Raw genomic sequence first — 115,343 nt, forward strand, 5'->3', positions numbered from 1 at the left:
TCCTAAAATAGGAAATTATGTGATTGAAATTTTCATGTTAGGTTTGATGCATGCTTAATGTGAATAACATCGTTCCTGCTTCGCTCAGCGTCCCATATCGTCGAACTCATCAGCGACAATGAGAATCGCTTTTGAACCAATGATAAGCGTTATTTAATTCTTCGAATTTATTGGCGTCCTTCGTCTTCCACCACAGCCTCAACCTCAATCTCGACCAGAAGTTGCGGATCGATCAGCGCCTTCACCTCAACCATCGTCGCTACAGGCTGAACATCGCGGAAAAATTCGCCGTGCGCCTTCCCAATCTCCGTCCACTTCGAAATATCCGTGACGAACATGCGAGTTCGAACGACGTCGGACATCTGCGCTCCAAGCTCAAGCAGCGCTTGTTCAATCGTTTGCAAAATGTATAGTGCTTGTTCGTAGGGATTGTCAACGCCAACGACCTCTCCGTCCTTCATCGCCGTCGTCCCTGCCACTTCAATTCGATTTCCAACCCGAATGGCCCGACAATAACCGACGAGCGGTTCCCAAGGGGAGCCCGTAAATACTTTAGCTCTTTGCATCTTCTTCAATCCCCCATTTTTAATGATCATACCTGCCTATAAAAAGCCGCCAGTTTCTCCTGCAATCCTTCTGTGACTGGTAGAAGCGGCAATCGAAGCATGTTCGAGTCAATGACACCTTGCTGCTTAAGCACCCATTTCATCGCCGCCGGATTCGGCTCTTGAAACATCAGCCGGATCAGAGGAAGCAGTTCATCGAATTGCCGTTTGCCCTCATCTCGCTGACCTGCCGCAAAACTCCGGTAGAACTCAACAAACCGCCTCGTCTCTACATTAGCAGAAGCGCTCATCATCCCCTTTGCTCCTGCGGAGAGAGCTGCGAACAGCAGTGAATCTTCACCGCAAAGTACCGGCTTCGAGCCCAACCGGGTAAGCTCTGACACTAGTTGTGTATTGGGCGTACTGTCTTTCATTCCGATGACGCCATCCAGTTCAAGAATCATGCGCACAGTGTCCAGTTCCAGCGTAACGCCGGTGCGGTGCGGAACTTCATATAAAATTACCGGGACTCCGACACTGGCAACACGCTTGAAATGTTCAACAATTCCTTGCTGGCTCGGTTTATTATAGTAAGGTACTACAACAAGTACGGCATCGGCGCCTAATTTTCCTGCGGCTTCCGTTTTTTTCACCGTTGCACGCGTGTCATTCATACCTGTACCCACGATTAGCGGTGCGGTCGTGTTCGAGGCTTGCCGAGCCGCTAGAGCGGTAGCAAATAAGATGTCCAGTTCCTCCGATGTAATCGTCGGCGATTCTCCAGTAGTACCATTAATAACTAGACCGTCCACTTCGTCTTGAAACAATTGATAAGCCAGCTTGTAAAAGGAACCGGCATCCACCTCATACGCCTCATCAAAAGGTGTGATGATCGGCACATATACCCCTTGAAGGTCATTTTCTCTCAACAAATAAACCATCTCCCCTACCAGCCAAAATTTGTCCTTACTCACACTCTATCATGGAACTTATCATCACAGTTAGCTATAATAAATGATAACGGTCATCAAAAATATTGATAGTGCGAGGACACCAAATGGATCTTACGTATTTCCGAACGTTTCGGGAAGTCGCCAAGCGAAAAAGCTTTACCCGCGCAGCGGAAGAATTAGGTTATGCGCAATCCAGCGTCACGATGCAGATTCAAAAGCTGGAACGCGAATACGGCGTCCCTCTTTTCGAAAGATTTGGACGTCAGCTTCGGTTAACACATCCTGGAGAAAGCTTGTTGAAACTGGCCGTGCAAATGCTGGAGCTTTATGATCAGTCCAAAGAAATGATCGCCCATCAGGTTAGCGGCACGCTTACGATCGGTACGATAGATTCCCTCGCTGCGTACTACTTGCCGCCTTATTTACAACAGATCAGACAGCACTTTCCCAACCTCAATATCCAGCTTCTACCCGACAATGAATCCTCCTTATTAGCAAAGGTAAAAGAAGGCGATTACGACATCGGCCTATTACTCGACCGTTATCCGGCAGATTCTTTTCTTCACTGCATTCAAATCAGGGATGAGCCGCTGGTGTTCGTAGGCCCCAAAGATCACCCTCTGGTGCATGCAGCAGGCGTGCAGTTAAGTGACTTCCAGCATACGGAATTCATCGTCACGGAAGGCAGCTGCATCTATCGGAATATGTTTGAAAAATTGCTCAAAGACAACGCCGTTCCCTTTCGAATCGGTTTCGAACTTGGCAACTTGGAAACGATCAAACACTGCGTCATGACAGGACTTGGTATTGCTCTACTTCCCCGTATCGCCGTCGAAACAGAGCTGGAACTTGGCAAACTTGCAATTATTCCTTTTAGCCACCCGGCGCTGCGCTTCGATCTCCAACTCCTGCTACACCCCAAAAAGTGGATGTCACAACCGCTGCAATCATTCATCGCTATGCTGACAAACAGCGAAATCAGACAATAAAAAAGAAGCTCGCCTTTTCGAAAAGGTGGAGCTTCTTTTTCTCATTCGTTATATGCGGATGTCAAGATTTTTCCCTAAATGCGGTGCTGCCGATAACGCTGCCGCGTTCACTTGCTGCTGGGATTTGGTAAAATCCTGCATCAACGTGCTGGCCGCTGCTTCTTGCATGTCGCTCGCCTTGCTAAACAGCTGCAGTCCGACTGCTTGCTGCAAAGCATCGCCGCTGTTTATCGCGGATAATGCAGCATTTACATTCACGAGCACTCCTCCTCTCACCGTTCGGTAGCTGGCAAGCGTACGGCCGTAGCCGATTAGCCCCTGTAGCTTTGCGTCTGTCGCTTTCGCGTCATTTGCCTTTTCGCAGATGCTAGGCAGTACCTAAGCACTCTTTTAGTATAGGGATGACAGCCTATTTCGTCAATATTTGACACAGGCTATAGATCCATTTAACGCTGCTTACGCACCGAATTCAGATGGATTCGCTCTCCAAGAATGGAGGAGATCGAGATCCTCTTCCTTGATCTTGCCTTTTTCCAGAGCAACTTCAAGCAACTTGGAGTAGTTGGATAGCGTATGGAGCGGCATGTCCGCCGCTTCAAAAGCTTGTGTAGCCTTGTCAAGCTGATAGGAGAAAATCGCAAGTACGCCCAGAGCGACTGCCCCCGCTTCCTTCACGGCCAATGCCGCTTTCAAAGAAGATCCGCCAGTAGAGATCAGGTCTTCGATGACGATAACCTTTTGACCTGGCTTGACCGTCCCTTCGATCAGGTTCTCTTTGCCGTGACCTTTGGCTTTATCGCGAATGTAGATCATGGGTAGGCCTAGCTTCTGTGCAACCCAGGCTGCATGTGGAATCCCGGCTGTCGCTGTGCCAGCGACAACTTCCGCTTCCGGGAACTTTTCTTTGATTAAAGCAGCAAAGCCGTCGGCAATAGCCTCACGAATCGCCGGGTGCGACATCGTCAGTCGATTATCGCAGTAAATCGGCGATTTCAGACCGGATGTCCAAGTGAACGGTTGGTGCGGGCGTAGCGATACCGCCTCGATTTCTAGTAAAGATGCTGCGATGTGCTGTGCGATCGTTTCAAGCTGGCTCATGATTAATGACACCGTTCCTTCCTTGTTTTCAGCCTCTGGTTTACGTTGCGCCCATGAAATCAAGCGCTAAATTTACTCACACTCAAATCCTGAGTGCGAGATTAAACTGCAGGTTTCAGAAACGGACAAATTAGCGGCAGTTTTTTCCTGTAAAAGCGCATAAAAAGAGGGAAGGCCCCATTTAGAAGGAGAAATTCCTTCTAAATGGTATTTGGAAGCCTTCACCCGTGAAGTTTTATAAAATCGAATCGATGATCGATTCGATCGCCGCTCTCGGATCGGCTGCCCCAGTAATCGGGCGGCCGATCACGACGTAGTCCGTGCCCTGCGCGAACGCCTCAGCCGGCGTCATGACGCGCGACTGATCGCCCGCGTCGGCGCCCGCAGGGCGAATGCCCGGCGTAACGGTGACGAACGCGCCACCGCACGCCGCCTTGATCTGCGTCACCTCAAGCGGTGACGCGACAACCCCGTTGAGCCCCGCGGCATGCGCGAGCTGGGCGTAACGAATGACGGCCTGCTCGACCGATCCGGTCAGGCCGATCTCGTCGTTCAGCACCTGCTGGCTGGTGCTGGTAAGCTGCGTGACGCCGATGACGATCGGGCGTCTTGCTCCAGGGGCGAGCGCCTTGTCGACGCCCTCCATGGCCGATTCCATCATCTGCTTGCCTCCGGCAGCATGGACGTTGAACAAATCAACCCCAAGGCGAGTCACGCTCTCTGAGCCGCCTCGCACTGTGTTGGGGATGTCATGCATCTTGACATCCAGGAACACCTTGTAGCCGCGGTCCTTAAGGCTGGCTACAAAACCCGGACCTGCAGCATAAAACAGCTGCATGCCCACTTTCATATAGCAGGGAATGCCTTCGAGCTGCTTTAGCAGCTCTTCAGCTCCCCCTGCGTTCGCGTAATCCAGGGCGACCATAATGCGCCCTGCCACGTCCGTACGTGTTAGTGTACTCACGTTCGTCACCATCCCTTACGCGTAAACCGGCATCGCGCGGGAGGAGAAGTTGATCGATTCGAGCATGTTCACGAGCGCTCTCACCGTATCCAGCGATGTCATACAAACCACGCCGTTCTCAACCGCTTCACGGCGAATACGGAAGCCGTCGCGCTCAGGCGTTTTGCCCTTCGTCAGCGTGTTCACAACGAATTGCGCTTCGCCGCCGCGAATGAGATCCAGAATGTTCGGCGAACCTTCGCTCAGCTTATGCACCGTCGTTACAGGCAGGCCAGCTTCTTCGAGCGCCGTTGCCGTACCGCCGGTTGCGATAATTTTATAACCGAGACGATAGAAACCTTTCATAATCTCAATCGCTTCGTCCTTATCTTTGTCCGCAACCGTCACAACGACGGATCCGGCTGCAGGGATTTTCATACCCGCTCCGATTAAACCCTTGTACAGCGCTTTGGCAAAGTTTGTATCTCGGCCCATCACCTCGCCGGTCGACTTCATCTCAGGTCCGAGTGTCGTATCTACTCGGCGGAGCTTCGCAAAGGAGAACACAGGCACTTTAACCGATACATACTTATCTTCCGGCCACAGACCGCTTTGGTAGCCCATATCAGCCAGCTTTTGACCCATAATAACGCGGGTTGCTACATTCGCCATCGGGATGTTGGTTACTTTACTTAAGAACGGTACCGTTCTGGAAGAACGCGGGTTAACCTCAATGACATACACTTGATCGTTGTGGATAACGAACTGGATGTTGACCAGACCCACGACTTTCAGCTCTAGACCGATTTTTGTCGTAATGTCGATAATTTGTTGCTTGATCTCGTCGGAGATCGTTTGCGGCGGATAAACGGCGATCGAGTCACCGGAGTGAACCCCTGCGCGTTCCACGTGCTCCATGATGCCTGGGATGAGAACCGTTTCTTTATCGCAAATCGCGTCGACTTCAACCTCTTTACCAAGCATGTAGCGGTCGATAAGTACCGGATGCTCAGGGTTGATTTTCACCGCATATTCCATGTAGCTCAACAATTCTTCATCCGAGTAGACGATTTCCATCGCGCGGCCGCCAAGGACATAAGATGGACGAACGAGCACCGGATAGCCGAACTGTGCAGCCGTTCCTACCGCTTGGTCAACAGATGTTACTGTGCCGCCCGGCGGTTGAGCAATGCTCAGCTTGCGAAGCAGCGCTTCGAATTTCTTACGGTCTTCAGCAGTATCGATACTTTCGAGATCAGAACCAAGAATGCGCACGCCGGCTTTCGAAAGCGGAGCCGCCAGATTTATCGCCGTTTGACCGCCGAATTGTACGATAACGCCGATCGGTTTCTCGCGCTCGATGACGTTCATCACGTCTTCGAAGAACAATGGCTCGAAGTACAATCTGTCGGAAGTATTAAAGTCCGTCGAAACCGTCTCCGGGTTGTTATTGATAATAACCGCTTCGTAACCCGCAGCTTGGATCGCCCATACCGCGTGAACCGTGGAGTAGTCGAACTCGATCCCTTGACCGATACGGATCGGACCGGAGCCCAAAACGACGACTTTTTCTTTGTTAGTTTCCGTTACTTCGTCTTCTTGCTCATAGGTAGAGTAGTAGTATGGCGTCGATGCTTCAAACTCCGCTGCGCATGTATCTACCATTTTGTATACGGGCTTGATATTTTGCTGCAGGCGCAGATTGCGAATATCTGCTTCTTTCGTGTAAGTCGAACTTCCAGCCAATGCACGAATCTCAGCGATCGCGCGATCGGTGAAGCCTTTGCGTTTTGTTTCGAACAGCAGCTCCGGCGTTAAGTCGCTTGCCGCGATTTCTTTTTCGAATTTAATCAAGCCGTCAAGCTTGTTCAGGAACCACCAGTCGATCTTCGTGAGGCTTTGCAGCTGCTCCACGGTGTAGCCTCTACGATAAGCTTCTGCCAGTAAGAACAGTCGTTCATCGTCCGGTTTTTGCAAACGGAATTCGAGTGTTTCTTGATCAAGCAGATCCGTTTCTTTCAGGAAAAGACGGTGTACGCCGATTTCCAGAGAGCGAATCGCTTTGTGGATCGACTCTTCGAACGTACGGCCGATCGCCATCACTTCGCCGGTCGCTTTCATTTGCGTACCGAGCTTACGGTTGGCAGCCGTAAATTTATCGAACGGCCAGCGCGGAATTTTGGATACGATGTAGTCCAGCGTCGGCTCGAAGCAAGCGTAGGTTTGTCCCGTTACCGGGTTCACGAGTTCGTCAAGCGTGTAGCCAATCGCGATTTTCGCAGCCATTTTCGCAATCGGATAGCCCGTTGCTTTGGACGCGAGCGCCGAAGAGCGGCTGACGCGCGGATTCACTTCGATGACATAGTATTGGAAACTGTGCGGATCCAGCGCGAACTGTACGTTACAGCCGCCCTCGATGTTCAGCGCACGGATAATTTTCAGCGATGCGGAACGCAGCATTTGATACTCGCGGTCAGACAACGTTTGGCTCGGCGCCACTACGATACTGTCACCCGTGTGCACACCTACGGGATCGAAGTTTTCCATGTTACATACGACGATACAGTTGTCGTTCGCGTCGCGCATAACCTCGTACTCGACTTCTTTCATACCTGCGATGCTGCGCTCAACCAGACATTGTCCGATAGGGCTGTAGCGAATACCGGAAGCGACGATATCCGTCAGCTCTTCCATTGTGTTACAGATACCGCCGCCTGTTCCACCCAGGGTGTATGCAGGACGCACGATGATCGGGAAACCGATTTCCATAGCGAATTCCACAGCTTGCGCAACCGTAGTTACGATAACGCTATCCGGTACAGGCTGCTCTAATTCTCTCATCAAGTCGCGGAACAAGTCGCGGTCTTCCGCTTTTTCAATCGCCGTTAACTGCGTACCGAGCAGTTTGACGTTTTCGCTCTCCAGCACGCCGGCGCGCGCCAGCTCTACAGCCATGTTCAGACCGGTTTGACCGCCGAGTGTTGGCAATAAGCCGTCTGGACGCTCTTGGCGGATGATTTGCGTAACGAAGTCGAGCGTAATCGGCTCGATATATACTTTGTCGGCCATGTTCGTGTCGGTCATGATCGTAGCCGGGTTGCTGTTGATCAAAATGACTTCCATGCCTTCTTCTTTCAGCGCTTGGCAAGCTTGCGTTCCTGCATAGTCAAACTCCGCCGCTTGACCGATAACGATCGGGCCGGAGCCAATCACGAGAATCTTTTTGAGTGTATTATTTTTTGGCATACTGCAGTTCCTCCTTCACAGATGTCGACGCCGTCGTTGCTTTCCACTGAGCAAGCATTTGTGCTTGGCGCGGCTGCTGCGGGTTGTCTTGCTTAAACTTATTAATCATCGCGATAAAATCATCGAATAGGTAGCTGGAGTCAAAAGGACCCGGTGCCGCTTCCGGATGGTATTGAACCGAAAATGCAGGGTATTTCTTATGCTTCAAGCCTTCGATGGTGCGGTCGTTATTGTTAATGTGCGTTACTTCCAAGTCGGTTCCGGCAATGGAATCGTCCTTCACCGTGTAGCCATGGTTTTGCGATGTAATGTAGCAGCGACCGGAGATCAAATCTTTCACCGGATGGTTGCCGCCGCGGTGACCGAATTTCAATTTATCCGTATCCGCTCCGCAAGCGAGCGCGAACAGTTGGTGCCCAAGACAAATACCGAAGATCGGGAATTCGCCGAGCAGTTCTTGGATCATTTTCACAGCGTGAGGCACGTCTTTTGGATCCCCAGGGCCGTTGGACAACAAGATGCCGTCCGGAGCCAGTCTGCGGATTTGTTCGGCAGTTGCATCTTGAGGCACAACAACGACGTCGCAGTCACGTTTGCTGAGGTCGCGGATAATCCCGCTTTTCGCTCCGAAGTCAACAAGCACGACACGCTCTTTGTGTCCCGGTGCACCAAAAACGCTCTTTGTCGATACGCGAGCAACTTGATCTGTCATCAGCTTGGAGCTACCAAGCATTTCAGTCAATTCTGCGATCGATTTATTCGAAGTCGTAAGCAGGCCCTTCATAACGCCATGGTGGCGAATTTTACGAGTCAACATGCGGGTGTCGATGCCGCTGATACCGATGATGCCGTATTCTTTAAGCAGGCTGCCGAGCGTGTACTGCGCTCTCCAGTTGCTTGGGATTTCTTCATGCTCCCGAACCACAAATCCGTGAATGAAAGGGCGTACGGACTCGAAGTCGTCGCGAATCACCCCGTAGTTCCCGATCAGCGGGTATGTCATCGTTACGATTTGTCCGCAATAAGAAGGGTCGGAAAGCACCTCCTGATAACCTGTAATCCCTGTATTGAATACAACCTCGCCGACGGAGTCACCCTCACTACCGAACGATTTTCCTGTAAAAAGAGTGCCGTCTTCCAGCAACAATCTTGCCTGCATGTTCTTTCAACTCCTTCGCTATTGTCAAACGGTTCGTACTTGAACCGAGATGTCATGCACCTGTCATGCATAAAAAAAGATCTTTCTGTATAAATATACACGAATTTTCATTCGCCGTATAGAGGTTATAGCTTGTTAGGACCAAACGATTTTACCTGATGCGATTGTCACGACTGGCCAGCCTTGCAGCTTCCATCCGATAAACGGTGTATTTTTACTGCGGGATACGATTTCTTCTTTTAATACTTCATGCTCATTATCCAAGTCGACGATGGTGATGTCTGCTGCACTGCCTACATTCAATGTTCCGTATGGAAGTCCGAATACGTCAGCAGGTTTGGCTGTCATTCGATCGATCAGGAAGCCCAGCGTCCACTTTCCGGTAAGTACGAATTTTGTATACAGCAGCGGGAATGCCGTCTCAAAACCGAGAATGCCGAATGGCGCGAGCTGCATGCCCCGTTCTTTTTCTTCCTCGCTGTGCGGTGCATGGTCCGTAACGATAATGTCGATCGTGCCGTCCTCCAAGCCTTCGATCACAGCCTGTACATCGCGCGGCGAGCGCAGCGGCGGGTTCATTTTCCAGTTGGCGTCCAGCCCTGGAATATCCTCGTCCGAGAGCACGAGGTGATGCGGACATACCTCAGCGGTTACTTTGATGCCGAACTGCTTCGCATGCCGGATCAAACGGACCGATTGCTCGGTGCTTACGTGGCACACGTGGTAGTGAACACCGGTCGCTTCCGCCAGCAGCACGTCACGGCCTACATGAATCGCCTCAGATTCGTTCGGGATTCCCTTGAGTCCGTGTTTCTTCGCGAACTCGCCTTCGCTCACCGGCGCGCCTTCAACGAGCGTGTTATCCTCGCAGTGCGCGATGATTGGCATACCGAGCGAAGCGGCTAATGCCATCGCATCTTTCATCATTTGCGCGCTTTGCACGCCGACGCCGTCATCGGTGTAACCGATTACGCCCGCTTCCTTCAGCGCGGTGAAATCCGTCAACTCGCGGCCCAGCTCGTTTTTCGTGATGCAGCCGTACGGAATCACGCGAACGACGCCTTCAGTCTCGGCCTTATCTTTTATGTAGTTGACCGTATCCACCGTATCAATGACCGGTCTTGTATTCGGCATACAAGCGATTGTGGTGAAGCCGCCTCTTGCCGCCGATCGTGTACCAGTCGCTATATTTTCTTTATGTTCAAATCCCGGCTCGCGAAGGTGAACGTGCATATCGATGAAACCCGGTGCAACCAGTTTGCCGGCTGCGTCGATCACTTCGTGCCCATCCGTGTTCGGCGCTGTGCCTTCCCCAGCTTCCACTACTTGCGCGATTTTATCGTTTTCTATAAAAATGTGCTTTTTCGTTTGTACATTGTTTGCATCTACCGTTAATCCGTTCAATATCCAAATACCCATGGTTAATTGTGCCTCCCTATATTCGCTTGGGGAATTATTATGATAAAGCTCTCTCGATGACCGCCATGCGGATCGGTACACCATGAGCGATTTGCGTAAAGATTTTTGATTTCTCGTGTTCAACCAGTTCATCGTCCAGCTCGACGTTGCGATTGACCGGAGCCGGGTGCATGATGATTGCGTGCGGTGCCATACGGCTTGCGCGTTCTACCGTTAACCCGTATTGTTCGCGGTATTCCTCAGCTGAGCGGATAATCCCTTTGTCATGACGTTCAAGCTGTACACGCAGCATCATGACTACGTCGGCCTTGAGCGCATCTTCGAAAGAGACATAAGGGGCGAATGCGGCTAGCTCAGGAGCTTGCATGTTATCAGGTGCGCAGAACTGCACTTTCGCTCCCAGCGCGTGCAATCCCCATAGATTCGAGCGTGCTACGCGGCTGTGTAAGATGTCGCCAATGATGGAGACCGACAGCCCTTTGATTTCGCCGAACTGCTTGCGCATCGTATAGAAGTCGAGCAGCGCTTGGGTCGGATGTTCGTTGTTGCCATCTCCCGCGTTGATAAGCGGAACTTTGATTTTCTCAGCCAACTCGGCAAGCACGCCCACCGGCTTCAGCCGGATAACTCCTGCATCGATGCCCATCGATTCCAATGTTCGCACCGTATCGTAGATGGACTCACCTTTTTGCACGCTGGACTCGGCAGCGGAGAAATTGAGTACATCGGCGCCCAGCCGCTTTTGCGCCAGTTCAAAAGAGAATCGGGTTCTTGTACTATTTTCAAAGAAAAGGTTGGAAACGAATTTGCCTTGCAGCTGGTTTGTCACCTTCACAGGATATTGTTCCCAAAATGCGGCACGATCCAGGATACTTGTGATTTCCCCCGCGCTAAGTCCTTTCAATCCCAGAAAATGTTTGGTTGTTTGTACGCCCACCATGCTCACTCCTGTTTCCCCCTCTGTTGAAGTATGATCACTTGGTCTTTGTCGTCAATCTCGGTTAGCAGCACTTCAATGTTTTCGCTCTTGGAGGTAGGTACGTTCTTGCCTACATAGTCGGGGCGAATCGGCAGTTCGCGATGCCCCCTGTCAACCAGCACAGCCAATTGAATCATTTGCGGTCTGCCCAAATCAATCAAAGCGTCCATTGCTGCTCTAACGGTGCGTCCTGTATAGAGCACATCGTCGAAAAGGATGACTTTCCTGTCTTGGATTTGCAGTTTCCCGCCTTCCTGCACGTTTTCTACCGATTTCACCTTGACCCGGTCGTCACGATAAGAAGTGATGTCGATTTCCCCTACCGGTACCGGCACGCCTTCGATTTCAAGAATCCGCTCTGCCACGCGAGTGGCCAAGTAGATCCCCCGTGTGCGAATTCCGATCAAGGTGCAGTTCTCTACTCCTTTATTCTTTTCCAGGATCTCATGGGCAATCCGCGTCAGTGCTCTGCGAATGCCCATTTCATCCATAATGCTGTGTTCCGCTGTTTCGGTCATCATTATCACTCCTAAGCGTTTTGCTTTAGCAAAACTTGCATCGTAAGCATGAGCCACTACGTGAAACCAAAAAACTCCTTGCCATGTTTTGGCAAGGAGTTGAACGTGCGTAAAGACACAAAGCGGGTCATCAGGATGCGCACATCCTCATGCTTGTTCATACACCGAACACGCGATTCGGTCTATTCCCGTCTTTTTCATCGACTACCTTGCCAGCCTCTCTGGACTGTTTTTAAAGGTACATATTCAATTAAAAGGATTATCCCATTTTCGACACGATAAGTCAATATGTTATTCACTCAACCTTTGACTTTCTGCTCTGATCATCAAACAAGCACAATTGCTTATAATCACCTATACGGGAAAGAATATCAAGCAATTGGATACGCATTTCCACAGACAGGGGTTCCATCATTTTCTCCGTAACTTGTTTGGAGACTTCGCCCGCTTTTTGCAAAATTGCCGGAGCCTTCTCTGTCAATTGCAAAAGCGTCGCGCGTCGATCCGTCGGATCCGGGAGGCGAACGATAAGATCTTCTTTCTCGAGGGCATCTACAAACTGAGTAACAGTGATCGCTCTAATGCCCATTTTTGCAGCCAAGTCATTCATTCGTATGGGACCGAATTCTGACACGGCACCTAGCATACGCAGTCTTGGTCCACTCAAATAAGAAGGTACGCCAAGCTCTGATGAGCCCTCTTCAAATCCTTGGCGAATATAATGTGCGGTCCGGATGATGGCATGAACAACTTCACCGGCAGTAGGAGCTTTTTCCCCGGGAGGGATTTGCGGATCCATCTATAAGTTCCCCCTTGACGTTTGAAAAGTGATTAAGTAAACTGGAAGAAGTAAACTAAGGTTACTTACTATAAGTTTGCTTCATAATCATATTACCCTAATTTTCATTATTATGCAAAGCATCATTTTTGTAAGATTTCAAACCACAATGAGGAGGAAATCATGTTAAAACTGTTCCGGTTTTTAAAACCGTACCGTTCGAGCGTCATTGCAGTCGTTGTCTTTATGCTATTGCAATCTCTTGCTCAACTGTACCTGCCTACCCTGCTTGCTGACATTGTCGATTTCGGTGTTGTAAATGGAGACGTACCTTACATCATCAAATACGGAGCCTACATGCTCTGTGTTGCATTAGGCGCAACGGTTTGTGTTGCGATTGCCAGCTACTTGCTCGCCCGATCTGCAACAGGATTCGGCCGAGATTTGCGCAGAGCCGTCTTTACTCACGTAGAAAGTTTTTCTTTAGGCGAATTTGATAAACTCGGCACTTCTTCGCTCATTACGAGAACAACGAACGACATCGCGCAAGTTCAACAGGTCGTCGTGATGATGCGCATGTTTATCGGGGCGCCGACCATGCTTGTCGGAGGGGTTATTATGGCGATCTATAAAGACGCCCATCTCGCGCTCGTTTTGATCGCGATCATCCCTATTCTAGCTATCGCCATCTTTGCCATTATGCGCAAAGGCATTCCCCTTTTTAAAGCGCTGCAAGTAAAAATCGACCAAATCAACCTGGTCCTCCGAGAAAATTTGATCGGGATCCGAGTCATTCGAGCTTTTAACCGCTCTGAACATGAAAAGCGCAAATTCGAAAAAGCGAGCCTAGATTATACGCAAACCGCAATTAAGGTCAATCTCCTTATGTCTACCATGATGCCTCTAATGATGCTGGTGTTTAATCTCGGTGTCGTCGTGATTCTCTGGTACGGGGGTATCCGTATCGATAACAACCAAATGCAAATCGGCGATCTGATGGCTTTTATTCAGTATGCCATGCAGATCATGTTCTCGATGTTTTTGATGACGATGATCTTCGTCATGATTCCTCGGGCCTCCGCTTCAGCTGTACGCATTAATGAAGTGATGAATACCGAAACGAACATTCGTAACCCAGAGAATGCCAAACCGTTACGAAACGGTCAGGGCGCCGTAGAATTTGAACACGTCTCCTTCAGTTACCCGGGTGCCGAGCAGCCTGCTATTCGGGATATTTCTTTCCGTGCAGAGCCGGGCGAAGTGACCGCGATCATCGGCGGAACCGGTTCAGGCAAAACAACGCTGCTTAATCTCCTGCTCCGCTTCTATGATGTAGAAAACGGACGCATCGAGGTTGGCGGTGAATCGCTACAGTCACTGGACCTGGACGGTTTGCGGGAAAAGATCGGCTATGTTCCGCAAAAAGCCGTGCTTTTCTCAGGCACCGTTGCAGACAATATCCGCTACGGTCGTGAAGAAGCCACCGATGCCGAGATTCAGCATGCGGCGAGAATCGCTCAGGCTGCCGATTTCATCTCAGAGATGAAGGATGGCTTTCAATCCGTAATTGCCCAGGGGGGCACAAATTTATCAGGCGGTCAAAAGCAGCGGCTCTCCATTGCCCGCGCGCTTGCCCGCAAACCGAATATCTATGTGTTCGACGACAGCTTCTCTGCGCTCGATTTCAAAACGGATGCCAAGCTGCGGGCCGCTCTCAAAGCTGAAACCAAGGATGCGACGACGATAATCGTCGCGCAGCGCGTTAGTACGATCATGGACGCAGATCGAATCCTTGTCCTGGAAGACGGACGTATGGCCGGCACTGGGACTCACGCAGAACTGATGAAAACTTGCAAAGTCTATCAAGAAATCGTCGCTTCCCAGCTATCAGAGGAGGAAATCGCATGAGTGAGAAACCAAGAGATGGACGGCCCGCCACTGGCATGAACCCTGCTCATTTTGGCCGCGGTGGCATGGGTGCCATGGGGATGCCCGTCCAAAAGGCTAAAAACTTTAAAGCCACTTTAAAACGTCTATTTCGTTTCATGCTGCCCTTTCGAATCTCATTAACCTTAGTCTTTGTAACGGCGATTCTGAGCACCGTGTTCAGCATCGTGGCACCAAAGCTCATGGGTAACGCCACAACGAAACTGTTTGAAGGATCTATCGCAAAGTTTAAAGGCGTTGCCGGCGCCAAAATCGATTTTGACGCGATTTTCCAAATCGTGATCATCCTGGCTGCGCTCTACATTCTTAGCTCTATTTTGACCTATATTCAGCAATGGATTATGGTCGGCGTTACGCAAAAGATCGTATATAACCTGCGTGAGCAGATCAGTGAAAAACTAACGCGCGTCCCGCTTTCATTCTTCGATTCGCGAAGCCACGGCGACACGATGAGCCGGGCAACGAACGACGTGGACACAATCAGCTCGACGATGCAGCAAAGTTTAACCCAGCTCATTACATCACTCGTTACTTTACTCGGCATCATTATTATGATGCTGACAATAAGCCCGCTGCTAACGCTGGCAACCATTATTACATTGCCGCTCAGCATTTTAGGGACCAAAATGATTGCGTCCCGCTCGCAAAAATATTTTAAAGGACAACAACAAACGCTTGGCGCTCTTAATGGCCATGTTGAAGAAATGTATACGGGGCATACCATCGTCAAAGCATTCGGTCACGAAAGAAAGTCAGTTGAACGTTTTAATGAGATCAACGAAAAGCTGTACCATTCCGGCTGGAAGGCGCAATTTATTTCCGGATTGATATTCCCGTTGATGACGTTTATCAGCAATATCGGGTATGTGCTGGTCAGCGTCATCGGCGGCATCATGGTAACGGGCGGCTCCATTAAAATCGGAGATGTTCAAGCTTTCATTCAATATTCCGGCCAGTTCGGAATGCCGATTACTCAGGTAGCGAACATCGCCAATGTCATCCAATCAACGATCGCCGCAGCTGAACGGATTTTCGAGTTGCTGGATGAACCGGAAGAAGTTCAAGATATCGCGGATTCAAAGCCAATCGGGCAAGTTAGGGGTAATGTCAAATTTGAGCATGTAGCCTTCTCCTATAAAGAAGATGCTCTTCTGATCCAAGATATGAACATTGACGTTCAGCCTGGACAGACGGTAGCAATTGTCGGACCTACCGGCGCGGGCAAAACGACCATCGTGAATCTTCTCATGCGGTTCTATGAGCTCAAAGGCGGTAGCATTATCATTGATGGTGTAGATTCACGGCAAATGACACGCAGCGATCTTCGCGCGGTGTTCGGTATGGTGCTTCAAGATACCTGGCTCTTCAACGGTACAATTCGCGATAATATCGCGTATGGGCGCGAAGGCGCAACCGAAACCGAAATCATCCGAGCCGCGAAGGCTGCTTATGCGGATCACTTCATCCGCACCCTGCCCGACGGATACGATACCATCCTCAATGAGGAGGCCTCGAACCTGTCTCACGGTCAAAAGCAGCTTTTAACCATCGCTCGTGCGGTGTTGGCCGATCCTGCCATTCTGATCCTTGATGAAGCGACAAGCAGCGTTGATACGAGAACCGAAGTATCGATCCAGCGAGCTATGAGCAATCTGATGAAAGGGCGCACCAGTTTCGTTATCGCGCACCGCCTTTCCACGATTCGCGATGCAGATCTGATTCTCGTGATGAATCATGGAGCTGTTATTGAGCAAGGTACGCACGAACAACTTCTGGAGAAGAACGGTTTCTACGCAGATCTTTATAATAGTCAATTCGTGCAAGCATCCATAGCGCAAGATGTAAGTTAATTGGAAATGTGGGGCGGTTCAACTCAAATCGGAGTTGGGCTGCTCTTTTTTTCATCCGATAGTCCACAGCAATTTACATCCGAAGACCGAAGAGCAGCTGCGTTCCGCCATGTAGAATAAATGTCATGAAATCATTTACTTAAAGGAGTGATGAACCAAAATGACACAACCGCAAGGCAAACTGGGCTATATTATTGCAGGACTACTGCTCTCCATTCTCGTGTCTTCCATGGACAACACGATAGTTGCTACTGCTATGGGAACGATTGTCGCAAAGCTGGGAGGCTTCGACAAGTTTATTTGGGTAACCTCATCTTACATGGTAGCTGAAATGGCCGGCATGCCGATTTTCGGCAAACTGTCCGATATGTACGGCAGGAAACGGTTTTTCATTTTCGGCATGGTCGTCTTCCTGCTCGGTTCGATCTTGTGCGGCACTGCGCAGAGCATCGTGCAGTTGAGCATTTATCGTGCGATTCAAGGGATAGGCGGAGGCGCCTTGATTCCCATCGCTTTCACTATTATCTTCGATACGATCCCTGCGGAAAATCGCGGCAAAATGACGGGGCTGTTCGGAGCGACATTCGGATTGTCCAGTATTTTCGGACCCTTGCTAGGTTCCTATATTACGGATTACATCGAATGGCGATGGATATTCTACATTAATCTCCCGATCGGTATCCTTTCGCTCATCTTCATTGCCATTCATTACAAAGAATCGCCTGTCCATGCTAAGCAGAAAATCGACTGGGTCGGCGCAATTACGCTGGTCGGGGCTGTTGTCTGCCTCATGTTCGGATTGGAGCTCGGCGGCAATAAATATGCCTGGGACTCCGCGCCCATACTCAGCTTATTTGGCGGCTTCCTTGCTTTACTGATTATTTTTCTTTGGACAGAGACAAGAGCTGAAGAACCCATCATTTCCTTCTCCATGTTCCGTGAGCGGCTTTTTGGCGGCAGTACGTTGATAGGTTTATGTTATGGGATTGCATTTATCGTTTCGACGGTGTATATCCCGATCTATGTGCAGGGTGTAATCGGGGGAAGCGCGACAAATTCGGGCCTTATTTTACTTCCCATGATGCTCGGCGTCGTGGTATCCAGCCAGGTTGGCGCTATACTTTCTTCGAAAATCGGCTATCGCAATGTCATGCTTATCTTTGGCCTCATTTTCCTGACCGGCATCGTATTGCTTGGCACATTGACGACCACGACCCCTCGATGGCTGGTTACCATCTATATGGTGCTTGCAGGTCTCGGCACCGGCGCCTCGTTCTCTGTGCTCAGCATGGCGGCCATTCACAATCTCAGCCCTATGCAAAGAGGCTCCGCTAACTCGACGATCTCATTCGTCAGGGAGCTTGGCATGACGATCGGCATCACCGTGTACGGCATGATCCAGCGCAACAATTTTACCCACAAAATGGCGGATACCCTCGGAGGAACCGATCAACTCCCCGCCGGAGGATCCAATGACCCTCGAGCGTTGCTTGCTCCGGATACCAGAGCCCAGATTCCAACGCCAGTCTTGGATAAAATCACTGCAATTCTCTCCAGTTCAATCACTCACGCCTTTACTTGGGCGCTTGTACCTACCGGACTTCTGCTCGTTTTCATCTTCATGTTAACCAATGATAAGCTTGGAGAAGCTAAGGGAAATACGAAACAACAGGCCGCAGAATCGTACAGCTAGGCACGTTATGCAGGGACTGACTAATGAGTTTTGTTGACTCGTTAGCGGTCCCTTTTTACCGGAAGTAATCTCCCTTTCTCAGCCATTTCGACAAAAAAAGTCAACTTCTCGGTGAAACCGATTGGCTGAAACGCCGCCTTTCTGATAATATAGGAGAGTCAATCTAAATTTTAAGGAGATGGAACCATGAGTGAAATGAATACCCTAGAAATTATTCAGTTTATCAAAGAGAGCAAAAAAAAGACTCCTGTTAAAGTATATGTAAAAGGAAACCTCGAGGCGATCGACTTCGGCGAAGGCAGCCAATCCTTCATTTCCGGCGGAAGCGGCGTTGTATTCGGCGAATGGAGCGTTATTCAGCCTATTCTGGAAGCTAACAAAGCGCTTGTTCAAGATTTCGTCGTTGAAGCAGATCGTCGTAACTCTGCAATCCCGATGCTGGACCTGAAGCCAATCAATGCCCGCATTGAGCCAGGCGCGGTTATTCGCGACAAAGTACATATCGGAGACAACGCCGTCATTATGATGGGCGCTCTCATTAACATCGGCGCATCGGTCGGCGACGGCACGATGATCGACATGAACGCAGTTCTTGGCGGCCGCGCACAAGTAGGCAAAATGTGCCACATCGGCGCAGGCGCTGTCGTTGCCGGCGTTATCGAGCCCCCTTCCGCACAACCTTGTGTGATTGAAGATGATGTACTCGTCGGCGCTAATGCTGTTATTTTGGAAGGCGTTCGTATCGGAAAAGGATCCGTTGTCGCTGCCGGTGCCATCGTTACTCAGGATGTCGAAGAATATACAGTCGTAGCCGGAGCACCTGCTCGGGTCATTAAAAAAGTGGACGATAAAACGAAGTCCAAAACCGAAATTTTACAAGATCTTCGCACCCTGTAAGGTGTTTGGGAGGGATTCCATATGGCTAGCCCTTTCATAGAGCTGCGCCGTCAGCTTCACCAAATACCTGAGCCCGGCTTTCTGGAATTCAAGACGCAGCAGCTGCTCTTGGACACACTGGCCCGGCTGCCGCAAGACAGAATGACGATCCGCACTTGGCGGACAGGCATTCTGGTGTATATTGCGGGTACGAACCCGACGAAGCGTTACGGCTATCGCGCGGATATGGACGGGCTGCCCATTACGGAAGAGACGACGCTTCCGTTCCCTTCCCAGCATCCGGGCTTTATGCACGCTTGCGGCCATGATCTGCATATGTCGATTGGCATGGGGGTTGTCACCCACTTTGCCAATAAGCCGATGAAAGATGATCTGGTCGTACTCTTTCAACCGGCTGAAGAAGGCCCTGGAGGCGCACTGCCCATGCTAGCCGCTGAAGAGCTGCAAGATTGGAAGCCCGATCAGATCATGGCGCTGCACATTGCTCCGGAGTATCCGGTTGGCACAATTGCCACAAGGCCAGGTATTTTGTTTGCAAATACATCAGAGCTTTTCATCGATCTTCTCGGCAAAGGCGGTCATGCCGCTTACCCGCACCAAGCGAACGATATGATCGTAGCGGGCTCACAAATGGTCGGACAATTGCACACGATCGTGTCCCGCAACGTGAATCCGCTGGATTCGGCCGTCATTACGATCGGTAAAATGGAAGCAGGAACGAAGCAGAACATCATCGCTGAAAAAGCGCGCTTGGAAGGTACGATCCGTACCCTTTCCGCCGATTCCATGGCTAATATTAAGAAACGCATTGAAGCCGTTGCTTCCGGAATCGAAAGCTCCTTCGGTTGCAAAGTCTCCATCGACTATGGTTCGAACTATCGCCAGGTTTATAATGATCCTGCATTAACCGAGGACTTCATGGACTGGCTCCGCACCAATGATCACATTCAGCTCGTTGAATGCACGGAAGCAATGACCGGCGAAGATTTCGGCTACTTCTTGGAGCAAATCCCAGGCTTTATGTTCTGGCTGGGCGTTGATACGCCGCATGGACTGCACAATGCCAAGCTCGAGCCGGATGAGCGTGCGATTGACGTCGCTATTGAGACGATCACCGCTTATCTGCGTTATCAGTCCAGTTTATAGAAAACAATAAAACCTCCGAATCTTTGTGAATTCGGAGGTTTTTTTGATAAAAGTTCCAGGAACTTCGTGCAGATCAAGAAAGTTTACTAATAAATCGCTCAACACGATCCAGAGATTGCTCAAGCACTTCCTGCGAATATGCGTAAGAAATACGGATATAGCCTTCCCCATATGAGGTGAAGGCATCGCCAGGAACTACAGCGACGTGCTCCTCTTGCAGCAGCCTCATCGCAAACTCCTGCGATTTTAGGCCAAATCGGGCGATTGAGGGGAACAAATAAAACGCTCCGTTTGGCTTCTCCAGCTCGAAGCCCATGGTCAGCAATCGATCATAAACATAATCTCTGCGAGTTTCATAGCTTTTCCGCATAGGCAGTGCATCGTCCACCCCGTTCGTCAATGCTTCCACTGCGGCATATTGACTTACAGAACTGGCACAAGTCACGTTATATTGGTGAACTTTCACCATATGCTCCGTCAAGTAGGCGGGTGCAAACGTAAAGCCAATACGCCAACCGGTCATCGCGTGCGATTTGGACAAGCCATTAATCACGATTGTTTTCTCTCGCAGCTTGCCGATGGTCCCGATGGATCGATGGTTCTCTCCATAAACGAGCTCGCTATAGATTTCATCGGATAAAACAAACACGTCCCGATCTTCCAACAAGCGAGCCAGATCGGACAGTTCTTGTTCCGTTAACACTTGTCCTGTCGGATTGGAAGGGTAGCATAGAATGACGCAACGAGTGTTAGCCGTTAAATATGGTTCTAACAAATCCGCCGTTAATTTCAACCCGTTCGTTCTCGTATCGACATAAACCGGCACTCCGCCTGCTAGCCGGATCAAGGGCTCGTAGCCAGGATAGATCGGCGCTGGAATAATCACTTCAGCTCCTGGTGTCAGAATCGTACGCAGCGTAATATCCACAGCTTCACTTGCGCCAACCGTTACAATAATTTCATCCGCTGCGCGGTATTGCTGACCGTATTTATTACGAACGAAGCCTGATGCTGCTTCACGAAGCTCAAGCAAGCCGGGATTTGGTGTATAGACCGTTTTATTTTGTTCCAAAGCCCGTTGTCCCGCTTCGATAATATGCCGCGGCGTTGGAAAATCGGGCTGGCCTATCGTTAATGTCAATGCACCCGGTATGGTGCTTACAAGGTTGGATATTTTGCGTATGCCTGAGATCTGGATCTCTTTCACTTGTGGATTAATAAGATGTTCCATCCGATTCACTCCCCCATGGATGAATGCTACGATGTCCTTAAAATATGGAGGAGATGCTCCATATCCGCAGGAAGCGGCGCTTCAAACTGCAGCGTTTCCCCCGTTCTCGGATGAACGAAGCCGAGAGCCGCAGCATGCAGGGCTTGCCCGCTTGTTTCCATCGTGATGCCTTTGCTTCTACCGTACATCGGATCCCCGACAAGCGGATGACCAATGAATTTCATATGGACTCTGATTTGATGGGTCCGACCGGTTTCGAGCTTCAACTCCACCAATGTGCAATCGGCGAAACGCTCCAACACAACAAAATGAGTTACTGCGTGTTTGCTATTGCGATCGGTTACCGTATACATCTTGCGGTCCTGCGTATCTCTGCCGATTGGCGCATCAATCGTCCCATGCTCATGCTGGATCGTACCATGAACGATGGCTACATATTTGCGGTGTACGGTATGTGCTTTTAGCTGATCGGCCAAACTCGCATGTGCCTTATCGTTCTTCGCTGCCATAATCAAGCCGGAAGTGTCTTTATCGATTCGATGCACAATACCGGGACGAAGCTCGCCGTTAATACCGGATAAATCTTTACAATGATACATCAGCGCATTCACCAATGTACCTGAATTATGGCCTGGGGCCGGATGTACGACAAGTCCTCTGGGTTTATTGACGACGATTACATCCGAATCTTCAAACACAACGTTCAAGGGAATGTCCTCCGCTTTAAGTTCCACTCCCGTTGGTTCCGGAATGTTCAAAGCGATTACATCATTTTCCGAGAGTTTGTAATTCGGCTTAATAGCTTTTCCGTTAACCTTCACATGACCGTCTTTCACCCATTGCTGCACTTGTGTTCGGGATACATCTTCCTCTAAGGCTTCTGTAATAAATTTATCGATACGCTCACTTGCATACTGCCGTTCAACCGTCCATTCCACAGCTTCACTGAGCGCTGATTCAGGAGAGGTCTGGTTTGTGTTCATGTGTTGCTCCTTTTTTCTCTTTTCTCCAAACGAGCAGCGATTCTAAGAAAATCAGGATAACCCCAATTACAATGGCCGAATCAGCTACATTGAAAATCGGATAAATGTAATAAATCGCTTTGCCGAACAAGGTGAAATCGAACGTAAATTGCAAGAAGTCAACGACTTCCCCGAACAGCGCCCGATCCAAAAAGTTGCCTAGCGCACCGCCTAAAAGCAAACTAAGCGCGAATGACAGCAATACTTTGCCTTCACGGATGGTGCGACGTATGTACCAAAGGATACCGATTACAACGACCAGTGTGATGATAATGAAAAACCATCTTTGATTTTGTAAAATGCCGAAGGCCGCGCCGCGGTTGCGATGCGAGGTGATAACGAAAAACTCACCGAGTATGGAACGTTCTTCACCGATGGGAATACGTTTCACAATCATCCATTTGGTGGCTTGATCAAGCAAGAATACAATTAACGCATACAAGTAATACTTCACGTTATTTCCTCCTAAAAGTTTTCCGAAAAAAACGATCTTCATCAGCACTAACTAGTCCCTTATATTCAAGGAATTACCTCACTAAAAAAAGCTTCCGCTCGGCACTATAACGGTATGGAACATTCCGCAAGAAGGGAGCTGTGCCGATGATGACCCATTTGACCGAGCAGCAACTAAGAGAATTAAATCTGCAGCTATTGGAGGAAAAGCTTGATCTTGAACGTCATTTTGATTCAAATGACAATTTTGGCTTGTCCCGTTCATTTATAGACAGCACCGGCGAGCTTTCGATGTATGACAACCATCCCGGCGACATTGCTTCAGAAATCTATGAGCGAGAAAAAGATATTTCTTTAAATGAGCATGCTGAATTTCATCTTCGTCAAGTGAATGAAGCGTTGGCTCATATGGACCGAGGCGATTACGGCGTTTGCGTATTTTGCAAAAGCCCCATACCTTTTGAGCGACTGCAAGCCATACCAACCACACTCTACTGTCTTGAGCATGTGCCTGATCCGGAAGAGTCCGAACGCCGTCCAGTTGAAGAGCGAGTACTCTATCCGCCGTTTGGTCGAACAAGCTTTGACGAGCGCAATGACGAAACCGAATTCGACGGTGAAGATGCATGGCAAATCGTCGAAAGCTGGGGAACTTCCAATAGTCCCGCGTTTGCGGAAGACCCGAACGTCGGAGACTATAATGAAATGTACATTGAAGCCGACGAGCATGAAGGCTTCGTTGAATCATTTGAAAGCTTCGTCGCAACCGACATGTATGGCGATCACGTGACAATCGTTCGAAGCAAGGCATACCGCGATTACTTGCACAATGGCGAAGGCGATCCCTTGCTCGAGCCTGAAGACTCTTACGATCGCGATTAAATTTACAACAGGACAAACGAGCTTCGCTCATTTGACGAAAGCTCGTTTGTACCCGTTGGACTACTCTTGATAATGAGCCGTTACGACATCATTGCATCGGACGCAAAGCGTTGGATGCTCTTTACTGTGCCCAACCTCTGGCGTCACTATCCAGCAGCGCTCGCACTTCTCGCCTTCAGCCACAGCAATTACAATCGCTGTATCCTTCGACTGATAAGCGCCTTCCGGCACTGCCGTGCCCGGCTCATGCACCTCAACTGCCGATACAATGAACAATTGATCCAATTGTTCGAATTGGTTCAACAAGCCGTAGACACGCTCATTCGGATAAAGGTGAACAGCAGCTCCAAGAGAGTTTCCGATCACTTTCTCTTTCCTTGCTTCTTCCAGCGCCTTCAGCACTTCATCTCTAACATCCAAGAAACTGTCCCACTTCTTTTCCAGTTCCTCATTGTAAAGATTCGTCTGCTCTTCAGGCAATTCTGCAATCTGCACACTGTTCTGTTCTACTCCCGGAATGTACTTCCATACTTCATCAGCGGTAAAAGCCAGAATCGGAGAAATCAATTTCGTGATCGCCGTGAGCGCCTCGTACAATACCGTTTGTGAGGCTTTGCGCGCTGCATCATTCGGAGCGCCCGCGTATAGACGATCCTTGATAACATCCAGATAGAAAGAGCTCATTTCTACAGCGCAGAAATGGTGGATCATTTGATAAACTACATGGAACTCATAATTTTCATAGGCTTTCACGACTTTTTCAATCATCCGATTCAGACGGATCAATGCATAACGGTCTAGCTCTGATAAGCTTTCCGGAGCAACGCGATCTGTGGCCGGATCAAAATGGCTCAAGTTACCGAGCAGGAAACGCAGCGTGTTACGAATTTTGCGATATACTTCGGTTGTTTGATTCAAAATGTTATCCGAAATCCGGTGATCCGATTGATAATCGACAGAAGATACCCATAAACGGAGGATATCGGCGCCAAGCTTGCCGGCCACTTGCGTCGGGTCAATCGTGTTGCCGATCGATTTGGACATTTTACGTCCTTCCCCGTCAAGCGTAAAGCCATGACTAAGAATGCCTTTATAAGGTGATTGGCCTCTTACAGCGACACCGGTAATCAAGGAAGAATTAAACCATCCGCGGTATTGGTCGGAACCTTCCAAATACAGATCAGCCGGCCATTGCAGTTCCGGACGTGCTTCAAGAACCGCTGCATGACTTGAACCGGAATCGAACCAGACGTCCATGATATCCGTTTCTTTGCGGAAATCGCCATGACCACACTTTGCGCACGATGTTCCGTGAGGCAGCAATTCCTTTTCATCCTTGATAAACCAAGCATTCGATCCTTCTTTGGCAAACAATTGCGCCACATGTTCGATTGTTTGCTCGTTCACCAGCGGTTCATTACAACTGCGGCAGTAGAAGATCGGAATCGGAACGCCCCAAGCGCGTTGTCTCGAAATACACCAGTCGCCACGCTCGGCGATCATGTTGTGCAAGCGAACTTCGCCCCATGTCGGCGTCCAATTCACTTTTTTGATTTCTTCAAGCATCTCGTTTCTAAATTTATCGATGGAAGCAAACCACTGTTCCGTCGCCCGATAAATAACAGGCTTTTTCGTACGCCAATCATGGGCATATTGATGCTGGATTTCCCCTGCTTTAAGCAGCAGTCCGACTTCCTGCAGCTTCTCAATGACGAGTTTGCCGCCTTTTTCATAGAACAGACCTTCGAATCCTGGCGCTTCTGCCGTAAAATGACCTTGATCATCAACCGGACAAAGCACGCCGATATTGTAGCGCTGACCAATCGCGAAGTCGTCCTCTCCATGGCCCGGAGCCGTGTGTACGCAGCCCGTACCCGCTTCCAGCGTGACATGCTCGCCAACCATGACCAGTGATTCCCGATCGTAGAAAGGATGCTGACAAGTCGCGTATTCCAGCTCACTGCCCTTCACTGTGGACAATACATTGTAATCCGTCCAGCCAATTTCTTTGGCAGCAGCTTCTACCAAGCCTTGTGCCAGCACATATTTTTTACCGTCAGCTTGTACAACCGCATAATCGAATTCTGGGTGCAAAGAAATCCCTAAGTTCGCCGGTAAAGTCCAAGGTGTGGTTGTCCAGATCACAATAGCAGCATCCTGCGGCAGTTTGCCTTTGCCGTCTTTTACAGGGAAAGCCACATAGATGGAGGATGATGTCTTTTCTCTATATTCGATTTCCGCTTCGGCAAGCGCACTTTCGGAAGACGGAGACCAATAAACTGGCTTCAAGCCCTTGTAGATATAGCCTTTATGCACCATCTGACCGAAAACGCGGATTTGCTGCGCTTCATACTCAGCTTGCAGGGTAATGTACGGGTTCTTCCAGTCGCCGCGAATACCTAGTCGTTTAAATTGGCTCTTCTGTTTCTCCACCCATTGAAGCGCATATTCTTCGCAATATTTGCGGAACTCGTGGACGGACATTTTTTTGCGGTCCACTTTACCGCCATTGGTGATGGCCTGCTCAATCGGCAAGCCGTGTGTGTCCCAGCCCGGAACATAAGGCGCATCATAACCTTGAAGGGTTTTGAAGCGAACGATGATGTCTTTCAATACCTTGTTCAGAGCATGTCCGATATGAATATCGCCATTCGCGTACGGAGGCCCGTCATGCAAAATGAATTTTTCGCGGCCTTTACGGCTCTCTTGTACTTTAGCGTAGATATCCTCCGCTTCCCAGCGTTCTTGAATTTTCGGTTCCGCTTGCGGCAAATTACCTCTCATTGGGAACTCGGTTTGCAATAAATTCAATGTTTTTCCATAATCCATGTTCAACCACTCCATTCCTGCCATTCAACTAAATTAATAAAATAAGAGCTAAAAAAGTTCGCTTTCAGAACCGAGAAGGTTGGACGATATCTGGAGAAGGAGGAACGGAGCGTAGTGATTTGCTACGTGAGTACCGGACTTCCCAGATTCGTTCAAGATTCGATGTCGAGTAACCTTCTAGAAATGCTTCGTTATCAAAGTGGACTTTTTTAACAACCTATAATACAAAAAAACCTCTCATCCCAAAAGGGACGAGAAGCTCATCTCGCGGTACCACCCTCGTTAAAAAGCTGATGAAGCAAGCCATGAGGCGTGCATCCATAAAACTCTCTCACTCGTCCATGGATAACGGCATGACCCGATTCTCTCTACTCATTTCAAGAGACGCTCCTGGGGGATATTCGGCACGCTGCAGAGATTAGGCTCACACCAAAACCCTAATTCGCTGTCACTGCGGTAACGTCCTACTCGTTCCAATCATCGCTTTGCATTCAATACATTTAACAGGAGTATAACGAATTCATTAGGCATAGTCAATAAGATCAATCCCCCAATAAAATTCGCCATGACCACTTAGAGACTCACTTACTCTGCTTGATGATCCATCTGCATGCTTTGCCAGCCTTCGTTATTCAAGAGCTCCAGCTGAGCTTCCAGCAAAGTCCGAAACCGCGTGCGGTAAATGGAGGCTTGCTTCTTCAGCTCCTCGATCTCGAGAGCAACCTTACGGGAACGAGCCAGCGATTCGTTAATGATACGGTCTGCGTTCTTCTCTGCCTCTTTCAGGATGAGCTGCGCCTCTTTCTTGGCGTTGTTTTTCACCTCATCCGCAGCCTCTTGAGCAACGATAATCGTCTTGCTGAGCGTCTCCTCGATATTCGAAAAATGATCCAATCGTTCTTGCAAGGTTACTGTTTGATTATGCAGATCTTTATTCTCTCGAATCAGCGCCTCGTAATCTTTGATCACCTGGTCCAAAAATTCATTGACTTGATCCTCGTCATAACCGCGGAAAGAGCGGGAAAATTCCTTGTTATGTATGTCAAGCGGTGTTAATGGCATTCGTGCCCCTCCTTAGAGTTTTCGTAGATAACTTGCTTCGCAAGCAATCCGGTACATGATCAGTTCGACAGAAACCAATAAATTCCTGCATCGTTCGCGGATAAATTATCCGCTGTCACGCATATTTGCCGATCTTCACACGAATCCGCCCTTTTTTGGTAACACCTTCCACCTCAAGCACCTTAAAACGTCCGAATCCTTGCAATGACACCATATCCCCTTCTTTGAGCGGTTTGCTCGGATCCTCTTCCAACTTCCAATTGACGCGGCAGCGCCCAGCTTGGATCGGAATTAGCACCTTGGCCCTGCTTAGTCTGAAAACATCGCTGACAATGCCATCCATTCGCAGCGAAGCCACGGATAAGTTAAGTTCTTCCAGCTGCACCTTGGCCAGCTCAAGCTTATCCAAAGGCAACAGCTCCGTTTGTACGTGCACCCGGTGTACCTGCGACAAATTCAAGTGCAAGTAATCGGCTGCATCTTTGGCTACGAGACAGTGACAGCCACCCTCTATAACATGAATATCGCCAACCTTGTCTCGCTTCATGCCGAGTCCAAGAATGGCGCCCATGTAATCTCCATGTTCTAAGGTCAAAAATTTCCCGTCTCCAGACGATACGGACAATACGGCGATGCCCATGTCTTCATCGTCTAATGCGCGGTAATCCGGTGCGATTATCGCTCTTTTGCGTTCGGCGGCCGGATAGCCACCATCCATGCGGCAATGCACATCCGGATGGCGGTTCACTAACGTGTTCAAGATAAAGGCTTGTCTTGGATCCAAAAAGTCCGTCCGCTTCACGGCATGCTGCTCAGCGGCTCGCTCCACCCATTCCAAAGCCTTATCGACAAAATGATGTTCATCCGGATGAAAATGACCATAAATTTCTTTTTGCAAGGTTAGAACACTCCAACGATAAAATCAAGTACGGCCACAATTCCCATCACCACAAAGCGCAATGCGATGAGAGCTACGATTGGCGAAAAATCAATAAACCCTACACTCGGAATAATTTTTCGGAATGGACGTAAATAAGGCTCAACTAATTTCCCAAGAAGATCCCCGATAAAGCTTTCTCGCGCGTTAGGAAACCAGGAGAGAATCAAATATCCAATAATCATAAAATAATAAATTTCCATCAAAATGCCTAGATAATAGTGAACGTAGTCCACGTATGCATTCACCTCTATGTCAGGATATGCGTCTATTCCTCACCCATCATTTCAGAGATATGACCGTGAATATCAACAGAATCCGGAGTGCAGAGGAAGATATTCGGTCCGAGCTTGGATATAGACCCATTTAAAGCATATACCGTTCCGCTTAAGAAATCCACTATGCGGACGGCTTGATCCCCGCGTACCCGCTGCAGATTCACCACGACCGCTCTTCGAGATCGAAGATGATCGGCGATATCTTGAGTTTCTTCATAGGTGCGGGGTTCGCTCAGCACAACACGGGCATTTTTCTGCGAATGAATGCTGACGACGTTGGCTTTATTTTTACTACGCATTTCATACGGATTGGTTTCAGGTTCTTCGGTTGCTTCTACAATTCGTTCCCGTTCCACAATCTCTTCTTCTTCTTGAAGGCCAAGAAAATTCATAAATTTGTTCATAACACCCACTGCTATTCCCTCCTTGTCTTATCGAGTATTCAAAGTTCTTTACCTACTAAAATGGTTCCTAATCTCACCCAGGTAGCCCCTTCTTCTATGGCCACTTCAAAATCGCCCGACATCCCCATCGAAAGTCCGGTGATCTTATAAGAGAAGATTTTCTGATTGTTCAAGCGGTCGCGAAGCTCTCTTAGGCCTCTGAAAACTGGTCTCGTCGCTTCGGCTTCCATTTCATAAGGAGCCATAGTCATCAAACCGGCGATATGTATGTTTTTCATTTGGCTTATTTCCTTGGCAAAGTCAAGAAGATTTTCCGGAGCCATTCCGTATTTGGACTCTTCACCTGAAACGTTGACTTGCAGCAAACAATTTACTTGGATTCCTAGAGCTGCAGCTTGCTTGTCCAATTCTTTGGCGAGCGATATGCGGTCCAGCGAATGGATATAGGCGAACTTGCCTATAACATCTTTTACTTTATTCGTCTGCAGATGTCCGATGAAATGCCAGGTTCCACGCTCGTGCAGGGCCTCCCATTTGGGCTTCACATCCTGCCAACGGTTCTCACCGATATGTTGGAGTCCTTCGTCCAATACAGTTTTCGTTGTCTCCAGCGAAACATATTTCGTAACAGCGATCACTTTAACTTCATCTTCGCGACGTCCGGACCGCTGACACGCAGCTTCGATTCGTGCATGAACATCTTGTATGCGTTCACGTAAACTCAATTTGTAAGACACCTCAATTCAACACGTGGCCTGAACAGGACTTCTTATTTAAGCCCGATCCAAGCAACCATTCTCCCTGTAACTCCGCCTTCTTTTCGATGTGAAAAAAACGTATCAGTGCTACAGCTCGTACATAACTGAGTTACTTCGATATGTGACGACAAAATTCCTGCTTGTTCAATCAAAATTCGGTTTAATTCTTGTAAATTCAGCATATACTTCCCGTTCTCTTTGCTTTGAATGATTGGGTAAGCTTGATCCGGAGAACTTCCAATGTCTGAGAGCGCCTCATATACCCGCGAAGCAACCATGTCATCCACCTCGTAACAGCAAACGCCAATGGATGGCCCAATGGCAGCACGAATATGTTCAGGCCGGCTACCAAAAGTATGTGTCATTAAGGATATTGTAGCCATGGAAATTTTTAGTACCGTTCCTTTCCAGCCGGCATGCGCAAGTCCAACAGCACGATTGACAGGGTCATAAAAATAGAGAGGTACGCAATCCGCAAACTGGGCGCAAAGGACAATGCCTTTCTCATTGGTGATAAATCCATCTTTGGCTTGGATCGCGCCTTCCCGCGTCAAACGGCCCATGCCCTTCTCTTGATTACTTACAACAATGACTTCTTTGCCATGCACTTGCTCCGCATACGTAAAAGATTCGAAAGGCAGGCCAATAGCCTTAGCTAATAACAATCGATTCTCAACCACATGCTCAGGTACATCGTTCACATGAAGTCCGCAATTCATAGACGTATACGGCGACTCACTAACCCCTCCATGTCGCGAGGTAAAGCCGGCCGTTAACTCCGGGTACTGCTTCATCCAGCTATCTATCGTAAAAAGGACTGGCTGATCATCCTTTTTTTGTTCCACGAATGGTTCCACTATGGTCTCTCCCTTTATCATCGATCTCCCCTATTACTTTATCATAAAATGGAAAGACACACGATAGACGCTCGGCCACGCCGCCATAGCAGCTGCCTTTATCACGTGTGTCTTGTATCAATTTCGAAATTGCCGGTTGTACTCATACACCTGCTCATTTTCCTCGGTTTGACGGTAAGGTCTTGCATCTTCGAGTTTCACGAGCACGACATCTGCGCCGATTTTCACAATATGTTTCCATGGAATAATGACATCCGTTCCGGAGCCAAACAATCCGAAAAATCGGCTTTGGTTCGGCACGACAATCGATTCAATACGGCCTTGACGCAAATCAAGCTCTAAATCGCTGATTTGACCTAACTTTTTGCCATCCACAATATTAATAACATCCTTTGTCTGGAAATCGGATATTTTCATGAGGCTGTTCACCACGAATCTTCAAAGGATTTTGCCTTGCTTTGTACTAGTATATGTAGGAGGTGGGCAAAATGTCCTGCAAACCAAAAAAAGACCTTCACGGCTCGTCTACAGCCGATCCAGTCTTTATGTTAACAGCTTTATGTTTTCACATGTTTCTGCATCTGGGAGATGGCCGACTTCTCCAGCCTCGATACCTGCGCTTGGGAAATGCCAATCTCGTCGGCGACTTCCATCTGCGTCTTGCCTTCGAAGAATCGCATGGACAGAATCATCTTCTCCCTTGCATTCAGCTTCCGCATCGCTTCCCGCAGCGCAATGCCTTCGATCCAGGACATGTCCTTGTTGCGCTCATCACTGATCTGATCCATGACATAGATCGGATCCCCGCCATCATGATAAATCGGCTCGAATAATGACACGGGATCTTGAATCGCATCCAGTGCAAACACGACATCCTCTTTGGGGACATTCAGCGCTTCCGATATTTCATAAATGGTCGGTTCGCGCGAATTTTGGTTCGTTAAGCTATCTCTAACCTGTAACGCTTTGTAAGCAATATCCCTTAAGGAACGAGATACCCGGATCGGGTTATTATCGCGCAAGTAACGGCGAATCTCACCGATGATCATCGGGACTGCATAAGTGGAAAATTTGACATTTTGGCTCAAATCAAAGTTATCAATGGCTTTCATTAAGCCAATGCAACCGACCTGGAAGAGATCGTCCACATATTCTCCCCGGTTATTGAACCGCTGAATCACGCTGAGAACCAGCCTAAGGTTCCCGTTCACTAATTTCTCTCTTGCAGCTCGCTCCTGTTTTGTCTGCAGCTCGGCGAATAACTCGCGCATTTCAGCATTGGTCAGAACAGGCAGTTTGGCGGTATCAACACCACATATCTCGACTTTATTTCGGGTCACCGTGATTACCTCCCAAGGAGAAACATTAATGTTAATTATCCCCCTGAGCGATTGATTTATTCGTGCCCAAACCTCCTTGCCCCGACTTGACAAAAGGGTTTGAACTTGCTCCCTCCCGTGACTGCTGAACAAATTCGACATCGGCTCCAGAAAAAAAATTTTTACATGGAAAAAGAGAGGTTACCCTCTCTTCTTAGACCATTTTATTAAACTCCTTACGGAGCCGTTTAATAATGCGCTTTTCCAGCCTGGATATGTAGGACTGCGAAATACCAAGCAAATCCGCAACATCCTTCTGCGTCTTCTCTTCACCGTCCTGCAAACCAAAACGCAATTCCATAATAATGCGTTCCCGCTCCGTTAGCTTGTCGAGCGCTTTATGCAGCAGTTTCCGGTCCACCTGCTCCTCGATATTGCGGTAGATCGTATCGTTCTCCGTCCCAAGAACGTCGGATAGTAGGAGTTCGTTGCCATCCCAGTCGATGTTAAGCGGCTCGTCGAAGGAGACTTCGGTACGAATTTTGCTGTTACGGCGCAAATACATGAGAATTTCATTTTCTATGCAGCGTGAAGCGTAGGTAGCGAGTTTAATTTTCTTCTCGGGATCAAAGGTGTTGACGGCTTTAATCAATCCGATCGCGCCAATGGAGACCAAGTCCTCTATATTGATGCCTGTATTCTCGAATTTTCTAGCTATATAGACAACCAATCGCAGATTGCGTTCGATTAGCATAGCACGAATCGCCGCATCTCCGGACGGTAGTTTTTCCAATAAGTATTCTTCTTCTTCTCTTGTTAATGGCGGCGGGAGCGCTTCGCTACCACCTATGTAATAGATTTCTTCGCCTTTGAGCCCTAAGAACATTAAGATGCGATAATAAGTAAGCTGCAACAGCAATTTCCACTTCAAGAGCATGTTAATTTCCTCCTAAGAGTTTTCCGGCAGGAAAACTTTCTTCGTAAGCATAAGCTGAGCTTTTCGTTAGACCCCCCATGCCGCATTAGCCGGCAGCCACCAAAGTGGGGTGGATAATCGCTTGATACGAACCGTCGCTGCAAAGCTTGCCTCCATCAAGACCAATAAGCACCTTTGAAACTTCGATTTGCTTGTTATTATGGGTTATCACCACCTTATCCGGTTTGATGGCGAGCATGAACTGCGTATTGCGATTAACTCCCCGGTAAGGCACAAGGCGCAAACGATCCTGCCAAACAAATTCTTCAGTACCTAATCCGCTTATGATCTGATCCACATCCGCAGAGCGGATTCTTTGCAGCCATTCCCCAGGAAGAATGTCACTCCATTGAGAAACTTCCATGACCATAACGGGCGTTCTCGTCAGAGGATCATAAAGCTGATTCCCAGTATCAATAAGACCGCTGCAGGTGGCAGTGAAATCGTCAACATGAATTGTCACTTCGGCCAAGAAGGTCGTTAACTCTTCACGCTGTTTGGTACTCAAAAATACGGTTCGAAACCACCAGATAAGCGGCAAAAGCAACAGAAGAACAAAAATGATACCCACTTGCAATTGGAACACGGGTGCTCCGGATTGCGTGAAGACAATACCTTTCATGACATCAGAAGAAGACGCCCAAACATAATGAATGCCGAACATCCCCCCGGCGACAGCAAAGTTAACCAGAAGAAACGCTCCCAGGTTTCGCAAAAAATTTTGTAAGCTGCCGAAGCCAAAAGCTGTCATAATCATTCCAATACAAAATATACATTTCACAGAAAATGTAAATAAAAAAGAAGGAACTGGTAAAAACATCATGACTACATAAGAAGCGCCTAGAAATGCCGAGACCGCAATTCTCCACCATTTGAACGATAATTTTCGCGTTTTCGCAGTCACGATGAGCATAACCGCATCCATCAGGAAGTTTAACAGGAAAATGAGATCTGCATAAACGACCACAAGTTCCTCACCTCCCAAAACCGACGCTACTAATAATTCACCAAATGTGAAAAGATCCATCGACGGTTCTAAACCAGTATAAAATAATCATATTTCAAAGTCTGTCTAAACTTGCTAGTTATTTGCAACTTTTTTTGTCAGTTGTTGCGGCCCTTCAAAAAGTAGAGAAGCCTGATAGAACAGCAAAAAACCGAAGTCTCTACATGTGTAGGGCTTCGGTCTCTTTACAAACAATGTGTATTTATTTGTCGTTATTCCGGCCGCGGTTGCGCAGGAACGTCGGAATATCCAATTGGTCATTCGATGGTTGGCTTCCAAAAGGTCGCAAGTTGTTCAAACGATTGTCAGAAACTGTTTCTTGTTGGCTTGACACTGGGCGTTTCGCCGGCTGTTGCGCTGGCGCCGCTTTATGTTCAAAACCGGTTGCAATAACGGTTACTAAGATTTCATCTTTGAGTTTGTCATCAATGACCGCACCAAAAATCATATTAACATCAAGATCGGATGCTGAAGCAACGATATCCGCAGCTTCATTGACTTCGTACAAACTCAAATTCATACCGCCTGTAATGTTCATTAACACACCGCGAGCTCCATCAATGGAGTTTTCCAAGAGCGGGCTCGAGATTGCTTTCTTAGCTGCTTCCGCAGCGCGATTCTCGCCTGTCGCTACACCGATTCCCATAAGCGCGGAGCCGCGTTCGGTCATAATCGTTTTGACATCGGCAAAGTCCAGGTTGATCAAACCAGGCGTTGCGATCAAGTCCGAAATCCCTTGTACGCCTTGACGCAGTACGTTATCCGCTTCGCGGAATGCTTCCAGCATCGGTGTTTTCTTGTCGACGATTTCTAAGAGACGATCATTGGGAATAATGATCAACGTATCCACTTTTTCTTTCAGAGCTGCAATGCCTTGCTCGGCTTGCAAGGAACGCTTACGTCCCTCAAACGTGAACGGGCGGGTAACGACACCAACCGTCAGGGCACCGACTTCCTTGGCGATTTCCGCAATTACCGGAGCTGCACCAGTTCCTGTGCCGCCTCCCATACCTGCCGTAACGAACACCATATCAGCACCGCGTAGCGTGTTAAGAATAAGCTCTCTTGACTCCTCCGCCGCTTTCTTCCCTACTTCAGGATTAGCGCCGGCGCCAAGACCACGAGTCAGCTTGTCCCCAATTTGCAGCTTGTGCTCCGATTTAGCAAGGTGCAGTGCTTGAGCATCGGTATTCACCGTAATAAACTCAACGCCTTTTACACCGTTTTCAATCATACGGTTCACCGCATTACTACCGCCGCCACCAACACCGATGACTTTTATTTGAGCCAATTGGTCCATATCCAGATCAAATTCAAACATGCGAGCCATATCCCCCTAACTGTACATTCACTTGCGACTTGTTACACAATTTTACTCATAAACCTACCAGATGCATTTGGTTTATATGAACTCACTAAAGAAATTTTTCATTCGTTCCATAAAACCGGGTTTACTGCTTTCGGAGGATTTCTTACTTGTCGTTTTCACTTCTTTTTTCTTCGTATTAAAGCCTGAGTTGCGATTTTTCATGTACTTGGATACGAATTGAATAATGCCAACACCGCTAGTGTAGGAAGGATCCCGCACGCCGATAAAATCAGGAACGGCTATGCGAACAGATGTTGCAAGTTCTGCTTGTGCAACCGGAAGCATACCCGGCATACAAACGGTCCCCCCAGTGAGCACGTAACCACCGGTCAAATCGCCATAGCCCAAACGATGTACTTCCGCACGAATCAACTGGAAGATTTCTTGAACGCGAGGTTCGATAATATTCGCGAGGTCAACCTGCGAGAATTCCTTTTCTACGTTGCTGCCGATTCTTGTCACTTTAAACACTTGATCCGGAGCTGAATCATCAATGGACGCGCAGCCGTATTTCAGCTTAATCTTTTCAGCAATTTCCAGCTGCGTCCGCAATCCAATCGCGATATCATTGCTAATAAATTCCCCACCGATGGGTATCGTTGAGGTTGCCACCAAATTGCCTTGTTCGAAAACGGCAATTGTCGTCGCCCCAGCCCCTACATCAACCAGTACGGTGCCAATGGCCTTCTCGTCCTTGGATAATGCGAGCTGTCCGGATGCTAAGGACATTAGTATGAGGCCTGCTACCTTCAGTTCGGATTTTTCCACAACGCGAATTAAATTATGTATGCCTGTCTTGGCCCCTGTAATGATGGTCGCTTCCACTTCCAAGCGAACTCCAATCATGCCGCGAGGATCATTAATGCCTTCTTGTCCATCAACTAAATATTGCTTGGGTACGACTCCAATGATTTCACGCTCGGGTGGTAATGCGATAACTCTGGCTGCCTGAATGACCCGATCAATATCCTCTTCACCAATTTCTCTGTCTTCATTGGAAACGGCAACAACGCCATGACTGGATTGAAGCGCGATATGATTGCCGGTAATCCCAACGTAAACCTCGGAAATTTGTACGCCAACCATTCGTTCGGCATGATCCACCGCACTACGAATCGAATTCACAGTTTGATCGATGTCGACAATGGCGCCTTTGCGAATACCCTCTGACTCGGCAGATCCCACACCTATTATATTAATGGTTCCGCCCACGACTTCCCCAATAATAGCACGAACCTTGGATGTACCGATGTCCAAACTAACAATGATGTCATTGTTGCTCAAGCCCCTGGCACCTCCTGTAACTTGGTAAAAAAGTGAGTTGATCACAGATTCTTCTGTACTTATTCAACACAACTGCCATATTCCCTCTTTTTTCTACATTTTTTTTACAACCTAGTAATATTCATATTATAGATGTTCAAAATAGCAATTAAAATCAGCCACTCAACTAGCAATTAATTCCAATAGAGTAACTATTTTAATATACGCATATTTAACCATAAAACTAATTTTAACATTATTTTAAGCACTTGAGTAGCCCATCCCGCGTTTTTTTGTCAAGAAGGACGCACTGTTTCCTTAGGTGTTATTTTGGGGGTTGATTTAGGTGTCTGCTTGACACCAGACTTGCCATTGTCCTTGCTGGGACTGGGTGTTGGACTTGGACTGCCGGCCGTCTTCTGATTAGTTAGACTGTTTGCATCGCTTTTTTGTTCATCGTTTGGATCAAAAGGGACATGATTATCTACTTCCAGCATATTGATAATCCCATTGGTAATATGTTCTTCTTGCAAGCTCGCCACATAGGCAGGCAAGTTATCAATTTTTTCAGCTAAATACGTGATCGTTGTATAAACTTCGAATTGTGACCTTGTGTAGAGTTTGATTTTGTCCGGATAGGAATCCGAAGGATCCGGCTTAATCTCTGACACGTCTGCCAAGCTGCTAGACGGAATTTCCCCTAACACTTTACACAATGCCGCTTTATTCGGGTCACTATCGGACCAACCGGTTAGGATCGGCATATCCAGGGGGAAACTGCCTGTTGACAGCTTGACAACCGCTCCATCGGCAAGAACAGCCTCTTTCGTACCATCTGCACCCATCTGAAAAGCAACTTTCGGATATTCTTGAACGGCAATATGAATGATGCCCGGAAAATGTTTCGTTACTTTCGCTGACTTGACAATGGGTAAAGTCATGACACGTTTTTCAACGCTTTGTGAACTCACCGCAAAGAAACGATCGCCAGCCGCAATTTGCGCAGCTTGTCCGATTGCATCTGATGCGATCAGTTGGTTGCCTTCAATTTGGATGGCGCTGATTCGACTAAGCGAGGACTGGAAAAAGAGAATGACCAGCACCGTGATAAAAAAAATAAATAAAAAGCCTAACAGCTTTCGATTGGTACGCGCACGCGGCTTAGGATTGGGCAGGGCGGGAACTTTGCGGTCTTCAGACAAGATGGGCACCACCTAAGAATTATTCGGGAGAAAATTGACACCAACATATACACGTGCGAAAACCGTGCATCCCTTCCTGTAAGCAGGAAGGGATCCGCGGAAGTCAAAAGTACGATTTACTCGCTTGGAACAGGCATTTGGCGATGCACAGAGGCTCCCAATCTGGAAAGCATAACTTCGATTCTATCATAGCCTCTATCAATATGATGAATTTGCTCAACGATCGTCGTGCCATGCGCAGCCAAACCGGCAATCACGAGTGCGGCACCGGCACGCAAATCAGTCGCCTCTACGGTTGCACCGTACAATCTGGGAACGCCTCGAATAAAGGCTGAACTCATATCGACACGGATGTCTGCGCCCATACGAGACAGTTCATCTACGTGCTTGAATCTACCTTCAAATATCGTTTCTTTCATCACACTAAGTCCGTCCGCTAGAGAAAGCAGAACCATGACCTGTGACTGAAGATCCGTTGGAAACGCCGGATGCGGCGAGGTGACGATGCGTTCGACGGCTTTCGGCCTTGCCGGACAGCTCACCTGTATTATATCACCGCTCGTTGCGATTTGAACACCCGCACGCTTGAGGACGTGAATCACCGAAGTAAGATGGGCGGGATTCACGTTTTCCAGCGTGATATTGCCTCTTGTTGCGGCTGCAGCGACGAGGAAGGTTCCGGCAACGATGCGGTCCGGTATAATGCGATACGTACAAGGAGACAGCGTTTTGACTCCACGAATCGTGATCGTATCCGTGCCTGCCCCGATGATATCGGCGCCCATCGCATTCAGGAAATGTTGCAGATCCTGAATCTCAGGCTCACGGGCTGCGTTGTAAATCGTCGTAATGCCTTCTGCTTTTACAGCAGCCATCATAATATTTTCCGTGGCTCCAACGCTCGGAAAGTCGAGAACGATCTCGCATCCTTGAAGCTTTTCGGCGGTACATACAATTTTGTTGGCGGATTCTTCGATTTGGGCTCCTAGTGCCTGTAGTCCTTTTAGATGCAGATCAATTTTACGTTCGCCAATGGCGCAGCCGCCTGGTTGGTACACGGTAACACTGCCGAATTTGGCAAGTAGCGGTCCCATAAGAAAGATGGAGGAACGCATTTGCCCCATCAATTCTTCAGGGATATGAGAGGAATGAGCTGTGGATGTTGTGACGGATACGCTGTCCCCCTGCTGCTCTGCCCGGCATCCAAGCGCGCGGAGTATCCGCAGCATCGTATCGATATCGAGCAGATTAGGAACATTGTGCAAGGTGTGTGTGCCGCTAGCCAAGATGCAGCCTGCTAAGATTGGTAATGCGGCGTTTTTCGCGCCGTGTATCTGGATGGCTCCCGAGAGAGGTCTTCCACCTTCGATAACGAGCTTCTCCAAAATTCCACCTCCGATTTACCTCTCACCCATCACCAAAACCTCAGGCACAAGTGCAACCCCGTACTGATCCAGCACGATTTGCTGCACCTCTTGGATTAGAGTGAGAACGTCCACGGCTGTAGCATTCCCGGTATTAACAATGAAATTGGCGTGCAGCGGTGAGATTTCCGCTCCGCCGACACGTTTGCCTTTCAGGCCGGCTTCTTCAATAAGTTTCGCCGCAAATCCCCCGGGGGGATTCCGAAATACACTGCCGGCGCAAGCTAGCTGACCGGGCTGTGTGCGTCGTCGCCTGTCGCGGTATGCCGCCATGGCTCCAGCGATCTCTTTGCGATCTCCGATCTGCAGTTCAAAGACAGCTTCTGTTACGATGCCGGGCAGCGTATGCAGGATCGAGTGCCGATAGGCATACTGTAATTCCTCCGCCTGCATGGTGACCAATTCCCCTGTGTCCAGGATAACTTCAGCCTGCTTGAGTATGCGTGACACATCAGACCCGTGAGCCCCTGCATTCATGTAGACGGCGCCCCCCACAGAACCGGGAATTCCAGAAGCAAACTCGAGTCCGGTTAATCCTTCTTTGGCTGCCAAAACGGACAATTTAATGAACGAATAGGAACCGCCTGCATACACGGTAGTGCCTTCGAACCGAAGCGTTTCTAAGGCATTACCCAGCTTCATGACGACGCCCCTTATTCCTTTATCGCTCACGAGCAGATTCGATCCCCGGCCGATAATCGTCCACGGTACGCCGCGTTCATGTAAGATTCGAATTGCGGCCACAACCTGCTCTTTAGTGTGCGGAATGACCAGCACATCGGCTGGACCGCCGATTTTCCAAGTCGTATATGGAGCCAGTCGTTCATTCGTTCGAATTTCGCCGATATTTGCTGCCTGTAAGTCGGATATCAATTGCTGCATGGGAAAACCTCCTTCACAGAACTTCGGGTGAAATGCGCGAGCGTAAAACCGTATTGGCTGCTCTGTCATTCCATCTATACGAGCCGTTCCGAAATCGGCCGCTTTCCGGTATTTGGCAACGTATAGAGCCTTAGGTGTCTGTCACGGTTATAGTGTAGTTTATGTAAAATCGGAAAGAGTGTGACAATTGCCCATCCGCTTTCGCGAAATCGGGTCTTATAAGCTATGCGTTTCAATTAATTTGACGATCGATTCCGCAGCATTGGTATCACTTCGGGATGCCATGGCCGCTTTGTATGTCTCTCGATTCTCATACAGAGCTTCAACGTGCTGAGCGAGAGCTTCCGCAGTCAGCTCTTCCTCAGGAAGTACGTCGGCATAGCCGGCTTTTTGGAACGATTTTGCATTTAAAATCTGGTCTCCTCTGCTCGCTTGCAGCGATAAAGGAATGAGCAGCATCGGCTTTTCCAAAACGAGAAATTCATAAATGGAAGTGGCCCCCGCCCGGGAAATGACCAGGTCTGACATCGCCAACATATCCGGCAGTTCATCGGCTATGTATTCGAATTGCCTGTAGCCTCTTCGTCCGGAGAACTCTTGCGATATATTGCCTTTTCCGCAAATATGTACGATTTGAAATCGGTCAAGCAATCGATCCAGATTGTCCCGCACTGCTTGATTGATCGCTTGGGATCCAAGACTTCCGCCCATGATCAATATCACAGGCTTTTGCGAGTGAAAATCGCAGAGTTGATATCCCCTTGAAGCCTTCCCGTTCATAATCCCCTCGCGAAGCGGCAATCCGGTTAGAACCGCTTTTTGTCCCTGCACATGTTGTATCGATTCGGGAAAAGTTACACAAACTTTGGTCGCAAAAGGAATGGAGATTTTATTGGCAAGCCCCGGCGTTATATCCGATTCATGAATAATAACCGGAATCTTATTCATCCGGCCGCCGAGAACGACCGGGACGGAAACGAACCCGCCTTTCGAAAATACGATGGCGGGCTTCAAACGACGCAGCAATCTATACGATTCATAAACGCCTTTGATAACTTTGAAAGGATCTTTGAAATTTTTAATGTCGAAATATCTGCGCAACTTCCCCGAGGAAATTGGATAAAAAGGAACGCCCTCGCGTTCGATAATGTCTTTCTCGATACCGTCGGCCGAACCGATATAGTGGATATCCCAGCCTAGCTGACGAAGTTTGCTCATCAGCGCAATATTAGGCGTAACGTGCCCGGCGGATCCGCCACCGGTAAACACGATTGTTTTCATGCTCTGTCACCTCGAATAACGGGATATATTGAGCAGGATGCCGATCGACGTGAGCATAAGCGTCAATGACGATCCTCCTGCACTTATGAGTGGCAAGGTAATGCCCGTAACCGGAAACATCCCGATAACAACGCCAATGTTAATGATGACCTGCACAGCAATCATCCCGATAATGCCGACCGCGATGAGGCTTGCAAATGTATCTGGAGCAGTAATAGCCGCACGCATGCCTCTCCACACCAGAATGGTGAATAACAGAAGCACAAGCGTACCGCCAATGAACCCAAGTTCTTCAGCAATAATAGAGAAAATAAAATCCGTTTGCGGCTCAGGCAAGTAGCTGTATTTTTGACGGCTCATGCCTAGTCCAAGTCCGACCAAGCCTCCGGGTCCGATGGCATAAAGCGATTGAATCGACTGATAACCTGCTCCAAGCGGGTCCTGCCATGGGTCTAAAAAGGCGGTAATCCGCTGCAAGCGGTAAGGGGCGGCAATAACAAGCCCTACAAAACCCGCAACCCCTATCATACCTAGATAAGAGAGATGTAGCAATCTCGCGCCGGATGTGTAAATGATTAGCAGTGAAGCGCCTACGAGAACAACGCCCGTTCCAAGGTCCGGCTGCATCATAATAAGTCCGAAGGCCAAGCCCATAATGCCAAGCGGAGGCAGAAGCCCTTTAGTAAATAGCGTAATTTTCGCCTGCTGCTCGGACAACATTTTGGAAAGAAAAAGAATCATGCCGATTTTCATAAATTCAGAGGGCTGAATTCCAAAAGCGCCGATGCCAAGCCAGCTTCTCGCACCGCCACGAACGACCCCAATGCCTGGGATCAAGACGATAAGGAGCATGCCGAAACAGACGAAAAGCGCGATCCGCGCATACTTTTTCCATACCAGATAATCCACATTCATGGTAAAAAACATAGCGATAACGCCTAAAACCGCAAAAAGCAGCTGGCGTTTCAAGTAATACAACGAATCGCCGAAATCGTGAAAAGCAAGAACCGCACTGGCACTATACACCATAATGACGCCGATTGTCAAAAGCAACAGAGTAGGAATAATAATCCAAATGTCCGGAGCGGACCGCGCTTTACCCATAACATGACACCTCTTAGCCAAGTGTTGTGGGCTTATCCGCAAATGTGGATAGGCCCTACTTAGAGTGTATGCACGGACTCTTTGAACATGCGTCCTCTGTCTTCATAGGAAGGAAACATATCCCAACTCGCGCAAGCCGGCGAGAGGAGCACAATATCGCCGGGATCGCTCATGCGGTATGCAAGTTCCACCGCTTGAGATACCGCGTCCGCTGCATCCTTAGCAGTATCGACGGTTTCAACAAGGCTAATCCCTGCCAACTCGGCAATGCGGTTGATTTTTTCTTTCGTTTGTCCCAAGGTGACTACGCCTTTGATCCGCTCGCGGAAAATAGGCAGCAGTTCCATATAGTCAGAACCGCGATCCAGACCTCCGGCAATGAGTACAATATTTTGCTCGAACGCTTCAATGGACTTTATTGATGCTGCCGGATTCGTCGCCTTGGAATTGTTATAGAAACTGATCCCGTTTAGCTTTCTGACGAATTCCAGACGGTGCTCCACGCCTTGGAAGCTTCTAAGGACGTCAGCGATCGTTTGCAGCTTTACGCCTGCTGTAATGGCCGCCGCCGATGCTGCTAATGCATTTTCGATATTAAAGCTGCCTGGTATGCCCATTTCTTGCGCCGGAAGAATGGCATGAATACCGCCTTGCCCATCCGCATAAACGAGCGTATTTGTCGATCTGTCCAAGTAAACGCCGTGCGGCAACACCTCATTCATGGAAAAAGGCAATACTTTGGCGCGCAAACTCGGGATGACCGACCGGCATACCGCATCATCCCAATTCAAGATAGCAATGTCATCTTCCGTCTGATTCGCGAATAACTTGACCTTGGAAGCAATATAATCATCCATCGTGCCATGATAGTCAAGATGGGTTTCATAAAGATTCAGCAAGCACGCGATCCGTGGTCGAAACGCGGTCGTTCCTTTCAATTGGAAACTGCTCAGCTCAACGACCATCCAGTTTTCTTCCGTCACTTCAGGAGCGGCTTCAGTTAACGCCCGGCCAATATTTCCGGCTACAACCGGCTTCAGCCCTGCTGCATTCAACATAAGACCGATCAGCGTTGTCGTTGTCGTTTTACCGTTTGAACCGGTTATGCCAATAATCGGCGCCTCGCAAAATTGATAGGCAACCTCGACCTCAGTCACGACTTCGATGCCTAACTCCTCGGCTTTACGAATCGGTTCCACCTTGTATGGGATCCCCGGATTTTTCACGACGAGCGCTACACCTTCATGCACGATGGATTCCGGATGATAGCCGCATACAACAGAAATACCCAGAGCCTCCAGTTCGTCGGCTTCAGGGCATATGTTTCGTTCTTTTTTGTCATTGACCGTGACAACGGCCCCATTTTGATGAAAAAGCTTAGCCGCAGCGACTCCGCTGCGAGCCAAGCCCAAGATCACCACTTCAAGTCCACGATATTCACGCGGATGCTTCATTCTCTACAACACCTCATTCATGTATAATCCGAGCACGGCAAGTACGAGACCTGCAGCCCAGAACGTGATGACGACGCGCCATTCCGACCAGCCGACCAATTCAAAGTGGTGGTGAATCGGACTCATTTTGAACACGCGTTTACCTCTTGTCTTAAACGATACGACCTGGATCACCACCGAAAGGATCTCCACCAAAAACACACCGCCAACTATGGCCAGCAACAGTTCAGCTTTGGTCAAAATAGCTACGGCGACGAGTCCCCCTCCGATTCCAAGCGAGCCCGTGTCACCCATAAACACTTTGGCCGGGTGGGCATTAAAAACGAGAAAGCCAAGTACGGCTCCCACCATTGCCGCTGAAAAAATCGCCGCTTCCGGCTGCGTATTGTTCATCGCGATCACGGTGTACGCGCCAAAAGCAATCGCGCTCGTTCCGGCCAGCAGTCCATCCAAACCATCCGTGAAATTGACCGCATTCGATGCGCCCAGCATCAAAATCGCCATCAGCGGAAAATACAGCCAGCCCGGATTAAAATGGAATTCGACAAATGGAATGTATAAGTCCGTACTATGCCCTTCTTTAATGAGAAGGTAGCACACAATCGCTGAAATCAGAAGTTGCCCGAACAGCTTTTGTTTTGCGGTAAGTCCTAATGAACGTTTGAAGATGATTTTAATATAGTCATCCAGAAAACCTACGAGTCCGTAGCCCAGAGAAGCAATCAGCAGGATCAACAGATCGGTTGTTTTATCGGCAAAACGAAGTGTCGCCAGCGCCAACGCGAGCAAAATGATCGTTCCGCCCATTGTCGGCGTCCCCTGCTTCTTCAAATGTCCTTGCGGACCGTCGGTACGAATTTGCTGGCCGAATTTCATCCGCCGCAAAATCGGGATAAAGAGCGGTCCCATAATGAGGGCAAGTACAAAAGCCACGCCCATCGTTAATAATACTGCGTTTTCCACTGTGGTTCCTCCTGCTCGTTTTCCGGGTAGAAAACGATTTGCTATTCATAGTGTGAGTTGATGAGCTAAACAAGAAAGGCAATGCCTTGCTCACTCCGCGAGCAAGGCGTGCACGACATGCTCAAGCCGCATGCCGCGCGAGCCCTTCACGAGCACGAGATCATCGCCTCGTGCCAGATCAGCGAGCTCTGCGGTGAGCTCCTCCTTGTCGTAGTAGGCGCGAACTTGCGCCTGCGGGAACGACTTCGCCGCTTCCTCCGCGATGAGACGGCCGAGGCGGCCGAACGTGAAGACGTAGTCTACACGTTCAGGAGAGAGCATCGCGCCAATCTCGCGATGGAACTGCTCTTCTTGTAGCCCAAGCTCCAGCATGTCGCCGAGCACGACGAACTTCCGACCGAAGCCGCTCAGCTGCTCGGTTAGCGCTATGGCAGCCCGCATCGAAGCCGGGCTGGCGTTATACGCATCGTTCAGCACAGTCAGCCCGGAGGCTGCCGTCAGCTTCTCGATGCGCATGCTCGTCATTTGCAGCGTGCGCAGCCCCGCTGCAATATTTTGCGGCGATACGCCGAAGGCTTCGCCGATGGCAATGGCCGCAAGCGCGTTGATCACATTATGCGTGCCGAGCAAAGGAATATACAATTCCGGGTAACCCCGGGAATTGATGGTGAAGTAAGCCCCTTCCGCATCCATACGGATCGCTGTCGGGTGTATATCATTGATCGTGCCGTTGCCGAAGCGGATGCGGCTCAATTCAGCCGGCAGCCTTCGTTCCGAGAGCGCCTGCTCGATCAGAGGCTCGTCGCCGTTATAGACGAACAGCCCGCCGCTCGGCATGCCGCTCAGAATCTCCGCCTTGGCGCGAGCGATCTCTTCGCGCGATCCCAGCTGGAGCATATGCGCTTCGCCGATCATCGTGATGATCGCCGCTTCCGGCTCCGCGAGCTCGGATAAGAGCTCAATTTCGCCGCGTCCGCTCATCCCCATTTCGACGACTGCGTATTGTGTCGTCTCTTCGAGTTGCAGCAGAGTCAGGGGTAATCCGATATGATTGTTCAGGTTTCCCTTTGTTTTATGAACATGATACGTGCTGCCAAGAACAGCAGCAACCAGATCCTTCGTCGTTGTTTTGCCGTTGCTGCCGGTGATGCCGACGATCCGCACAGGCAGCTGCTTACGGTATGATCTGGCCAACTGCTGCAGCGCGACGAGTGTGTCCTTCACACGGATAATCGGCATGCCTTCCGGCGGGTTCGGACGATCGTCCTGCCATAGAGCAGCAGCTGCGCCTTTGCTGTAAGCTTCTGCGGCATAGGCATGGCCGTCGAAGTGTTCACCGATTAACGGCACGAATAAGCTCCCAGGCTGTATCGTCCGCGTATCGGTAGATACTCCCGTTATTTGCAGGTCAGCCGCTGCTGCCGATGTTGCCACCAGATCAGCCCCATCACCCAGCATGGCAGTCATTTGTTTAAGCGTTCGACTAATCATCGATTTCTTCCCCTTATCGCAGTCTTAGCCACCAAACGATCATCAAAATCATGCTTGACCCCCATGATATCCTGATACGTTTCGTGGCCTTTTCCCGCTATCAATACTACATCGCCCGGGCCTGCCTCTTCAATAGCCTTTTGAATCGCTTGCTTCCGATCGACGATAAGTCGGAACTTCTCGCTGGGAAATCCGGCCTCCTCTATGCCTGGAACGATGTCTTGCAAAATGGCATCAGGCTGCTCGGTACGCGGATTGTCGGAAGTCACGTATAAATAATCGCTATATTTCGCGGTTACTTTTCCCATGAGAGGGCGCTTCTTCCGGTCCCTGTCGCCCCCGCAGCCAAAGACCGTGTAAATTTTGCCTTCAGCAAAATCACGAATCGTGGATAATGCGTTTTCCAGACCATCAGGCGTATGGGCATAATCAACCAAGACCAGGAAGTCCTGACCCTCGTTAACAACCTCCATACGCCCATCAACGACCGCTACACTTTCTAGACTATTCCGAATCTGCTCCAGTGCAACGCCTTCGGCTAAAGTTGAGGCAATTGCCCCAAGCGTGTTATACACATTGAATTTACCGACCAATTTCATGCGAAACTGAGCTTCACCTGCAAAGGAAACGAGGCGAAACTCCGTACCTTGAGCCGTAATTCGAATATCCTTAGCCCTGACATCACACTCGTTGTCAATTCCATAGGTAATGACCTGAGCTGCGGTCAATTTTTCAAAAGCTTCAGAAGCAGGATCGTCTGCGTTCAAAATGGCATACTGACGCTTCTGAGGGTCTCCAGAGAAGCCATTGCCCAGTCTGGAAAACAGCAAACCCTTTGCCGACTGATAAGCATCCATCGTCTTATGATAATCCAGATGATCCTGGGACAAATTCGTAAATATGCCCGACCGGAAATGAATCCCCTTCACTCGGCCCAGCTCCAACGCATGACTGGACACTTCCATAACGCAGTAATCGGTTCCCGCTTCCTTCATTTGATTAAAGCTTCGCTGCAAATCAAGCGCTTCTTGCGTTGTTCGCTCCATATCCGTATACGTATCGCCGATTTTCATTTGAATCGTGCCCATTAATCCGGTGGTAAAACCTTGATCGCGCAAAATTTTCTCAATTAAATAAGTGGAAGTTGTTTTGCCATTCGTCCCTGTAATGCCGATAATTTTCATTTTTTCACTTGGATATCCGTAGAAATGCGCGGATAGTACCGCCATCGCATATCGTGCATCTTTCACAACAAGCTGCGGTACCGGCAAATCCAGCACACGTTCGACGACAAGGGCAGAAGCCCCCGATTCAACCGCTCTAGGGGCAAAATCGTGGCCGTCTACGGCCAGCCCGGGGATACACAAGAAAAGATCCCCTTGCTTTACTCTTCTGGAATCGGCCTCAATTCCTGTTATCTCCGTATCCGACTCACCCTGTATATGTGTAATGAGCAGAGCAGAAGCAAGCTCTTTCAGTTTCATGGGCAACCCTACCCTCTCCTTAAACTTGATCATATCTATTATGGACAATTTTATGCATACGGAAAAGTAAAACATGTCTTATCCGCAAATCTTTTTTCACATTTTTATTGAGGAGGCTCGCTGTTGGACAAAAAGATCCGGATCGTTGAGCCCTGGTCGACTCTCGTCCCTGCTTTTGGCGCCTGGCTGATGACATATTTGCCATTTCCGGATTTCGCCAATCTAAAATTCATATTCAGATCTTCTAATATATCATCTACCGAAGCTCCAACCAAGTTCGGCACTTCGACAACCGGCGTCTCCCCGTAACGGTAATCTTTATCCAGCTGCTGCTTATTCGGCTCTACTTTCATATAGCGCAGTGCGTCAGCCATAATATTCTTCACGAGCGGGGCTGCGATCAAACCTCCGAACTGGATGCCTTGCGGATCATCCACTGCTGCGTAAACGACAACCTTCGGATTGTCGGCAGGAGCAAACCCGATGAAGGAGACAATGTGCTCATCCGGCGAGTACCGACCGTTAATCACTTTCTGCGCAGTTCCCGTCTTGCCCCCGACGCGGTAACCGTCGATGAACGCATTGCGTCCCGTCCCTTTGGCTACGACGCTTTCCAGTGCTTCTCTAACCTGTTTGGATGTATTTTCGGAAATCACGTTGCGTACAAGTTCCGGTTCAACGACATCGACAATTTCACCGGACTCAGGGTTCATAAACGACTTCGCCACGTGAGGCTTAAAAAGCTTTCCGCCATTAATGGCCGCTGAAACAGCGGTAATTTGCTGAATCGGCGTGACGGATACGCCTTGCCCGAATGCTGTTGTCGCCAGCTCAACCGGCCCGACTTGCGAAGGCTTGAACATAATTCCGTTCTCTTCTCCGCCCAAGTCGATGCCCGTTTTCTTCCCAAAACCGAATTTTGTAATATAATCAAACAGCTTTTCCTTGCCAAGCCGTTGTCCCATGACCACGAAGCCGGGGTTGCAGGAATTTTCTACGACTTGCTGCATCGTCTCGCTGCCGTGTCCGCCCCGTTTCCAGCAGCGGAGTCTGGCGCCGCCAACTTCAATAAATCCTGGGTCAAAAAATTGTTCGTTCTTTAAATCTACCTTTTTCTCCTCTAATGCAGATGCCAATGTAATGATTTTGAACGTAGAACCCGGTTCATACGTTTTCCATATCGGCAAATTGCGGTTATACGTTTCCGCTGAATAGTTATTATAATTTCCAGGCTCATAAGTAGGCCTGCTGCCCATCGCCAATATTTCCCCGTTATTAGGGTCCATCATGATCGCCAGCACGTTTTGAGCCTGGGTCTGGACCATCGTCTGATCCAGTTCCCTTTCTAGCACGGACTGCAAATGACTGTCGATCGTAAGCTGCAAATTCAGCCCATCTTTCGGCTGCACATATTCGTCAGTTGTGCCTTTCAGCTGTCTCCCCGCCGCATCGGCCATGTAGGAAATGCTGCCCGGCACGCCGTTCAGGTACTTGTTATATTTGGCTTCCACGCCAGTCAAGCCTTCGTTATATGCATTCGTAAAACCGAGAACATGTGCAGCAAGCGTACCAAATGGGTAGAAGCGCTTATTATCCTCCGCCACGACAATGCCAGGAAGCTTTAAATTACGAATTTCCTGCGCCTTTTCTACCGTAATTTTGCGACCAGTCGGTTTGATATAGTTAATTCTGGATTTTCTAGTCATTTGTTTGAAAATCTCATCTTCATTTCCTTGCAGCACCTCAGCCAGCTTGGCCGCCGTCGCACGCGCATCCTGAAGCTGGACAGGAATAGCCATCACGGAAGGCGTGCTGACGTTATAAGTGAGCGCTACGCCATTTCGATCCTGAATCTCGCCTCGTTTAGGCGCAAAAGGTATATCCCGGCGCCAGCTATCTTCCGCTTTATCAGCCAAATCCTGACCTATCCACAATTGAACATAAGCAAGACGCAGGATGAGCGCAGTAAAGATGATAGTTCCAATAATAAGCGCAGTAAATAATCTGCGACGAACGGTAACGTTGGATGCACGCATGAACGTTCGCTCCCCCTTCCCAACCAGTCAAGATCTTTCATATCATGACTATTCGGGACAACCAGGGGTTAGAACAAGCTCTCCCCCTAAGGGGTCTTTTTGGCGGCTGTGCGCCCAGTACCATCTTTGGCGTTTGGTGTTGGCGACGAAGATGGAGATGGAGTCGGCGAGGATGCCGGCGTTGCCGCAGCCTTCTCGCTCAGCGGCTGCAGCTGTAAAGTAACGGTTCGACTCTCGCCATCACCCGCAACGCTTTGATCCGCAACATACCCTTCACCGGATGCCTGACAGTTTACTTTGAAAAAAGAACAAGCTTCCATGGCGTCTCGCAGCGACCTGCCCGTTAAATTCGGCAACGGCATTTCATCGACGGACTGTAACGCTACATAAGTTCGTTGCGTCGCCAAGATTTCAGTACCCGCTTTCGGAAACTGATCCACTACCTTGGATCCTTTTCCAAACACTTCCAGATTCAAGCCACTTTCCTTTGCTGTTTCCTTGGCAACGTCAGCCGTATTATCGGCAAAATTAGGCATGGTGAGCTTGCTTGGCTCCGTTGCAGCCACTTTCGGCTGCTTGCTTGAAGAAACCCCCATGTATTGCAAGGACTCGGTGACAATATCTTTGAATGCCGGGGCCAACACTTGACCACCCAGGTGATAGTTGCCGCCAAGATCAGGCTGATCTGCAATCAACGTTACTAAGATTCGCGGATTCTCAACAGGCGCATAGCCGATAAACGAGATCACCCATGTATCAGTTGAGTACGTTTTCTCACCAGGAAGAACGAGGTTGGCTGTTCCTGTTTTCCCCGCGACACGATATCCGTCAATATAAGCCAGCTTACCTGTACCGATTTCCTGATCGGATACGACTTGCTCCAAATAGCCGCTTACTTGATTGGCTGTTTGTTCACTTACCACTTGCCGCACCGTTTGCGGAGCGAATGTTTGAATCGTCTGGCCTGTTTTCGGGTCGACGATATCTTTGACAATATGCGGCCACATCAATTTACCACCGTTGGCCATCGCGGCATAGGCAGCCGTCTGCTGAATAGCCGTAACAACGACCTTTCCTTGCCCGTATGTAGCTGTCGCATATTCCGGATCATATTTGGGCTCGATCAGACCCGAAACTTCACCAGGCATATCGATATTCGTCTTCTGATCGAAGCCGAACTGCTTCATGTAGTAATCCAATTTTGACATGCCAAGCTTTTCATACCCTAACTTGACAAAAGCTACGTTACTGGATCGTTTGAGACCTTCCAGAAAAGAAATTTTGCCCCAGCCCACTCGATTATGGTCATGAAGCTCTCTATCTTTCACTTTAATCATACCGGATTGATAAAACTCATTCGGATTAAATAATCCTTCCTGGACCGCGCCCGCCAAGGTGACGATTTTGAATGTCGAGCCGGGTTCGTAGCGCGAAGCGATCGCGTTATTTTTAAAATTGTTCTGATCTTTGATCATCCAGTATTTATTCGGGTTAAAAGTGGGAACGTTCGCCATGCCCAGAATTTCCATCGTCTGCGGATCGACAGCAATCGCGGTCAAACTTTTGGGATGCCACTTTTCGTTCACTTTCGCCAATGCGCTTTCGATATAGAACTGAATATTCTTATCGATGGTGAGCCTCACATTTTTCCCATCCTCAGCAGGCTTGAAGTTGATTTTGGAGTCAGGAAGCTCGACGCCCTTGCCATCCGTCTCGTAATTCATCTTACCTGGAACGCCTTTCAGCACATCGTCGAGTTTGAGCTCCATGCCTAGCGACGGGACGCCCTCTTTGTTCGTGTAACCCAATATATGGGAAGCAAGTGTTTCACCCGGATAATATCGCCTTTTCTCTTCCACGATGTTGACACCTATGTCAACTTTATCTTTGACCTTAACTTTCGTACGCTCGGTTTTGATGAATTCGTTGACGGCGTCCGCTTTATCCTTCTCTATCTTCCAGCCTTCATTTCTTATATCCGTATATTGTGCAAAGTCCGAATCGTCCGCTTTCCTTTTTGTTGCACGATCACGAATTTTGTTAACTAATGCCGGCTTCGACTCATCCGAATCTTTCAAAATATCCGCCAAACCTTGAGCAATATCCTCTGAAAGATGATAGTCACGGTAGCCATCTATGATTTTGGGATTTAACGTTACCGTATATGAAGTAGCATCAACAGCCATTACTTTATCGTTTCTATCGAGAATCGTGCCGCGGACAGGCGCAATTACCTTATCGGTTTCCCAAACCTTCTCTGCTTTGTTTAGCAACCAAGAGGCTTCTACTACTTGAATCCAATAGACTTTAGAAATGAGAACAATAAAAAGAAGGGTAAATACCCCTCCGATTAACAACGAACGAACTTTAATTTTTTTTGTCATCATCGAACACCTGCCTGTTTATGGATTATAGGCTACTTTAGTGTTCTTGTCGACATTAGCAGCCGTTTTCCCTTTATTTGGAGGCGTTTGGCTCACTTGCTTCTCATCCTGCGGCTTCAATCCGAGACGCTTGGCTTCCTGACCCAGTCGTTCCGGACTTTGCAATTTCTCCACTTCTTGCTTGAGAGCGCTATTCTCCGCTTGAATAACACGGATTTTGTTTTGTATATCCAGAATCTCTTTGTTCATCTGGTAGATCGCCGCATATCGCCAAATAATGACGCCTGCAACAATAACGCAGAGTACTACAGTGAACAAATAAAGCATTTTTTCTTGAACCGGTAATGATTTATTTCGATAGACAACTTTCGTTGTTTCCTTGATCTTCACTTTAGGTAATTGTTTATGAGTCTGCTTCTGGTCGAGAGCCAAACTTCCTTGGATATAAGCGGGCATTATTCATTCCTCCTTAGAGTTTTCTGTAAGGAAAACGTTCTTCGCTTGCGTTCGCTTAGAGCTACTTCTGCATCCGTCAGTGTTCAGAGCTTTTCTGCAATTCGCAGCTTAGCCGACCTTGCCCTTTGATTAACTTCCAGTTCATGCTCACTTGGGATAATCGGCTTACGAGTGACTAATTTCAGCGTCCCTTCGCGTTTACATACACATATCGGAAAATCGGACGGACATGTACACTTTTCGACGTTGTTCACCATAATTTGCTTGCAAATGCGATCTTCCAGCGAGTGGAACGTGATGACTGCCACCCTTCCCTCCGGAGCCAGGCAGCGGATCGACTGTTCCAGTGCCTCCTCGAAAGCGCCCAACTCGTCATTCACTGCGATTCGTAAAGCCTGGAAACTGCGCTTCGCCGGATGTCCGCCAGTTCTTCTTGCAGCTGCCGGAATGCCTTCTTTAATAAGCTCGACAAGCTCACCAGTCGTTTCGATCGTCTTTTTGCTTCTCGCTTCAGCAATGACTGCTGCAATGCGACGCGAGAACTTTTCTTCGCCATATTCATACAAAATTCGCGCGATTCGGTCAGGCGGCCACTCATTGACGATCGTTTTGGCGGTTAATTCCGTCGTACGATCCATCCTCATGTCGAGCTCTGCGTCATGATTATAGCTGAATCCGCGGTCCGCTTCATCCAGCTGCGGAGAAGATACGCCTAGGTCGAACAAAATACCGTCGACCTGCGGCTTGCCACCTCGAAGCGCTCTTGGCTCATTGCGCAGTACATGTTCCAAATCGCGAAAATTGCTTTTAATAATTTTCACACGATCCAGGTAGGGCGCAAGCACCGTTTGCGCATTCGCCAGTGCCACATCATCCTGATCCAGCGCGATAAGCAGTCCCTCCGGTCCAAGCTTGGAAGCAATCAGCGAGCTATGACCCGCCCCTCCCATGGTGCAATCGACGTAAACGCCATTGGGTTTTATATGTAAACCTTCAACAGATTCTTCCTTCAGTACTGTCACATGATGAAACACTTTGTGTCCTCCTAAATAAGGTGAGACTTTGATCTCCGATCAAAGATCCCTATAACTCCCTACAAAGTGGCATGTTGCTTTAAAGCTTAATCACATTACTTTGCGGGGGCCCCTAAATATGTTGCTACAGATCAAAATTAAAGTCAACGAGCTTTTCTGCGATTTCATTAAACGATTGTTCTGATTCATTGGAATAGCTTTCCCATATTTGTTTGCTCCAAATCTCAACACGGTTGGAAACGCCGATGACAACACAATCTTTTTCAAGCTTGGCATGATCAACCAGATTTCCCGGAATGTTCGCTCTTCCTTGCTTATCGAGATCGCATTCCGTTGCGCCTGAGAAAAAAAACCGGGTGAAAGCACGTGCATCAGACTTCATCAGCGGCAGCGCTTTGAGCTTCTGCTCAAGTATCGTCCATTCCGATCTCGGATAAACGAATAAGCATTGATCCAAACCGCGAGTGATCACAAACGAGTCGCCAAGGGCTTCACGAAATTTGGCCGGAATAATCATTCGGCCCTTTTCGTCAATGCTATGCTGGTATTCCCCCATGAACATAGCATGGCGCCCCCCTTCCCTCCACTTTGTACCACTTTCCACCACTTTTTAATGATTATTCGCCAAAAATGCAGCAAATCCTGCTACGGAAGCAGGATTTGCTAAAATTTATTTTCAATTATAGGTTTATTGTCCGTCTTTTGGCCCTTGATTCGCATCTTCATTAGAAAGCGAAGAAGCATTTTGCGCTTTTAGCTGACTTCTCATCTCTACGAGCTGCTTGTTTCTTTTCCGTCTAAACACCCAGATCGGCACGCCGATGATCGCGGCAATGACGAGGACCGGAAGCGCTGCAGCCAAGAATACAAGGATCCACTGCAGCACGGTCGCAAGCACATTTAAGCTGGAATTCCAAGCTCTTTGGATGCGATCCTGCAGCGTAAGCTTATTCGGATCGGATAAAAGCGGCTTGTTGCCTGTTTGCTGATACATTCTCAGTTCGATGGTCGAATAGGATACGTTCTGATCCAAATACCTCATGCGGCCTTTTATTTGCTCAATTTCACCCTGCACCTTAGACAATTCATTTGAAAAAGCGAGCAAATCGTCTGTTTTCGATGCTTTTTCCATAAAGCTCAGCAAACGTGTCTCCACCATTTGCTTGGCCTTCAACCGGGACTCCAGGTCCACATATTCCTCGGTTACATCCTGTCCTTGGACGTTTCGCTGTAAGGAAGGGCTTATTTTCTCTAACCCATCGAGCAAAGAGACAAAGCCGCCTGATGCTACTTTGATCGTATAGGTGCCGCCTCTTTCACCGGTGTTTGCATTCTCGGAAAATTGCAAAATATAAGCTCCGCTCATCGTTATCAGATCACGAAGCTGCGTCTGGGCTTTGTTGTAGTCTTCGACCGGCATCACCATGTTTGCCCGGTAAATCAGCTTGCGGTTAAACCCGGCAGCGTCATCGCTTCCAATTGGAGGGATTACCGTACCAAGTACCGTCTTCCCGGATGCCGGGGCCGCCGCTGCCGGTTGATTAGCAGATCCTTCAGTTGGGGCTGCACCGATAACACTTTTTTGATCAGCGGCGGCCGATTTTTCAGTTTGCATGCTACCGCTTGGCTGACTCCCCATTTTAGCTTCGCCGGCTGTTGAGGCCAGAGAGTCTGATTTGGATGCGCTGCACCCTACAAGTGCCCATGTAAGCACTAAACCAAGGGCTAGCATGAGGGAAATTGAACGCAATCTGAATCTACTTCTCTTACTCCCAATGCTTTTGTCATAAAGCCTTTGTTGACCCCACTGTGTGTCCGCCTCATCAGATCGGTGAACCTGCATTTCAATCTTGAAATCCTTTTTTTGTACCCCCAGCATATTGCCCAGCTCCTCGCTACCAAATATAGGTTACACACCCTATTAACGGATGCAGTGCAAAGAAGGTTGCACCTATGCGTGAGCTATTGAGGGTATTAGCAAAAGCTCCGCCAACTTTGCTGCCGGAGCTATATTCCTATTGGAATTCTGCTGTACATTTTCCAATAGAAACTCGCAACAAAAAAAGGCTTGGAAGGAACCGCATCGTTCCTTCAAGCCTTTTCTCATTGTTTTAATGCTCAGCCCAGCTGTCCAAATAAGATTTCTGCTCTTCCGTCAAAGCATCGATACTAGTGCCAAGCGACTCCAGTTTGAATCTGGCCACTCTTTCATCCAACTCGTAAGGCACATTTACAACCTTGTTGCCGATGTTTTTGTACTGTTCGTTGACAAATTTCAGAGACATCGCTTGCAGGGCAAACGTCATATCCATAATCTCAGCCGGATGACCGTCTCCCGCAGCAAGGTTCACAAGTCTGCCTTCAGCCAAAATGAAGAATTTGCGACCATCGGCCAATTGGTATTCCTCAATATTGCGGCGCACCGTCCGTTTGGATACCGACATGGCTTCAAGTTCAGGCTTATTCACTTCAACGTCAAAGTGACCCGCATTGGAAAGAATAGCGCCGTCTTTCATCACTTTATAATGCTCACCGCGGATCACATCACGGTTACCCGTTACTGTTACGAAGAAATCACCCAACTTTGCAGCTTCTATCATTGGCATAACTGCAAAACCATCCATGTATGCTTCCACAGCTTTAATCGCATCAATTTCCGTTACAATGACATTTGCCCCTAAACCTTTGGCCCGCATCGCAACCCCTTTACCGCACCAGCCATAACCGACTACAACAACAGTTTTGCCTGCTACGACTAGGTTCGTCGTACGATTAATTCCATCCCAAACAGATTGGCCCGTACCATAACGGTTATCGAATAAGTATTTACAGAATGCGTCGTTCACGGCTACCATCGGGAATTGCAGCTGATCATCTTTTTCCATGGCCTTCAAACGCAAAATCCCGGTAGTCGTCTCTTCAGCCCCGCCTCTTACGTTTACAAGCAGATCCTTACGCTCGGAATGTAAAATCGTGACCAAATCGCCGCCATCATCAATAATCAAATCAGGCTTGGATTCAAGCGACTTAATTAAAAGCTCCTTGTACTCCTGAGGACTTGGATTGTATTTGGCAAATACCGTGATTCCATCCTCCACAAGTGCCGCGCAAACATCGTCTTGTGTGGAGAGCGGGTTACTCCCGGTTATGGTAACTTCCGCGCCGCCGGCTTTAACAACTTTAGCCAGATATGCGGTTTTTGCTTCCAAATGCAATGAAATCGTGACTTTCAACCCTTTAAAAGGCTGTTCTTTCTCAAATTGCTCGCGAATGCGGTTTAATACCGGCATGTGCGACTGAACCCAATCAATTTTCAAATGGCCATCCGGAGCCAAGCTCATATCGGTCACAATACTTTTATCCACTGTATTCAATTACAAATCCCTCCTATAAATAATAAATCCGATGCATACCATCAACTGGAATTGGCATTTCGATCAACGAAGATAGCCAACCATTCCCATAACGGTTGATATAAGCACACCCATTATACACTCTTTCTTGTGGCTTAGCCAATGGCATGATCGTATGTCGAATACGTTCGAGCTGGCGTAATGCAGAATCAAACTGAGTCCGATAAGCATCGGAGGCTTTATTCTCAAGAAACTCAATCTGTTCAACGATTTTCGCAAAATTCGTTTCCCCGAGCTTTTTCACACCGGGATTTATGGCCGCAAGCGACTCAACAAGAGGGGCGTAGCTGGCGCGGAACTCATCTTTTACAGCGTCGAAGCGTTCTGAAAGCTTTAAAGTATCTTGTGCATCCAGCCATTCTTGCTTCTTCTGATCAAATCGTTCAAGCACATCCTCCAGGGTCAGTCCATATTTGTTCATGTGCTTATGTACGGTTCCCTCGATCAATGTAAACTCCAAGCGCGGTGCGATAATAGGCATTTTCATCCCCAAATGCTCAAAGGCGACTTTCGTTTGCGCCCAGTAGGCAATCTCACCGGGACCTAATACCGCGGCCAGTACAGGGAACAAAAACTCTTGCATCAAAGGCCGAGTCATCACGTTATTGCTCAGTTGTTCCGGCGAGGTTAAAGCCAGGTCTCGAAGCTTCTCGCGCGTATACGTAAAGTCTTTCTTTTTATCAGTAAATAAATCGCCTTCCCGGTGCAGCAGCAGCCGCTGCCCTCCTGCAAATATGAACAGATTTGCACTATCCTCTGCAACATCAGCCTGTGCCTTGTAACCTGCAGCTTCGACATCATCGCGTCCTCGAACGAATGCGGCGTTTAGAAGCTCGTTTTCCGCTACAAGCCGCTCAAACATGGAGGCCTCCAATTGCCGGAGTTCCGGATCGTCGGAGTCGATCAATACAAGACCATACTCACCAAACAAAGCAGCCATCCATCTGGCGAATGCATCCGATAATGTGCTTGCTCCTTCTGCTGTTTGCCGGAGCTTGGCAAGGAGAGAAGCTTTAAATTCCGTATCCATCAGCGATTGATCCAGAGCTTCCATCGCTTCTTTCCAAGCCTCTGGACTTAGCGGAAGCTTGCTGATCGAGGTACGCTGCCCTGTTGGGTGGTCAACTTTTATCTTTTCAACCTGCTGTGCTCCCGATAAAGCATAAATGTGGTTTACTTCATCATAATCATGATCTTCGCCGGCTATCCAGAAAACGGGTATGACCGGCCGCTGCAATTTCTCGCTCCATTGACGCGCTAGTTGTATAATGGTGATCGCCTTGTACAGAACTAGCAATGGACCCCCAAAGAGACCTGCCTGCTGTCCCCCAACAATCGTCAAAGCTTTTTCGTCATGCAGGGACGAAATATTCGCCAATGCTTCCGGAGAGTTGCTAATTCTCTGATTATATCCGGTTAAAACTTGAACTAAACGAGTACGATCTGCCCGTGGCGCTTTGGTTTCATTTGTTAACCAAATTGCACGATCCTCCCAATCATCCGAGTTCCGATAATGATATGGGAACAAATTCTTGACCAAGTCTTTCTCCATGATGTAATCTTCGGCAAGAATCTGACTTTTCTTCCAGTGAAATGTTTCCATTTGCATAAATGGCGATGTCTCCTCTTTATCCCAAATAAAAGACGTTCTTCTTTCTGATTGTACACGTATGACCGACAATCGTCAAAACTGTATTTTTTTCAATTACATTTGTTGATCTGAACACGACGAAAAGCCGCCCCTCTCGGGACGGCTCTGCAATCATTAGTACAAGTGGCAAGCTACGAAGTGACCTGGCTCTACTTCTTTCGTTGCCGGCATCGAAGCTGCGCATTCCGGCATTGCCTTCGGGCAACGCGTACGGAACGGGCATCCGCTTGGCGGATTCAATGGGCTCGGTACATCGCCCTGGAGAATGATGCGCTCACGCGTACGTTCCACTTCCGGATCCGGAATCGGAATCGCGGAAAGCAATGATTGCGTATACGGATGCATCGGTTTTGCATAGAGATCGTCGGACGTAGTTACCTCTACAAGGTTACCTAAATACATAACACCGATACGATCAGAAATATGCTTCACCATCGCGAGGTCATGCGCAATGAACAAGTAAGTCAAACCGCGTTCTTTTTGCAGACGTTTGAACAAGTTCACGACTTGCGCCTGTACGGACACGTCCAGCGCGGAAATCGGCTCGTCCGCAATGATGAATTGCGGTTCGATCGCAAGGGCGCGGGCAATCCCGATACGCTGACGTTGACCGCCTGAGAACTCATGCGGGAAACGGTTCGCGTGCTCGTCGTTCAAGCCGACTGCGCGAAGCAATTCCATAACTTTCTCTTTACGCTGCGCGCCTTTGTATAGACCATGAATGTCAATACCTTCGGCAATGATGTTTCCAACGGTCATACGCGGGTTTAACGATGCGTAAGGGTCTTGGAACACCATTTGCATATTACGGTTAAATTCCTTCAACTTCTTGCCTTTCAATTGGTGAACATCCTCACCATTAAAAAGCACTTCGCCTTCTGTTGCATCGTACAGCTTAATAATCGTTCTTCCTGCCGTCGATTTACCACAGCCGGATTCGCCTACGAGACCAAACGTCTCGCCGCGGTTGATTTCTATGGAGAAGTTGTCAACGGCCTTCAACACTCTGCCGCCGCCAAGATTAAAGTGTTTCTTCATATTGCGAATTTGCAAAATAGGTTGTTTAGACATGTTGATTACCCCCCACTCCTACAGGACGTTCAACTTTTGGAGCATCCGGATGCAAAAGCCAGCAAGCCGCACTGTGCGTTTCGGACAGCTTCGTATGCTCAGGATCCTCTTCCAAGCAATGATTCATTGCATATGGACATCTCGCTGCGAATGCACAACCTTTAGGAGGCGCAAACAGATCCGGCGGTGTGCCTGGAATCGGAATCAATTCTTCGTCACCGTTCGTATCAAGACGCGGAACCGAGCGCAGCAATCCCCATGTATAAGGATGATCCGGTTTGTAGAAAATTTCATCTACAGTTCCTTGTTCAACTATTTTTCCAGCGTACATGACGACTACGCGCTGTGCCATATCAGCAACAACACCCAGGTCATGCGTAATCAAAATAATGGATGATTCCGTTTTCTCCGAAATGGTTTTCATCAAATCAATGATTTGCGCTTGAATCGTCACGTCGAGAGCTGTTGTCGGCTCATCCGCGATAAGAAGCTTCGGTGAACAAGCAAGTGCGATTGCAATCATAACACGCTGACGCATACCACCGGAAAGTTCATGCGGATACTGATGAATACGTCCCTCAGGACTATTGATACCAACAAGCTTCAGAATCTCAATCGCACGTTCAGTTGCCTCTTTTTTGCTCAACCCTTCATGCTTGATCAGACCTTCGGTGATTTGTTCGCCGATTTTCATCGTTGGATTCAGCGATGTCATCGGATCTTGGAAAATCATACCCATCTCAGAGCCGCGAATTTTCTCCATTTGCTTATTCGACAATTTCGTAATATCCGTTTTGCCGTCAAATAAGATAGAACCGCTTTTTATATAGCTAGGCGGAGTAGGAATTAAGCGCATGAGCGTCTGCGCGGTAACGGATTTCCCGCAGCCGGATTCTCCTACAATCGCCAATACTTCACCTTTTTTCAAAGAAAAATTTACGCCGCGTACGGCTTGAACTTCTCCCGCATACGTACGGAAAGAAACTTTCAAATCTTTAACTTCCAGCAAATTGTTGTTGGTGCTCATCATTATTCACCCCTTCTTACTTGCGCATTTTTGGATCAAGCGCATCGCGAAGCCCATCGCCCAACAAGTTAAAGCTTAATAGAATTAAGCTGAAAATAATAGTAGGGAAAATAAGGCGATGCGGATACAAACGAATATAGTTCGCGCCGTCAGACAGCAAGTTACCAAGCGATGCAAGCGGCGGTTTAATTCCAAGACCGATGAAGCTTAGGAAGGCTTCAGTAAAGATCGCGGTTGGTACAACAAATGTGATTTGTACGATAATGATACCAAGAGCATTAGGAATCAAACTGCGCAAAATAATTCTCATGGCAGAGGATCCAAGCGTACGGGAAGCCAGTACGAATTCCTGCTCTTTCAAAGTCAACATTTGTCCGCGGACCAAACGCGCCATTGGAACCCAACCCGTTAAGCTGTAAGCCAGAATAATGGTTGGAATACCAGGGCCGATAACCATGATGAGAAGAATGGCAATCAACAGATAAGGAATGGAGTAAATAATCTCAATTGCACGCTGCATAACCTCATCGACTTTACCGCCGTAGTAAGCTGAAATGCCACCGTAAATAACGCCGATGATCAAATCAATAATTGCGGCAACAATCCCGATAAACAGCGATATACGAGTCCCCCACCAAACGCGAGTCCATAAGTCACGGCCGAAATCATCGGTACCGAACCAATGCTCACCGGATGGGGATTGGTTTTTAATTTTCAAGTTTTGCGTCTGATAATCATAGCTAGAGATGAAAGGTACAACAATTGCCAATACCAACAAAACAACCAGTATAATTAAGCCAGCCATAGCCAGTCTATTTTTCTTAAGTCGTCTCCATGCGTCCTGCCAATAATTGAGCGAAGGTCTTACAATTCTTTCGCTGGTTAAAGATGCGCTTGAAACGGGAGCAAACTTATTGTTGTTCTCAGTTGATTGCGAATTAGTTTGCATCATTTATTTCCCGCCTTTCCCAAGACGAATTCTAGGATCGATAAAACCATACAGTACGTCCGTTATGAAGATTACTAGAATAAGAATACTTGAATAGAAAATTGTTAATCCAGAGATCATGGTAAAATCATTGGAATAAACCGAAGATACAAAGTGCTTACCCAAACCTGGAACAGAGAAGATTTGTTCAACAACGAGTGTACCCGTGATTACGTTTACAAATATTGGTCCGATAATCGTAATAACCGGTAATATTGCATTACGGATCGTATGTTTTACGACAACCGTGAAATTGCTAAGACCTTTTGCTTTCGCCGTCTTGATATAATCCTGATTCAATACGTCAAGCATCGATGTTCGCATTAAGCGGGCCAAAATCGCTATAGTACCAAAAGAGAGCGCTATTGCAGGCAATACTCGATATTGAGTACCTGTCAATAAAGTTCCTTTCCATAAACCTGCAGGAAGAATGCCCCATTTAACGCCAATGTAGTATGACAACAAAGGTCCAAGAACAAAGGAAGGAATAGAAACCCCAACAACTGCAATGAACATGGCTGTATAGTCACCAGCTTTATTATGTTTCAACGCTGCTATAATTCCTAATGTTAAACCCACGATAATAGCAATGACGATAGCGATCAAACCAAGTTCAAGAGATGAAGGAAATGCTTGTTTAATAATATCAGTTACTTTGTGAGCAGGGAATTGAAAGGAAGCTCCTAGATCGCCATGGATGATATTGTTCATGAATGTCAGGTATTGCTCCCATAATGGCTTATCTAATCCGTATTGCTTCAACAACATTGCTTTCGTTTCTTTCGGAATCCGTTCAGAGCCTTCTCCCAGCGGATCTCCAGGTAAGTTTTTCATCAACACGAATGTAAATGTTGCGATGAGCCATAACGTAATAAGCGCATATAAGAGACGGCGAAGAATGAACTTAACCATAGTGCTCCTCCTTATATTAGTATAATAGCCAAGAAATTTAGAAGAGGCCGCTCCCACGAGGTGCGAACGGCCTCTTCTCATGAAGTGTGTTGTATTCGACTTCGTTATTACTTAACGGAAGCCCATTTCAGTTCCCACTCAGGACCGAAGGAAGGAAGAATCAATCCATCGATATTAGGCTTTTTCACGTAAGCGCGAGTACGGAAGTAAAGTGGAGCAACGCCTTGATCATCCATCAGGATTTTCTCAGCTTCTACCATTGCTTTAGCACGTTTGGACGCGTCAACCTCTGTTTGTGCTTGTTTAATCAAAGCGTCGTATTGAGGATTGCTGTAGTCGCCTTCATCAAACTCTCCGCCAGTGATCCACATATCAAGGAATGTCATTGGATCGTTGTAGTCAGCACCCCAAAGTGAAAGAGCGATGTCGAAATCATGCTTGGAAGAAAGCTCGATACGCAGAGCATGCGGAACCGGGTTCGCTTCAGCTTCGTATCCAAGGTTTTGCTTCCATTGAGCAAGAATGAACTCAAGGGATTTTTTCGCAGTTTCCGTATCGTCTGCGTTGATTTTCATTTTTGGAAGAGCAGTTAATCCAGCTTCTTTCAAACCTTCATCAAGCAATTGTTTTGCTTTAGCCGCGTCGAATTTCGGTTGTGTTTCGCCTGCAGATTTACGGAAATCGCCACCCGCACCATCAGCAGTACCGTCAGGTACAAGACCAGTAGAAGCAACGGAACCATTAGCAAGTACAGTATCTACATATGCTTGGCGATCGATCGCCATTCCAAGCGCTTGACGAATTTTTTTGTTAGCAAGAGCCGGTTGTTTTTTCGTTTGGTACATGAGGTAAGAGTTTGTTAACTCTCTTTTCGGTAAATTATCCGGTTTTCCTGCATATAACTTCAATTGGTCGCCTTTAATTTCAGTCAAGTCAGCAGCGTCTGTCTCATAAAGGTTCAAACCGGTGTTTGTATCTTTTACGATATTGATTGTCGCTTTAGTCAACTTAACGTTGGCTGCATCCCAGTACTTATCGTTTTTAACAAGTTCAAGCGATTGTTGGTGTTCCCATTTGGAAAGGATAAATGGACCTGCACCGATCACTTTGTCGGCATCCGCGCCGTTCTTGTCGCCATTCTTCGTAGTGATGTCTTCTCTTTGCGGGAAGAACGCAAGGAATCCAAGCAACTGAGTGAAGAATGCAATTGGTTTTTCTAATTTAATTTCAAGTTGCTTATCGCTAATCGCTTTAACGCCAAGAGCGTCTTGTGCTTTTTTAACTTCATCAGGAGTTTTAGCTTTAGTTACTGCCTCACCACCTTTGAGCCATGCTACCATGAAGCTATATTGAGCTTTCGTAGCAGGATCAAGTGTACGTTTGAAGGAATATACGAAATCTTGAGCTTTCACCGGTTGACCGTCGGACCAAGTTGCGTTGTCACGAATGTCGATTGTGTAAGTCAGACCGTCTGCTGAAATTTTCGGGAAATCTTTTGCAAGTGCAGGAGTAGCTTTACCATCTTTGTCAGTACGGTACAAACCTTCACTTACAGCATTAAGAATTGTGGAAACAGCGTTTGCTGTCGATTTCGATACATCCAATACTGGTGGTTCTGCAGTGAAGTTGATTTTAAGTTCTTGCGGTTTGTTAGAAGCCGCTGGTGCAGCTGTACCTTTAGTATCCCCAGTTGGTGATGTAGCCGGTGTTTCCCCGCTTTTCGCGCAACCAATTGCAACACTTCCCATAAGTGTAAGTGCTACCGCTGTTGAAACCCACTTTGTCGCTTTCATAAAACTCCTCCTTTAAAATTATGTATGTCTAATTTATGGTCAGGTGTTATTTAGTAGTTTTATTGACATAAACTTAACACCGAAAACCCAAAGGCAAAACATAAAACCGTTTTGATGTTACATTATCTAACAAATTTCTCTGGTAAAAAAAATTACTAGTGTATACGCAAGGAATTATAACATATTGCAAAATAATGTCCAGCCTTTATTTACCTTTGTTAAATTAAATATGAACAAAAGAAAAGGCTCTCACGGTTTTTAATTATACAACCAACGGTCAATAAAATCTATATGATTTTCTTTGTTATTTTCTACAATTCTAAAAAAAATATTACAAAGGAACTACTTTTTTCGAAAAATGTAAGCACTTTCTTGAATGGTTATGTCGAAAAAATAAAGTTTTTTCCGATATTCAACAGGAAGAGAACGATGTATAACGCAGAAAGTCCTAAGAAACTTAACCTCCATACGACACGGCTTACTTTTAACAATTCGGTCTTCCCTTTCAAGTGGGTTTGATATCCGCCAATCATTCCAAATGCAATGAGCAGAACCAGCATAATCAGCCAGAAACCAAACTTGGACTGAAATAATTGATTCCACATCAAAGAAACCGAGCCGATCAAAAATACAGTAGTGATATCCATCGTCAGTCTTGTCGTTATTTTCTTGTCTCTCATGAAAAAGAACACCAAAAACCATAGCACTATAAAAGTAATAAAAGGAGCAACTGCAAAAATAGCATAAACGGTTGAAAAGAAGTTCGCCACGACGCTCATAAACAAATCACCTACTTATTCAAGGGCTTTCACGAAACGATAGACGGTTTGGTTCACAGCAAGCTCCAGGTTCAATTCTTTGGCGATACGCAACAAGCTGCCATTCATGCTGTCAATTTCCGTGCCCTTGGCTTGCATAAGATCCTGCAGCATCGAGGAATGATTCTGAGCGGTCGCTTTACAAACATGAAGCAGCGTCTCCCACAAATCATCAGGTAAAACGATGCCTCTGCCAGCGGCGACGAGCATCGCCTCTTCGTAAAGCTCACGCATGAGCGTAAGAGCCCAAGGAGACTCCAACAATTCTCCGTTTCTCATGCGCAAAATTGCGGTAAGCGGATTGATCACTGCATTCATGATCAACTTACTCCAAATCCGTACTTTCATCTCATTCGACAAAGCCGCTTCAAATCCTGCCTTCTTTAGTAAATCCCGCAAGAAAATTTGCGAAGAATGGGATGGTCCGCCTGTTTGAACTGCAGAACCTAAATAAGTCATACCATGGCCGGTGTGAGTGACTGCGACCGAGCCTTCTTTTCTTGCAGCCTCTGTTGTTACAGCAAGAAGAAGCCTGTTTGAACCCACAGTGTTCATCAGTTTTTCTTCATGCCCTATACCATTCTGGAAACAGACTACGATGGTACTATCTGACATATAGTTTTTCAAATGTGTGATGAATGTATCATGAATCGCAGTTTGTTTGACCATAACAAAAAGAAAATCCGGATATATTTCGTCCATACAAACCTCATCGAAGCTTAGGAGCTGCATGCCTCTCCCTTCCGGATTCGTTAGATTTATTTTGATGCCGTCCAGTTTAATGCCTTGCTCTCGAAGCTCCTGAGCTTGCTCTCTTGATTTTGTTACAATTGTGAGATGATCACATACCGGAAAAAGTTTGGCTGCAAATAACAAGCCTAATGAGCCTGCACCTACTATCATTATGCGCATTTATATAAGTTCCTCTCTTCACGACCGACGGTTCTTTTTGCTGGAACTTTATTATACCATTATGCCAATCTAAAGGATAAAGCTTATTCCGATAACGAAAAAGAAAGCTCCGGCTTGAAGGTCCCCCTTTGCCGAAGCTTTCTTTACTATTTGTGAAATTGTTAGTCTACTCTTTCTAAATTTCCGTTAGCATCCATCTTGAAGCGCGGCTTGCCTTCTTCTTCCTCTTCAACAAGGAAAGCTAATTTTCTGGCACGATCCATGATCTGGATTAGTGCTTTATAATCATCATTAACTACGCGATAGTCCGTTTCCACTTCATTAACTTGCTTGTTCAGCTTATCATTCTCTCGGCCAAGCCTATCTAGTTCGTCTTCCTTGTCCTGCAATTCTTTCTCCAAGTTTTTGATATGCCTGTTCATATCTTGATACGTATTTCTCCATTGGCGAAGAAAACGAATCACGGCATCAATCGAAAGCGTTTCCTCTGTAAAAGACTCCGTTTTGCTCGAGCTCAGTTCTGAAGGTTCGATCATGGCGATGGAAGAGCTGGAAATGCTCACCGCCGCATGTTTTTTGAGCTGCGTTCGCTTTTGTCGCTGAGCTTTTGCTATTTGAATGGCGGCTTCATACTTCTTTCTGACAAAACTATTCCAACGGAAACCGCATGCGGCCGCTGTACGGCCAATTCGTTCGCCCACTTCTTCAAATGCGGATAATTGTGTGCTGCCTTCTCTTATGTGACGCAGCGTCACCTCCGCCAAAATCAAATCGTCTTCATCGCTCCAAGCATCTTGTCTAATTGCCGACATAAGGTCAATCCTCCTATGCATCTAATAAAGAGAATCAATTCGTAGGGAGTTGGGGTAAATTGATTCGTGCCATTATTACTATTTCTATGCCCATACTAGAGTTCATAGAATCTATTTGATACTAAATGGTATTGCCATTTTTTTTGACACTCATACATGGAGTCCCGATAAAATGGAATACTACGCTTATACGATGAAATGTTTTTAATTTCGTCACCTTTTGACGGTTTACACTGTTCTGATCAAAAGGTATAATGTGATGTAGTAAAAGTGCAACGTGGTATGAGAGGGGGATGTAACGAGAATGGATCGCATGTTTCGGGTTCTAGGTTTTTGGACACTTGTAATCGCATTGATGAGCTTAGCTGGAGATATGATTCCAATGTCCCTGATTTTCTTTTTCCAAACAGCCGTATTCGTCATTCTGGGCTATATGCGCTTGTCAGAACGTACTTACATATTGTTGTTCTGGGGATATATGATTATTTCCTTCGGCGGTTTTACGTATTGGTCATTTTTCAAAATGTCCGTATAAACCAGTCTCAATGAACAACAAACAACAAAAAGGTGATCCGACTGTTCAGCAGTCGGGTCACCTTTTTTTCTTTGCGATGAGCACTTTAAACAGTTCACTCATTTGATCGCTCAGCAGCAGCTGACGAATGGCTCGGTTTCTTTTCGAAACATCACTGAAAGGATTGGGATCAAAGTGGTCTTGAAGCTTTAGTAAAATCCCTTGTTCCACCAGGAATTCTCTTTGTGTTTGAAGCGTGCAGGAAGTGAAGCCGCCCCGCTCTGCAGCATCGATACAAGACGTGAAATTCACATGTGATGTAATGTCCTGCTCACCTTGTGCGATTAGGAGATTATCGTGAGCCTGATGCTTGCGATAACACATCAACGTTCCTCGATGACGATGTGCAGCGTAGAGTTCTTTTTCGCAATCACCATAATCAATAATGATACAGCATCCGCTTTTCACCTGCTTGGCAACCGCATCTATCCAGGTTTCCGCGGCTAGATTCACTTCTGCGATTTGGCCCTCTGTCCATTGAACTTTTAGACGATCGATAAAGTCTAATAAAGGCTCATCTTTTAGCGGAAGCCAATGTTCCTCAAAACGTTCTTCCTTCTCGTTCCATGAGATAAATGACTCTTGAAATTTGAGGTCCAGATATCGAATCCTGTGCACGGGAAATGCATCCAGCAACTCATTCGCCAGAACATAGACATTATCGTGGGTCCCGCTTGCATACCATTCACTGTCATTCATAAATTGAATTCGTTCCGTATGCGCCACGAGCGTTTGACGCTGTAATTCGCGATGAAAGCCGCTCGATTCTATGATCGTATATGACAAGCGAGAATAAAGAGCTGGGGCTGCTTGTTTGATTTCATCCAGAATGTGAAGGGCTAAACGGCCATTACCTCCTCCCCATTCAACCAGATGAATAGTTTCTCGCGAAGGTACTGCAAGATCAACTTGCCGGCAAATAAAAGCCGCCACCATCTCGCCCATAACGGATCCGATCGAGGAGCTGGTATAAAAATCCCCGCCTTTGCCAATTTTCAAATTCGTATTCCGGTAGTAGCCTCCAGGCTCGCTATATAAACATATATCCATATAATCGCGAAACGATATGAATCGCGTCTCGCTTTGGCGAATAGCCTTCTTCAAGGCATTTACGACATCGGGATGTCCTAGCTGTGCAAACAAAATCGCTTCCCCCATTTCTTTACTTGAAGACAAACGAATCGGAAACCTTTATAATGAAGTAGGATTACGGAAGGAGAGACATAAAAGCATGTCCAACAAATGGTTCACCTTAACGGTTGTAGGTGCGATCAGCATCACATCGTTAACAGCATGTACAGACAACACGAAGGTCAAAGAAGCTGCCCTGCAAGCGCTTGACAAGCAAAAAGAAATGAAATCTTATACGTTCGAAGGCAGTACAACTTTAGGCATCAGCGACGCTTTAATGAAGTCAACAAACCCTTTAACGAATGGGTTGCTGTCATTGGTCCGTGAAAGCACGATCGATTGGAAAGGGATCAGCAACATCGACCCGCTCCAATTCCAGACAGATTTGAAAATAACCCCAAAAGGTTCGACTTCACCCTTTGAAATTCCAGTTCTCATTAAAGATAGCAAAATGTATTTTAATATGCCAGCTTTAAATAAAACGCCTGACGAGTACTACGCAATCGATCTTCAGCAAATGAGCCAAAACAGCAAATCGCCGTTGACGCTAGACAGCTTGAAAAACACGTCGCAATTGACGACTTCAATGGCAGGATTGATTTTTAGCGGCACGGATGCTAGATGGTATAAACAAGAGAAAGATCCCGTTAAACTCAAAGATGGATCAACCGCCACTTCGATCAATTTGGAAGTGACGAACAAAAATGAAAAAGAAATTAACACGATCCTTCAAACCAAAATGCCTGAACTCATCAATATACTTCAAACGAATGGACTCGTTACCGCTGACAAAGCCGAACAGATGAAGAAGGCTCAAGCGAATGTGGTCCAAATCCATGCTCCGAGTAAACTGAGCCTCGCGATAGATACTCAAGGCTTTATCCGCGACGAATCCATGGATTTAAACTTCTCTGCAGCAGCGGCGGATGGCAAATCGGCCGATAATCACATCACATTGCACCAAACTTACGATGCGATTAATGCAGCAACCGCATTAACGAAAGAAGTTCCCAAGAACGTAAAAAATTTCGATGACATTCTTAAACTCATTGCACCTGCAAAAAAATAGATTCAGTCTTTTCATACTTACCTCTTCCCCGGGGTAAGTATTTTTTTGTGCTTCATTTAATAGAAATATGATAATCTGTTCACAGGGGGAGCGTTCGTTAGATGAAATATAAAATTGCAGCCATACTGATGTCGGCTTTATTGATTCATTCCAGCTTATTTCCAGTCTATACAGCCCTTGCTGAAGAACACGCGAATTCACCCGATGAAACGAAGCAACTCGTGCAAAAAGGGCTTACCATTTATGAAATTGATAAAGAAGTTGCCCGTTTAAATGAACAGGATGCCAAAATCGTCGTTCAAATCAAACAAAATGAACGCGATGTCGACAAACAAAACAAGGAAGTTGAGAATACAAGAAAGCATGCCGGCAAAGTGCTGCGCGCTTATTACACCGGAGATCGGGATTCCATCTGGATGCTGATGTTCTCTATCAGCTCATTTGCCGATGCGTTAAAAATGTTCGAATATTTACAAATGATTGTTAACAATGACCATAGGGCATTAGCCAGCTTTACCGAGTCGTTCAAAAAACTGAAAGCATTGCGCGGTGAACTAGAGACTTCGCGAGGCGAGCTGCAGAAGACGAAGGATAATTATTTATTACAGCGAGAACGCCTCGTAAAACTTCAGGAAGAGTTGGATAAACAATTAGCAGTTAGCGTACAAGCGGCAGCCATCCAAGAGCAAATCAAAAGCTTAAACAATCAATGGAAAGACCAAGGCATTCCGCTGTTCCGCGAATATTTAAACAATCTATCCTCGGCATTCAAAGAACTGCCGCAATATGTCACTGATGGAAGCAATAAATATCTGGACTTATCCAATATCAAAAATCCGGTTATTACGATTACTGACACTGATTTTAATACATACCTTCATACGAAAAACGAACTTCTGCAAAATTTGAATTTTGAATTTACAGAAGATAAGATTATTGCCAAGGGAAAAAAAGGTGATGTTAGTATTGTGCTACAAGGATCGTTTGTTTTGAAGGAAAACCCTGATATGAATGAAGTCCGATTTATCGTGAATCAACTCGAATTTAATGGGTTTCAGCTTCCGGATACGACGATTGAAGACTTCATGAAAGAATTTAAATTAGGTTTCGTTCCGAGGAAAATGGTCAACTATTTGGATGTTGTTGGCGTCGAGATGAAAAAAGGCACAGCGATAGTGAAGCTTAAACTCACACTTTAGCAACGCTTAAGTACGATATTTCAACCAAAAGCGAGGAAAACGTATATGATACCAAAGATTGGACTATTGATGGATTTGCCCGATAACAAAATTCCCGGCTTTTATGCACAAATCGTAAAGGCTTTGGCTGGAAAAGTTCAGTTATTCGACAGAGACAAAGAGATGCTGATCGTCAGCGATGAGCTGCAGCAGAAAGCTGTCCTTGAAATCATGGACCACTACAAAATAGAATCGGAGATCATGCCGCTTCGCCTACTACCGGATGATGCGGAATTAACCGACTTATTTAGCGATTACGGCTTCATCAGCCGTTCAGACAACCCTTATCTCTACGAAAAGCTAATCTGCTCATTTCGCTTCACATCGACAAGTGACCGCGCTGAAATGCAACAAGCGCTTTTGCAGATGGAAGAGCATATTATAGCCAGGTACAACGAACAAGGACGCGAGGCATATGTCACTGACCGTCAATTGGAAGAGCTTATGCACGGCATTGCGAGAGCGTACAAATGCCAGATTGAAGTTATCGTTTAAGCAGCCCAAATTTGGAAAGCCCCCATCCCAACAATAATAGGGATGAGGGCTTTCTTCTTTAAAGCAGATCGGCAGCTAGCTGTGCCAAATGGGATCGTTCTCCGCGTTCAAGTGTAATATGACCGCTTATGCCTTCCTGTTTGAAACGTTCCACCACATAGGTGAGGCCGTTGCTGGACGCATCGAGATACGGATGGTCGATTTGTTCCGGGTCACCTAACAGCACGATTTTACTGCCTTCCCCTACGCGAGAGACGATTGTCTTCACCTCATGCTTGGAGAGATTCTGAGCCTCATCGATAATGATGAATTGGCCTGGAATCGAGCGTCCGCGAATGTAAGTCAGGGCTTCAACTTGAATGCTGCCGAGTCCGGCAAGCACTTTATCGATGTCACCCGGTTTTTTCGTATCGAATAAAAACTCCAAATTATCATAGATCGGCTGCATCCAAGGCCGCAGCTTTTCGTCTTTTTCCCCAGGGAGATACCCGATATCTTTGCCCATCGGAACGACCGGCCGTGCGATAAGCAGCTTCTTATACTTCCGTTCATCTTCAATTTTCATGAGCCCTGCCGCCAGCGTTAACAACGTTTTCCCTGTTCCCGCCTTCCCTGTCAAGGTGACGAGCGGAACCTCGTCATTGAGCAGAAGCTCAAGCGCCATGCGCTGCTGAGCGTTGCGGGCCGCGATGCCCCAAATTGGTTCATTGCTCATAAACAACGGTTCGAGCTTTTTGCCTTCGGCATTCACTTTCAGAAGTGCCGATTTGGAAGTGCCTAGCTCATCCCGCAATATAACGAACTCATGCGGGTGAAGCATATAGCCTAAATTAAGCGAATTCACGCTCAAGTAACGATAAGAATAAAATTCATCGATAATGGAAGGGTGTACATGCAATGTTAAATATCCTGTATACATGTCGGTTTGGGCAACGATCCGATCCGTTAAATAATCTTGAGCCGTTAATCCTAACACATCCGCTTTAATCCGTACCAATGTATCTTTGCTGACAATAACGACAGGTCTTGGGAGGTCATTCGCTTGTTCTTCCAAATGATAATTCAGCGCTACAGCAAGAATCCGATTATCATTGGTAAGTTCGGCAAAGGTTTCTTGCAGCTTGGCAAAGCTGCGATGATTTAACTCCACTTTAATGCTGCCGCCTTGTTCAAGTGTAATGCCATCAGACAAAGTTCCCTTTGCCCGAAGCCCGTCAAGCAGTCTAGATACATGTCTCGCATTTCGGCCAATCTCGTCGGCATTTCGTTTTTTCGAATCGATTTCCTCCAACACCACGGCGGGTATAACCACTTCATTATCTTCGAAAGCGAATAATGCATTAGGGTCCTGAAGCAGCACATTGGTATCTAACACGTAAATTTTTTTCATTGTGTGTCCCCTCCCGGATTTGGCGTTAGATCTAGATTCATACATACAACCTAGCTGTATAGGACAAACTAAACGCGAGATTCAAGGAAAAGAAAGGATCGATTCTAGTGAGACTAATCTGCCTGATGTTGCTGGTGCTATCCCTTGCTGCCGGCTGTAGTCAAGCGCCTAAAAATGGTGCTGCCCCCCCTCAAGATCCAACTAACAATCAGATTAAAGTTCAACAAATCGCGCCGCAAAAGTTAGAAATCAAAGATTCCAAAGCGGTTGCAGATCGATTGGAGCAGCTGGCCACCAGCATTCCTGAGGTCGAAAGCGCGCATTGCGTTGTCTTCGGTAATACCGCTGTCGTCGGCATCAATATTAAAAAGGAATTAGACCGGGCCAAAGTCGGCACTGTGAAGTATTCGGTTGCAGAGGCACTGAAAAAAGATCCCTACGGTGTCAATGCCGTCGTTACAGCTGATATGGACTTAGATCAACGCTTGCGCAACATTCGTGATAATGTAAGAGCTGGAAGACCAATAACCGGATTTGCCGAGCAAATGGCGGATATCGTAGGACGCATCATGCCACAGCTGCCGCGGGATATTCGTAATCCACCGGTAAATCAAAGGCCCACCGATGCGAATCAAGCCCCAAATCCAAACTTATAAATCGCTGAATACAACAAAAAGCCTGACTGCATACGCAGGTCAAGGCTTTTTTCATCACACCAAACACTTGTCCGTCCAATTTCTCAGTGGCACGGATAGCATAGTTTTTTTCATATTCAGGCTCGGTCACAATACGGGCACCATAAAACATAACGTCTTGAACGGAGCGAATGTCAACGTCGACATACGCCGGCTTAAACGGAACCCCTTTTAAAGAATCCTTCTGAAGATTGGACACGATCCGGGATCGCGCATCAACAGCAAAACGCAGAGTGGCCAGGTCTTTGGCATAAATCCAAGAAATCGCATGCACATTTGGGGCGCCAGTTTCAACATCTAAAGTGCTCAGAAGTAAAAACTTTTCACGCTGAAGGACTGAGTACAACTGCTCCGGTAAAGCTGTGATGAGTTCAGCCATGTCGTTTGCGCCTCCTACAAGGTGGTGAGAAACGATTCTTACGCTTTCAGTATAGCATAGCCGGTGGCGAGCCTACCACCATTATGTATCTATTTTTCGTTCCATTCCAACACTCCTTTAACACCCAGATATACCCTATTGTACGTCGGATAGAAAAAGTTATGTCGCGAAACGAAAAGTGTTATTGGTTATTATATTTTGGATTGGAGTTGATATCCTCCAGCAGCTTCTCGGCTGATTCACGATCAAACTGCTGTTTCTTGCTTATCCCTTCTTGCTCATATGCAATGAAAATAGCAGGAGAATCCCCTTGATCCATAATATGAAAGTTGCTTACTAAATGATCCTCTTCAAGGATTACAGCAAAAAAATCACGGGTTTCACGGGCAGCTTCATCATCAGGCCTCGCTTCCGCCACGATGTGCATTTGAAGCCAGTTAAACAATGCATCCTGAAGCTTCACGTCAGACCCCATCCTCTCTCAACAAAATAACGTCCCAGCCGCTTTTCAGCCATGCCATCCATTGCTGTTTCCACAACTGCTGTTTGTCAAATGGAGCCTCCAAGTAAGCAAGGTCCATGGTTGAAACCATCTGCAGGACTTCAGGCACATTTAAAAGACGATCCAGAAAAGCTTCGGCGCAATGTGACAAATAATATGGATTTCCATCGAATACAACATCGTCAGCCTCAGACAAATCCAATTCGATAAATTCAGAACCGCATAGCTCTTCGTCATCACTTAAAAGAAGGTTCGATTTAAACATAGGAAGTAATCTCGGATGCAGCATATGTGCTGTATCACGAAAGTGATCAAGAACTTCCAGCGGATCGCAACAAATCCGATCAGCCCCAAACCGTAATGGCTCCCTGTTTACAATTGGAGTTAACCAATATCTGGTCATCGATGCCTCCTGGCGAATCTTTATTGAGACGGCTTATTCCCGCTTCTTTTTTCTACAAAATAGCGTACGCGAACGAGCAGCATGAGAAATACGGCAACTGCCAAGCTAAGAACAATCGGCAAACCCGCCACTTGGAAAACGAGCAGCATGGCCGATCCGAGCGCCAGCAGCACATAAATGATAAGCGCCTTCAAAACAGGCAGTTTGCGGGTGCGGAACACTTTGTTATATACATAGGTCATGAAAATAAAAATTAATACATATGTCGTGTAAATATGGTTACCAAACCATTCGGTTAACATAGATTCACCTCAATCCAAGTCGAAAAATTAATAAAATAAGCATAGGCAAATACAGGGAAAGGGAAACGAGGCATAGCGCCCACATTTCCCTTTTCTGCTATACAAATGCTGATTAAACGCCGGCTTCGGACATTTTACGATGTTTCTCAGCGCGCTCGCGTTCGCTTTTGTTCAAAATCTTTTTGCGCAAACGAACGGATTTCGGTGTAATTTCACAATACTCGTCGTCGTTCAAATATTCAAGCGCCTGCTCCAAAGAATACAGGCGAGGAGTTTTCATCTTCACAGTCTCTTCTTTGTTCGCAGAACGAATATTGTTCACTGCTTTTTCTTTACAAATGTTAACGATGATGTCATTATCGCGCGTGTGCTCGCCTACGATCATGCCCTCGTACACTTCCGTTTGAGGATGTACAAACAAAATACCGCGGTCTTCAACGGAGAGGATACCGTAAAGGGTCGATACGCCCGTCTCACTGGATACAAGCACGCCTTCATGACGTCCGCCGACGCCTGCGCCTTGGTAAGGACCGTAGCTGTCGAAAGCATGGTTCATAATGCCGTAACCGCGAGTCAACGTCAAGAAGTTCGTACGGTAACCGATCAATCCGCGGGCAGGAATCAAGAATTCCAAACGAACATTGCCGCTGCCGTTGTTGATCATATTGACCATCTCAGCTTTACGTGATCCCAAGCTTTCCATGACGGAACCCATGCTGTCTTCCGGTACGTCAATAATCAGACGCTCGATCGGCTCCATCTTTTGGCCATCAATCACACGGATGATAACTTCCGGTTTGGATACTTGCATTTCGAAGCCTTCGCGGCGCATATTCTCGATCAGGATACCGAGGTGAAGCTCACCACGACCGGAAACGATGAATGCATCAGGACTGTCAGTGTCTTCTACGCGCAAGCTCACATCTGTTTCCAGCTCTTTATATAGACGCTCACGAAGTTTACGGGATGTCACCCATTTGCCTTCGCGTCCGGCAAACGGACTATTGTTCACGAGGAACGTCATTTGCAGCGTCGGCTCATCGATTTTTAGAACCGGCAGCGCCTCAGGGTGAGCAGGATCTGCTACCGTTTCGCCGATATTGATATCTTTAATACCGGAGATGGCAATGATATCGCCAGCCGCAGCTTCTTCAATTTCAATACGTTTCAAGCCGGTGAAACCGAACAATTTCTCGATTCTCGCTTGTTTTGTAGCCCCTTCGCGTGTCATCACAGCTACGGTTTGACCGGCGCGAATTTTACCGCGGTTGACACGGCCTACACCGATACGGCCCAGGTATTCGTTGTAATCCATCAAAGTAACGAGGAATTGAAGCGGCTTTTCAACATCCTCAGTTGGTGCTGGAATATGGTTTACGATTGTTTCATAGATCGCATGCATGTTCTCATCTTGCTTTTCAGGATCCAAGCTTGATGTTCCTTGAAGCGCAGATGCGTATACAACGTGGAAATCAAGCTGCTCGTCAGTCGCGCCAAGTTCGATGAACAAGTCCAGAACTTCGTCTACTACTTCAGCAGGACGTGCGTTAGGACGGTCAATCTTGTTAACGACAACGACCGGAGACAGGTTTTGCTCCAGCGCTTTACGAAGTACGAACTTCGTTTGCGGCATTGTACCTTCGAAAGCGTCGACAACGAGCAGAACGCCGTCAACCATTTTCATAATCCGTTCAACCTCGCCGCCAAAGTCGGCATGCCCTGGTGTATCTACAATATTAATCAAGTAATCTTTATAGGAAATAGCTGTATTTTTGGCCAAAATGGTAATTCCGCGTTCTCTTTCGAGATCGTTGGAGTCCATCGCTCTCTCTTGGATCGCTTCGTTCTCCCGGAACGTACCGGATTGTTGTAGCAGCTTATCTACGAGCGTTGTTTTCCCGTGGTCAACGTGCGCGATGATCGCGATATTGCGAATCTTGTCTCTTGCGTGCATGAATGTCAAACCCTCTCTACCCTATAATTTTCGTCTCTGTTCATAAAAGAAGCGTCGGACAAAAGCGCCGACGCTTGACATTTATACTTATTATACGCATATTCTCGACATTATGCAAGGTAAATCCCCTCGAACACAAAACATTTACAAGACAGACAAGCAGCTCACCACGATCTTGGCCGGCGGAAAATCAAGACAACGCCAGCTAAAACAAGCAATAACGCGATCACATAAATGCCAAGCTTGAACAAAAGAGTCATTCCAAAAAATACCGCAGCAATAATGCCCAAAACCATTGCGCCAATCAAAACGCCACGATCGCTGTTGTGATCAAATAGATGAAGCTCATATAAACCGACAGCCACTCCCAAAATAAACCCCGGCCATAAATAGCTCATTGAACTCCAGCCAAAGATGTTGCAATAGAAAAACATCAACGCGTACGTAGTTAGTATGCCTCCCGGTACAAGCACACCTGCAGGCAGCGTGCGATTAAAGAAAAGGAAATGGAACAGAAGTCCCGGAATCAGCAAAACGAGCGGCCAAAAGAAAGAAGCGATAAAATGAAAAACACCCAGCTTGCCCAGCAGTAAAACCACGGCCACGGCGATTAACAGAATCCCAATGGAGTAGCTATTTCTAGCCAAACGAATCCCTCCCAATTCATTGTCGACGGGGTATCCGGTTCGACACCCTTCTACAAATAGTGTATCGCACCTTGGATAAAATTGCTAGGCGATGCGTACGCTTATTTGCGCCGATATGTGAAAGCGAGAACCACAGCCCGCCTAGTGACGCGAATTGCATGTAAGCTCACCTTTTTCTGTACAGGTTGTTCGTTTACGAACTGCGTTCGAATTCCAAAGCCGGGGCATACTAGCGTATGTCTTCAAGGCATTGTTGCCATCCATTTACATGCCAACCGGGGAGGTATCATGAAACAACCAACTGCCGCAAAGCAGCGGAAGCCGCTTTGGACAAAAGCTTTCTTTCTTACTTCGCTATCCAACTTATTGTTGTTCTTTAGCTTTCAAATGCTGATCCCGACGATTCCAACCCATATCTCGCAACTAGGTGGAAACGAGGTTCAAGTTGGACTTGTCATGGGATTGTTTACGATCTCATCACTGTTAACTCGGCCATTTGCTGGTAAAGCATTGGATCTGCTTGGCCGTAAGCATGTACTGCTTGTCGGGCTGTCTATCTGTGCTTTAACGATAGCCGGGTATTCGTATATGGCCGTTATCACCCTCATCCTTGCTGCACGTTTCGTTCATGGGATCGGTTGGGGGATGTCTACAACATCGTTAGGTACGGTAATTGCTGACATCATACCCGCGGAACGGCGTGGGGAAGGTATGGGTTATTACGGCTTATCGAATACGTTTGCTTTGGCACTCGCCCCATTAACCGGTTTATGGCTAATGAACCGCTATGGCTTTCCGCGCGTACTTCAACTATCTACAGTTTTAGCGCTTCTATCGTTATTGAGTTCATTGTTTATCTCCCATCCGAAGACCCTGTCGTTCGTAAAGTCGGCTCAACGGCCAAAGCTGATAGATCGGTTTTTGGAAAGATCCGCTTTGCTGCCATCCGTCTTACTGCTATGCACAGCCGTTTGTTACGGAGGCATCGTCACGTTTATCACACTGTTTGGCCGTGAAGCCGGCATTTCGAATGTCGGTTGGTTTTTTCTGTGCAATGCATCCATGGTACTTATCGTACGCCCTGTTACTGGCTTGCTATTTGATCGCAAAGGACCGGAATGGGTACTTTTGCCCGGCGCTTTTTTTACAATTGCGGGATTGCTGTTATTATCCTATGCACATTCTGAGCTTAGTTTGGCTGTGGCTGCTTTATGCTATGGCGTAGGCTTCGGCTCGTTGCAACCCGCACTGCAAGCATGGACTATTTCCCGGTCCGCCCCCAATCGCAAGGGAGCCGCGAGTGGAACCTTTTTCTCCGCCAATGATCTGGGAATCGGTATGGGCGCTATGGTTTTGGGTGCTTTCGCTAATTATTTCGGAAGCTACGCGGTCATGTATCGGTTCTCAGTGGTGCTTATGGTCGTATTCTTGCTTATTTACGTATGGTGTCTCTGGCAGACCAAGCGAGATGTGCGCTTGATCGGCAGGGCTTCGAACTAGCGGAATGAAAGAAATGATTCCATTCCAAGCCGATCTGACAGCCATGGCAATATTCCGCTGCGCCGAAGCTCCCCGAAAACAAAATCTTCCACCAGCCAGCATGCACCATGTCATGAAATTTTTTGGAACAAAACAGAAAAACCGCCAAGCTGATGATTCATCAACTTGACGGTTCCCATCTGATCTATTGATTTCGAGTCTTTAATCTAAAGGTGCGCGCCCACTTTACGGTAAATCCGATAGCAATAACGAGTACGGTTGTGGCGATTGGAATCCAAACATGAAGGAACTCGTGCTCGATGAGGAACCAGTCGATCATTTTTTCATCCTTGACGAACATTTCCCCCGCTGTATAACCTAATATGCCCGACCCGATATAAACAAGAATCGGAAATTTATGAAGCAGGTTCATAACTAAGGTGCTCCCCCAGATAATGATGGGGATGCTGAGTCCAATACCGAGAATGATGACCGTATTGTTTCCGTTCCCTTTGGCGGCGATCGCCAGAACATTGTCCAAACTCATGACGAAGTCGGCAACAATAATGGTCCAGATCGCCTTACCAAGCGAGGTTGCTTCTTTGATATTCGTATGACTATCGTCGTCGGTCAGCAATTTAATCGCAATCCAAAACAATAGCACAGAACCTGCAGCTTGGATAAATGGAATATCCAACAAACTCACGGCAATCAAGGTAAGAACCAAACGCAGCGCGATCGCGCCGAATGCCCCCCACCAAATCGCCTTTTTACGCTCTGCAATCGGCAAGTTTTTACTTGCAAGCGCAATAACAACAGCATTATCACCGCTTAATACGATATTGATTAACATAATTTGCAAAAACAAAATGAGCGCGTCTAACATCCTTCATACCTCCAACAAACATACTTGTTTTTTCCGTTTGTTCCACCTGGCATTAGAACAAATGCTGTTCAGCCGCTTCCTTCTTTTCGCTATAAACAATCTGTATGGTTTCCGTTTGCCTTACGGCTTGTTCGATTAGCTCAGGCAGAAAGTCCATGCTATGTTCTAACTTTTCCACCACACGCAGGTTGGGATTTGTGCTGGGCGATGGCGGCAGAAAAAGTGAGCAGCAGTCCTCATAAGGTAATATGGAAATGGGGAACGTACCGATTTTTTCTGCAATTCGAATGATTTCTTGCTTGTCCATCATAATCAATGGCTGCAAGATCGGCAAGGATGCGACGCGGCCAATGACATTCAAACTGGATAATGTCTGACTGGCCACCTGGCCCAAGCTTTCACCGGTAACAAGCGCATCCAGTCCTTCACGCTCTGCTACTTTCTCCGCAATGCGGTACATGGCCCTACGTATCAGGGTGACCAGTAAATTATCTTGGTAAACTCGGTGAATTGAAGTTTGTACGTCGGTAAAGGGCACCAAGTGCAGCTTTATGGAATGCGTATAACCTGAGAGCTGCCGTGCCAGCTCAATCACTTTTTCCTTAGCCCGCTCACTGGTATAGGGGTAGCTGTGAAAATGAATCGCCTCAAGCTCGAGTCCTTTACGCATGGCGAGCCAGCCGGCAACAGGGCTATCGATGCCTCCTGAGAGCATGAGAAGCGCCCTTCCATTCGTACCTAACGGGAAGCCACCTGCCCCCTCAACGACTTCAACATACAGCAGCGCTCTTTCCTCACGCAATTCAACTCTTAATTCAACCTCAGGCTGATGAACATCCACCTGCAGGCCCGGGATCGCTTGAAGCACATACCCTCCTACCAATACATTCATTCGTTGCGAGTCATAAGGAAACGATTTGTTCACTCTTCGAACACTCACTTTAAATGTAGCCGGTTGCTTAGGCAAGGACTGCATCATCCGAAGTGCAAGATCCCGTATAGCATCCAATTCAAGAGGAGCATGATAGGCAGGACTCAAAGACGCCAGTCCAAAAACTTTAAGAAGAGCTGCTGACGCCTCCTCATACGGAGCTCCCCCTAGCTCCACATATACGCGTCCATACTCCGGAATATACCTCAAATCGGGGAAGTCCGCTAATACATTGCGAATTTGCAGCATGACACTTTTCTCAAAACGCCTGCGGTTTCTTCCTTTCAGCGTTAATTCTCCTAAACGTAAAATCATGCAATCCGGTTTCAACTTCGCTTCCCCCTTCTGGCTGATGATGATATAAGCATCGGGGCAAGCTCTTTCACAACTTGCCGTAGTGCTGAAATAAATTGATCCGCATCCACTCCTGTGTGCACATCAGAAAAGCTCACGCGCAGCCCGCTTATCGCCTGCTCGCGACGACAGCCCATCGCCAGCATGACTTGGCTGGGATCCGCTTCCCCAGATGCACATGCAGATTTGGTAGATATATAAATCTCTTTCTGCTCTAAAGCATGGACAACCACTTCGGCTTTCATACCGGGGAAGGCAAAATGCACGATATGCGGAGCAGCTTCCTCTTCCAGCAGCGAGCCCGTAAGCGTTAGCCCCCCAATATCTGCAATCCCTTCGACGATGCGTCGTCTAACTTGGTACATCCGTACCAACTTCGCTTCTAATCCTTCCATCGAGAGCCTTAACGCTTTCGCCATCCCCACAAGAAGGGGAACATTCTCGGTTCCGGACCGAATGCCGTATTCCTGACCTCCGCCGGCAAGTTGCGGCTGCAGCAGAATCCCATCCCTGCGATATAAGAAACCTACGCCCTTTGGTCCCCGAAACTTATGCGCCGACGCACTGAACAGATCAATACGCCACTCTTTCGGGCGAAAAGGCAGCTTGGCTATCGCTTGAACCGCATCGACATGGAAAACTATTTTGGGATAATTAGCCAGCATCTTGCCGATTTCTTGAATTGGCTGAATGCTGCCTACTTCATTATTGACATACATGACACTGATCAGAATTGTTTCATCGTCTAACGATTCCCGAAGCGCTTCCAGGCTAACAATCCCCCTGTTATCAACGGGTAAATAAGTAACACGGAACCCCTCTTGTTCAAGTTGCCGGAATACTTCCAGAACAGAAGGATGCTCAATTGCCGTTGTGATCAGATGTTTGCCGCGATTCCTGTACTTATAGGCTGCACCTTTGATGGCAAGATTATTGCTTTCTGTGCCGCATGAAGTGAATATGATTTCACTTGCCATTACGCCGAATGCTCCTGCCAGCACTCCTTTGGAACTTTGCAGCAGCTTCTCGGCTTGCAAGCCGAGTCTATGTATCGAGGACGGATTGCCGTAGTGCAGCTTCATGACCTCGGCTATGACGTCAATCACTTCTTCATATGGCGGAGTTGTCGCCGCGTTATCGAAATAAAGCATTTGTTATAAGTCTCCTCTATCTTGCGCACATCTAGCAATATATGTCTTTCATCATTAAAGCCTAAATTCAAGACGAACTCAAGCTTCTTTCCAAAAAAATAAAAAGCCGATCCCGTGATATGAACGGAAATCAGCCATTAATTCTATAGTGAGTAGCTCATCTTATAACCGAGCACTTTATTCACATAAGCCTGGGTCTCATTGGGCAGTAAATGGAGTTTATTCGCTAAATCTTGATCGTTTCGTATACCTAGGCGATCAACGCGATTGGGTCCCGCATTGTATGCGGCCAGTGCAACCCCCTCGTTGCCATTGTATTTCTTGAGTAAATTGCTAAGAAAATGCGTACCCGCATTTACATTTTGCTCGGGGTCATAGGGGTTCGTCACGCCAAATCCGCTGCCGGTTCCATCCATAAGCTGCATTAAGCCTTTGGCGCCAGCCGAGGACACCGCATGATGGTTAAAATCCGACTCTTGCTGAATGACCGCTTTCACAAGCGATGCATCCACCCCGTAACGTTTGCTGGCCGTTTCAATAAGATCATCGAATTGCGAGGAAGAAGCTGCCTTGCTCGTCGATTGCAGTGGGGTGTATGATCTATTCAATGCCGTTAATGAACTTGGAATTTTCCCGGTTGTTTGGCCCATCATGGAGGACAACAGATCTTGTTTGTCATTGCTGCCGCCTGACGATGCTTGTCCCATAATGGTCTCCAACAGTGCGCCAAAATCACCTGAATCATCAGCACCTGTTGTTGACGTATCGCCAGACAATAAGCTCATCTTATTCATTAGCTGAAGCTGCAGCAATTCTTTCATGACTCTAGGATCAATGCTGTTCATTTGGGTCCTCGTTTCTGTCTAAGTAGTCGTTGTTTCCATTGTACACGTTTTGAGCCCTGGCGACTATCCCTAATTTAAATAAAAAGGAGCAGCCTACCGGCAATATCATTAAGTTAAGGCGCAGGGCTAAAATCAAAAAAAGAGCAGGTTATCGAAGAGANATCACCTTTACGGTGATCTTTTTCTTTAAGCGGGTGATGGGAATACTCCAAATTCTCATTAACATGCTTCCTACGGAAGCAACTAGCGGTAAATTTGGACGCGCGTCCTACTCTGGTTTTTTCTACGATGCCTTCACGGACGGTCGAACCCTCCGTGGGTTCTCTTCCCTTCCCGCCATAACAAAAAAGATCACCTTTACGGTGATCTTTTTCTTTAAGCGGGTGATGGGAATCGAACCCACGCTACCAGCTTGGAAGGCTGGAGTTCTACCATTGAACTACACCCGCGCGTTATCGGGACGACACGATTTGAACATGCGACCCCCTGCTCCCAAAGCAGGTGCTCTACCAAGCTGAGCTACGTCCCGATGTTATTTTGCTTTTCTAAAAATGGCGTGCCCAGAGAGATTCGAACTCCCGACCTTTTGATTCGTAGTCAAACGCTCTATCCGGCTGAGCTATGGGCACACACCTGATGTTGAAGCCGTTAGAGAGCTTCATAAAAATAATGGAGCGGAAGACGGGATTCGAACCCGCGACCCTCGCCTTGGCAAGGCGATGCTCTACCCCTGAGCCACTTCCGCATGTATCCTACATCTTGTCTCTCCGTTGATGTTTCTCAGAGGCGACAATGAATAATATATCAGGATATGAGCATAAATGCAAATGTTTTTTTCTGCTAATTTTTTATTTGATAAAAACACCGCCAAATGGCAATATCTCCCGAGCAATTCGCCGCAATAAACTATCGCTTTTCATATGCTCATCGAGGTGACGATCAGGCTTGCATGGCTGAAGGAGCACCCTCCCGACTCCCATCATTTCCCACTGGTAATTCATGTGCTGGCTTGCCAGCGTATTGCCGTACACCGATAAACGCAAGCTAGTGTTGCGGGGATAAGCTACGAGACAACTGGCATCGACGAATATCGGCTGCTTGGGATCTAGATCAACCTGGTAGATGGGCCCTGCCGTTAGAAGTCCCAGTTTCCCCGGCCCCTGAAATTGCATTTTCACTAAATCTTTCGTAATAAGCGTATTTTTGACACTCTGTATGTGAGAGGTAAACGTGACACCTTCCGAATAAAACAGAACATGGCGAAACTCGTAAAGCAAATCGTCCTGAGCCTCTACAGGCACAACAACCATACTATACCCTTCCGGAATTCCAAGCATAAAACGTGCCGGTCCATAAATACGCGCTTGCAAAAGACGTTTTTTCCGGTACATACTTGGCAGCCTCATCAAAGAATCCTCGCGCTGCTCTGACCTCCCTTGAAAAGCGACAATCTGGTTCGGATGCAGCACATAAGCTGATTCTTCAGGACCTACCACGAAAGTAGCCAATCGCCCGTGCAAATCTGCATGTTCGAAAAATACGTCCATCCTGCATCCCTCCAGCGCCTATTCATTGTGTATGGTGTTTCTTCCTTCGCCAAACGATTAATCGAAGCACACGCCCAAATATAAAATAAAAGATAAGTAATCCCGCCGCGGTCGCCACGGTATACGTGATTTTTCGATTGCGGGCTTCTTTGTCCAATGCCAACTGCTCCATCGTCTTCAATCGCTCTTGTAAAAGCTCATTTTCTTTTTGGAGCGCCTGATTTTGATCGATCAGTCGATTCTCCGTCTCTTGCGAGCGGGCTACCGCTTCAGAAAGCTTGTCCTTTTGCTCTTCCAGTTGCTGCTTCGTCGACTCATAATCTTTCTGTATCTGTTCTACATTATCAGGAAGTTGATAGATCTCTTTAACCCGATCCAGCCAGTTTGCATGAACGGGGGCAGCGGGCGCTGTAAGGCCCAGTGATACAATGACTGTTAAAACGATTGGTCCGATCCACAAGCCTTTACGGGCACCCATCTTCATCCCTCCGCGGTTATACGACATGTTCTTTTATTTTATCGCAAAAACCGCTCTACAGCCACTACAGCTACTCTACAGGGTATCGCAAAATTGTTTTCATCTTTGCCGGTTCCACCTTCCTAGGGTCGGATAAATAGATTTCATGGTGCTTTCCAACTTGACTTAAGCCATGCTCTTCCATATAAGATTGAATTCGCTGAACGGTTTCCGGCTCCGTGGAGTATGGACCTACATGCAGCATTTGCACGCACTTTCCTTCGGAAATCTTTTCATATGTGATCTTTTGCAGTTCGTCGAGTTCTTTTTTCTTGGATCCTGCAATTTGACGTGCAGCTTCCACGATTTCAACGTTAACGTATTCAGGCAATCTAATCATCAATTTCCAGTTCCATAGCTCTCTTGCAACCTCCATGGCATCCTGCTCTCCATCTACCCACCAGAGCCCCTCCAGCTTCGCTACGGTAAAGTCTTGACTATTTTTCTTACAGATCCCTTTGACACTGTACGCGAGCGTGTAGAGCGCTTCTGTGGCGTATGCAAAAGCGGATCCATTCGGGCAATATCATTAAGTTAAGGCGCAGGGCTAAAATCAAAAAAAGAGCAGGTTATCGAAGAGATAGCCCGCTCTTTTTTTTGCATGAAAAAGAACTTGACAAGCAGTTGGAAATATGTGGCGAAGCCCCTTGAAAAACGAGGAGGTTACGCCAATGAATGAGTACGCGAATTCGCTAAAAGAAACGCTGACATCCCTCATACGAGAAATGTCAGCGCTACCCGCACCTTATGTCAAAAACCCTGAAAAAGATTTTACCCGAAAGAAAAAGCTGCCCTTTGAAACGGTTATGCAACTTCTGATCTCAATGGGCGGTAACAGCATCTATAAGGAACTCTTGGAATCGCAGGGCTATGACGTAAACACCGCAACCACTTCTGCTTTTGTTCAGCAGAGGCATAAAATCCTGCCATCTGCTGTAGAATTCTTGTTCCACAAATTTACGCAGTCGTATACGGATATCAAGGACTACCGAGGGTATCGATTACTTGCCATTGACGGTTCGGATTTGCATATCGCAACTGACCCTGAGGACGCAGACACCTATTTTCAAAGTCAACCGAACACGAAAGGCTATAACCTTCTGCATTTAAATGTAACCTACGACTTGTGCAACAGACTTTATGTTGATGCCATTGTTCAGCCACGAAGGTTGTCTAACGAAGGAAGGGCACTAGCAGATATGGTTGATGGTTCTCCCATTAAAGACAAAACCATTGTTATTGCCGATAGAGGTTATGAAAGTTATAACAATTTCGCGCATATTGAGCGCAAAGGATGGAACTATGTCATACGGGTAAAGGATTTGGATTCCAGTGGTATTCTTTCGGGCTTGCGTTTGCCCTCTAGCGGAGAGTTTGATAGGGACGTTCATCTCACACTCACAAAAAAACAAACCAAAGAGGTCAAGGCTCGTCCCGAAATGTACAAGTTCGTCCCTGCCACATCTACATTTGATTTTTTGGATTTGCATGAGAACATGTTTTACCCGATTTCCTTTCGGGTTGTTCGCTTTCTCTTGCCTAGTGGCGCTTATGAAACCGTCATTACGGATCTTTCTGCCGCTGATTTCTCACCAGAGGAACTTAAGTCCATTTATAACATGCGATGGGGCATTGAAACCTCTTTCAGAGCATTAAAATACACCGTCGGTCTTACGAATTTTCACGCAAAGAGACAAGAGTCCATCATCCAAGAGATTTTCGCAAGAATGATTATGTACAATTTCGCTGAAATGATGACCTCGCACGTCGTCATTTCCCAAATGGATAAACAGCACCACTACCAAGTCAACTTCACGGTTGCCGTTTACGTTTGTAGACATTTCCTGCGCTCACGCGGCGATGGACCTCTGCCCGATGTTGAAGCACTGATTCGAAAAAACATTTTGCCGATTCGACCCATTCGCCCAGGGCAGCAGAATACGCGCAAAATCCGCTCGAAATCATCTGTTAGCTTCGTCTACAGAGTAGCATAATTCATTTCACATGACCATTTTTTTAGCGGATATTCCATCCGTTTGTTTACTGTGCGCTTTTTTCCATATTTACATAAAAAAACAAACGGCATAGGGGCTTTTTCCCATGCCGTTTCGGATCCGTCTTTATTCCGTGTTTTGTCTTTGAACTTAACTTAATGATATTGTCCATTCGGGTCCCCTTTTCCGACAATCGTGACATACGAAATAGGATCAAATTCGACAAGTTGTGGATGCGTGGGGGCCGTGTAATAAGATTTGTGCAGCTTAGCTAAATCAATTTTACTCATGAATCCACCTCCATATTTGGTTTAATTTTATAAAAGGAATACTGACAACTGTGCGTCAGTGAATACAAAAAAAGCTTATCTTCTCACATTTTGTGAGTTCAGATAAGCTCTTATTTTCAAATATTTATTAATGAATTATTCCGCTGCTGGAGGCGTAAACGTACGTTGTGCGAACTCAGTATCCAACATAAAGAATGCGTTGCTATCCTGGTCGATACGCTTAAGCTTGTTAATAATGCTGTCGAACATCGCTTCTTCCTCTACCTGCTCATCAATAAACCATTTCAAAAAATGCATCGTTGCATGCTCTCTGTCATTTAACGCCAAATCCGAAAGATGGTAAATACGTCGCGTTACTTCCTGCTCATGCTTGAAAGCATGCTCAAAGGCATCCAGGATAGATCTGTATTGATTCACAGGCGTGTCCATCCCTGCAAAAGATACTTTTTTCCCGCGGTCATTAATAAACTTAAAAATTTTCATCGCATGAAAACGTTCTTCTTCCGCTTGAACAATAAAAAAATTCGAAAAACCATCCAAGCTTTCTGCTGCACAATAACCGGCAATAGCCATATAGACGTGCGCGGAGTAAAATTCATAGTTCATCTGCTCATTCAGAGCTTCAGTCAGTGTATCGTTCAACATCTGTGCACACACCTTTCAGTTCGGTTATCTTGGTCGCATTCCTTATACATACAAGATTACCAGAACTGCCCCAAGAAATACAAACGGTAAAAGCAACTTCAGCAGATCCACATTCATATCATCACGCTATCTGCTCGCGATTCGGCAATAATTTGCTTCAGTTGCGCATATAAGATATCAGGAGAAGCTGCACATAAAAGTTCTTTTTTGCCTATCATGGCAATGCATTCTTTTTTGCAATGTTTGCAGTTGCCCAAACAATCTTTTTTCTTTTGCTTAATATCCGGGTATTCCTCTTTCAAGGATTTATATATTTGTTTCGACCCAAATTTTTCATTTCTACAGCAATATTTAATCGTTTTCATTGATCCACTCTCCGCACCCAGGCTGATGCTGCTACCCTGATATTAATGATAATAATTATCAATGTCAATGAAAAAAAGTGAATGCTTGTCTTCGACCTAGAAAAAGCAAAAAAGCTCTCTTTCATCCTATTAGAAGGATAAAAGAAAGCTTTCTATGATGCGGTCAAGAGGACTCGAACCTCCACGGGGGGTTAGCCCACACGGACCTGAACCGTGCGCGTCTGCCAATTCCGCCATGACCGCAAACTACAAAGTGAGCCATGTAGGACTCGAACCTACGACACCCTGATTAAAAGTCAGGTGCTCTACCAANAGCCTACCGGCGCTCCTTTTCAACTTATGAGATGTTTTGCTCCAGCATCTCGTTGTGTTCCATATTTTTTCGGACGGTCACCCTTGAGATCCTCAGATGATCGGTTTCCTCCACAATAAACATCAACTCGTCGTTATACATGACTTGCTGATTTTTGCTTGGCGGAATCTCGATTTGCGAGTAAATCCAGCCGCCGATCGTATCGTAATCATCGGATTCGATATCGACGCCGAAGTAATCATTCACTTCGTCGATTAGCAGCAGCCCGTCAATGGAAAAGGTGTTATCATCTTTCATCTCAATCGTCGGGCGCTCTTCATCAAACTCGTCTTGAATCTCCCCGACGATTTCTTCCATAATATCTTCAAGCGTGACAAGACCTGAAGTACCGCCGTATTCGTCAATCAGAAGCGCCATTTGGCTTTTCCGTTTCTGCATCATTTTCAGCAAATCACTAATATGAATAGAGTCCGGGACCGTTGTAATCGGTCGAATAATTTTTTTAATTCCTTTAAGATTAGCATCCGGTTTTAACAGGTCTTTGATATGGACGAAGCCAATAATATTGTCTTTGTCCGGATCGCATACCGGGTAACGCGTTCGCATTTCTTTGATAGCGATCGCAAGGTTTTCGGAGAAAGAGAGTCCGGCATATATACATTCCATTTCAGTTCTTGGAATCATAATTTCCTTGGCTGTTGTCTCTGCGAAATCAAATATATTATCAACAAGCGTGAGCTCTGTGTTATCGATAAGTCCATTTTTATGGCTTTCTTTCATCAGCACTCGAATTTCTTCTTCCGTATGAGCGGATTCATGCTCGGTCGTCGGTTCAATGCCGGCACGACGCAGCATCCAATTGGAAATTCCATTCAAGCACCAGATAAAAGGGTACATGACTTTGTGAAATACAATCATGGGACCTGAAGAGATAAGCGTAATCTGCTCCGCTTTCCGAATCGCATATGTCTTGGGAAACTGTTCGCCAAGTGTAATATGGAGCGTCGTCATGAGTGAGAAAGCAATCAGGAACGTAATGGTATGAAATACCGAATCCGGCATGTTCAACGGTGCAAAGAGCGGTTCCAATATTTTGGCAAAGGTCGGTTCCCCAACATAACCAAGTCCTAGAGAAGTAAGCGTAATACCGAGCTGACAAGCTGATAAATAGGCATCCAAATTGTTCATAATGCCCTTTGCGAATTTAGCGTTGCGATTGCCTTCTTCGGCGAGAGAGTCGATGCGGCTGCCTCTGACTTTCACCATCGCGAATTCGGCTGCGACAAAAAATCCGTTTAATAAAACCAAGCCAAGCATTAATAAAAAACTGATCAACGTTTCCGGTAAAGGATCCTCCAATACCTTACCTATCCCCTCGAAATGCAATAATCGCATCGGGAGAGTAGGTACACCTCCCTTAAAAGTCAATTTAAATAGTAAATATCACTTTTCATTATATAATAATACTTTAAGCAATCAAAGGTGCGTTTATGACTCCTGACGCCAAAAAGTACGAGCAAACGGGAGCATTGTGGGTAAAATGGGGCAACAACGGTGGCTTACCCGTGAATAATCCCTCTTTGACCCGAATAACCCGATTTTTCCTAAAAAAAAGAAAACAAGCCGATTTCTCGGCTTGCACGAATTCACATTCGATTAAGCATAATACGGAACTAACAAGAAATAAGCCGCGACAGCGATTAACCCAAGCGCGATGGACCAAGAGCCCAAAGCTTTGTTACCAAGAAAGAAAGCAATCACGCCTAGGATGACCCCTGAGATGCCCAATAAAACAGGCCAGACAAAAAGGGAGGCCAACGCAACGAACAGGGCTATGTAGCCGACTGCTTTATTGCGCGTTACCATATCTACCAATTCATCGATCTCTTCATCGCTTACTTCTTCTGTTTGCGAAACACGTTTTTTTGCTTTAGCAAGCCGGTATGAATCAGCGAAAGTGACTTTCCTCGGGGGAACAGCAATTTCCGCCGCATACTCTTCTTTGGTATTCATACCGCTTTCGAGCCGGAGTTGTTCTTGTTGGAAACGTTTCTTCTTGGCTTTGCCCGATGAGACGTTGTCTTTTTTCATGATGCCTCCATGTTGCTCGAAGCTATTTACTTTTTTTCAGTTCAAATGTGTGACAGCAAGTGCTGGCTGCCTTCTTCGCAGCGTCTTGGTGCTGCGTATCAAACGATTCACCGGCAAATTCCTCATTGTAATTCGCATTCGCATGCTGATCAACTTCGATCATAATTGTACCTGCGTTGCAGTTGTTGCCTTGCGCCCAGTATTCGCAATTGGCGACTGCACATTTCACATCCGGCATAATGATCACCCCTTTAACAATTTGCCCGCTCCCGGGGTGACCTATTCTTATTTGAGTTTGTTAGATAGCACCAAGAACATCGCTTGCGACCATAAGAGAGGCAGTGCAGGTTCGCCCCATTTGGAAAGCCATTCGTTATAAACGGAAGGATTTCTAAGGTTGTCCGCAACCTGTTCAGGAAGCCTGCCGAGGGAGTCCGCTTTGCTAAGGATCCATTCCAAGCAGCGCAATGCCTCTTTTCGATCGCCTGTTTCCGCCTTAAACCACCCATACCACGCGGTCAAAATCAGCCATTCCCCGCCGCCATAATAGCTATCCGCCGGATAACGCTGAATTCCACCGTGCTTCAAATCGCGTTCAATAGCTTGTACGGTACGCTGCATAATCGGGTCTGTCGGTTCTAGCACCGCAAAAGGAACGGCAAGCCAAAGCAAGCTTGTATCCACGTCAGGCAAGACCGGTTGCCAAACTTCATTTATGCATTGAATCGATTTTACGAGGCGGCCATCCTTGACTGCGTGGTCCAATATAAATTGTTTGATTTGTCCGGCTCTCTCGATTAACGGTTTGCGCTGCTCCAATTCACCTAAAGCCTTAAGTCCACCATACACGCAAGCCAAGGTAGCTGGGTGAACATAATCAGGAAACTCTTCCCAGCAATCGAAATTCGGGTAATGCCAGAAAGTCATCAAATAATCTACTGTAATTTCGATACTTTCCCTTAGCTCTTGTAGAAGAGAGTATTTCTTAGTTGTTCGCACATGCTCTGTTAATCCCCACAGCCAAGTCCCGTAACCATCCAATTGAAAATGTCCCCACTCCGAATTATCCGCTCTGCCGTCCAAATGATACCTGGTTCCCAGAAACTCTCCGCGGTCGATCCATTCCTTTCGTTCATGCTTGCCGATAAGCTTATCTACAGTATTTCTCTTGTCGCAGAGCACACGATTCACCCAGTGATAGAACTGCTCTGCACTATCCGATTCTCCGGCCTGATCCATGGCGTAGGCAATAAATGTTCCATCCCGCAGCCAACTGTATGTATAGTGGGTAAATAGTGGAGATGCTGCATAGCCTCCTCGAGGATGCTGATTCAATTTGATGATGGTAATGCTGTCAGCAGCTAATTGTTTACGATCCATAAACATGCCTCCTAAAAGAAAAGAGATGCAACTGATGTCGCATCCCTTACTTGTCATTTTGTCATGAATGAGTAACGATTATACCTTTTCGCCTTGCATACGACGCTGAGTAATGTAGTCCGTTTCATAGTAGGCCAAATCTTCACGAAGCTCCTCGAACACTTTGGAAAGCTCGATCGTCAGATCGCGCACTTCGCGTGAAGGCTTTTTGCGGAAACGGATCGCATCCTGCCCTGTATAGGCATAGCGGCCATCTTCGGAATAACATTCATTTTTAGGATAAAAAAATGTATTGACGCATGTATGATACACTTCATACAAAGCTTTTTCTGAAAAATCAACATTAAATGTCGGACGTCGCAAGCAAACCCCTAATTTTTCATAAGCGACTTCACAAAATACAAGCAAGTGGCGTGTATCTTGCAAATAGCCTCTGTAAAACTCATCCATTGCCGGGTCATTCTCAACATTTAATTGAGATAGCGAATGTTGATTCAGAAACAGCTCCATTTTGGCAGTTGTTTCTTTTAGTTTGGTACGAGTAGAATCACAAATATTTTTGACATTAAAAACAGCCATGCATGAAGACCTCCTCTAATTGCGCTATTCCTATCCTACCATAAAATAACCTGAAAAGGTATAAGCAAAACTCCAGTCCTGATGCATAAAACTATCCTCTGCACCTAACCCTACTAGGAGAGCGTCGGTTTATAATCCAAACAAAGAGTTTTGAACGGATAATACGCGAGGAGGCGTGTTTCATGTGGCGTTATGTATGTTCTTTCTTTGTTGTTCTGGGCTTAGGAATTTTCTTGCTTGCGGATAGACCGAAATACAACAACCCACCTGGTCCCGAAGTCAACAGTGTCAAGTATGAGACCGCCGGTAAACAAGTGCTTCTTCAACAAGATGTGAAGATTACCGATGATCTGTGCAGAAGTCAATGTTCACTTGATTTTATGAAAATGATTGGACGAATCGAGGCCGGCGAGCCTGTGGATCAAGTATTAAAAGCCATGAAATCGGGGCATGAGAAAATGGACGTCTTAATTTGGTCCAAAAAACAGCAGTCCCTGGAGCAAGGCATTCAATCAGGTCAAATGCAAACCCCTTATAAGGACCAAGCTACTGCATACATGAAGGAAGCGAAAGCGGCAGCAGAAGCAGGCAAGCATTATCAATCACCCCAATTCGGTCAAGGCCAGCATGTATATTTCGTGCTTGGAGTTCCTTCAGAGAAAGCAGAGGGTTCGCTAGTCGGTGTGATTCATCAAGATATTCTTCATCAAGTAGCCGAACATCAGCGCAAAAATCTGCGCCTTGAACCGTATCCGAATGAAAATCGATGGAAAGTCGAATCTGTTGATACGGACACGCTAAAGGATAAAGCCGTAAATCACCCCGAAGATAATCAGGGAACGAGCCATTACCACCAAAATGAAATTGTGGTTCGCTTTAATCACGATCCTACGAATACGGAGTTAACGCAAATTAAAAATGAGATCAAGGCCAATTCCGTACAAAAATTAGGCTATACGTATGTATTCCGAACGGATGGGATGGAAGCGAAGCAGTTAATGGCCTATTTCAAAAAATGGGATGTTTCATATGTAGAGCCTCATTTTTTATATTTAACGAATAGTTATTACGATGACACTACAAACGATAGTAGTTGGGCGGATTATTTTAGCAGAACCCAGGATAAAAACACGACAGAATCTACGCCAATCAGTCAAAATTTCACGCCAAATGATAATTTGTACGGCAAATATCAATGGAATTTACCTTTAATCGAAACCGTACAAGGCTGGCAAGTGAATCGTGGAGCTAGTGACGTGGTCGTTGGCGTTGTCGATACGGGAGTCGATTTAGCGCATCCTGATCTTCAGGGACAGCTGCTGCCCGGCTATAATGTGATTAGCGGCGACGACAAGCCGCAGGATGATGTTGGACACGGCACGCACGTTGCAGGGGTAATCTCTGCACTAGTCAATAACAATCTGGGTGTAGCAGGAATGACCTGGTACAACAAAGTTCTGCCTGTCAAAGTATTGGATCAAACGGGAGCCGGCAGCACCTACTCTGTTGCGCAAGGCATCATCTGGGCAACGGATCACGGAGCCAAGGTCATTAACCTCAGCCTTGGTAATTACGCGGATTCCAGCTTCCTCCATGATGCAATTAAATATGCTTATAATAAAGACGTCGCAATCATCGCCGCCAGCGGCAATGATAATACGGAAAGACCAGGTTACCCTGCCGCTTATCCGGAAGTATTTGCTGTAGCCGCTACGGATTCGGAAAATAAAAAAGCGCCTTTTTCCAATTATGGCGACTACATCGCTGTTGCTGCACCAGGTGTTAGTATTGCAAGCACGTATCCGAACAATCAATATGCAGCCTTATCAGGTACATCCATGGCTAGTCCCCATGTGACCGCCTTGGCCGCCTTGATTCGTTCAACGAATCCCGCGCTTAAGAACACCGAAGTATACGATATAATGAGACAATCGGCTCAAGATTTAGGTGATCCAGGCCGGGACAAGTACTTTGGCTTCGGACTGATTGATGTGGTTAAAGCGGTACAGAAAGCGCAGCAAACCAAAGCTTCCAGCACCGCTCAACCTTAAAATATCAAGCATCATATTCAACGAAAATGCGTTCAAGACTACCCCTATGGGTCAGCCTTGAACGCATTTTTTTTCAAATCAAATTAAATACCCGCAAGGCGCGAAGCCATGCGGGTAACCGACAGTATGGAAAGTTTGCCGTAAGCCGGGTTCTGTACTTCCAGTGGTCATAACGGGCGTCTGCTCCCCTGCCACCATTGAAGCGACAATCATCTATCTAGGCCATACATTGCTGCACAGCTCAAGCGACCAACCCGAACGCGTCTCGGGCAAAGACTGCCGCTTCGAGAGCGGCTAGCGTTCCTCTAGGTCTTGCTCCAAGTGGGGTTTACCAGGATCTATGTCACCATAGAACCTCGTGGTCTCTTACACCACGGTTCCACCCTTGCCTGTGCGTGCATGAAGCACGCCATCGGCGGTCCATTTCTGTGGCACTATCCTTCAACTCGCGTTGACTGGACGTTATCCAGCACCCTGCCCTATGGAGCCCGGACTTTCCTCTCGCGTGTCACCACGCCAGCGATTGTCTGTCAAACTTTCCGATGCATTTGCTAGTATACAAGGAATGTGCGCGAAATACAACTACTGATCGCTTCCTCCATTTCCAGCGGTCCTTCGAATTCATACAGGAGGCTCTAGTTGTCTCGCCCTAAAGAAACTGAAAAGGCTCGGTATTGACTTCAGACGCGACAACTTGCGTGTCCGTCTTCGCTAGCTGCGCGGCGAGATATTCGGCCACGCCGCGCTTCATAATCTTTTCGACGTTGTGCCCGACGTCGATCAAAGCAATTCCCGCCGCAAGCGCATCATGCGCGGTGTGGTAGTCGATGTCGCCAGTGACCAGCACATCGGCGCCGGCAAACATGGCGTGCCGCATATAGCGGCCGCCAGAGCCGCCCAGCACGGCCACCTTGCGGATGGGCCGTGCCAGATCGCCGACGACGCGCACCACCGGCACGTCGAAGACCTGCTTCGCGAGCTCGGTCAGCTCGCGGAGCGTCATGGCCGCGGGCAGCTTGCCCGCGCGGCCGAGGCCGAACACTCTACCCTTGAGGTCCATCGGGTAGAGGTCATAGGCCACCTCCTCGTAGGGGTGGGCCTTCAGCATCGCCTGAACCGCCTTGCGCTGCGCGCTGGCGGTTACGATCGTCTCCACGCGTACTTCCTGTACGCGTTCGAGCTTGCCTGCTTCCCCGATATACGGGTGCGTCCCTTCCTGCGGCTGGAACGTGCCCGTGCCGGGGATGTTGAAGCTGCAGTGGCTGTATTGCCCGATCCACCCCGCTCCCGCGGCGAATAGGGCGTCCAGCACCTGTTGGTGATGCGTCTCAGGGACGAACACTACCAACTTCTGCAGCTTTTCCGTATGCACGTCTTCAAGATGGGTCAGGTCGGTTAAACCAAGGGACTGCGCCATCATGTCGTTAATGCCGCCTTCCGCGACATCCAGATTGGTGTGCGCGATATAAACGGCGATATCGTGCTTGATCAGTTTTTCATAAAGGCGGCCAGCAGGCGTATCTGTCTGCAGATGCGCAAGCGGGCGAAAAATAATCGCATGATGCGCGATAATGAGGTTCGCACCGACACGAATCGCTTCTTCAACGACTTCGTCGGTCACATCCAGCGCCACAAGGACCTTTTGGATTTCCTTTTGCAAAGATCCGAGCTGCAAACCAATCTTATCGTCAGGCATTGCGTAATGTTTCGGTGCGAGCTGTTCAAACAGCTGAATTACCGTCTGTCCTTTTGCAAACATGCAAGCACCTCCTTGATTTCACGAATTTCATTCGTTATTTGCTCCGCTTTGGCTTTAGAAGCCTCTGCTGTTGAACGTGACAACTGCGTCTCGATCATCGAAAGCTTCTCCAGCTCGCTCTCCCATTTGCGGAACCAAACGTCCGGAGCTTCCTTCATCAAAAAGGGGCCCATAAGCAAAAGACGTTCTTTATCAATGGTCTTCTCTCCTGGCAATCGCAGATCTTGATATAAGGCTTCAAGTATTACCTTATTTTTTGCAGGAGCAGCCGTCAATATTTCATAAATTTTGCCATCTTCTTCCAAAATCGTCTCAGATTCAAGGAGCCAACTTTGTTCATCCAACCAACGGCGAACTTGATCTTCGCCGACATTCGGCTGCAAAATCAATTTCCTGACGCCTTTTAGTTTATCTTTGCCCGCTTCCAAAATGCTGGCCATCAAGCTTCCGCCCATACCGGCAATCGTAATGACGTCGACTTCACCCGGTTCAATAACAGCAAGTCCATCGCCTGACCGGACACTAATTTTGGCGGACAATCCGCTCTCCAAAACCTGCCTTGTCGCAGCTTCAAAAGGCCCGGGATTCACTTCACCGGCGACAGCAAAAGTTATGATGCCGCTCTGTGCTAAATAAGTCGGGAGCAAAGCGTGATCTGAGCCAATATCCGCAATTCGAGTGCCCTTTGGCACCCGGTCTGCTATCATTTGAAGTCTTTTCGATAATTTCACCATGTTACATTACCCACTCTACCCAATTTTTGCGTAACAAAAATAATGCGATTCCTGCCGATACCAGCTTGCCTGTAAACGATAATTGAACGATTTTCGCACTCATGTCTACATCAACAAGAAACGTAAGTGCTTCAGGAGCAAACCAAACAAGTCCGCCAACCAATAATAGCACACCTGCTGTCTGCTTATTGGTATGATGCACAAGCCATGCGATCCATATAAGTAATATACTAACGGGAATCCAGCTAATTTCAAGCGAGAACCATCCGGGATTGTCCAATTTCCGTATTAAAAACCAGCCATACGTGCCTAAAAGCCCGATCCAGCCGCAAAATTGAAAAATTCCCATTCGAGCTCCAAGACCGTTAATGAGCCAGATCACGCTACAAAAAGCCACGTATCCCACATATGCATAAGATGAACTCACATCATGCAGGTGTAATAAATAAAGTCCGATAAATAGCAGGACAATGGATGCCAAGCCGCAAAGCAAGTAGCTTATGGCGGGTGATTTGCTGTATTGGCGATACCCCAATCCATAACAAATAACGACAAAAAGAGTGGAAATTCCAATTTGCATTGGCATTCCAAAAGAGTTAAAATTAAGAGCAGATAAGGCTACAGCGGCAATGACCGCCAGGGCGACCATCCATATTTTCCAATTACTGTTCGTCACAGAGGATGCGGAAATACCCATAATTGATTTTGGTTTTTCCATTCCTTCGTCTAAATATAAATTCATCAAAAAATCACAATAATGCTCGGGCAGCAACCTGCTTCTTCGCCAATGCTCGATTTCTCTGACAATTATTTTTCTTTTTTCGGCATCCATTAATTCGCTCACCTTCCTAGATTTTATATCGGTGAATGAAGCTGAACGTTTTAGTATGAATTAGAGAACTGGCACAAAAAAAGCCCCGCCGCACGGGCAGGGCCTTCTCACAGTTATTCCAAGAAATCCTTTAATCGCTTGCTTCGACTCGGGTGTCTTAGTTTGCGGAGCGCTTTTGCCTCAATTTGACGAATCCGTTCACGCGTAACGCCAAACACTTTTCCTACTTCTTCAAGCGTTCTTGTGCGCCCGTCATCCAATCCAAAACGTAAGCGAAGCACATTCTCTTCCCGCTCCGTCAATGTATCCAGAACGTCTTCCAGTTGTTCTTTCAAAAGTTCGTAAGCCGCGGCATCTGCTGGTGCTAACGCTTCCTGATCCTCGATAAAATCTCCTAAGTGAGAATCATCCTCTTCACCGATCGGCGTTTCCAGAGATACAGGCTCTTGCGCGATTTTCATAATCTCACGTACTTTATCCGTGCTGAGATCCATCTCTTTGGCAATTTCCTCTGGCGTTGGTTCGCGCCCCAATTCTTGCAGCAATTGACGGGAAACCCGTATCAATTTGTTAATGGTTTCGACCATATGTACCGGAATACGAATGGTTCTCGCTTGGTCTGCAATGGCGCGAGTGATTGCCTGCCGGATCCACCAGGTTGCATACGTACTGAACTTGTAACCTTTGGTGTGATCGAACTTTTCTACAGCTTTAATAAGCCCCATGTTGCCTTCTTGAATTAAATCAAGGAACAGCATGCCACGACCGACATAGCGCTTCGCGATGCTGACTACGAGTCTGAGGTTAGCCTCTGCCAAGCGTCTTTTTGCCTCTTCATCGCCGTTCTCAATCCGTTTGGCCAAATCGACTTCATCTTCCGCGGAAAGAAGCGGCACACGACCAATTTCCTTCAAATACATCCGAACAGGATCATTGATTTTAATGCCCGGCGGCAAAGCCAAATCATCGTCGAAATTGAATTCATCGTGTTCTTGCTCGTCAGGATTCATTGACATCTCATCATCCGATTCATTTCCTACATCGATGCCATGCTCCGAGAGCTGTTCGAAAAATTCATCGATTTGTTCCGGATCCTGATCGAAGGGAGCCAATTTCTCCATAATATCCTTGTAAGTCAGTGAGGACCGCTTTTTCCCCTGCTCGATAAGCTGGTCTTTCACCTGGTCCAGGGTTAATTCTGTCTCTAGTTCTGTACGCTGATCATTCGCCATAGTACGGACTCCCTCCTCCCTACACATAAGTAATCTCAAGTTGACTATAATTGCTTACGTAGGGCCATAATCTCAATTGCTAATTGAACTGCTTTCTTCGTATCGCCCGCTCTATCTGCAATCATACTTTGTTCGGTCATGCGGGCAATCTCTTGTGAAATCGAATATTTCTTGATTTCGCTAATGTAATCATCGATGATTCGATTACTGCTAACATGACCAGCCCCAATATCTGCAATAGAACTGGCTAAGCTCTCCAACTTTCCATCTTGAAGCATTAACATATATCGGCTTACGTCGGGCTCCATATTGTCTTCAAAAAAAGAATATAGATAAGCAGCTAATACTGCATGAGCTTCGAAATTAAATTGATCTCCTAATTGCTGTTCAACATACTTGCATACTTCACGGTCTTGCATCATGGCAGCAAGCAACAACCGCTCGGATTTTTGGTATTTGTCCAGAATCGGATCTTTGGTACGTCCCGCTGGTCTCCCATTATTCATAACATTATTCCACAGAAATGGTTTATTATCCCCATCTGTTCGGTTTTTTTCCGATTGCAGCAAGATTTCATGAAGATCCAGCTTCATCGCCTCATAAGACGAATCCGGAAATTCAGAAGCGAGCTGCTTCAAATAATGTTCACGTTCCATTGGTGAAGGAAGATCAGCAATCATTTTCACTGCGGCTTGCAGATAACGAAGTCGGTCACCGTCCTCGTGCAGCTTAAAATTTTTACGGATGTATAAAAGCTTATATTTCATCGACGGTACGGAAGGTTCAATGATCTCCCGTACAAATCGGTCAAAACCATAAGTACTCACATATTCATCAGGATCTTTACCATCCGGCAGCATCGCAACGGTTACCTGGCAGCCAGCTTCTTCAAGAATCGGTATGCTTTTGAAAGCAGCGGATTGTCCAGCGTTGTCCCCGTCATAACATACGACGATTTTGTCCGCGTTGCGGTTTAACAATGCCGCATGTTCTTTCGTCAAAGCCGTACCCATAGTGGCAACACCATTACTAATGCCAGCCTCCCATGCTTTAATCACATCCACATAACCTTCAAAAAGAACAGCTTGCTGAAGCTTACGCATATGGGGTCTGGCTTGATGCATGTTATACACGGTCCGGCTTTTATTAAAAAGCATGGACTCCGGACTGTTTAAGTATTTGGGCTGCGCATCGCCCATCGATCTTCCGCCGAAAGCGATCGTCTTACCGGTGGGGTCACATATAGGGAATATGATGCGTTCCCGGAATTTGTCGACATAGCCGCTACCCTCGTGTCTGGCTGAAATGAGGCCGCCTTTCTCCATCAGCGGTAACGAGAATCCCCTTTTTTCCAGCTGTTGAACAAGCGTATCCCACATAGCCGGCGCATAACCGATTTGAAACGTATCGATCAGCTTATCCGAAATTCCCCGCGATACCAAGTAACCCTTGGCCACTTTCCCTTGCTCGGTATTACCTAGAATATAATGATATAATTTTGCAGCAAAATCATAAGCTTTCAGCAAATTGGCTTTTTCCAGCTGCTGTTCGCTTTGCTCCTCTGTTGCTTCTTCCCAAGTAATTGGCATATCGCCTTCTTCGGCTAACTTGGTTACAGCTTCAGAGAAACTTAGTCCTTCGATTTCCATTAAAAAACGAATGACATTGCCGCCTGCTCCACAACCAAAGCAGCGATAAATCTGCTTCTCTGGTGTAACGGTAAAAGATGGGCTTTTCTCAGAATGAAAAGGACATAGCCCCTTCATATAATGGCCTTGCTTACTTAAATGGACATGCCTGCCAATGACATCGACAATATCATGGCGCTTGAGGACAGCCTCGATGACCTCTTCAGGTATGCGTCCGTACCTCATGTTCGTTCCACCTACAATTCAAGTCAGTGTTTCCGACTCATTACTATTCGCTACTCATTTTCGATTTCCTGCAACTGTTGCAAAAGTTTTGTCAAACCTTGTAGAAAATATTGCCGATCCGCTTCGGTAAAGGGTTTCGGACCCTTCCCGTACTTGCCGCTTCGGCGCATTTTGGCTGAAGTATGCCTCCGGTCCAAAAGAAAATCAATCGAACTGTCCGTATACTGCTGACCGCGATTGGTCAAACAAATCGACCCTTTGGCTAATCCCAAAGCGGCAAGTCCGAAGTCCTGCGTCACCAGTATATCCCCTTTGTTAATATGATTGGCGATATACAAATCGACAGATTGATCGGAACGATCGACCTGTACAACCTTGACGTCGGAACTTTCTTTCATTCGGTGGTCGAATGATGCAACCAGGATAACCTGAACACCGAAGCGTTTGCCCGCTTGCTCGATTTCCGCTTTAACGGGACAAGCATCGGCATCAACGATAATATTTCTCGCGCGCATCCACCATAGCCCCCGATGCTCTGTCGAAATCTCACCGTAATATTATATACGATGGACTTACAAAAAATCCTGCTTACACGAATATAAAACCTTACTGGATGTGTTCGATATGATCCATGATCAGGCTGGCCGTTTCTTCCACGGCTCGATTGGAAACATCAAAAATGACGCAGCCGATTTTACTCATAATTTTGTCGGCAAAAGCCAGTTCTATTTTAATACGTTCCACATTGGCATAGGTTGCATTTTCTGCAAGTCCGAGCGTGCGCAGCCGTTCCTGCCGAATGACATTCAATTTATCCGGGTCAATACGGAGGCCGATAATTTTTTCTTTTGGCACCGAATAAATGGCCGACGGCGGCTGCATTTCGGGCACTAGCGGCACATTGGCTACTTTAATTCGCTTATGCGCCAAATACATCGATAACGGGGTTTTGGAAGTGCGCGAAACGCCGAGCAAGATGATGTCCGCTTTTTGGATTCCGCTGAAGTCCCGACCGTCATCATACTTAACGGCGAATTCCACGGCCTCGACTTTTTTGAAATAATCCTCGTCCAGCGGATGAATCATGCCAGGCTGTCTGCGAGGCTCCTGCTGCAAGGCTTGCCCTAACGAAGACACAATCGGGCCAAGCAAGTCGATGTGAGGAATTCCGTATTCCTTTGACTTTTGAATCAAATGTTCCCGCAATTCAGGAATGACCAAGGTAAAAACGATAATCCCACCCTGTATGCGGGTTGTATTCATCACTTTATCAATGCCTTCACGATCATGAATAAACGGAGCTCGCACAATTTCAACATGTGCAGGATAAAATTGCATTGCGGCAGCACGCACAACGGATTCCCCTGTTTCCCCTACCGAATCGGAGACAACATATACGCGAGTTGGCGTTTGATGGTCCATCATATCCCTGCTCTCCTCTCCATAGGGGGCGTCCCATTAGTCATTAGTATGTATGCCTTCCAAGAACAGAACGAAAGCACAAAAAAACTCACCAATATGCGTGCAGCATAATGGCGAGACGTTTTCAACAAATCATATCAAAGCCCAATCCACATGTCAAATAAGTAGAATGAAATCAAATATTATACTTTTCCATTTGCTCAATAAAACCTCTTGCTTTCCACTGAACACCTATATGAAAGTCCATATATGCACGCAGGCATTGCTTCAGTTGCGCTTTGGTTTCTTCTTTGACTTGAATGACGCCAAGCCTCCGAATATCCATTCTCGGGAAGAGCTTGAGCAGTTTCAAAGTCCCATCGCCGATAGGAATCCCCACAGGGTCCTTATGCCGGCAGCGCGTACATAGAACGCCTCCCAATGCGGGGCTAAAGGCTGTTATCGGAGACTCCGCACCGCAGGAAACGCAAGCGTCCGTTACGGGCAAATACCCGGCCAGATCAAACATTTTCATCTCGTACAGATGCACGACGATTTGCATATCCTTGCCTTCCTCAATCGCTGCGAGCCCTGCCTTGACCTGTTCGAACAAATAGGAGCTGCCTTCCTCATCGCCTAGCATTTTATCCGTCATTTCGACCAAATACGAAGCGTAAGCGGACATGTATAAATCCTCACGCAAAGCGTGGTGTGCCTCTATAATTTCAGCACTGTTCAGCGTACCCATTTGCCCGCTTTGTTTAAAAAACACAAAATCGCCGTACGTAAAAAGCTGCGTTACGGCGGCGTGCCTGCTCTTCACTTTTTTGGCCCCCCGAGCCATGACGCTCACTTTGCCAAGCTCGGGCGTAAACAGACTGATAATTTTGTTGCCCTCTCCGTAGTCCATACTACGAAGCACGATTCCTTGTACGCTGCGCAGCAATTGACGTCCCCCATAAACGCCGCTAAGAACTAATGAAAGGCATCCAGTCCTTCCAGCGGCTCTTCGTTACTTTGATCCTCCTCCTGTATATCCGTCTCCATGCCAGGCTGGACAGAAGCTTGTTTATACAGCAGATAGGCATCTACATCACCGGTCATTGAAAAATACTTCCACGAAAAGTCTTTCATGTGCAGCATCCTCCCCATCGAACGTGATATGCATAGGATGGTTCGGTGAAGGCATATCTATGCCTTGCAATAACTGGTACGCATTAAAAAATATAATGCGATTACTCGTGTCTGAAACCGAGATCTCGGAGTACTCGCTCTTGATTGCGCCAATCTTTCTTCACTTTTACCCAAAGTTCCAAAAACGTTTTTGAGCCCAACAGCGCTTCAATATCTTTGCGGGCTTGCTTGCCGATTTCTTTCAGTAAGCTGCCTTGCTTGCCGATGATAATTCCTTTTTGCGAATCGCGTTCGACAAAAATAACGGCCGAGATGCGGACAAGCCCGTTTTCCTCCACCCGCATATCCTCAATTTGAACGGCAATTGAGTGCGGAATTTCCTCACGCGTTAGGTGAAGTATTTTCTCACGGACAAGCTCAGCGCATACGAATTGCTCCGGATGGTCCGTAATTTGATCAGCAGGGTAGTACTGCGGTCCTTCCGGCAAGTAACGAACGATTTGCTCGAGCAGTGTCGTTACATTGTTGCCTTGAAGTGCGGAAATCGGCACAATTTCAGCAAAATTGTACAGATCCTTATAACTTACGATGATAGGCAGCAGCTCTTCCGGCTGAACACGGTCGATTTTGTTGAGGACCAGGATAACCGGTGTTTCTACATGCTTAAGCTGTTCAATAATATAGCGATCTCCGCCGCCCAGACCTTCTGCCACATCGACTAAGAAGAGAATCGCATCGACCTCACCAAGCGTACTGTGTGCGACCTTGCTCATATAGTCGCCAAGTTTGGATGTTGGTTTATGTATGCCGGGTGTATCCAAGAAAACGATCTGACCGTTGTCCGATGTGTAAACGCCATGAATCTTGTTCCGTGTTGTCTGCGGCTTGTCAGACATAATCGCGATCTTTTGGCCGATGATCTGGTTCATCAACGTGGATTTCCCCACATTCGGACGTCCGATGATCGCGACAAAGCCTGATTTAAACTCCTTATTCGTCACTACTTTTCCTCCACCCCATGCAAATCTTTCGTTGTGAATGCGCCAGGCAATAAATCAGCAACCGTCGTTTCAACGAAGTCGCCTTTAAGATTTCCTAAATAAACGGGCATATCCGGTCTGCACAACTCTATCAGCACTTGCCGGCAAACGCCGCATGGCGATATTGGCCCTTCGGTGTCGCCCATGACGGCAATCGCTTGGAACGAACCCGCTTGATTTCCATCCGCAATAGCGCGGAATAACGCCGTTCTCTCGGCGCAATTCGTTGGTCCATAGGCGGCATTTTCCACGTTACAGCCATGGTGCACATGACCGTCGGCTCCGAGCAGAGCGGCCCCAACCTGAAATTTTGAATAAGGAACATATGCTTTTTTCATCGCTTCTTTAGCGTGCTGAATAAGTTCTTTTGGATCCATAAACATCATCCCTTCTTTTTATAAACTTCCTCTAGAGTAGGTGCAGGCATGCGAATGCTAGTATGGTGACTGTAGTCCCAATCAGCGCTCCCAGGATGAGCGCCGGAAACGGTCTGGCTTTTTTATCATACAAGACCATAAAAACAAGTGCCGATAACGTAAAGGCTAGTAAGGCAACGATTGTCAAATTAACGAATATTGTGATAACCGTTGACACTGCAAAGGCAATCGCAGATAGAAGACTAGGACGAACCAGCTTTCCTTTGTCTGCGAAACGGGTTTCAATCACAATAACGGTAAAGATGACGAGTGCGATCAATACCCAAATCGTCCCCGCGGAAACAGGTGCATCCTGAAGTTTGGCTTGCCGGAACAAGCGGTCGATAGGCTCAAAGAATATGATCATTCCTACAATGACGGCAAAACCCGCGGACACCAATACGGACGCCGCGGCGACGTCCTTCGCAATTTTGGCAAGCGGATGGCGGTCGGGCATCGCCAGATCGACTGCTTTTTCCACTGCGGTATTGATAAGCTCCGTAACAATCATCAAGGTAACGGCCAGCAAAATAAACAGAATATCCGTTTTCGGCAGTTGAAAGAACAAGGCAGCTAGTAAAACGAGAAATGCAACGCAGAAATGAAATTTCATGTTGCGCTGCGTATCAAGAGCATACTTGATCCCTTCGTAAGCGTACCGGAAGCTTCTGCGCCATTTACGGAAGCCGCTTTGCATTAGCGGGTGAGACCTGCCTTTTGTAAAATCTCCTCTTGCTTGGCAAACATCGCTTTCTCTTCTTCTTCACTCTGATGGTCATAGCCGATCAAGTGCAGGAAACCGTGCACGAATAAAAATCCGAGCTCTCGCTCGACCGAATGTCCATACTCTTCGGCCTGCGCGATAGCGCGCGGCACAGAAATGATAATATCGCCAAGCGGTTCGATAAACGACTCCGATTCCGTCTCGTCGCCATCGCCATCGCCATCTTCGGCGTCTTCATAAATAATCTCGATTTCGTCTACGCCGAATTCGCTCATCGCAAACGAAAGCACATCCGTAGGTCTGTCAATACCGCGGTATTGTTTGTTAAGTTCATGAATCGCTTCATCGTCGACGAAGGTAAGCGCGATCTCGCCAGCTACGATGTCTTCCTGCTCACCGGCAAGGCGCAGCAGTTCCTCGAGCTTGCCGGCGAACTCAGGCGTAATGTCCATCACATCTTGCTCGCTGCTCCATTCCAGCGTTAAATCCATACTTGCCATTGCAGCCGCCTCCTGAAATTAACCCCACAAAGTGAAGAAATGCTTCGAAGCTTAGTCCTATTACTTTGCAGGGACCCCAAAATATATAACACAATCAACATTACCATATTTCCGTTAAGTGCCTGTCTTTTTGGAAGCCAATTCGCTTGGATATTCAATCCTCGCATGGAAAATGCCTAGCAGCGTTTCATTTAATGTTTTTGCGATAGTGTCCAGCTCTTTCAACGTGAGGTCGCATTCATTGAACTGTCCGTCGTCCAGGCGGGATTTAATGATTTTGTGAACCATCGAGTCGATCTGCTCCAGTGTCGGATTACGAAGTGAACGAACGGCAGCTTCTACACTGTCTGCAATGCCGACGATAGCTGCTTCCTTGGATTGCGCTTTCGGACCCGGATAGCGGAAATCCTCTTCGCGAATCTCTTTGTCCGCGCCTTCCTCCTCCGCCTGTTTCACCGCTTTATGATAAAAAAAGTGCAGTAAAGTCGTACCATGATGCTGTTCGGCAATGTCCCGAATCGGCTTCGGCATTTTGTAATCCTTCAGCATTTCAACGCCATCGCGAGGATGGGCGACGATGATCGATTTACTCAAATTCGGATCAATGCGATCATGGGGGTTCTCGATGTTCGTTTGATTTTCAATGAAATAGCTCGGTCGCTTCGTCTTCCCGATATCGTGGTAATACGAGCCGACCCGGCACAGCAGTCCGTCCGCCCCGATGGACTCGGCCGCAGCTTCGGATAAGTTGCCAACCATCACGCTATGATGGTAAGTGCCCGGTGTCTCCGTAAGCAGCTTACGCAGCAGCGGATGATTCGGGTTTGACAGCTCTACGAGTTTAAGCGGCGACAAAATGCCGAAAGCGACTTCAAAGAAGGGCAGCAGCCCGATGACGAATATGACCGTGAGCAGTCCGCCTGCAGCCGCGAAAGAGAGCGACATGATCGCCTCTTTTTGGCTGAAATGATCCTCTAAAAGCATCATTGACGTTATCGTCAACATGGAAAAGAACGAGATCATCAGGCCCGCTTTCAATATGGTCGCACGTTGGCTTGCACGTTGAATGGTAAATATAGCACTGAAACCGATAACCAGACTTACTAGACCATATCGAAAATCAAAGAGCAGAACATGTTCCGTATTGAAAATAATACTGGCCATTAAAGCAAATAAGACCGATGAGATGAAAGCCATTTGGGCATCCAGCAAAATGGTTATGAGAATACTGCCGAGCGCCATCGGTGCCAGATAGCCGATATACGGGTAATCCAGGTTCTGGCCCAGTGAAATGATCTTCATACCCGCTACGTTAATCAGAAAAATAAGAATGAGCATCACTAACTGCGAATTATTGTACGTAATCGGCAGGGTGCTTTGTCTTACGAACATGTAAACAACAAAAGACAATAAAGCTGCTAATATCGAAAGTCCCAGCTGCGGCAAATGGTTCGCTTTATCTTTGAGCAACTCAAGTTTATCCAGCCTAGCGTAAATTTCCTCGGTGATCACATCGCCGACATTGACAAGAACGTCATTTTTGTTGATGTAAACAGGCTTCACGCTTTCCCGGGCTTGTCCTTTCGCATCATCGGTCCCTTTTTGATCGAAAAACTTATTCGGTGTAATAACCGCACGAACAATCTCCGTCACTAATTCCCTTGAGGTATTTTTCGTCAAATTAGAAGTGTTTACCAGTTCAGCCACTTTCGCGCGTGCCGTCTGTGCATCCAGAATTTGATCGTTCATCAATTTGGATACGATATCTTTCGTGACCGGCAGCATGGCGGATAAATCATCTTTCGTTAAACGCGGAAGTTTGAAATAGACTTCCTCTGGGATCTGATACTGTTGTTCAGCCAGCCCCTGTTGAATTTGTTCCAGCAACGAATCATTATACTGTCCGCTGCTGCGCAGCGATTTTACCGACTGATTTTCTAACTCGCTAATGAGCTGGGGAATAACTCGCCGATAAATGCTGACTTTGTCGTCGAACTTGACTTCATCATCTGCATTAATTTGTAATAATTTATCATAAATAGCGTCAATTAAGGCATCGTTTTTAAGATTAACTACCCGGTAGACAGGTTGGACGCGTTTAGCCGCATCCTCTTTAGCTTGCTCGGTGGCGACAGCGTTCTCGATTTGTCTTGGTGCATAGATTGTTTTCTCGCTGGTAGCGCCTAGCTGAATATCATAGACTTGCGGGACGAGCTTAGCATAAAGCGACATATAAAAGATGAGCGCCAGCAGGAGAAACAACAGCAAACGAACCCAAACGCTGTATTTCCATCCGATCAGCCGGTAATGAAATTTGCCTTTGAACTGAACTTCATTCTTCATCACGGAAGGTCATTCCTCTCTACATATCAACCGAGCTTGTTCACTTATCCTTTTCTTCGTTATAGGCCACAATGATCTTCTGTACAAGCGAATGACGGACAACATCTTGCTCATCAAAATAAATAAAACCGATTTCCTCGATATTGCGCAGAATCCGATTTGCTTCAACAAGACCTGACGATTTGCCGCGAGGCAGATCAATCTGTGTCACGTCTCCGGTAATGACCATTTTGGAACCGAATCCAAGACGCGTCAAAAACATTTTCATTTGCTCTGGCGTCGTATTTTGCGCTTCATCCAGAATAATGAAAGAGTCATCCAGCGTTCGGCCGCGCATGTAAGCCAGAGGGGCAATCTCTATTAGCCCGCGCTCCAGCGACTTCGCCACCTGCTCGGGACCTAATACGTCATTAAGAGCATCATACAATGGTCGCAAATAAGGGTCAACTTTTTCCTGTAGATCGCCGGGCAGGAATCCGAGACTTTCACCTGCTTCGACAGCCGGACGTGTCAAAACGATCCGTTTGACAGCTCCTTCTTTGAGTTTCGTAACCGCCAGAACGACAGCCAGATAGGTTTTACCTGTACCCGCAGGTCCAATTCCGAAGACAATGTCTTTCTTCTTGATCGTCGACACATATTGCCGCTGGCCGATCGTTTTGACACGAATCGGTTTCCCCCGATGTGTCGTTGTAATCTCGCCTTTGAACAAGTCCAGCAGTTGATCCGCTTTCATTTGCTTGGCAAGTTCCAAAGCATACTGCACATCGCGCTCGGTCAACGTGTAGTTATTACGGATGAGCTGCAGCAAAACTTCAAAAAGCTGCTGAAGTGAGTTCACTTCGCCAGCAGCTCCCTGTATCGTTATTTCTTCTTCGCGAGTAAAAATTTGCGCTTCAATTTCGCGTTCGATCAAATGCAGGAATTTATCCTGCGGCCCGAACAAGGCTAGTCCTTCAGCCGGATTTTTCAAAGTCAATTTCACGGATTGTGCGTTTTCTACCAACAGGCCTCATTCTCCTCGTGTCACAATTGGTTGCTCTACTGCGATATTTTCTTCCACTTCAAAATGCACTTCCATATAAACTTTACCATTCTCTGTTTTTTCATGCAAAATTTTTTCACCGGCGATCCGCGAATCCGTTCCAGCAGAAGCGAGCAAATCAGCTCTTGCTTGCTCTAATCCGGTCTTTTTGGCTATTGCCGCATCAACCGGCTCCTCGATATAATTAACTTCCATGATTTTCTCGTGAAGCCATCCTACCGGCAGCGTAAAAGAGTGCCATTGCAACGATTTCCGTTCTGGAATCGTTTCAAATTGCGCAAAGTTTTGTTTGCCGTAACCGCTGATTTTCAGCGCCCTCGTCCCGAAAACCAGGTAATTGCGACTGAACGTTTCACCGGTATACACTTTATAGCTTTTCGTTAAGGGTACTTCAATTTTGGAAGTATACCAAACAATGCCTTTTACGCTGCCATTCGCTACGACAACCTGATTGTTCGTTTCATCGCCGATCACACCGGAAATAAGCACGTCCCCTTTGCGGACATAGGTATTCGGCTTCACCATCGGTCTGCCTTTTAACGATTGAATTTCTGTCACAAGCGCGTTCTTTGAAGCAACCAGATGCCTAGGATTCATCAATGGTCCTTTATCCGGAATCGTCGCTTCTACGACCTTAATCGTAATATGCGTTCCGCGAATTTCGACACCAACCCAAGAGGCATTCGGCAGCATTCCCTGAATTTCGCGAGAAAGTTCTTCGCTCTTTTTTAGTCTAAACTTCCATTGAAACGTATGTATGCCTTGTTTAGAGGCTGCTTGCAAAATCTCTTCTTTTGTAATGCGGTCGTTTCCTTCCACACTAACCTGCCATACAAGGGATGTCAGCACATACAAGGCTAAGATGAAAGTTGCTAAGCCGCCAAGAAACAATTTGCGTCTGCCTAGTTTGTCCATAAAAAACGGAAGCCCATGCCGGGTCAGAACATGCATCCGACAGCCTGTCCGCTTCAATAGCGGTCGCAGCCTGAAGAAGTCTTTGATCAGTATGCATAGCTCCAGCTTATTCTCTTCCTTCGGCGTGATATCCCATATGGAGAAGCCGCCCTCCATCATGGGATTAATAATGCCTTGAACGCCCTTTCCTCTCAGCTGTATGCGCACATACCCTCGCAGACGGGCAATGAATATCGATTGCTTCATGATACAGCCTCCTGTTCACTTACTGACACATTACATCTATGGAATGTACTTCACATCATCAATTAAGCCCTCGATAAATACTTCCTCCGATAAAATTGCCCGAATGACCAGCTGCTTCCCGTACACCTCAAGCTTTCCCTTCGTTAATTCGAGCTTCAAAATCTCACTTGAAAAATGAAGCACGCCCCGGTGATTCTCCACATAAAGCTGTACGTTGCCGATCATCGTGATGCGCGGCAAGTCCTGTACCACGTCCTGGGGGAGATCGAGGATTTTGGCCGTGAACTGGTTCCATTTGCGGGTCAAGCGACGCATAGCTGGGCAATACCCCCTCTAACTAGATGATCATGGCGGCAGGAGCGCGCATAGACTTTTTACCAAATTATGCGGTATGACCGTGATTTATGTGAAAAACATATCTTTGGACCTCAACGCAAAAACACCCCGTCTGGCCTATCCAGAGGGGTGTTAGCAAGGTCTTATATTTTATTTCCGATAAGGCTTCTTTGACCTTGGTGGGCCAAGAATTTCAGCCCATACGATGCCTTGCAGAAGCTGCTGCCCGGTTGGTTGAATGGTTAGCATCTCAGTACTTTGACTAGCTTGATCGATTGCCTTTGCCGAGTCGGATGACAACGCAGGAGAACTGAAAGGCGATTCTTTACGCGCAAGCGACTGAATATCGGATACGGTAGCTTCAGACTTCGTGTAATCGCGCTGCGGGCGTTTAGGCTGCACGGTATTAGCCGCATTGCCTTGTGAGCTTCGAGGCGCAACGAGAGGCTTAGAAGGGCCGCCAGGACTGCCTCCAAATGAAGGCATACCTTGAACGGTCCTCCTTTTGTTGCGTTCATTCGAAGAGGCGTCCGTCCACTTTCTTCTGATTTGATAAAAGAAGGTCAGCACGATGATAACCAGGTACCAATGTTTGAACACAAATGCGATAAGTTGTTCCATGCGACACTTCCTTCCTGCTATTCTTTCTCGTTCTTGCCGTCATTCATTTTACCGAGAGAAGAACGCATTTGTGTATCCGCATCAATATTTTTCAGATTCATATAATCCATCACTCCCAATTGGCCGCTTCGCAGCGCTTCTGCCATCGCAAGCGGCACCTGCGACTCGGATTCGACAACTTTCGCGCGCATTTCGACTACGCGGGCTTTCATCTCTTGCTCAGCCGCAACGGCCATCGCGCGCCGTTCCTCGGCCTTGGCCTGGGCAATGCGTTTGTCAGCCTCCGCTTGTTCCGTTTGCAAATGAGCGCCAATGTTTTTGCCTACATCAACATCAGCAATATCAATAGAGAGGATTTCAAAAGCGGTTCCTGCATCGAGCCCCTTGCCAAGCACAGTTCGGGAAATCATATCCGGGTTCTCCAAGACGTCCTTGTGGGAATCGCTGGAACCGACAGTCGTTACAATCCCTTCGCCTACACGGGCAATAATCGTTTCTTCTCCTGCGCCCCCGACCAGCCGATCGATATTCGCTCGCACCGTCACCCTGGCAATAACTTTCACTTCAATACCGTTTTTGGCAACCGCCGATACGGTAGGTGTTTCAATAACACGGGGATTTACACTCATTTGCACAGCCAGCAGAACGTCACGACCTGCAAGGTCGATCGCCGCCGCTCGTTCAAACTCCAAATGGATGTTCGCGCGATGAGCCGCAATCAACGCATTGACGACGCGGTCCACATTACCGCCTGCCAGAAAATGGCTCTCCAACTGATTGATGCTTAAATCGATACCGGCTTTTGTCGCCTTAATCAATGGATTGACAATCCGGCTTGGAATGACGCGGCGCAAACGCATGGCAATAAGTGTGATGATACTGATCCTCACGCCGGAAGCGAGCGCTGAAATCCACAGCATCACAGGTACTACGCTCAGCAGCACCGCTAAAGCGATAATGATGATAGCTGCAAGCAGCAGCAAATACAAACTTGGTTCTAAATTCATTGAATTTCCTCCTTGGTATTCACTTTGGTGTTTTCCCGAACGACGACGCGCGTTCCTTCAACCTGTACAACGATAACCGCTTTGCCGTTCGGGATAAAGCTTCCGTCCGTCACCACATCAATACGTTCTCCGCCTATGAGAGCCGTTCCTGCGGGGCGCAGAGGCGTTATAGCTTCACCAGTCCTTCCGACAAGAAAGCCGCGATCAGGCGTTGACGTGAAGCCTTTAGCCGTCGTTAGCTGCTCCTTCAAGATAAAGCGATTCCAAACACCGCGATGCTTGAAATACTTGATGGCGAAGGCTACTGCAATAATGGCGATCAATAGCGCTACACCCAGCATGACAGCAGCTTCTTTAGGATCTGATGCGGCCATGAGAACGCCGCCAAAGAGGCAAATGGCCCCCAAGACGCTTAAGATGCCAAAACTCGGAATAACAAGCTCCAATATTAATAACACGATACCGATACCGAATATGGCCAAATCGCCGAAACCCGCAAATCCAGCTAAATAAAAACCAAGAAAATAAAGGGCGAATCCGGCAATCCCCGCTGCCGCCAACAAGCCGCTGCTGAAGAAAAGCAGTTCCAGCGCAATTCCTACAATCCCGACAATCAATAGTACCGTCGCTGTAACCGGGTGGGTCAGAAAAGCAGACAAATGTTCCGCAAGCATATCCTCACTCCTTTCCTCATCTTTCCTTCAATCATGTATCATTAATATGTACGTTGCACAACACAAACTGTTTCGTTAAATCATAAAACAAAAGACCGGAAGGAATGGATCCCCCCGGTCTTGCCGTACATATTTGTTTTAACCTAATTGTTGTTGGACCAACTGATTAATAAGTTTACCATCAGCGCGTCCTTTTACCTGTGGCATTAATGCAGTCATCACTTTGCCCATATCCGCTTTGGAAGAAGCACCAACTTGCTGGATGGTCTGCTGTACAATGGCTTTCACTTCTTCCTCAGAAAGCTGTTGCGGCATGTACTCAGCTAGAATTACAAGTTCTGCCCTCAGGTTGTCGGCCAGATCGTCTCTGCCGGCTTTTTCAAATTCTTGGAGGGAATCCTTACGCTGTTTGATCTCACGAGTAAGAACGTCAAGCACTTCATTGTCGTCTAAGGTTCTCTTTAGATCTATCTCCGAATTCTTGATAGTAGAACGAACCATACGGATTACAGAGAGTTTGAACTTGTCCTGACTCTTCATCGCTTGCTTCATATCTTCGTTCAATCGTTCGCTTAAGCTCATGTTGCCTCCTAGAACTTTCTCTTACGAGCAGCCTCTGACTTCTTCTTACGCTTAACGCTAGGCTTCTCATAATGTTTGCGTTTTTTAACCTCTGCTAGAACGCCATCCTTAGCGATGGAACGCTTAAAGCGACGAAGTGCAGCATCTATAGTTTCGTTCTTGCGAACTCGAGTTTCTGACACCAGTTTTCCCTCCCTCCGAACAGACCGTCCAAGACAAAGCGGTTCATCAAATCTCATTATATGTGATAGCAATTAGGGTGTCAATGCGAAACCTTACCTAGGCAAAGATCACCTTAATTGGCGACTCCTAACGGAGCTAATTTTGCCCCTG

114 protein-coding genes, 5 tRNA genes, 1 other RNA gene, 1 riboswitch and 1 other annotated feature (1 of these 122 running past the window's edge) are annotated in these 115,343 nt (G+C 47.2%); of the genes, 16 read left to right on the forward strand and 104 right to left on the reverse strand.

Going from position 1 to position 115,343, the window contains the following annotated elements; all coding sequences use genetic code 11:
* Positions 1-167: 167 nt before the first annotated feature.
* Both ACFQZT_RS01250 and dapA read right to left on the reverse strand, forming a co-directional pair.
* Positions 168-566, reverse strand: a complete 399-nt coding sequence (locus ACFQZT_RS01250; RefSeq protein ID WP_379295769.1) for a RidA family protein — start codon at positions 564-566, stop codon at positions 168-170.
* A gap of 26 nt (positions 567-592) precedes the next feature.
* Complete coding sequence (gene dapA, locus ACFQZT_RS01255) at positions 593-1,486, reverse strand: 4-hydroxy-tetrahydrodipicolinate synthase (protein WP_379295771.1); 894 nt, start codon at positions 1,484-1,486, stop codon at positions 593-595.
* A 116-nt stretch (positions 1,487-1,602) separates the two neighbouring features.
* On the opposite strand from dapA, the gene ACFQZT_RS01260 reads away from it, so the two are divergent.
* Positions 1,603-2,487: a LysR family transcriptional regulator gene (locus ACFQZT_RS01260; protein ID WP_379295773.1), complete on the forward strand. Its 885-nt coding sequence runs from the start codon at positions 1,603-1,605 to the stop codon at positions 2,485-2,487.
* A gap of 48 nt (positions 2,488-2,535) precedes the next feature.
* Here ACFQZT_RS01260 and ACFQZT_RS01265 read toward each other — a convergent pair whose 3' ends face one another.
* The 9 genes from ACFQZT_RS01265 to ACFQZT_RS01305 all read right to left on the reverse strand — a co-directional run bounded on the left by ACFQZT_RS01265 (position 2,536) and on the right by ACFQZT_RS01305 (position 12,648).
* Positions 2,536-2,745, reverse strand: a complete 210-nt coding sequence (locus ACFQZT_RS01265; RefSeq protein WP_379295775.1) for a putative motility protein — start codon at positions 2,743-2,745, stop codon at positions 2,536-2,538.
* A 20-nt stretch (positions 2,746-2,765) separates the two neighbouring features.
* A riboswitch (cyclic di-GMP riboswitch) is annotated at positions 2,766-2,852 on the reverse strand.
* 91 nt (positions 2,853-2,943) lie between these two features.
* The gene (gene pyrE / locus ACFQZT_RS01270) at positions 2,944-3,585 is read right to left on the reverse strand and encodes an orotate phosphoribosyltransferase (RefSeq protein WP_379295777.1); all 642 of its coding nucleotides are present in this window, start codon (positions 3,583-3,585) and stop codon (positions 2,944-2,946) included.
* Between the two features lie 235 nt (positions 3,586-3,820).
* Positions 3,821-4,510 (reverse strand): orotidine-5'-phosphate decarboxylase, encoded by a 690-nt coding sequence (gene pyrF, locus ACFQZT_RS01275; RefSeq protein ID WP_379295779.1) that lies wholly within the window; start codon positions 4,508-4,510, stop codon positions 3,821-3,823.
* Between the two features lie 54 nt (positions 4,511-4,564).
* Complete coding sequence (carB, locus tag ACFQZT_RS01280; RefSeq protein WP_379295781.1) at positions 4,565-7,774, reverse strand: carbamoyl-phosphate synthase large subunit; 3,210 nt, start codon at positions 7,772-7,774, stop codon at positions 4,565-4,567.
* The gene (gene carA, locus ACFQZT_RS01285; RefSeq protein WP_379295784.1) at positions 7,761-8,933 is read right to left on the reverse strand and encodes a glutamine-hydrolyzing carbamoyl-phosphate synthase small subunit; all 1,173 of its coding nucleotides are present in this window, start codon (positions 8,931-8,933) and stop codon (positions 7,761-7,763) included. Before carA ends, carB begins: the two co-directional genes overlap by 14 nt.
* Positions 8,934-9,068: 135 nt before the next feature.
* Positions 9,069-10,352, reverse strand: coding sequence for a dihydroorotase (locus tag ACFQZT_RS01290; RefSeq protein ID WP_379295786.1), 1,284 nt, complete (start codon positions 10,350-10,352; stop codon positions 9,069-9,071).
* A gap of 37 nt (positions 10,353-10,389) precedes the next feature.
* The gene (locus tag ACFQZT_RS01295; protein WP_379297880.1) at positions 10,390-11,292 is read right to left on the reverse strand and encodes an aspartate carbamoyltransferase catalytic subunit; all 903 of its coding nucleotides are present in this window, start codon (positions 11,290-11,292) and stop codon (positions 10,390-10,392) included.
* A gap of 2 nt (positions 11,293-11,294) precedes the next feature.
* Positions 11,295-11,852: a bifunctional pyr operon transcriptional regulator/uracil phosphoribosyltransferase PyrR gene (gene pyrR, locus ACFQZT_RS01300; protein WP_379295788.1), complete on the reverse strand. Its 558-nt coding sequence runs from the start codon at positions 11,850-11,852 to the stop codon at positions 11,295-11,297.
* Positions 11,853-12,144: 292 nt separating this feature from the next.
* Positions 12,145-12,648 carry a MarR family winged helix-turn-helix transcriptional regulator gene (locus tag ACFQZT_RS01305; protein ID WP_379295790.1) on the reverse strand — a complete coding sequence of 168 codons (504 nt, stop codon included), beginning with the start codon at positions 12,646-12,648 and terminating at the stop codon, positions 12,145-12,147.
* 162 nt (positions 12,649-12,810) lie between these two features.
* On the opposite strand from ACFQZT_RS01305, the gene ACFQZT_RS01310 reads away from it, so the two are divergent.
* The 5 genes from ACFQZT_RS01310 (at position 12,811) to ACFQZT_RS01330 (ending at position 20,160) form a co-directional block, all read left to right on the forward strand.
* Positions 12,811-14,535 (forward strand): ABC transporter ATP-binding protein, encoded by a 1,725-nt coding sequence (locus tag ACFQZT_RS01310; protein ID WP_379295792.1) that lies wholly within the window; start codon positions 12,811-12,813, stop codon positions 14,533-14,535.
* Entirely contained in the window at positions 14,532-16,424 is a 1,893-nt protein-coding gene (locus ACFQZT_RS01315) for an ABC transporter ATP-binding protein (protein ID WP_379295794.1), read from the forward strand. Before ACFQZT_RS01310 ends, ACFQZT_RS01315 begins: the two co-directional genes overlap by 4 nt.
* A gap of 160 nt (positions 16,425-16,584) precedes the next feature.
* The gene (locus ACFQZT_RS01320; RefSeq protein WP_379295796.1) at positions 16,585-18,117 is read left to right on the forward strand and encodes an MDR family MFS transporter; all 1,533 of its coding nucleotides are present in this window, start codon (positions 16,585-16,587) and stop codon (positions 18,115-18,117) included.
* 186 nt (positions 18,118-18,303) lie between these two features.
* Positions 18,304-19,014 carry a 2,3,4,5-tetrahydropyridine-2,6-dicarboxylate N-acetyltransferase gene (dapD, locus tag ACFQZT_RS01325; RefSeq protein WP_379295798.1) on the forward strand — a complete coding sequence of 237 codons (711 nt, stop codon included), beginning with the start codon at positions 18,304-18,306 and terminating at the stop codon, positions 19,012-19,014.
* Positions 19,015-19,035: 21 nt separating this feature from the next.
* On the forward strand, positions 19,036-20,160 hold the full coding sequence (locus tag ACFQZT_RS01330) for an N-acetyldiaminopimelate deacetylase (RefSeq protein WP_379295800.1): 1,125 nt from the start codon (positions 19,036-19,038) through the stop codon (positions 20,158-20,160).
* Positions 20,161-20,233: 73 nt separating this feature from the next.
* Here ACFQZT_RS01330 and ACFQZT_RS01335 read toward each other — a convergent pair whose 3' ends face one another.
* The 3 genes from ACFQZT_RS01335 to lspA are packed head-to-tail and all read right to left on the reverse strand — an operon-like array spanning position 20,234 to position 22,867.
* Positions 20,234-21,391 (reverse strand): aminotransferase A, encoded by a 1,158-nt coding sequence (locus ACFQZT_RS01335; RefSeq protein ID WP_379295802.1) that lies wholly within the window; start codon positions 21,389-21,391, stop codon positions 20,234-20,236.
* 26 nt (positions 21,392-21,417) lie between these two features.
* Positions 21,418-22,374, reverse strand: coding sequence for an RluA family pseudouridine synthase (locus tag ACFQZT_RS01340; protein ID WP_379295804.1), 957 nt, complete (start codon positions 22,372-22,374; stop codon positions 21,418-21,420).
* Entirely contained in the window at positions 22,349-22,867 is a 519-nt protein-coding gene (lspA, locus tag ACFQZT_RS01345) for a signal peptidase II (RefSeq protein WP_379295806.1), read from the reverse strand. Before lspA ends, ACFQZT_RS01340 begins: the two co-directional genes overlap by 26 nt.
* Before the next feature lie 149 nt (positions 22,868-23,016).
* Between lspA and ACFQZT_RS01350 the strand changes: the two genes are divergently transcribed.
* Positions 23,017-23,748 carry a TraR/DksA C4-type zinc finger protein gene (locus tag ACFQZT_RS01350; RefSeq protein WP_379297882.1) on the forward strand — a complete coding sequence of 244 codons (732 nt, stop codon included), beginning with the start codon at positions 23,017-23,019 and terminating at the stop codon, positions 23,746-23,748.
* 60 nt (positions 23,749-23,808) lie between these two features.
* On the opposite strand, the gene ileS is transcribed toward ACFQZT_RS01350, so the two are convergent.
* The 38 genes from ileS to ACFQZT_RS01540 form a co-directional block, all read right to left on the reverse strand.
* Positions 23,809-26,577 carry an isoleucine--tRNA ligase gene (gene ileS / locus ACFQZT_RS01355; RefSeq protein ID WP_379295808.1) on the reverse strand — a complete coding sequence of 923 codons (2,769 nt, stop codon included), beginning with the start codon at positions 26,575-26,577 and terminating at the stop codon, positions 23,809-23,811.
* Between the two features lie 244 nt (positions 26,578-26,821).
* Positions 26,822-27,067 (reverse strand) — a binding site (T-box leader).
* Positions 27,068-27,162: 95 nt separating this feature from the next.
* Positions 27,163-27,639 (reverse strand): DivIVA domain-containing protein, encoded by a 477-nt coding sequence (locus tag ACFQZT_RS01360; RefSeq protein ID WP_379295810.1) that lies wholly within the window; start codon positions 27,637-27,639, stop codon positions 27,163-27,165.
* 115 nt (positions 27,640-27,754) lie between these two features.
* Complete coding sequence (locus ACFQZT_RS01365; protein ID WP_379295812.1) at positions 27,755-28,537, reverse strand: YlmH family RNA-binding protein; 783 nt, start codon at positions 28,535-28,537, stop codon at positions 27,755-27,757.
* A 2-nt stretch (positions 28,538-28,539) separates the two neighbouring features.
* Complete coding sequence (locus tag ACFQZT_RS01370; RefSeq protein WP_379297884.1) at positions 28,540-28,779, reverse strand: YggT family protein; 240 nt, start codon at positions 28,777-28,779, stop codon at positions 28,540-28,542.
* Positions 28,780-28,844: 65 nt separating this feature from the next.
* Positions 28,845-29,267 carry a cell division protein SepF gene (locus tag ACFQZT_RS01375; RefSeq protein WP_379295814.1) on the reverse strand — a complete coding sequence of 141 codons (423 nt, stop codon included), beginning with the start codon at positions 29,265-29,267 and terminating at the stop codon, positions 28,845-28,847.
* Between the two features lie 29 nt (positions 29,268-29,296).
* A complete protein-coding gene (locus tag ACFQZT_RS01380) occupies positions 29,297-29,983 on the reverse strand; it encodes a YggS family pyridoxal phosphate-dependent enzyme (protein WP_379295816.1) in 687 nt (228 codons plus the stop codon).
* Between the two features lie 44 nt (positions 29,984-30,027).
* The gene (gene pgeF / locus ACFQZT_RS01385) at positions 30,028-30,873 is read right to left on the reverse strand and encodes a peptidoglycan editing factor PgeF (RefSeq protein WP_379295818.1); all 846 of its coding nucleotides are present in this window, start codon (positions 30,871-30,873) and stop codon (positions 30,028-30,030) included.
* 117 nt (positions 30,874-30,990) lie between these two features.
* Positions 30,991-31,290 carry a YlmC/YmxH family sporulation protein gene (locus ACFQZT_RS01390; RefSeq protein WP_188172968.1) on the reverse strand — a complete coding sequence of 100 codons (300 nt, stop codon included), beginning with the start codon at positions 31,288-31,290 and terminating at the stop codon, positions 30,991-30,993.
* A gap of 140 nt (positions 31,291-31,430) precedes the next feature.
* Positions 31,431-32,213, reverse strand: coding sequence for an RNA polymerase sporulation sigma factor SigG (gene sigG / locus ACFQZT_RS01395; protein WP_134756195.1), 783 nt, complete (start codon positions 32,211-32,213; stop codon positions 31,431-31,433).
* A gap of 193 nt (positions 32,214-32,406) precedes the next feature.
* The gene (sigE, locus tag ACFQZT_RS01400; RefSeq protein WP_188172967.1) at positions 32,407-33,129 is read right to left on the reverse strand and encodes an RNA polymerase sporulation sigma factor SigE; all 723 of its coding nucleotides are present in this window, start codon (positions 33,127-33,129) and stop codon (positions 32,407-32,409) included.
* An 85-nt stretch (positions 33,130-33,214) separates the two neighbouring features.
* On the reverse strand, positions 33,215-34,135 hold the full coding sequence (gene spoIIGA / locus ACFQZT_RS01405) for a sigma-E processing peptidase SpoIIGA (protein ID WP_379295822.1): 921 nt from the start codon (positions 34,133-34,135) through the stop codon (positions 33,215-33,217).
* Positions 34,136-34,376: 241 nt separating this feature from the next.
* The gene (gene ftsZ / locus ACFQZT_RS01410) at positions 34,377-35,495 is read right to left on the reverse strand and encodes a cell division protein FtsZ (RefSeq protein WP_379295824.1); all 1,119 of its coding nucleotides are present in this window, start codon (positions 35,493-35,495) and stop codon (positions 34,377-34,379) included.
* A gap of 81 nt (positions 35,496-35,576) precedes the next feature.
* A complete protein-coding gene (gene ftsA / locus ACFQZT_RS01415) occupies positions 35,577-36,827 on the reverse strand; it encodes a cell division protein FtsA (RefSeq protein WP_379295826.1) in 1,251 nt (416 codons plus the stop codon).
* A 275-nt stretch (positions 36,828-37,102) separates the two neighbouring features.
* On the reverse strand, positions 37,103-38,008 hold the full coding sequence (locus ACFQZT_RS01420) for a cell division protein FtsQ/DivIB (RefSeq protein ID WP_379295828.1): 906 nt from the start codon (positions 38,006-38,008) through the stop codon (positions 37,103-37,105).
* A 116-nt stretch (positions 38,009-38,124) separates the two neighbouring features.
* Complete coding sequence (gene murA / locus ACFQZT_RS01425) at positions 38,125-39,393, reverse strand: UDP-N-acetylglucosamine 1-carboxyvinyltransferase (protein WP_379295830.1); 1,269 nt, start codon at positions 39,391-39,393, stop codon at positions 38,125-38,127.
* A gap of 15 nt (positions 39,394-39,408) precedes the next feature.
* Positions 39,409-40,314, reverse strand: a complete 906-nt coding sequence (gene murB, locus ACFQZT_RS01430) for a UDP-N-acetylmuramate dehydrogenase (protein WP_379295832.1) — start codon at positions 40,312-40,314, stop codon at positions 39,409-39,411.
* Positions 40,315-40,530: 216 nt separating this feature from the next.
* A complete protein-coding gene (locus tag ACFQZT_RS01435; protein ID WP_379295834.1) occupies positions 40,531-41,595 on the reverse strand; it encodes an undecaprenyldiphospho-muramoylpentapeptide beta-N-acetylglucosaminyltransferase in 1,065 nt (354 codons plus the stop codon).
* A 6-nt stretch (positions 41,596-41,601) separates the two neighbouring features.
* Positions 41,602-42,699, reverse strand: a complete 1,098-nt coding sequence (gene spoVE, locus ACFQZT_RS01440; protein ID WP_379295836.1) for a stage V sporulation protein E — start codon at positions 42,697-42,699, stop codon at positions 41,602-41,604.
* 59 nt (positions 42,700-42,758) lie between these two features.
* The gene (gene murD, locus ACFQZT_RS01445; protein ID WP_379295838.1) at positions 42,759-44,153 is read right to left on the reverse strand and encodes a UDP-N-acetylmuramoyl-L-alanine--D-glutamate ligase; all 1,395 of its coding nucleotides are present in this window, start codon (positions 44,151-44,153) and stop codon (positions 42,759-42,761) included.
* Between the two features lie 3 nt (positions 44,154-44,156).
* Positions 44,157-45,092 carry a phospho-N-acetylmuramoyl-pentapeptide-transferase gene (gene mraY / locus ACFQZT_RS01450; protein ID WP_379297886.1) on the reverse strand — a complete coding sequence of 312 codons (936 nt, stop codon included), beginning with the start codon at positions 45,090-45,092 and terminating at the stop codon, positions 44,157-44,159.
* Positions 45,093-45,206: 114 nt separating this feature from the next.
* Complete coding sequence (locus ACFQZT_RS01455) at positions 45,207-46,607, reverse strand: UDP-N-acetylmuramoyl-tripeptide--D-alanyl-D-alanine ligase (protein WP_379295840.1); 1,401 nt, start codon at positions 46,605-46,607, stop codon at positions 45,207-45,209.
* Entirely contained in the window at positions 46,604-48,091 is a 1,488-nt protein-coding gene (locus ACFQZT_RS01460) for a UDP-N-acetylmuramoyl-L-alanyl-D-glutamate--2,6-diaminopimelate ligase (protein ID WP_379297888.1), read from the reverse strand. The genes ACFQZT_RS01455 and ACFQZT_RS01460 overlap by 4 nt, the downstream gene beginning before the upstream one ends.
* Positions 48,092-48,195: 104 nt before the next feature.
* On the reverse strand, positions 48,196-50,127 hold the full coding sequence (locus tag ACFQZT_RS01465) for a stage V sporulation protein D (RefSeq protein ID WP_379295842.1): 1,932 nt from the start codon (positions 50,125-50,127) through the stop codon (positions 48,196-48,198).
* 86 nt (positions 50,128-50,213) lie between these two features.
* Entirely contained in the window at positions 50,214-52,514 is a 2,301-nt protein-coding gene (locus ACFQZT_RS01470) for a penicillin-binding transpeptidase domain-containing protein (RefSeq protein WP_379295844.1), read from the reverse strand.
* A 15-nt stretch (positions 52,515-52,529) separates the two neighbouring features.
* Entirely contained in the window at positions 52,530-52,967 is a 438-nt protein-coding gene (ftsL, locus tag ACFQZT_RS01475) for a cell division protein FtsL (protein ID WP_379295846.1), read from the reverse strand.
* 83 nt (positions 52,968-53,050) lie between these two features.
* Positions 53,051-54,001, reverse strand: coding sequence for a 16S rRNA (cytosine(1402)-N(4))-methyltransferase RsmH (gene rsmH, locus ACFQZT_RS01480; RefSeq protein ID WP_379295848.1), 951 nt, complete (start codon positions 53,999-54,001; stop codon positions 53,051-53,053).
* 124 nt (positions 54,002-54,125) lie between these two features.
* Positions 54,126-54,563, reverse strand: coding sequence for a division/cell wall cluster transcriptional repressor MraZ (mraZ, locus tag ACFQZT_RS01485; RefSeq protein WP_188172950.1), 438 nt, complete (start codon positions 54,561-54,563; stop codon positions 54,126-54,128).
* 126 nt (positions 54,564-54,689) lie between these two features.
* The gene (locus ACFQZT_RS01490; RefSeq protein WP_379295851.1) at positions 54,690-55,751 is read right to left on the reverse strand and encodes a DUF4349 domain-containing protein; all 1,062 of its coding nucleotides are present in this window, start codon (positions 55,749-55,751) and stop codon (positions 54,690-54,692) included.
* A 361-nt stretch (positions 55,752-56,112) separates the two neighbouring features.
* Positions 56,113-57,375, reverse strand: a complete 1,263-nt coding sequence (locus tag ACFQZT_RS01495) for an adenosylhomocysteinase (protein WP_379295853.1) — start codon at positions 57,373-57,375, stop codon at positions 56,113-56,115.
* 13 nt (positions 57,376-57,388) lie between these two features.
* Positions 57,389-59,023, reverse strand: coding sequence for a bacillithiol biosynthesis cysteine-adding enzyme BshC (bshC, locus tag ACFQZT_RS01500; protein WP_379295855.1), 1,635 nt, complete (start codon positions 59,021-59,023; stop codon positions 57,389-57,391).
* A 156-nt stretch (positions 59,024-59,179) separates the two neighbouring features.
* The gene (locus ACFQZT_RS01505; RefSeq protein ID WP_379295857.1) at positions 59,180-60,136 is read right to left on the reverse strand and encodes an ABC transporter ATP-binding protein; all 957 of its coding nucleotides are present in this window, start codon (positions 60,134-60,136) and stop codon (positions 59,180-59,182) included.
* Positions 60,129-61,166, reverse strand: coding sequence for an ABC transporter ATP-binding protein (locus ACFQZT_RS01510; RefSeq protein WP_379295859.1), 1,038 nt, complete (start codon positions 61,164-61,166; stop codon positions 60,129-60,131). The genes ACFQZT_RS01505 and ACFQZT_RS01510 overlap by 8 nt, the downstream gene beginning before the upstream one ends.
* 13 nt (positions 61,167-61,179) lie before the next feature.
* Positions 61,180-62,112, reverse strand: a complete 933-nt coding sequence (locus ACFQZT_RS01515) for an ABC transporter permease (protein WP_379297890.1) — start codon at positions 62,110-62,112, stop codon at positions 61,180-61,182.
* Positions 62,113-62,115: 3 nt separating this feature from the next.
* Complete coding sequence (locus ACFQZT_RS01520; protein WP_379295861.1) at positions 62,116-63,063, reverse strand: ABC transporter permease; 948 nt, start codon at positions 63,061-63,063, stop codon at positions 62,116-62,118.
* Positions 63,064-63,170: 107 nt separating this feature from the next.
* Positions 63,171-64,856: a peptide ABC transporter substrate-binding protein gene (locus ACFQZT_RS01525; protein ID WP_379295863.1), complete on the reverse strand. Its 1,686-nt coding sequence runs from the start codon at positions 64,854-64,856 to the stop codon at positions 63,171-63,173.
* Between the two features lie 380 nt (positions 64,857-65,236).
* Positions 65,237-65,635 carry a DUF3397 domain-containing protein gene (locus ACFQZT_RS01530; protein ID WP_379295865.1) on the reverse strand — a complete coding sequence of 133 codons (399 nt, stop codon included), beginning with the start codon at positions 65,633-65,635 and terminating at the stop codon, positions 65,237-65,239.
* Between the two features lie 15 nt (positions 65,636-65,650).
* Positions 65,651-66,586 (reverse strand): ketopantoate reductase family protein, encoded by a 936-nt coding sequence (locus ACFQZT_RS01535; RefSeq protein WP_379295867.1) that lies wholly within the window; start codon positions 66,584-66,586, stop codon positions 65,651-65,653.
* A gap of 161 nt (positions 66,587-66,747) precedes the next feature.
* Entirely contained in the window at positions 66,748-67,398 is a 651-nt protein-coding gene (locus tag ACFQZT_RS01540; protein WP_379295869.1) for an RsfA family transcriptional regulator, read from the reverse strand.
* A 304-nt stretch (positions 67,399-67,702) separates the two neighbouring features.
* On the opposite strand from ACFQZT_RS01540, the gene ACFQZT_RS01545 reads away from it, so the two are divergent.
* Complete coding sequence (locus ACFQZT_RS01545) at positions 67,703-67,933, forward strand: DUF2626 domain-containing protein (RefSeq protein WP_147949813.1); 231 nt, start codon at positions 67,703-67,705, stop codon at positions 67,931-67,933.
* Between the two features lie 57 nt (positions 67,934-67,990).
* On the opposite strand, the gene ACFQZT_RS01550 is transcribed toward ACFQZT_RS01545, so the two are convergent.
* The gene (locus ACFQZT_RS01550) at positions 67,991-69,115 is read right to left on the reverse strand and encodes a class I SAM-dependent methyltransferase (protein ID WP_379295871.1); all 1,125 of its coding nucleotides are present in this window, start codon (positions 69,113-69,115) and stop codon (positions 67,991-67,993) included.
* 88 nt (positions 69,116-69,203) lie between these two features.
* Here ACFQZT_RS01550 and ACFQZT_RS01555 point away from each other — a divergent pair, with 88 nt between their 5' ends.
* From ACFQZT_RS01555 to ACFQZT_RS01565, 3 genes are all read left to right on the forward strand, one after another.
* The gene (locus tag ACFQZT_RS01555) at positions 69,204-70,172 is read left to right on the forward strand and encodes a hypothetical protein (protein WP_379295873.1); all 969 of its coding nucleotides are present in this window, start codon (positions 69,204-69,206) and stop codon (positions 70,170-70,172) included.
* 101 nt (positions 70,173-70,273) lie between these two features.
* A complete protein-coding gene (locus ACFQZT_RS01560; RefSeq protein WP_379295875.1) occupies positions 70,274-71,371 on the forward strand; it encodes a coiled-coil domain-containing protein in 1,098 nt (365 codons plus the stop codon).
* A 45-nt stretch (positions 71,372-71,416) separates the two neighbouring features.
* A complete protein-coding gene (locus ACFQZT_RS01565) occupies positions 71,417-71,905 on the forward strand; it encodes a hypothetical protein (RefSeq protein WP_379295877.1) in 489 nt (162 codons plus the stop codon).
* A gap of 58 nt (positions 71,906-71,963) precedes the next feature.
* On the opposite strand, the gene ACFQZT_RS01570 is transcribed toward ACFQZT_RS01565, so the two are convergent.
* The gene (locus ACFQZT_RS01570; RefSeq protein ID WP_379295879.1) at positions 71,964-73,295 is read right to left on the reverse strand and encodes a PhoH family protein; all 1,332 of its coding nucleotides are present in this window, start codon (positions 73,293-73,295) and stop codon (positions 71,964-71,966) included.
* Between the two features lie 125 nt (positions 73,296-73,420).
* Here ACFQZT_RS01570 and ACFQZT_RS01575 point away from each other — a divergent pair, with 125 nt between their 5' ends.
* The gene (locus ACFQZT_RS01575; protein ID WP_379295881.1) at positions 73,421-73,951 is read left to right on the forward strand and encodes a YhcN/YlaJ family sporulation lipoprotein; all 531 of its coding nucleotides are present in this window, start codon (positions 73,421-73,423) and stop codon (positions 73,949-73,951) included.
* Here the strand turns inward: ACFQZT_RS01575 and ACFQZT_RS01580 are convergent.
* The 6 genes from ACFQZT_RS01580 to ACFQZT_RS01605 form a co-directional block, all read right to left on the reverse strand.
* Positions 73,863-74,369: a PNPOx family protein gene (locus tag ACFQZT_RS01580; protein ID WP_379295883.1), complete on the reverse strand. Its 507-nt coding sequence runs from the start codon at positions 74,367-74,369 to the stop codon at positions 73,863-73,865. The two genes, ACFQZT_RS01575 and ACFQZT_RS01580, sit on opposite strands and share 89 nt — an antisense overlap.
* A gap of 181 nt (positions 74,370-74,550) precedes the next feature.
* Positions 74,551-74,832: a hypothetical protein gene (locus tag ACFQZT_RS01585; protein WP_379295885.1), complete on the reverse strand. Its 282-nt coding sequence runs from the start codon at positions 74,830-74,832 to the stop codon at positions 74,551-74,553.
* Position 74,833: 1 nt separating this feature from the next.
* Positions 74,834-75,274, reverse strand: a complete 441-nt coding sequence (locus ACFQZT_RS01590) for a hypothetical protein (RefSeq protein ID WP_379295887.1) — start codon at positions 75,272-75,274, stop codon at positions 74,834-74,836.
* A gap of 20 nt (positions 75,275-75,294) precedes the next feature.
* A complete protein-coding gene (locus tag ACFQZT_RS01595; protein ID WP_379295889.1) occupies positions 75,295-75,576 on the reverse strand; it encodes a YlaH-like family protein in 282 nt (93 codons plus the stop codon).
* 112 nt (positions 75,577-75,688) lie between these two features.
* Positions 75,689-77,530: a translational GTPase TypA gene (typA, locus tag ACFQZT_RS01600; RefSeq protein ID WP_379295891.1), complete on the reverse strand. Its 1,842-nt coding sequence runs from the start codon at positions 77,528-77,530 to the stop codon at positions 75,689-75,691.
* A gap of 164 nt (positions 77,531-77,694) precedes the next feature.
* Positions 77,695-78,177: a LiaF transmembrane domain-containing protein gene (locus ACFQZT_RS01605; protein ID WP_379295893.1), complete on the reverse strand. Its 483-nt coding sequence runs from the start codon at positions 78,175-78,177 to the stop codon at positions 77,695-77,697.
* 288 nt (positions 78,178-78,465) lie between these two features.
* On the opposite strand from ACFQZT_RS01605, the gene ACFQZT_RS01610 reads away from it, so the two are divergent.
* Positions 78,466-79,677: an MFS transporter gene (locus tag ACFQZT_RS01610; protein ID WP_379295895.1), complete on the forward strand. Its 1,212-nt coding sequence runs from the start codon at positions 78,466-78,468 to the stop codon at positions 79,675-79,677.
* Positions 79,678-79,681: 4 nt separating this feature from the next.
* On the forward strand, positions 79,682-79,846 hold the full coding sequence (locus ACFQZT_RS01615; protein ID WP_379295897.1) for a hypothetical protein: 165 nt from the start codon (positions 79,682-79,684) through the stop codon (positions 79,844-79,846).
* 15 nt (positions 79,847-79,861) lie between these two features.
* Here ACFQZT_RS01615 and ACFQZT_RS01620 read toward each other — a convergent pair whose 3' ends face one another.
* The 11 genes from ACFQZT_RS01620 to ACFQZT_RS01670 form a co-directional block, all read right to left on the reverse strand.
* Positions 79,862-80,542, reverse strand: coding sequence for a TerC family protein (locus ACFQZT_RS01620; RefSeq protein ID WP_379295899.1), 681 nt, complete (start codon positions 80,540-80,542; stop codon positions 79,862-79,864).
* A 52-nt stretch (positions 80,543-80,594) separates the two neighbouring features.
* Positions 80,595-81,803, reverse strand: a complete 1,209-nt coding sequence (gene thiI, locus ACFQZT_RS01625) for a tRNA uracil 4-sulfurtransferase ThiI (RefSeq protein WP_379295901.1) — start codon at positions 81,801-81,803, stop codon at positions 80,595-80,597.
* The gene (locus ACFQZT_RS01630; protein ID WP_379295903.1) at positions 81,800-82,978 is read right to left on the reverse strand and encodes a cysteine desulfurase family protein; all 1,179 of its coding nucleotides are present in this window, start codon (positions 82,976-82,978) and stop codon (positions 81,800-81,802) included. The genes thiI and ACFQZT_RS01630 overlap by 4 nt, the downstream gene beginning before the upstream one ends.
* A gap of 143 nt (positions 82,979-83,121) precedes the next feature.
* Complete coding sequence (locus ACFQZT_RS01635) at positions 83,122-83,823, reverse strand: lytic transglycosylase domain-containing protein (RefSeq protein ID WP_379295905.1); 702 nt, start codon at positions 83,821-83,823, stop codon at positions 83,122-83,124.
* 378 nt (positions 83,824-84,201) lie between these two features.
* Positions 84,202-84,272: transfer RNA gene (locus tag ACFQZT_RS01640), tRNA-Gly, on the reverse strand.
* 6 nt (positions 84,273-84,278) lie between these two features.
* Positions 84,279-84,352, reverse strand: a tRNA-Pro gene (locus ACFQZT_RS01645).
* A 23-nt stretch (positions 84,353-84,375) separates the two neighbouring features.
* Positions 84,376-84,452, reverse strand: a tRNA-Arg gene (locus ACFQZT_RS01650).
* A 41-nt stretch (positions 84,453-84,493) separates the two neighbouring features.
* Positions 84,494-84,568, reverse strand: a tRNA-Gly gene (locus ACFQZT_RS01655).
* A 103-nt stretch (positions 84,569-84,671) separates the two neighbouring features.
* Positions 84,672-85,370, reverse strand: a complete 699-nt coding sequence (locus tag ACFQZT_RS01660; RefSeq protein WP_379295907.1) for an AIM24 family protein — start codon at positions 85,368-85,370, stop codon at positions 84,672-84,674.
* A 22-nt stretch (positions 85,371-85,392) separates the two neighbouring features.
* Positions 85,393-85,848, reverse strand: coding sequence for a coiled-coil domain-containing protein (locus tag ACFQZT_RS01665; protein ID WP_379295909.1), 456 nt, complete (start codon positions 85,846-85,848; stop codon positions 85,393-85,395).
* 70 nt (positions 85,849-85,918) lie between these two features.
* Entirely contained in the window at positions 85,919-86,341 is a 423-nt protein-coding gene (locus ACFQZT_RS01670) for a GyrI-like domain-containing protein (RefSeq protein WP_379297892.1), read from the reverse strand.
* Positions 86,342-86,558: 217 nt separating this feature from the next.
* On the opposite strand from ACFQZT_RS01670, the gene ACFQZT_RS01675 reads away from it, so the two are divergent.
* The gene (locus ACFQZT_RS01675) at positions 86,559-87,881 is read left to right on the forward strand and encodes an IS4 family transposase (RefSeq protein ID WP_379295911.1); all 1,323 of its coding nucleotides are present in this window, start codon (positions 86,559-86,561) and stop codon (positions 87,879-87,881) included.
* Between the two features lie 155 nt (positions 87,882-88,036).
* On the opposite strand, the gene ACFQZT_RS01680 is transcribed toward ACFQZT_RS01675, so the two are convergent.
* The 9 genes from ACFQZT_RS01680 to ACFQZT_RS01720 form a co-directional block, all read right to left on the reverse strand.
* Positions 88,037-88,171, reverse strand: coding sequence for a hypothetical protein (locus ACFQZT_RS01680; RefSeq protein ID WP_379295913.1), 135 nt, complete (start codon positions 88,169-88,171; stop codon positions 88,037-88,039).
* A 135-nt stretch (positions 88,172-88,306) separates the two neighbouring features.
* Positions 88,307-88,813 (reverse strand): ferritin, encoded by a 507-nt coding sequence (locus ACFQZT_RS01685; RefSeq protein ID WP_379297894.1) that lies wholly within the window; start codon positions 88,811-88,813, stop codon positions 88,307-88,309.
* 116 nt (positions 88,814-88,929) lie between these two features.
* Complete coding sequence (locus ACFQZT_RS01690) at positions 88,930-89,181, reverse strand: DUF1450 domain-containing protein (protein ID WP_379295915.1); 252 nt, start codon at positions 89,179-89,181, stop codon at positions 88,930-88,932.
* Between the two features lie 158 nt (positions 89,182-89,339).
* Positions 89,340-89,424 (reverse strand) — tRNA-Leu (locus ACFQZT_RS01695).
* Positions 89,425-89,518: 94 nt separating this feature from the next.
* Positions 89,519-90,811 carry a hemolysin family protein gene (locus tag ACFQZT_RS01700; protein WP_379297896.1) on the reverse strand — a complete coding sequence of 431 codons (1,293 nt, stop codon included), beginning with the start codon at positions 90,809-90,811 and terminating at the stop codon, positions 89,519-89,521.
* Between the two features lie 339 nt (positions 90,812-91,150).
* Positions 91,151-91,585: a hypothetical protein gene (locus ACFQZT_RS01705; RefSeq protein ID WP_379295917.1), complete on the reverse strand. Its 435-nt coding sequence runs from the start codon at positions 91,583-91,585 to the stop codon at positions 91,151-91,153.
* Positions 91,586-91,607: 22 nt separating this feature from the next.
* The gene (locus ACFQZT_RS01710) at positions 91,608-91,823 is read right to left on the reverse strand and encodes a DUF1540 domain-containing protein (protein ID WP_379295919.1); all 216 of its coding nucleotides are present in this window, start codon (positions 91,821-91,823) and stop codon (positions 91,608-91,610) included.
* Positions 91,824-91,870: 47 nt separating this feature from the next.
* Positions 91,871-92,965 carry a glycoside hydrolase family 15 protein gene (locus ACFQZT_RS01715; RefSeq protein WP_379295921.1) on the reverse strand — a complete coding sequence of 365 codons (1,095 nt, stop codon included), beginning with the start codon at positions 92,963-92,965 and terminating at the stop codon, positions 91,871-91,873.
* 78 nt (positions 92,966-93,043) lie between these two features.
* On the reverse strand, positions 93,044-93,544 hold the full coding sequence (locus ACFQZT_RS01720) for a YpuI family protein (protein ID WP_379295923.1): 501 nt from the start codon (positions 93,542-93,544) through the stop codon (positions 93,044-93,046).
* Positions 93,545-93,726: 182 nt separating this feature from the next.
* On the opposite strand from ACFQZT_RS01720, the gene ACFQZT_RS01725 reads away from it, so the two are divergent.
* Positions 93,727-95,595 (forward strand): S8 family peptidase, encoded by a 1,869-nt coding sequence (locus ACFQZT_RS01725; protein ID WP_379295925.1) that lies wholly within the window; start codon positions 93,727-93,729, stop codon positions 95,593-95,595.
* A 126-nt stretch (positions 95,596-95,721) separates the two neighbouring features.
* Here ACFQZT_RS01725 and rnpB read toward each other — a convergent pair.
* From rnpB to ACFQZT_RS01845, 24 genes are all read right to left on the reverse strand, one after another.
* An RNA gene (gene rnpB / locus ACFQZT_RS01730) (RNase P RNA component class A) lies at positions 95,722-96,134 on the reverse strand.
* A 110-nt stretch (positions 96,135-96,244) separates the two neighbouring features.
* Positions 96,245-97,354, reverse strand: a complete 1,110-nt coding sequence (locus ACFQZT_RS01735) for a Nif3-like dinuclear metal center hexameric protein (RefSeq protein WP_379295927.1) — start codon at positions 97,352-97,354, stop codon at positions 96,245-96,247.
* A complete protein-coding gene (locus ACFQZT_RS01740; protein ID WP_379295929.1) occupies positions 97,330-98,088 on the reverse strand; it encodes a tRNA (adenine(22)-N(1))-methyltransferase in 759 nt (252 codons plus the stop codon). The genes ACFQZT_RS01735 and ACFQZT_RS01740 overlap by 25 nt, the downstream gene beginning before the upstream one ends.
* Before the next feature lies 1 nt (position 98,089).
* The gene (locus tag ACFQZT_RS01745) at positions 98,090-98,920 is read right to left on the reverse strand and encodes a hypothetical protein (RefSeq protein WP_379295931.1); all 831 of its coding nucleotides are present in this window, start codon (positions 98,918-98,920) and stop codon (positions 98,090-98,092) included.
* A 113-nt stretch (positions 98,921-99,033) separates the two neighbouring features.
* Positions 99,034-100,152, reverse strand: a complete 1,119-nt coding sequence (gene rpoD, locus ACFQZT_RS01750) for an RNA polymerase sigma factor RpoD (RefSeq protein ID WP_379295933.1) — start codon at positions 100,150-100,152, stop codon at positions 99,034-99,036.
* Between the two features lie 44 nt (positions 100,153-100,196).
* Entirely contained in the window at positions 100,197-102,026 is a 1,830-nt protein-coding gene (gene dnaG / locus ACFQZT_RS01755; RefSeq protein ID WP_379295935.1) for a DNA primase, read from the reverse strand.
* A 50-nt stretch (positions 102,027-102,076) separates the two neighbouring features.
* Complete coding sequence (locus tag ACFQZT_RS01760; protein ID WP_379295937.1) at positions 102,077-102,541, reverse strand: YaiI/YqxD family protein; 465 nt, start codon at positions 102,539-102,541, stop codon at positions 102,077-102,079.
* A 91-nt stretch (positions 102,542-102,632) separates the two neighbouring features.
* A complete protein-coding gene (locus tag ACFQZT_RS01765) occupies positions 102,633-103,451 on the reverse strand; it encodes a pyruvate, water dikinase regulatory protein (protein ID WP_379295939.1) in 819 nt (272 codons plus the stop codon).
* 172 nt (positions 103,452-103,623) lie between these two features.
* Positions 103,624-104,373 carry a DNA repair protein RecO gene (recO, locus tag ACFQZT_RS01770; RefSeq protein ID WP_379295941.1) on the reverse strand — a complete coding sequence of 250 codons (750 nt, stop codon included), beginning with the start codon at positions 104,371-104,373 and terminating at the stop codon, positions 103,624-103,626.
* Between the two features lie 29 nt (positions 104,374-104,402).
* Entirely contained in the window at positions 104,403-104,561 is a 159-nt protein-coding gene (locus tag ACFQZT_RS01775; RefSeq protein WP_379295943.1) for a YqzL family protein, read from the reverse strand.
* Positions 104,562-104,662: 101 nt separating this feature from the next.
* Positions 104,663-105,562, reverse strand: a complete 900-nt coding sequence (era, locus tag ACFQZT_RS01780; protein WP_379295945.1) for a GTPase Era — start codon at positions 105,560-105,562, stop codon at positions 104,663-104,665.
* A complete protein-coding gene (locus tag ACFQZT_RS01785; protein WP_379295947.1) occupies positions 105,562-105,978 on the reverse strand; it encodes a cytidine deaminase in 417 nt (138 codons plus the stop codon). Before ACFQZT_RS01785 ends, era begins: the two co-directional genes overlap by 1 nt.
* Positions 105,979-106,009: 31 nt before the next feature.
* The gene (locus ACFQZT_RS01790; protein WP_379295949.1) at positions 106,010-106,714 is read right to left on the reverse strand and encodes a diacylglycerol kinase; all 705 of its coding nucleotides are present in this window, start codon (positions 106,712-106,714) and stop codon (positions 106,010-106,012) included.
* Positions 106,714-107,232, reverse strand: a complete 519-nt coding sequence (gene ybeY / locus ACFQZT_RS01795; RefSeq protein WP_379297899.1) for an rRNA maturation RNase YbeY — start codon at positions 107,230-107,232, stop codon at positions 106,714-106,716. Before ybeY ends, ACFQZT_RS01790 begins: the two co-directional genes overlap by 1 nt.
* Before the next feature lie 123 nt (positions 107,233-107,355).
* A complete protein-coding gene (locus ACFQZT_RS01800) occupies positions 107,356-109,584 on the reverse strand; it encodes an HD family phosphohydrolase (RefSeq protein WP_379297901.1) in 2,229 nt (742 codons plus the stop codon).
* A gap of 40 nt (positions 109,585-109,624) precedes the next feature.
* Positions 109,625-110,590 (reverse strand): PhoH family protein, encoded by a 966-nt coding sequence (locus tag ACFQZT_RS01805; RefSeq protein WP_379295951.1) that lies wholly within the window; start codon positions 110,588-110,590, stop codon positions 109,625-109,627.
* Between the two features lie 6 nt (positions 110,591-110,596).
* The gene (yqfD, locus tag ACFQZT_RS01810) at positions 110,597-111,790 is read right to left on the reverse strand and encodes a sporulation protein YqfD (protein WP_379295953.1); all 1,194 of its coding nucleotides are present in this window, start codon (positions 111,788-111,790) and stop codon (positions 110,597-110,599) included.
* 36 nt (positions 111,791-111,826) lie between these two features.
* Positions 111,827-112,105 (reverse strand): sporulation protein YqfC, encoded by a 279-nt coding sequence (gene yqfC / locus ACFQZT_RS01815; protein WP_188172892.1) that lies wholly within the window; start codon positions 112,103-112,105, stop codon positions 111,827-111,829.
* A 171-nt stretch (positions 112,106-112,276) separates the two neighbouring features.
* Positions 112,277-112,747 carry a hypothetical protein gene (locus ACFQZT_RS01820; RefSeq protein WP_379295956.1) on the reverse strand — a complete coding sequence of 157 codons (471 nt, stop codon included), beginning with the start codon at positions 112,745-112,747 and terminating at the stop codon, positions 112,277-112,279.
* Positions 112,748-112,764: 17 nt separating this feature from the next.
* The gene (floA, locus tag ACFQZT_RS01825) at positions 112,765-113,754 is read right to left on the reverse strand and encodes a flotillin-like protein FloA (RefSeq protein ID WP_379295958.1); all 990 of its coding nucleotides are present in this window, start codon (positions 113,752-113,754) and stop codon (positions 112,765-112,767) included.
* Positions 113,751-114,428, reverse strand: coding sequence for an NfeD family protein (locus ACFQZT_RS01830; RefSeq protein WP_379295960.1), 678 nt, complete (start codon positions 114,426-114,428; stop codon positions 113,751-113,753). The genes floA and ACFQZT_RS01830 overlap by 4 nt, the downstream gene beginning before the upstream one ends.
* Before the next feature lie 138 nt (positions 114,429-114,566).
* Positions 114,567-115,010 carry a GatB/YqeY domain-containing protein gene (locus ACFQZT_RS01835; protein ID WP_379295962.1) on the reverse strand — a complete coding sequence of 148 codons (444 nt, stop codon included), beginning with the start codon at positions 115,008-115,010 and terminating at the stop codon, positions 114,567-114,569.
* Between the two features lie 8 nt (positions 115,011-115,018).
* Positions 115,019-115,192: a 30S ribosomal protein S21 gene (gene rpsU / locus ACFQZT_RS01840; RefSeq protein WP_010491812.1), complete on the reverse strand. Its 174-nt coding sequence runs from the start codon at positions 115,190-115,192 to the stop codon at positions 115,019-115,021.
* 113 nt (positions 115,193-115,305) lie between these two features.
* Positions 115,306-115,343: the final stretch of a histidine triad nucleotide-binding protein gene (locus ACFQZT_RS01845; protein WP_379295964.1), read on the reverse strand. Its footprint extends 313 nt past the window's final position; only the last 38 of its 351 coding nucleotides appear in the window; the start codon falls outside the window, past its right edge; the stop codon is at positions 115,306-115,308.

The sequence above is a fragment of the Paenibacillus sp. GCM10027628 genome, assembly GCF_042676385.1.
GTDB lineage: Bacteria > Bacillota > Bacilli > Paenibacillales > NBRC-103111 > Paenibacillus_E.

Bases quoted from the DNA above. Each gene is read 5' to 3' on its own strand.
- ACFQZT_RS01250 (WP_379295769.1), bottom strand. From the start codon at position 566: ATGCAAAGAGCTAAAGTATTTACGGGCTCCCCTTGGGAACCGCTCGTC.
- dapA (WP_379295771.1), bottom strand. From the start codon at position 1,486: ATGGTTTATTTGTTGAGAGAAAATGACCTTCAAGGGGTATATGTGCCG.
- ACFQZT_RS01260 (WP_379295773.1), top strand. From the start codon at position 1,603: ATGGATCTTACGTATTTCCGAACGTTTCGGGAAGTCGCCAAGCGAAAA.
- pyrE (WP_379295777.1), bottom strand. From the start codon at position 3,585: ATGAGCCAGCTTGAAACGATCGCACAGCACATCGCAGCATCTTTACTA.
- pyrF (WP_379295779.1), bottom strand. From the start codon at position 4,510: ATGGTCGCCCTGGATTACGCGAACGCAGGGGGAGCTGAAGAGCTGCTA.
- carB (WP_379295781.1), bottom strand. From the start codon at position 7,774: ATGCCAAAAAATAATACACTCAAAAAGATTCTCGTGATTGGCTCCGGC.
- carA (WP_379295784.1), bottom strand. From the start codon at position 8,933: ATGCAGGCAAGATTGTTGCTGGAAGACGGCACTCTTTTTACAGGAAAA.
- ACFQZT_RS01290 (WP_379295786.1), bottom strand. From the start codon at position 10,352: ATGGGTATTTGGATATTGAACGGATTAACGGTAGATGCAAACAATGTA.
- ACFQZT_RS01295 (WP_379297880.1), bottom strand. From the start codon at position 11,292: ATGGTGGGCGTACAAACAACCAAACATTTTCTGGGATTGAAAGGACTT.
- pyrR (WP_379295788.1), bottom strand. From the start codon at position 11,852: ATGATGACCGAAACAGCGGAACACAGCATTATGGATGAAATGGGCATT.
- ACFQZT_RS01305 (WP_379295790.1), bottom strand. From the start codon at position 12,648: ATGGATCCGCAAATCCCTCCCGGGGAAAAAGCTCCTACTGCCGGTGAA.
- ACFQZT_RS01310 (WP_379295792.1), top strand. From the start codon at position 12,811: ATGTTAAAACTGTTCCGGTTTTTAAAACCGTACCGTTCGAGCGTCATT.
- ACFQZT_RS01315 (WP_379295794.1), top strand. From the start codon at position 14,532: ATGAGTGAGAAACCAAGAGATGGACGGCCCGCCACTGGCATGAACCCT.
- ACFQZT_RS01320 (WP_379295796.1), top strand. From the start codon at position 16,585: ATGACACAACCGCAAGGCAAACTGGGCTATATTATTGCAGGACTACTG.
- dapD (WP_379295798.1), top strand. From the start codon at position 18,304: ATGAGTGAAATGAATACCCTAGAAATTATTCAGTTTATCAAAGAGAGC.
- ACFQZT_RS01330 (WP_379295800.1), top strand. From the start codon at position 19,036: ATGGCTAGCCCTTTCATAGAGCTGCGCCGTCAGCTTCACCAAATACCT.
- ACFQZT_RS01335 (WP_379295802.1), bottom strand. From the start codon at position 21,391: ATGGAACATCTTATTAATCCACAAGTGAAAGAGATCCAGATCTCAGGC.
- ACFQZT_RS01340 (WP_379295804.1), bottom strand. From the start codon at position 22,374: ATGAACACAAACCAGACCTCTCCTGAATCAGCGCTCAGTGAAGCTGTG.
- ACFQZT_RS01350 (WP_379297882.1), top strand. From the start codon at position 23,017: ATGACCCATTTGACCGAGCAGCAACTAAGAGAATTAAATCTGCAGCTA.
- ileS (WP_379295808.1), bottom strand. From the start codon at position 26,577: ATGGATTATGGAAAAACATTGAATTTATTGCAAACCGAGTTCCCAATG.
- ACFQZT_RS01360 (WP_379295810.1), bottom strand. From the start codon at position 27,639: ATGCCATTAACACCGCTTGACATACATAACAAGGAATTTTCCCGCTCT.
- ACFQZT_RS01370 (WP_379297884.1), bottom strand. From the start codon at position 28,779: ATGGAAATTTATTATTTTATGATTATTGGATATTTGATTCTCTCCTGG.
- ACFQZT_RS01390 (WP_188172968.1), bottom strand. From the start codon at position 31,290: ATGAAAATATCCGATTTCCAGACAAAGGATGTTATTAATATTGTGGAT.
- sigE (WP_188172967.1), bottom strand. From the start codon at position 33,129: ATGCTCTTGAAGTGGAAATTGCTGTTGCAGCTTACTTATTATCGCATC.
- ftsZ (WP_379295824.1), bottom strand. From the start codon at position 35,495: ATGTTTGAATTTGATCTGGATATGGACCAATTGGCTCAAATAAAAGTC.
- murB (WP_379295832.1), bottom strand. From the start codon at position 40,314: ATGCAGCAATTGATATCCGACTTACAGGCAGCAAATATCGGCGAAATT.
- ACFQZT_RS01435 (WP_379295834.1), bottom strand. From the start codon at position 41,595: ATGAAAACAATCGTGTTTACCGGTGGCGGATCCGCCGGGCACGTTACG.
- spoVE (WP_379295836.1), bottom strand. From the start codon at position 42,699: ATGGGTAAAGCGCGGTCCGCTCCGGACATTTGGATTATTATTCCTACT.
- murD (WP_379295838.1), bottom strand. From the start codon at position 44,153: ATGAAGCATCCGCGTGAATATCGTGGACTTGAAGTGGTGATCTTGGGC.
- mraY (WP_379297886.1), bottom strand. From the start codon at position 45,092: ATGGGCGTGGCTTTTGTACTTGCCCTCATTATGGGACCGCTCTTTATC.
- ACFQZT_RS01455 (WP_379295840.1), bottom strand. From the start codon at position 46,607: ATGATTAGTCGAACGCTTAAACAAATGACTGCCATGCTGGGTGATGGG.
- ACFQZT_RS01460 (WP_379297888.1), bottom strand. From the start codon at position 48,091: ATGAAACTGAAAGAGCTTGCTTCTGCTCTGCTCATTACACATATACAG.
- ACFQZT_RS01465 (WP_379295842.1), bottom strand. From the start codon at position 50,127: ATGCGTGCATCCAACGTTACCGTTCGTCGCAGATTATTTACTGCGCTT.
- ACFQZT_RS01470 (WP_379295844.1), bottom strand. From the start codon at position 52,514: ATGATGACAAAAAAAATTAAAGTTCGTTCGTTGTTAATCGGAGGGGTA.
- ftsL (WP_379295846.1), bottom strand. From the start codon at position 52,967: ATGCCCGCTTATATCCAAGGAAGTTTGGCTCTCGACCAGAAGCAGACT.
- mraZ (WP_188172950.1), bottom strand. From the start codon at position 54,563: ATGTTCATGGGGGAATACCAGCATAGCATTGACGAAAAGGGCCGAATG.
- bshC (WP_379295855.1), bottom strand. From the start codon at position 59,023: ATGCAAATGGAAACATTTCACTGGAAGAAAAGTCAGATTCTTGCCGAA.
- ACFQZT_RS01505 (WP_379295857.1), bottom strand. From the start codon at position 60,136: ATGTCTAAACAACCTATTTTGCAAATTCGCAATATGAAGAAACACTTT.
- ACFQZT_RS01510 (WP_379295859.1), bottom strand. From the start codon at position 61,166: ATGATGAGCACCAACAACAATTTGCTGGAAGTTAAAGATTTGAAAGTT.
- ACFQZT_RS01515 (WP_379297890.1), bottom strand. From the start codon at position 62,112: ATGCAAACTAATTCGCAATCAACTGAGAACAACAATAAGTTTGCTCCC.
- ACFQZT_RS01520 (WP_379295861.1), bottom strand. From the start codon at position 63,063: ATGGTTAAGTTCATTCTTCGCCGTCTCTTATATGCGCTTATTACGTTA.
- ACFQZT_RS01525 (WP_379295863.1), bottom strand. From the start codon at position 64,856: ATGAAAGCGACAAAGTGGGTTTCAACAGCGGTAGCACTTACACTTATG.
- ACFQZT_RS01530 (WP_379295865.1), bottom strand. From the start codon at position 65,635: ATGAGCGTCGTGGCGAACTTCTTTTCAACCGTTTATGCTATTTTTGCA.
- ACFQZT_RS01535 (WP_379295867.1), bottom strand. From the start codon at position 66,586: ATGCGCATAATGATAGTAGGTGCAGGCTCATTAGGCTTGTTATTTGCA.
- ACFQZT_RS01540 (WP_379295869.1), bottom strand. From the start codon at position 67,398: ATGTCGGCAATTAGACAAGATGCTTGGAGCGATGAAGACGATTTGATT.
- ACFQZT_RS01545 (WP_147949813.1), top strand. From the start codon at position 67,703: ATGGATCGCATGTTTCGGGTTCTAGGTTTTTGGACACTTGTAATCGCA.
- ACFQZT_RS01555 (WP_379295873.1), top strand. From the start codon at position 69,204: ATGTCCAACAAATGGTTCACCTTAACGGTTGTAGGTGCGATCAGCATC.
- ACFQZT_RS01560 (WP_379295875.1), top strand. From the start codon at position 70,274: ATGAAATATAAAATTGCAGCCATACTGATGTCGGCTTTATTGATTCAT.
- ACFQZT_RS01565 (WP_379295877.1), top strand. From the start codon at position 71,417: ATGATACCAAAGATTGGACTATTGATGGATTTGCCCGATAACAAAATT.
- ACFQZT_RS01570 (WP_379295879.1), bottom strand. From the start codon at position 73,295: ATGAAAAAAATTTACGTGTTAGATACCAATGTGCTGCTTCAGGACCCT.
- ACFQZT_RS01575 (WP_379295881.1), top strand. From the start codon at position 73,421: ATGTTGCTGGTGCTATCCCTTGCTGCCGGCTGTAGTCAAGCGCCTAAA.
- ACFQZT_RS01580 (WP_379295883.1), bottom strand. From the start codon at position 74,369: ATGGCTGAACTCATCACAGCTTTACCGGAGCAGTTGTACTCAGTCCTT.
- ACFQZT_RS01590 (WP_379295887.1), bottom strand. From the start codon at position 75,274: ATGACCAGATATTGGTTAACTCCAATTGTAAACAGGGAGCCATTACGG.
- ACFQZT_RS01595 (WP_379295889.1), bottom strand. From the start codon at position 75,576: ATGTTAACCGAATGGTTTGGTAACCATATTTACACGACATATGTATTA.
- typA (WP_379295891.1), bottom strand. From the start codon at position 77,530: ATGCACGCAAGAGACAAGATTCGCAATATCGCGATCATCGCGCACGTT.
- ACFQZT_RS01610 (WP_379295895.1), top strand. From the start codon at position 78,466: ATGAAACAACCAACTGCCGCAAAGCAGCGGAAGCCGCTTTGGACAAAA.
- ACFQZT_RS01615 (WP_379295897.1), top strand. From the start codon at position 79,682: ATGAAAGAAATGATTCCATTCCAAGCCGATCTGACAGCCATGGCAATA.
- ACFQZT_RS01620 (WP_379295899.1), bottom strand. From the start codon at position 80,542: ATGTTAGACGCGCTCATTTTGTTTTTGCAAATTATGTTAATCAATATC.
- ACFQZT_RS01630 (WP_379295903.1), bottom strand. From the start codon at position 82,978: ATGCTTTATTTCGATAACGCGGCGACAACTCCGCCATATGAAGAAGTG.
- ACFQZT_RS01635 (WP_379295905.1), bottom strand. From the start codon at position 83,823: ATGAACAGCATTGATCCTAGAGTCATGAAAGAATTGCTGCAGCTTCAG.
- ACFQZT_RS01660 (WP_379295907.1), bottom strand. From the start codon at position 85,370: ATGGACGTATTTTTCGAACATGCAGATTTGCACGGGCGATTGGCTACT.
- ACFQZT_RS01665 (WP_379295909.1), bottom strand. From the start codon at position 85,848: ATGGGTGCCCGTAAAGGCTTGTGGATCGGACCAATCGTTTTAACAGTC.
- ACFQZT_RS01675 (WP_379295911.1), top strand. From the start codon at position 86,559: ATGAATGAGTACGCGAATTCGCTAAAAGAAACGCTGACATCCCTCATA.
- ACFQZT_RS01680 (WP_379295913.1), bottom strand. From the start codon at position 88,171: ATGAGTAAAATTGATTTAGCTAAGCTGCACAAATCTTATTACACGGCC.
- ACFQZT_RS01690 (WP_379295915.1), bottom strand. From the start codon at position 89,181: ATGAAAACGATTAAATATTGCTGTAGAAATGAAAAATTTGGGTCGAAA.
- ACFQZT_RS01700 (WP_379297896.1), bottom strand. From the start codon at position 90,811: ATGCTTGGCTTGGTTTTATTAAACGGATTTTTTGTCGCAGCCGAATTC.
- ACFQZT_RS01705 (WP_379295917.1), bottom strand. From the start codon at position 91,585: ATGAAAAAAGACAACGTCTCATCGGGCAAAGCCAAGAAGAAACGTTTC.
- ACFQZT_RS01710 (WP_379295919.1), bottom strand. From the start codon at position 91,823: ATGCCGGATGTGAAATGTGCAGTCGCCAATTGCGAATACTGGGCGCAA.
- ACFQZT_RS01715 (WP_379295921.1), bottom strand. From the start codon at position 92,965: ATGGATCGTAAACAATTAGCTGCTGACAGCATTACCATCATCAAATTG.
- ACFQZT_RS01720 (WP_379295923.1), bottom strand. From the start codon at position 93,544: ATGGCTGTTTTTAATGTCAAAAATATTTGTGATTCTACTCGTACCAAA.
- ACFQZT_RS01725 (WP_379295925.1), top strand. From the start codon at position 93,727: ATGTGGCGTTATGTATGTTCTTTCTTTGTTGTTCTGGGCTTAGGAATT.
- ACFQZT_RS01735 (WP_379295927.1), bottom strand. From the start codon at position 97,354: ATGTTTGCAAAAGGACAGACGGTAATTCAGCTGTTTGAACAGCTCGCA.
- ACFQZT_RS01740 (WP_379295929.1), bottom strand. From the start codon at position 98,088: ATGGTGAAATTATCGAAAAGACTTCAAATGATAGCAGACCGGGTGCCA.
- ACFQZT_RS01745 (WP_379295931.1), bottom strand. From the start codon at position 98,920: ATGGATGCCGAAAAAAGAAAAATAATTGTCAGAGAAATCGAGCATTGG.
- rpoD (WP_379295933.1), bottom strand. From the start codon at position 100,152: ATGGCGAATGATCAGCGTACAGAACTAGAGACAGAATTAACCCTGGAC.
- dnaG (WP_379295935.1), bottom strand. From the start codon at position 102,026: ATGAGGTACGGACGCATACCTGAAGAGGTCATCGAGGCTGTCCTCAAG.
- ACFQZT_RS01760 (WP_379295937.1), bottom strand. From the start codon at position 102,541: ATGCGCGCGAGAAATATTATCGTTGATGCCGATGCTTGTCCCGTTAAA.
- ACFQZT_RS01765 (WP_379295939.1), bottom strand. From the start codon at position 103,451: ATGATGGACCATCAAACGCCAACTCGCGTATATGTTGTCTCCGATTCG.
- ACFQZT_RS01775 (WP_379295943.1), bottom strand. From the start codon at position 104,561: ATGAAAGACTTTTCGTGGAAGTATTTTTCAATGACCGGTGATGTAGAT.
- ACFQZT_RS01785 (WP_379295947.1), bottom strand. From the start codon at position 105,978: ATGGATCCAAAAGAACTTATTCAGCACGCTAAAGAAGCGATGAAAAAA.
- ACFQZT_RS01790 (WP_379295949.1), bottom strand. From the start codon at position 106,714: ATGCAAAGCGGCTTCCGTAAATGGCGCAGAAGCTTCCGGTACGCTTAC.
- ybeY (WP_379297899.1), bottom strand. From the start codon at position 107,232: ATGGATTTAACGCTGGAATGGAGCAGCGAGCAAGATGTGATGGACATT.
- ACFQZT_RS01800 (WP_379297901.1), bottom strand. From the start codon at position 109,584: ATGAAGAATGAAGTTCAGTTCAAAGGCAAATTTCATTACCGGCTGATC.
- yqfD (WP_379295953.1), bottom strand. From the start codon at position 111,790: ATGAAGCAATCGATATTCATTGCCCGTCTGCGAGGGTATGTGCGCATA.
- yqfC (WP_188172892.1), bottom strand. From the start codon at position 112,105: ATGCGTCGCTTGACCCGCAAATGGAACCAGTTCACGGCCAAAATCCTC.
- ACFQZT_RS01820 (WP_379295956.1), bottom strand. From the start codon at position 112,747: ATGGAACAACTTATCGCATTTGTGTTCAAACATTGGTACCTGGTTATC.
- floA (WP_379295958.1), bottom strand. From the start codon at position 113,754: ATGAATTTAGAACCAAGTTTGTATTTGCTGCTGCTTGCAGCTATCATC.
- ACFQZT_RS01830 (WP_379295960.1), bottom strand. From the start codon at position 114,428: ATGCTTGCGGAACATTTGTCTGCTTTTCTGACCCACCCGGTTACAGCG.
- ACFQZT_RS01835 (WP_379295962.1), bottom strand. From the start codon at position 115,010: ATGAGCTTAAGCGAACGATTGAACGAAGATATGAAGCAAGCGATGAAG.